Genomic DNA, 115343 nt, shown 5'->3' on the forward strand with positions numbered 1-115343 from the left:
CAGCCACTCAACAATGTCAATAAATTCATTGGAGAGCTTTTCTTTGATTTTACTAAAAATATCCATGGTAAAGTGTTTAGATTAAATCTTGCTTAAAACTATAAAAAATGAAGTTAGCTTCTGTTAGATTTGTATGAAATTGAAATGTTTTGTTACGAACCGGTTCGCAAAAAGATAAATGACCGTAAAACCAAATACTTTTATGAAAGCACTGCTTAACACTTTCCTGATTCTATTCACAGTTCTTCTTGTCTCCTGTGGTGAAACAAATGAAAAATCAAAGTCGAACCAAGAAGCAACCACCAGTGGCAATGATAAGCCCGTTGTTGAAAAAATTACACTTACCCTAGACCAGGCAAATACGTTGGTTACGCTTCCTTTGGAATGTGTTCAAAAGGAATTCCCCAACAAGTTGGGACAGACACTGGGCAGCGAAGAGGACTTGGCACCACCCCAGGTTTTGCACCCTGCATTCTATGGTTGTTTTGATTGGCATTCAGCGGTTCACGGGAATTGGTCCATGGTCCGATTGCTCAAAGAATTTCCGAATCTAGATCAAGCGGAAAGAGTTAAGCAAATTCTTTTGGAAAATATGTCCGAAGAAAATATAACAGGCGAAGTGACCTACTTTGAGGGAGAGCATAACAAAAATTATGAACGAACCTATGGTTGGGGTTGGCTTTTGAAATTGGCCGAAGAAATCCATACTTGGGATGACCCTCTTGCCAGACAATTGGAAAGTAATCTACAGCCACTGACTCAATTAATTGCACAGAAATTCATTGACTATCTACCAAAACTGCAATACCCGGTTCGCGTGGGGACTCATACCAATACCGCCTTTGCCCTTTCTTTTGCTTGGGATTATGCCCACACCTTGGAGAATACCGCTTTAAAGGAAGCCATTGAACAGCGCGCTTTGGACTTTTACAAAACTGATGTTGATTGCCCGTTGACGTGGGAACCTAGCGGCGCAGATTTTTTATCACCTTGCTTTGAAGAAGCGGATTTAATACGACGTATTCTGGGTAAACAAGAGTTTTTGGATTGGGCGGAAAACTTCCTTCCCGGCCTTCAAAATTCAGATTTTAAAATGGACGTGGCGCTTGTTGGAGACCGAAAAGATGGTCAATTAGTGCATTTGGATGGTCTTAATTTCAGCAGGGCCTGGGTATTGTACGGATTGGCAAAGCAATACCCAGAGGAATATGGGCATGTATTGCCATTGGCCAATGAACATTTGGCCTATTCATTTCCTAACCTTATTGGTGATGACTATGAAGGAGGTCATTGGCTGGGTTCATTTGCCATTTATGCCCTGGGGGAGCAATAGGCTCAATCAGATATTTTCCCAGCTTCCTTTAACATTTGGAGCACCTCTTCCTTTGGAAGAGCGTTGATGGTATGTCCATTTCTTCCGGTCGTGGTCTTGGCTGCGAAAAGTGAATTTAATATGGCTTCTTCCGTAGCTTCGATTACGGCAAGAAACAGGGGAGTTACTGCACTGTTTCGTAACGTGGGCATAGTTTGAATCGGATTGTCACTGGTATAAGGAATTCGACATTCTTCTGCAGTGGAAACGGTAATCACGTAATCGCCACTACCATTACTGGCAATACCTCCTGTTCTGGATAAGCCAAGCATGGCTCTTTTGGCCAGACGTTCTAGATTCCTGGAATCCAAAGGGGCATCTGTCATTACCACTATCATACAAGATCCGTCTGGCGAATACTTAAAGCTATCTGAATAATGACCCAACTTCTTTCCAACATCAACTCCGGAGATTTTTAGCACTCCTCCAAAATTGGACTGTACCAGTACACCTACGGTATATCCACCAGCTTTTTCTGGAATCACGCGTGAAGATGTTCCAATACCTCCTTTAAAACCAAAGCAAACTGTACCTGTTCCCGCACCTACATTTCCCTCTTGTACCGGTCCAGTACTTGCGGCACTTATGGCGGAGAGAACATGTTCTTCCTTAATGTGGCGCCCTCGGATATCATTGAGATAACCATCGTTCGTTTCTCCTACTACAGCGTTAACAGACCTAACATTTTCGTTTTTGGGATGATTCAGGGTATAGCCAATCAACGCGTTCACCCCGGTTGGAACACTCAACGTATTTGTGAGGACAATGGGTGTTTCGATATTGCCCAATTCCTTTACTTGGGTATAACCGGCAAGTTTGCCAAAACCATTTCCAATGTAGATTGCCGCAGGGACTTTTTCCTGAAAAAGATTACCATTATGAGGTAAAATGGCGGTTACTCCTGTTCTAATACTATCTCCTTTCACTAAAGTGAAATGCCCTACTTGTGTACCTGGCACATCGGTTATTGCATTTAGGGTGCCAGGTTTCAGCACACCAATTTCAACCCCATGATCGCGAAGACGGGATTGGGACAGCAATAGAATTGGAAAAAGCAAAGCTATGCACAGAAATTGTTTTTTAACCATGGTTTTAAGGCTTAGATCCTTAACGTTCTTTATCGGAATTGAATTTATTCAGTTTTGCAGGAGGTATCGGCAATAATTTTCCAGGCTCCATCAATCTTTTTTAGAACCAACATAAAAATCCCATTGGAATTACCCACCGACCTGGTCAAATGATATTCACCCATCACCATGTATGCATCATCATAAATTTTAGAAACCTCATTGGAGACCAATTTTAGCTGGCCAAAATGCTCTTGGGTAGGATAACTCTTTTTATATCGATTCAGGGTGCCCTCCCATCCTTTGACCACTCCTCCGCTTCCATAAAAAATCAGGTCGCCCGATTTCCAATAGGTTTCCATAAAGAGTTCAATATCATAATTGTTCCAAGCTTCTTCTTGCACTGATAGCACTTCTAAAATGGCTGCTTTATCATCTGACTCTTTAGAAATTTGGGAATAGGCTGCTACGGAGAAAAGGAAAATTAGTCCGACTAGTTTTTTCATAAATAAACTTTGCTCTTAAAACTTTCGATATTCTCCGGCTAAATATTTGTTGGCTTTCTCTTCGGCAAATTGGGCTTTTTCAGCATCCCAGTGCAAGGTCTCCCCTGGAAACCTTCCGGCAATGGTACCCAATAAGATAGTTTCCGTTAATCTTGCTGCATACTCAAATGGAGCTGTACATTCGGCTTTTCCCAAACAGGCATCAACAAATTGATGGTAGTGCTTGGGCCCTTCCGTTTCGTAATTTCTAATAGGCTCTCCCAAATTGTTGGCTTCGCTTACTTTGGCAATTTGTTTTGAGATATCCACATACTTGCCTCGCACTATTTTCTTGGGAAGTTGCATGAAGTGGGGCAACAACAACCTTCCTTTTTCACCCACGAACATTGCTCCCTGTTCTGGAAGTTCACCTTCTCCTGCAGTTTTGGCATCCAAGGAGATTTTGTCTGCCATACTTTCCTCTTTTTGTTGCTTTTTGGTCAGCTTGCCTTTTGCTCCTGGCAACACTAAATCTTCGTGCATGCTTGGGGCACCTTCTCCATCATACCAAATCCATTTTAGGGACTCGGTGGTGTATTTAGTGGCGGGAAATTCGTAAGTAACCGTGTTTTTTTCGGGATAACCATACCCGTTTGATGGGCGGCAATCAGTTTTTATGGTTCGTGGAACATCCAATTCCAGGGCGTTATAAGGGGTGTCAAAAATGTGTACTCCCATATCGCCCAAGGTACCACAACCGTACTCCATTAGTTTTCTCCAATTTCCCGGATGATACATACCCTCTTTGTACGGTCTTTTGTTGGAAGTTCCCAACCATAGGTTCCAATCCAGTTGTGCTGGTACGGTATCTTCACCTTCTGGGATGGGACCATCATAACCCCAGTTTTTAGGAGACCAAGCATGTACCGTATGAACTTTTCCAATGATTCCGGATTGAATCAAAAGGGTGGCCAACCTATAATCATAAAATGAGTGTACCTGAATCCCCATTTGGGTGACCAATCCTTTTTCAGCGGCCAGTTTTTTCATGGCTCTAGATTCTGAAACATAATGTGTCAATGGTTTCTGGCAATACACAGGCTTGCCCATCTGCATGGCCAAAAGCGAAGCGGGCGCATGGGTATGGTCGGGAGTGGAAACGATTACAGCGTCTATTTCATCACTCATTTCCTCTAACATCACTCTGTAGTCAAAAAACACACGCGCGCCTTGGTGCAATTTATGTGCTTTGGACAAATTAATGGCATCAACATCGCAAAGTGCTACCACATCTACAGAACCATGGGATGAAATGGCCTTGAGATCCTCAGCCCCCATATTTCCCACACCGATGTGCGCAGTTCTTAAACGTTCTTTGATTGTAGACCCTTTCAAAAGTGAAGGGGCCATCATGATTCCTAGGGCTCCCACACTACTTTTTTTAATGAATTCTCTTTTGTTCATTACCTTGGTTATTGGTTGATTATAGTTTTTTGATTTTGATGTTTCGGAACCAGATTGGACTAGCATAATCTTGCAGGGCAATATATCCTTTCTTGAATTTTCCATAATCTGGGGCATTTTCCCATTTTCCAGAATTTTTCTTTTTGTGCCAATCCTCGTTCCAAGGAACAAATGACAAGAGTAATTTTCCATTGAGCCAATGTTCAACTCTGTCTGGGGTAAACACTATTTTGGAGGAATTCCATTCCCCAATAGGATTTAGTTCTTTCTTTGATTCATCCGCTACATGCATGGCATAGTCGGCACCAGTTTTTTGCCAGTCTTGCAATAGCTCTGGGTGCTCTTCTCCAAATTGGGAATTGTATCCTGTAAGATCATGGATCTTGGCATAATTTTCATCGTCTATCAGTTGGTATTCCGGAGCAACTGAGGGAGGGCCGTCATAACCTTCTTTTACATGGTAAAATATTCCACTGTTTCCGCCCTCAGGGAGTTTCCATTCTAGATAGAGCTCAAAGTTATCGAACTCCTCCGAGCCATACAGAATGTCTTTTCCGCCTTGATAATCTTGCTCCAATCCAAGTTGGATATCAAAGGTCAATGTACTATCCGTTATGGTCCACCCAGGAGGGAGGGAATCCATATTATAACCACGCCAACCATCTGTACTAGAGCCATCAAAAAGATAGAACCACTCAGCTTTTGTTTCTTGCGCTGTCTGTTGCTGTTTTTCTTGTTTGGGGTCGCTTTTGCATGCGGAAATCAGGAGCAACAAAAAGGAAAGTTTTAAATAATTATGCATGGCTTGGCTATTGGGTTCTATATAATTGGTTAAAGTACAAAATATTGCAACCTTTTTTCTTCATTTTCCCTACATTTAATCCTGACTAATTCAACTTAATAGAAAATGAAACTACAATTCTCCAGAGCCAGCTGGTTTTTGCTGGCATTTTGCTTTTTAATCTTTTCAAGCTACTCCCAAAGACGAAAGAAAACTACCCCAACTACTTCAGAATATCCCAAGGAACTTTATTCCAGTTTGGAATATCGTTTGGTAGGACCGTTTAGGGGTGGACGTTCTGCAGCTGTGACCGGTGTTCCGGGAGAACCCAACCTCTTTTATTTTGGTGCCACAGGTGGCGGGGTGTGGAAAACTGTGGATGGAGGTCATTCATGGGAAAATATCTCCGATGGTTATTTTGGAGGAAGTATTGGCGCGGTGGAAGTGTCCAAAAGCGATCCAAATGTTATCTATGTAGGTGGAGGTGAAAAGACCCTTCGTGGAAATGTATCCAGTGGATATGGCATTTGGAAAACCGAAGATGCAGGAAAAACATGGAAGAAAGCAGGTCTGGAAAAAAGCAGACATGTTCCAAGGATTCGAATTCACCCTACAGATTACAATATTGTATATGCGGCTGTGCTTGGAAATATTTACAAGCCGACCAAGGAGCGTGGCGTATATAAAAGTACTGATGGAGGCAAGAGCTGGAAGCAAGTCCTGTTCGTTAATGACCAGGCTGGAGCAGTTGACCTTACTTTTGACCCCAATAACCCACGAATTTTATATGCATCTACCTGGCGTGCCAAAAGAACACCTTACAGTTTAAGTAGTGGAGGTGATGGTTCAGCCCTTTGGAAAAGCACGGATAGTGGCGAGACCTGGACCGAAATATCCAAAAACGAAGGCTTCCCAAAAGATACTTTGGGGATTATTGGTGTAACGGTTTCCCCAAAGAACAGCAATCGGGTTTGGGCCATAGTAGAGAATAAGGAAAAAGGAGGATTGTATCGTTCAGAAGATGGAGGTAAAAAATGGACCCAGATTAATAGCGAGCGAAAGTTGAGACAACGAGCGTGGTACTACACTAGGGTGTACGCTGATACGGAAGACGTGGATGTTGTTTATGTGATGAATGTAAGATATCATAAATCCACAGATGGTGGAAAAACGTTCAACACCTTCAACGCTCCCCATGGAGATCATCATGATCTTTGGATTTCTCCCGAAAACTCCAAACGTATGATTATTGGGGATGATGGAGGTGCGCAGGTGAGTTACGATGGAGGTGAAACCTGGAGCACGTATTACAATCAACCTACCGCTCAATTTTATCGGGTGACTACGGACAATGCATTTCCTTATCGTATTTATGTGGCCCAGCAGGACAACTCTACAATCAGAATTAACCATAGAAGTGATGATGGATCCATTGGAGAAGATGATTGGGAGCCTACGGCTGGAGGTGAGTCTGCCCATATAGCGGTGGATCCCACTAACAATGATATTGTTTACGGAGGAAGTTACGGAGGGTTCCTGACCCGGGTAAACCACAAGAATAAAACTGTTAGGGGAATCAATGTTTGGCCAGACAACCCTATGGGTTATGGTGCTGAGGGAATGAAGTACCGTTTCCAATGGAACTTCCCCATCATTTTCAGTAAGCACGACCCTAAAAAACTGTACACCTTTTCCAATCATGTACATTTAAGCACCAACGAAGGACAAAGTTGGGAGTTATTGAGTGATGACCTTACCAGAAATGACCCAGCCAAATTGGTTTCCAGTGGTGGGCCCATTACACAGGATAACACGGGAGTAGAATATTACTGTACCATTTTTGCAGCAAATGAGAGTCCGATAAAAGAAGGTTTGTTGTGGGTAGGAAGTGATGATGGATTGATCCATGTTACAAAAGATGGCGGAAGTACTTGGGAAAATGTGACTCCTGCCAACATGCCAGAATGGAGCATGGTCAATAGCATTGAGCCTTCGGCTTTTGATGAAGGCACTTGTTATGTAGCTGCCACAAGATATAAGCTGGGGGATTTTCAACCCTATCTGTACAAGACAACCGATTATGGCAAAACTTGGACAAAGATTACCGCCGGCATAAATAACGAGCACTTCACCAGAGTGCTGAGAGAGGACCCTAAAAGAAAAGGATTGCTCTATGCAGGTACGGAGACTGGAATGTACATTTCTTTCAATGATGGTCAACGATGGGAAAAATTCCAATTGAATTTGCCAATTGTTCCTATAACTGACCTGACCATAAAAGACAACAATTTGGTAGTGGCCACCCAGGGAAGAAGTGTATGGATTATAGATGACCTTACGGTGCTGCATCAATTGGATGCTTCCAAAAAAACAGCAGGGAGCATTTTGTATCAACCTAAAGATAGTTACAGAACTAAGGGAACTGCCGCTAGGGAACCTTCAAAGACAGAAGGACAAAATCACCCCAATGGCGTCGTGACCCATTTTTATCTGAAAAACAAGTCGGAAAAAGATAGTATCAGTTTGACCTATACCACAATGAGTGGGGACACCTTGGCTTCATACAGCACGTTTGCTAAAGACAAGGACAAAAAGCTGAAGGCTAAAAAAGGAGGAAATACCCATGTTTGGAACACTAGAGGAAAAGGAGCAAAAAGGCTGGATGGGATGATTTTTTGGTGGGCAAATTTTAATGGTGCAAAAGCTGTACCTGGCTCGTACAAAGTGCATTTAAATGTAAATGGAGCTTCTCAGTCCCAAGATTTCAAGATTTTACCCGATCCTAGGGCAGAAGTCTCTGTGGCCGATATGAAAAAACAATACGATTTTATTTCAGACATCAACGAAACCATTGATAGGGCACATAAATCCATCAAGAAGATCAGAGGCATTAACAAAAAGCTCGATGCCTTTGCAGGCCAGTACAAGGATAATGAGCAGACCAAGGATTTGGTAGAAAAGGCAAAAGGAATGAAAGAGAAGTTCGGAGAAATAGAGAAGGCCTTGTATCAGACCAAAAACCGAAGTAATCAGGACCCCCTGAACTTTCCAATCCGATTGACCAATAAATTAGGTCACTTGAACAGCTTGGTTTCCATTGACGATTTTCCACCTACAGCACAGGATATTGCAGTTAAGAATGAGCTTTCTGCGAAAATAAAATCGCAGCTGGAAACCTTTGAAGCTATAGTGGATAAAGAAATGAAAGAGTTCAATGCAGAATTCAACAACCTAGGGTTGGATTATTTATCAATTGAAGAATAGGGATGATGAAAAAACTGATTTTCATGCTGGTTCTGGCTCTTGGAACCACTGTTTTTGCTCAAACGGCTAACGACTATTTTCAACCTGTAAAATACCGCAACATTGGACCTTTCCGTGGTGGCCGTTCAGTTACCGCCAGTGGAGTTGTAGGTGACCCTTTGACCTATTATATGGGCACAACAGGCGGTGGTTTGTGGAAGACTACCGATGCAGGTCAAAGATGGACAAATATTTCAGATGGCTTTTTTGAAATGGGCTCCGTAGGAGCGGTTGCTGTTTCGGCATCCAATCCAAATGTGGTCTATGTGGGCATGGGAGAGCATGCTCCACGAGGAGTAATGACGTCCTATGGTGATGGAGTTTACAAATCAAATGATGCTGGTAAAACCTGGGTAAAACTGGGGTTGGAAGCTACCCAGCATATCTCTAGAATTGTCATCCATCCAACCAATCCGGATTTGGTCTATGTAGCTGCGCAAGGAGCTTTGTATGGTCCAAACAAAGAACGTGGTCTATATCGGTCCAAGGATGGGGGCAAAACATGGAAGAACATTCTTTTCGTGAATGAATTGACAGGCGCAGCCGAACTTTCTATGGATGCCCAAAATCCATTGGTACTTTATGCAGCTATGTGGGAGCATCAGCGCAAACCCAACATCGTGATCAGTGGAGGTAAGGGAAGTGGACTTTATAAATCGACGGATGGAGGAGACACTTGGCACGAAATGACCAAAGGTCTTCCTGAAGAAAAGGGTAAAATGGCCATTGCGGTTAGTGCGGCCAATTCCAATAAGGTCTATGCCTTGATCGAAAGTGATTCCAATCAAGATAAGGGCGGATTGTTCGTTTCCAATAATGCGGGAAAAAGCTGGTCAATGGTCAGCGGGGACAATCGTTTGGTGCAGCGGGCCTGGTACTATATTGAAGTGTTCCCTGATCCCAATGATGAGAATACAGTTTACGTTCTGAGTGCACCAGCTTTGCGTTCAGAGGATGGAGGAAAGACATGGTCTCGGATAACTGGGACGCATGGGGATTACCATGACTTGTGGATAAATCCGAAGAATTCAAAGAATATGGTCATTGCCAATGATGGTGGAGCGGCCATAAGCTTCAATTATGGAGAAACCTGGTCAACACAGAGCAATATGCCAACGGCCCAGTTTTATCGTATTAGTACTGACAACCTTTTTCCATATAATGTTTATGGGGGGCAACAGGATAATACTTCCGTGAAAATTGCAAGTCTTTCAGTAGGGAGATGGAGCATAGGGCGCGAAGATTGGCATTACTCCGCAGGTGGAGAAAGTGCCTTTTTAGCCTTTGATCCAGACGATCCACGCTATGTAATGGGGGGTAGTTATTTAGGTACCATTGAATTGTTGGATATGGAGTCTAAGATGAGCACCCAGGTGATGGCTGCACCAATCCAATATTTAGGACGCGAAGCAAGGGATATGAAGTATCTCTATAATTGGAATGCCCCTATTATTTGGTCTAAACACGAACCAGGGACATTTTACCACTGTGCCCAATTGGTATTGCGGACCCGAGATAATGGATTGACATGGGAGGAGGTTTCACCGGACCTCACCCGCAATCAAGATGACAAACAAGGCAAAGGTGGAGGTCCTTACACCAATGAGGCCGTTGGGGCCGAAAACTATGGTACTATTGCCTACATGATTGAATCCCCACATGAAAAAGGAGTTTTCTACACAGGGAGTGATGATGGTTTGGTGAATGTGACCAAAAATGGTGGGGAAACATGGGAAAATATCACCCCAAAAGTATTGCAGGAATGTTTAGTGAATGCCATTGAGGTTTCACCGCATGACCCTGCTACGGTTTATATTGCTACTACCCGTTATAAGTTCAACGACCATACTCCAGCGATTTATAAGAGCACAGATTATGGGAAAACATGGAAGAAAATCAGTACAGGGATTCCCTATGGGGCATTTACAAGGGTAGTTCGAGAAGATTCCAATAAAAAGGGGTTGCTTTATGCAGGAACGGAAAAGGGAGTTTATATTTCATGGAATGATGGCAGCTCTTGGGAACCACTTCAATTAAACTTACCCAAAACCCCGATACTTGATTTAAAAGTACATCAAGGAGATTTGATTGTGGCCACTTCAGGAAGGTCTTTTTGGATTTTGGACGACTTGTCCATTTTTTCCCAATATGAAAAAACCCAGAACCAAATCAAATTGTATCAACCCGAAGAAACTGTTTATGGTTCCTGGGGAAGCCAATTAAATGGAAACAGCAAAACTTTCAAAGGAACGCATCCATTTGAAGGGGTGAATCCGGCCAACGGGATGGTGTTGTATTACCATTTACCTCAAAAAATGGATAGTACAGAATTGACCTTGGAAATTTTAAATGCCCAAGGTAAACTGATTCGAACGATTAGCTCCGAAAAGGATAAAACATACAAACCGCATAATGGAGGTGGACCTCCTCCAGCGCCTACTTTAGGTAAAGAAATGGGGTTGAACCGCTTTGTTTGGGATTTAAAACACCCCATACTTCCGGGAGTTCCTGATGTGTACATCGAAGCCAATTTTTCTGGTCACAAGGTACCGCCAGGGACTTATACCTTGCGACTCAAGGCAGGAGATAAAACGGTAACTACCACAGGAAAAGTAGTCGCTGCTCCAAATACTAATATCCCAGAGGCTCAGTTTAAGGAGCATGATATGTTCATGTCTCAGCTGGAGGCAAACCTCACGGATATGCACAACAAGGTAAACTCGCTTTTTAAGGCTAAGGGGGAGATAAAAGAGCTTTTGAAAACTGTTGAAGATGAAACTCTGAAGCAAGAAGGCAAGGCACTGCTTAAAAAGCTAAAAACTTGGGACGAAGAAATGGTGCAGCGAAAGTCAAAGGCCTATGATGATGTGGAAAACTTCCCCAACAAGTTTACCGCGGAATATCTCTTCTTGATGAATGCAACCACTAGTAGTATTCCTAGGGTAAATCAATCTTCAAAGGACAGAAAAGTAGAATTGGATACCCAATGGGCTGGATTGAAGAAAAGAGCTGAGGTCTTGATGAATACAGATATTCCAAACTTCAATAAAAAGCTTTGGGAAAAAGGCATCGGAGCGGTTCGTATGTAAAGTAAACAAAGGCAGTGGGTTAAAGGTGAAGAGAATTATTATTTACCTTTAGCCCATTACCTAAAATACCTTTGGTTCAAAAGTGGAACTCTACAATTACATAAAATCACTGCACCTAATTTTTGTAGTGACCTGGTTTGCCGGACTATTTTACATTCCACGACTTTTTATCTATCACATTGAGGCCACCCAAAAGCCATCACCGGACAAGGAAATCTTATCGGAACAATTAAAGTTGATGACCAAGAGGCTTTGGTATATCATTACCTGGCCCTCTGCTATTCTATGTTCCTTATTTGCAATTTGGTTGTTGATCATAATACCAGAATGGCTCTATCAACCTTGGATGCAGGTAAAATTGGCATTTGTTTTCTTATTGTTTATCTATCATTTCAAATGCCATCAAATCTTTAAACAATTGCAGCAAGATGAGGTGAAATACACCTCTACCTTTATGCGTATATGGAACGAAGTAGCCACCCTTGTACTTTTTGCAGTGGTCTTTCTGGTCATCTTAAAAAATGCAATTAACTGGATCTATGGTGTTGTGGGTATTTTTGTATTGGCCATTCTTTTGATGTTGGGAATTAGACTTTACAAAAGAATTCGAGAGAAAAACCCGAATGCATAAAGGTTTTAAGTTTGTCCATGGATTTGGTTTTTAGAATCTGCGATATAAACCTTTAATGGCTCGATTATTGCTAACTTTATTCCCAAACTTTCAGGCATTGTTTAGAAAGCTATCGCTCCGATCCCGTATTTTTTTCACCATGATCTTATTGGTGGTGATTGCGTCTGTGTTGATAGCCGGGGTCACCATTTATCAGTATCGAGAACAGAGCAGGGACTACCACGAAAAAAGATTGGAGCGTAAGGAAGAACAGATTCTTCAAAGTATCTCCTACGTGCTCAAAGAAACCACCTTTCCCATTAACGCGGAGAACTTGGAACATATTTTCAGCAATGAGATCTACAAAATCGCCGATGTTCAAAACGTAAATTTCAACATTTATGATCTTGAGGGGGGATTGGTAAAGAGTTCCAGACCAAGTTTTGAGGCCGATTCCATTTCAAACTGTTTGGATGCAGAGATTCTCAATAACCTTAAACTTAGCTCAGACAGGCGTTATGTTGAAGAAAAGACTGCAGCTGGAGATAAGTATAAGGCATCCTACACATACATTAACGACAATAAGTTCAAGCCCGTAGGTATAATGAACCTTCCTTATTTTGAAGACAACTCCTTCAACAATATGGAGCTTAGGGAGTTTTTGTTCCGATTGGGAGCAGTGTACCTGGTTATGCTGTTGTCTGCAATTGCACTGGCGTATTTCGTTTCAAAATACATTACCCGATCACTGCAGACCATTTCGGATAAAATGAAGCAGACCGATTTGACACAACGCAATGAAAAGATCAACATAAAAAATCCAGGAGAGGAGATAGGCAACTTGGTCGATTCCTATAACAGAATGATCGATGAGCTCGAAGAGAGTGCAGCTCAATTGGCTCGTGGAGAACGGGAGCAAGCTTGGAGGGAAATGGCCCGTCAAGTAGCGCATGAGATCAAGAACCCATTGACCCCTCTACGGCTTACTGTTCAGAATTTTGAACGCAAGTTTGACCCGGATGATCCAAAGGCACAGACCAAGCTCAAAGAGTTCTCAAAAAGTTTGATTCAGCAAATAGACACCATGAGCAATATTGCTGGGGCGTTCTCCAGTTTTGCCAAGATGCCTGCCCAGCAGAATGAGACCCTCAATGTGGTGAAAATTGTAAAATTGGCACTTGATATTTTTCACGAGGATTACATCCACTTTATTGCCGATGAAAAAGAGATTATAGCCAAATTGGATCGCACCCAATTGATAAGAATCATGACCAATCTGGTCAAAAATGCCATTCAGGCTGTACCCGATGTAGAGTCGCCCCGAATATTGGTTACCGTGGCCAGCGAAGGAAGTGCAGTAAAAATTTCTGTTGCCGATAATGGGGTGGGGATATCCGACGACCTAAAACATAAGATTTTTGAACCCAAGTTCACCACCAAATCCAGCGGAATGGGCCTTGGTCTTGGCATGGTAAAAAACATTGTGGAAAACTACAACGGGGCCATAGATTTTACTTCCCAACTCGGTAAGGGTACCGTGTTTACCATAAAATTTCCAAAAGAATAAAAGACAAGTTGAAAAATAGATATGGATTACGAGAACATTTACATTGAAGAAGAAAACAACATTGCAACCATAACCATCAACCGACCCAAAAAACTAAATGCCCTCAACAAAAGGACCATTGAAGAACTGCATGTGGCCTTCAAAGAATTGGAAGATGACAGGGAAATCAAAGTGATTATAATCACGGGAAGTGGGGAAAAAGCCTTTGTTGCCGGGGCGGACATCTCTGAGTTTGCCGAATTTTCGGTGGAGCAGGGTCGCGAGTTGGCCGCAAAGGGTCAACAAACCCTATTTGATTTAGTGGATAACCTTTCAACACCTGTAATAGCGGCAGTAAATGGATTTGCCCTTGGAGGTGGATTGGAACTGGCCATGGCATGCCATTTTAGGGTGGCGAGCACCAATGCAAAAATGGGACTGCCAGAAGTTTCCCTTGGAGTAATCCCAGGATATGGGGGAACCCAACGCCTTCCGCAGCTCATTGGCAAGGGCAGGGCAATGGAACTGATCATGACAGCAGGTATGGTAAATGCTGAAAAAGCGCTGGAATATGGTTTGGTCAACCATGTGGTTTCTTTAGAGGAATTATTGCCGTTTTGTCTTAAAATAGCAAGCAGGATATCGAATAACTCTACTGTGGCCATAAAATATGCAATAAAAGCGGTAAATGCAGGTTTTAAGTATGATACTGATGGTTATGCCACGGAAATTGATGCTTTTGGAACCTGTTTCGGAACAGAGGATTTTAAAGAGGGCACAACGGCCTTTTTGGAAAAACGAAAAGCAGACTTCCCAGGATCATAGCCATTGGTTTAACCAAGCCAGACTATGATGAAAAAACCAATTATCCTACTGTTCTTGTTTTTGGTGGGGTTTGCTACCGCGGAAGCGCAAAAAATGCCCATCTCCTATGATTTTGGTGAAAAATTCAATGATAGGTACCGATATTCCAACCTGTTGACCATCGATGAGGACGGCGCAGGAGGGTACATATTGGTCCGCGCCTATTTTCAAGGATTGATCTTAAAGCCAAAAGGATATTTGATCGAGCGGTACAACAAGGACCTGGAACTTGTCTCGGAATACAACTATAAGCTTAAGGGACTCAATTTTGTGGATGGCTTTATTAAGAATGGTCAGCTCCATCTTCTTTTCCTCGATTACAATTACAACCGCGGACAATATGAATATTGGGTACATACCAGTCCTACCATAAGCTTCAACTTTAAGCCCCAGAAATTGCTTTCCATTGTTTCCGAAGAGGTTAGCAATCCCGTTGGTAAGAACTATTACAACCGTAATTTCTCAAGAGGGTTTACAACAACGGTTCTTTTTAATCAAGAAAAAACAGGCTTTATCATAAGTACCCACTTGAAGAAGGGTAAGAACAACAAGCACGTTATCCATCTATATGATACCGGCCTGAACAAAAAATTTGAGCATGACTTTTCAGATGAAATTGAAGAAAAGAACTATGCCTTTGAAAATGTAGCATTTACTAATGACCTTCAGACCGCCTATATTGTGGGCAAGGCCTACTTTAAAAAGAAGCGTTTTCGGGTAGATGAGCGTAAATTTCAATACGAATTGATCAAGATTTCCCAAAGTGGAAACCAGACCCAATCTTTTGTAGACCCCGGGAAATATCCAGAGGCTTTGTATCCTGTCATTCTGGATGACAGACTGGTCTGTGTAGGTTTTTATGCGGATAGAAAGGACAATCGCTATAATGGCATCTCCTATTTTGATGTAAACCCTTCCTCTTTGGAAGTCAATTCCAAAAAATACAATCCGTTCTCGCAACAGTTCATGGAGGACAAGTTTGGTAGAGAAGAAGATAAGGTAGTCAAGAATTTGGTGTTCAAGGGAGTTGAGATAACCCGGGACAATGAGATTTTCTTCAATGCCGAGGAATACTTTGTGACCACGGGCATGGAGGTTACAGGTGCTGGACAACGAGTACGGATAGAACGGTTCCACCACAACGATATCGTGAGTGTCAAACTAAAGGCCGATGGAGAAATGGCTTGGGCCAGAAACATCAACAAGGCAGAGGTTACCCAAGGCGATGGAGCCTATGCATCCTACAGCTCCTACTGCAAGGATGGAAAAACCTATTTCTTTATCTGCACAGCAGCACAAAATCCGCAGCTTATCAATAACGAACGCCTCATCTTTAAACAAGGACTAAGCAGAAACCGCAATGTCTTTTTGATTTCCTTGGATGAAAATGGTGTTATGGACTATGAAAAAATCATTGACAACCAAGAAGCTCGTCTCCCCTTCATGGTTTCCAAACCATTTAAGAACCTACCAGAGAACAATATGCTCTTCTATGCCAAGCGGGGCAGTAAGAAGCAGCTGGTAAAAGTGGACTTCAAGTAGCAACGCCAATTTTAACGTATAAGAATAAGCCTCCATTGGGGGCTATTTTTTTGCGCTTCCGCAAGAATGAAAGAAAAATCCTATAAATTAATCTAATCCATCAATCCTGCCGTGCAATCCGTCAACCCATACAAGGGACAGGTCAACTATAACATAAATGACCTGTTTTACCTTACTAGTTTTGGCGCCATAACCTTTTAAATAATAAAAAAAGTATTATGAAAGCATTAAAATTATTTAGCATTGTCATGATGGGCATGGCGATTACCTTAGCTTCTTGTTCCGGAGAAGACGGCAAGGATGGACTTCCGGGAGAAGATGGAACCAATGGAACCAATGGAACCAATGGAACCAATGGGACTGACGGCGCAGATGGTGCAGATGGTGCTCCTGGCGAGGACAAACCTAATGTGGATTTTTATTTCCAACAAGACTTTAAGGGATATCAGGGCACCCAAGATGCCATGATTAGTGATGCCCATGGAGACAGTAATGGTGAGACTTCGGTCATTTCATATGACGGAAATAATCCTGGGGATGAGAGATTTACACTGATGCGGTTTGATGGAATTTTTGATGAATTGACCACTGCATTGGTAGACCCTGAAAGTGGCTTGACGTGTGATGCATCTTTTGATGTAAACCAGGCTATTTTATACATATACATATCGGCACACACCACACAAGGTCTTGATCAATTAGCTATACATCTTGGTTTTTACAATGAAACTGACCCATTGTTTGATGAGTCAAGTGCCATATGGGAAGGGCCAAATCAGGTTACTGAATGGCCAGGAGGAGTAGGAGGAGTAAGTGGAGAATGGGTAGGTCCTTTTCCAAATGAGGATTCCTATTCCATTGCCTATCAAGTTATTACGAATTCCACCAATAGACCCGGATGGGTTGCTATTCCTTTGCCTAGAAGTGTAGTGCATGAATGGATCTGCAACGAAGAGGCTAATAAGGGGATGCGTTTGGGATTATCTGGACATTCTGAAAATGTAGCTGGAATTGAGTTTTTCTCCAGTGAGAACCCAGTAAAAGATCTTAGACCTGTTCTTGTAATAGAAACTGAAAAGATGGATCCAGCTTCTGCCAATAAAGGTTCAATCGGTTCTTCTAAGAAGATGAGTTGGGAAGAAATGACCTATGAGGAAAAAATGGCGCCTTTGTACAGGTTCCTGTCCTCCAAATAAGCTTTTTAGGTAAGGGGCATACTAAACATGTCCATTTAAACGGCCATAGTGTACCCATGCATTATGGCTTTTTTTTGGGAGATTTTTGCATGGTCCACTACGGTAAATATCAATCCTCATATGCAATCCGTCAAACCATAGATGGGGCAGGTCAACTATAACATAAAAGACCTAGTTGGCCTCCCTAGATTTGGCTTCATAACCTTATTAAAATAAAAAATTATGAAACTATTTAGATTATTTAATGTGGCCATATGTTGTATGGCTTTAACAATGGTGTCCTGTTCAGGAGAGGATGGTTTGGATGGTAAGAATGGCGACTCTGGAGCACCAGGTACCCCAGGTACCAATGGTGATGACGGTCTTGCGTGTTGGGACCTGAACGGCAACGGAGTTGGGGATGTCCCAGAGGATGTAAATGATGACGGTAACTTTGACGCGTTGGACTGCCAAGGAACGGAGGGACTTGACGGTGCAGACAAACCCAATATGGATTTTTATTTCCAAGATGGGTTTAAAGGCTACATGGGTACTGTCGATGCAGGCATTATACCTCCTGATTTGGGGACAAATGATGAAGAAATGGGACTTTTATACATAAATAATGGTCAAATATCAGAGCGAAGAGCTGTTTTACGTTTTGATGGTATTGGCGAAGCCATTGCAGAAGCTCTGGTTGAGGAGGGTGAGGATTGTTCCAACTCTTTTTATATGAGCAAGGCTACCTTATATATTTATATTGCAACGTATACCAACGTATATTACGACAATCTATCCATTAAGGTTGGTTTTTATGGCGATCAAGATCCTTTTTTTGCTGAAGATGAGGCAACCTGGACGGCGGCCAATGTAAATGATGATTGGGGAGATATTGGAGGAGAAAGCGAGCAATGGGCCGGGCCTTTGCAATCTGATGATTACCCATCTTTACTGCCTAGAGGCTCAGGTGTAACCTATGGCTGGTTCCCCATTCTTTTACCTAGAAGCGTGGTGGAAGACTGGATTTGCAATCCAGAAACCAATAAGGGGATGCGCTTAAGAATAGAACCTGGTTCGGATGAGCTTGGACAAGGCACAATCGATATTGTGACCAGCGACAATCTTTTGGAGGACTTTAGACCCCTGTTGGTCATTGAGACTGAGGATATAGAACCTGTATCTGCTAATAAAGGAGCAGTAGGTACTTCCAAACCAACTGATTGGGAAAGTATGACCTATGAAGAAAAAATGGCGCCGTTGTACAGATTCCTGTCCTTAAAGTAAAATGTTTTTAGGGTTGGGGATTGTCCAAAAAGAAGAAAGAACGTCATTCTGAATTCATTTCAGAATCTCAAAAGGATTGATTTTTGATTTAGATGAGAACCTGAAACAAGCCTGCCTGTTGGCAGACAGGTTCAGGTTAGCTTGACAACAAGGACTTTTAGGATGATCTCATATAACTGGCCGTAATGTACCCATGCATTTCGGCCAGTTTTTTTATTGTTTTCAATTTATTCTTTTAATGGATAAAATCCATAAATTTGGAATAAATCCAACTAATGCAATCCAATAAAACAATCAAGGGGAGGGGAGCCCAAAAAAATACACCCAACAAATTCTTGCAGCACATTTATGAGATGCGGGAGGATTTTTTGGAGTTCTGCCGCCATGAAGGAGAGGAGCCAGAGAGCAATAAGACCCAATATATTCCCATTTTTCCCAAGACCATTGTCAACAAAGTTGACAGTCCGGATGTGGGGATGCTCTATTCCATGAATCCCTACCAAGGTTGTGAACATGGATGTATCTACTGCTACGCTCGCAATACCCACGAGTATTGGGGCTACAGTGCCGGACTGGATTTTGAACGTAGGATTTTGGTAAAAAAATCGGCCCCGGAGTTGTTGGAGGCCAAGATCAAACATAAAAAATGGGTGGCCCAGACCATTGTGCTCTCTGGCAATACGGATTGCTATCAACCCGCAGAACAAAAATTTGAAATCACGAGAAAATGCTTGGAAGTGTTTCTCAAATACCGTCACCCTGTGGGCATCATCACCAAGAATGCCGTAATTCTCCGTGATTTGGATATTTTAAAAGAGCTCAATGCCCATCAATTGGTAGGGGTCAATATTTCCATCACCTCTTTATCGGAAAAAACAAGGAGAAAACTGGAACCCAGAACAGCCTCGATTCAAAAGAAGTTGAAAACCATAAAGGTCCTTTCGGAAAACAACATTCCCGTAAATGCCATGCTTGCCCCAATGATTCCCGGAATCAATAGCCATGAGTTGTTAAAGCTGGCCAAAGCCGTTTCAGAACATGGGGCGCTGTCCTTTGGCTTTACCGTAGTGCGTTTAAATGGCGCCATTGGTCAAATATTTTCGGATTGGATCAAAAAGGCCATGCCGGACAGGGCGGAGAAGGTTCTCCATTTGATTCAGGATTGCCATGGAGGTTCCATAAACGATAGCAGATTTGGACTTAGAACCCGTGGGGAAGGAAAAATAGCGGATCAAATTCATGACATGGCCAAACTGGCTAGGCAACGGTATTTTAAAGGGCGTGTTTTTCCGGCGCTCAACCATGAATTGCACGAGCAGTACAAAAATGGGCAGATGAAATTGTTTTAGTTGTCATTTCGAAGGAGCTGGCGACTGAGAAATCTGGACTATCAGATTTCTCACATACGTTCGAAATGACAATAGTATTTTTTAAATAAATTTATAGAGATTGTCCAATCCATATTTAAGTCTTCGTCAATAAGGCGTAAACAAAGTATAAACCAGTCCAATTTTAAGGACACAAAACAAAACCCATGAGTAATTTTTTGTATTTATTTAGAGGAGGTAACGACGCCTACGACAGACTATCCCAAGAAGAAAAACAGGCCCATATGCAAGTTTGGGGAGAATGGATGGGAGGCTTAAAAGAAAAGGGAACGCTTTTGGATGGCCTTCCTCTGGATAGGGACGGCAAGGTTGTCCACAAACAGGGAACAGTGGTAACCAACGGCCCATTTGCAGAAGGTGCTGAAATAGTGGGCGGTTACTTGATCGTTTCTGCCAATGACCTTGATGAAGCCGTGGAAATCTCAAAAGGATGCCCCATTTTTGATTATGATGGAGCTTTTGTGGAAGTACGCGAGATACTATCCATGGACGGACACTAAGGAAGTATATGAGCAACTTCTTATATCTTTTTAGAGGAGGTTATGGTGAATATAACCAGCTATCCGAAGAAGAAAAAGGAAACTTGACCCAAGAATGGATAGTGTGGTTGGAACGTCTAAAAGAACAGGGAAAACTAATTGAAGGGCTTCCACTATCGCAAGAAGGAAAAGTGGTGCGCAAAAGAGGAGAGTTAATAACAAACGGGCCTTTCGCGGAAGGAGCAGAGGTAATTGGCGGATACACCATTATAGTGGCCAAAGATATGGACGAGGCTTTTCTGCTTTCCCAGAACAATCCTCATGCCGCTTTTACAGATGCCAGTCTTGAGATTAGAGAAATAGTAAACATAGATGATCACTCTTAACATATTAGGACTTATAAAGGCCCGACTTCTATCGGGCTTTTTTAATTTTAACCATGGCCCAAGGTAATGTAACCAACACAGTAGATCATTTGTTTAGGAACGAGTACGGAAAAGTTGTCGCCGTATTGACCAGTAAATTTGGTGTTTCCTATTTGGAGCAGATAGAAGATGTTACCCAAGATACTTTTTTAAAGGCCATGCAGGTTTGGGGATATAAAGCCATTCCTGATAACCCAACGGCATGGCTGTACAAGGTGGCCAGAAATGCCTTGATAGACGTGCTGCGTAGGGACCAAAAAATGACCTACCAAGAAAAAGAAGGTCCACCGGTTTTAGATGAAGCCGATCAGGAAGATACATTTGCCCTGGATGATTCCATTACCGACAGTCAGTTAAAAATGATTTTTGCGTGCTGTCACCCCGCCCTTTCCCAAGAACATCAGATAATCTTAAGTCTGAAACTTATAGGAGGCTTTAGCAATAAGGAACTGGCCGAAGCTTTGCTGAAAAAGGAGGAAACTGTTGCCAAATCTTTTACAAGGGCCAAAAAGAAGTTTAGAGGTGAGGTAAAGATGCTCAGCATTCCTGTGCAAATGGGACTACAATCCAGGTTGTTCAGGGTTCTTCAGGTAATCTATCTGATGTTCACCGAAGGATACGCAGCTACCTCCGGCTCTCAGATTATAAAAAGGGATATTTGCTATGAATCGCTCCGTTTAGCTTTGTTACTTCAGCAGAACAAATACTGTAAGCATCCCAATTTGGAAGCCTTGATAGCCCTAATGTGTTTTCATGCTTCCCGTTTTGATGCCCGGTTGGACGAAAATGGAGAACTCGTCACCTTGGAATTTCAAGATCGATCCAAGTACAACCAAGAATTGATCTCTATTGGGATTCAACATTTGGAAAATGCGGGTACCCAGGATAAATTGCCTTCAAACTATCATTTGGAGGCTGCGCGATCCTATTACCACAGCATCGCCAAAAAATATCAAGAAACGGACTGGAAGAGTATTTTGTATTTGTATGACACCCAGTTACAGTTGTACTACTCACCTATGGTGGCCTTGAACAGAATAGTTCCCTATACCAAAATCCATGGAGCTGAAGCGGCGCTCACGGAACTGGATAATTTGTCGCAAAAAACGGATTTTTCCACCACAGGGTTATACTACGCTATTAAGGCCGAACTGCTAAAGGAAACCAACTCGATGCAAGATTATGCCAAAACATTGCATAAAGCTGTTGAGTTATCAGAAAATGAATTGGTAAAAACCCATCTCAAGAAGAAATTTCAAGAATGATTGAATCATTCTTTACTATTCTCTAGACTCAATTTTCAATTTGATTTTTTCAGTTCACCTTCATTTTTATATCGCTCCATTACATTTTCATTCGTGATTCTTTATTGAACTTCGGGTGTTCGCTTATTTAGCATCATCAATCAATAAAAAATCATAGTCATGAAATCATTTTTAAAAACTGCGTTGCTTTTTGTTCTTATTGCATCAAGCTCCCATGCCCAGAATCAAACTTCAGATTTAAAAGAGTTCGAGGAATCATTTAAGGCGTTTATCTCCAACAAAATGAAAAAGCACAATGTAGTTGGGGCTAGTGTCACATTTGTTGCGGACAATGAGGTTGTGGTAAATGAGGGATTTGGTTTTTCCGATAAGACTGGAGAAATAAGAACAAATGAAAACACCACATATCCCATTGGCTCTGTGTCCAAAATTGTGACTTCAACAGCTGTTCTAAAGTTGTATTCTGATGGTTTGATAGATATTGATAAACCTTATACAGCGTATGTTCCAGATTTTAAAATAAAAAGTCATTTTGATGGACCTCCATCATTTACAGTAAGGCATTTATTGTCCCATTATTCAGGATTACCGCGTTTAATAGCAAAGGGCTTTCTAAAAAAGGAACAAGAACCTTTGGAGACAATTCTGACTTACAGCGAAGATGAATATCTAGCATCGAGTGCCGGCAAATCGTACCAGTACTCAGATTGGGGGGTGGACCTTTTGGCGGTTTTGGTACAGCGAGTATCTGGTACCACCTTTGAGAATTACGTCAAGACTGCAGTTTTTGAACCTTTGGGAATGGAGCATTCCTATTTTGGCAAGACTCCTACCAAAGGTTATATTAATAATAACGAGACAGAAACCTATGAGTTCAGTTATTCCGGATCAGATGGTGTAATTTCTACCCCGTCAGATTTATCTAAACTTTGCTCTGTTTATTTCAAGTCTTCCACTCTTGCGGAAGATGCATTTCTAAAACACGAAGTTGTTACTGATGCCCTTACCCGTCAGTTTACGGATGCTCCTTTGAGCTACGACACAGAAATAGGACTAATGTGGGAAATAAAGCAGCTTAATGGATTTAAACGGGTAAAGAAAGCCGGCATACACGAACCCTTTTATACCTATATCTTTTTTATACCGGAGTATAATTCTTCCATTGTCATATGTTCCAATTCCAATTCTTCAAGTAAGCTTCATTGGGATGCATGGTCCAAAGCCTACAGTTTTATGGGCAAGAAATTTAAATTGGATAGAAGTCCAAACCCTATCCATAAAAAGAGGAAAGCCAAAAAAGTAAAATTGCCCCAAGAGCAAATGAAAAAGCTGGAAGGTGTCTACAATACAGGTATTGGCATGTTGAAATTACAGGCAAATGGAGAAAAATTTGATGCAGAACTTTTGTCGGAGGGATTAAAGGGAACTGGAATTCCTTACTCTGAGAACCTTATCAAACTATATGTGAAAAAACTCGGGATAAAGATACATGCCATGGATATCTTTTGGGATGAGATAGCTGGTGAGGTTGTAGTGGGAGAGCAATACAAAAGCGGGAGAAGGCTGATAGGCGGAGCTAAAATTGGGGATAATCCCATTCCAGAATCTTGGAAAAATGCAATTGGCCAGTATGAAGTCTCCAAATATGGAGACAATGAATATAGAACTTTTGAGCACATAACAGTTTCAATGAACAAATCTGGTATTTTGCAACTCAATGCAAAGGTTGGATACCCAAGTGAAATGGAATTTGCTCTGGGACTTAGACCATTATCTGATGAGATGGCTATAATTCCAGGGTATAATTTTGAGTTTTTTGCAGGAGAAACAATACAACTGCTCAACAGAAGGGGCAGGCCTCAGTTAAAGTTTTCGGGGTATATCTTTGAAAAGAAAAACTAAAGGTTGGGATTTCATTTAAGATGGACTTTCTAAAGCGAAATAGGAAAAATAAAATTCAAACGGGAAATCAAGACCTCTTGTTTAGAAGGCCCTACATAGGACTGATTACCTTCACCATTACCTTTTTGAACTTTTTGATTACGTACAACTTAAGGAATGTTGAAACAACCTATGTGGCATATTTTGGAGTTGATCTGATCATCACCTATCTGACCATTATATTTTATGCATTAGGGATTCGTGTTCTGGATAAAAAAGTACCGCTTGAAGAGGATTTCCTGAAAAGGATAATGTATCAATTTACATTACACACGATTTCCGTGGTTATTTTTAATATTCTGTTGAATGAGCTCTTTGACAATATTTTCTTTGGAGGGGGACTACTTTCGTTGTCATTTGGCTATTATACCCAGGATGTACCTTTGGCGGTGGTATTCGTTTTATTGTTTCATTCAATTTACTTTGCACTTTATCTAGTATCAGAACGGGGAAAGAAACAGCAAATGAATCTCTCCAATAAAAGAATCAAAGTTTTGGACGGTAATGCCAATATCTTTATTTCTTTTGATGAAATACTCTGTATTTATAGTGAATATGGCGGAACCTTTGTTATTACTAATGATTTAAATAAGTATGGCACAGAAAAGACATTAAAGGATTTTGAAGAAGTATTGCCCCATAATTTTTATAGGGCAAACAGACAGATAATTATCTCACTTTCCGCCATAGACGGTTATCAAAGTTCTACATACGGCAAAATAGAGGTTATGCTTAAACCCTTGAAGCCCTTACAAATGCCTGAAACTATTTTTATCAGCAGAGATAAGGCATCTTCCTTTAGATCTTGGTTTAGGCGCGCAAACAATATACAATGAACTTTTGCATTTGATCAAAGCTGTTCAAAAATGTTGATTCCGGATTCACCATCCCTGGATTTCCATTCAAAGTGTTCGGTAAGGACAATTTTCCCGACTGAGTTTTTGCTGAGCTTACATTTTGAGACTCCATTGTCCAAACGATGATCCGTTTGGATTTGGCAATAGCTGAATTCGAGCATATCCCCATCGAGTTTCCCTACCAAAAATCCTTTAACGATTTTTCCTCCTGAATAAGTAGCGTGAACCAGGTTGCCCTCTTGACCAAAATTGAAAACGGTCTCCTGGTTCACCACCCCATTCGGAGCTGTTTGGATGACGTTCATGCGGATATTGTCCAAATCAAAGCTTTCCATGGGAGAAAATTTGAAAGAAGAGTGTTACGATTTCCAATTTTTTGGGTATTAAAGATGAACCAAAATTAATTGAAATGGCTCGATTTATACAATTCATGATGATTCTGGCGGTTGTCGCAGCTGGCGACACGAGTGTTTGTGCACAGGTAAACGAGCGTGTAAAAAACCATACAGAGTATCTTGCTTCAGACGAGTTAGAAGGAAGGGGAAGAGGTAGTACTGGTGCTGAATTGGCTGCTACATACATAGCTGAACAGTTCCGAGGAATGGGACTTAAGTCCTGGAAGAGGGATTCATATCTTCAAAGATTTGACATTCCTGGTCTGGAAAAAATGGAGTCCAATGTTGTAGGATATATTGGTTCCAAATACTCCAGTGATAGATCAATCGTCTTTACCGCCCATTATGATGCCTATGGCATCAGGAAAAAAGAGGGCGAAATCGATTCCATCTACAATGGAGCACGGGATAACGCGGTTGGAGTGGCCGCTTTGATAGAGTTGGCAAGAAATTTTACAAAGCAGAAAGCACCAAGGTACAATTTGGTTTTTGTGGCCACAGCAGCTGAAGAATTTGGCCTATATGGAAGCAAATTTTACTTGAAGAACCCTATTTTTCCCACCAAAGAGATTATCATTTGCCTAAATATCGATGGGTTCAATGTTTCTGGAAAGCGGCAAGATTATTTTGTGCTACCTCGTCAAGGGATTGATTTTTTGGATGAAATCCAATCTGCTCTAAAACCTCAAGGATGGATATACAACAGTCCGGATTGGGAGGACGGGTTGAACAAAAGTTTTGATACCGCGGTGTTCCTCGAGAAAGGAATTCCCGCCGTGACCATTTGGACTGGTGACCGGAAAAAAGATGGCACTCAGGCAGATCCGATTCCTTTTGGACCTATCCACTCCCCAGAAGATGAAATCACTGAGCATTGGAACTGGGAAGGGGTGGAAGAACACCTCCAGCTTTATCAGTTGTTGGCCAATTTCTTTCTAGAAAACCCAGATGGAATCGAGGTCACTGACCCTACATTATTTTCACAAAATTAGGGCTCACTTAATTTTAAGTGAGCTCCCAACCAGGTCTGTATTCACGAGAGACCCATTCATTGGCTTTCTCGTAATTTGTGATTTTCATGTTTTCTCCATCCCAAAGTAGCTTGCGCCTACCAGGATAATCGTACGGAGCCCAATCGCCAGGTTGTTTGCCTTCCTGCAATACTTTGTATTGATAGGCTTTGACCGCCAAGTTCCCCATGAGTACAGTTTCGGTCAATGGACCGGCCTTGGCAAAATCAGAGGAAGTAGCAGCTCCGTTGAGGCAACCATCCACAAAGTTGGCAATGTGGCCACCCATGCTTCCTGGAATTCTTGGATATTTAGGTTCGGGAGATTTGTAGAGTCCCATCATTTCAGAGGGCAGCAAACGGGCATTTCTTGAGTAGGTATCGCAAACCAAGGTACCTTTATCGCCATACATGATGGTTCCACCACTACCATCTCCGAGAGCCTCATCATCCTTAAGTTCATCCGGAATATCTGGTTTTAAACCTCCGTCATACCAGTTTAATTGGATGTCGCCATGATAATCGTGCTTAAACTTTAAATGAATTTTTGAAGAAGGAGGACATGAAGGACTATAATCGGCTTCCACAAAATCTCCAACCCAAACGGTTGTACAACTTGCCTCAGCTTCAGTAGGGTAACCCAAATCCAAAACACTGAACGGGGTTTCCATAATATGGCATCCCATATCACCTAATGCTCCGGTTCCAAAATCCCACCAACCTCTCCACTTAAATGGAAGATAAGCGGCATTATAATCACGCATGGCCGCAGGGCCCAACCAAAGGTCCCAATCCAGTTCTTTAGGAACGCGTTGCTTTTCTGAAGGAATGGGGACACCTTGAGGCCAAACAGGCCTGTTCGTCCAGCATTCAATGGTGTGTACTTTACCAATGATACCAGATTCTACCCATTCCCGGGCAATTCTGCTATCATCACTAGAGGCCCCTTGATTACCCATTTGGGTAACTATACCTTTTTCCGCGGCTACCTTGGTCATTAATCGCGCCTCATGGATATTGTGGGTCAAGGGTTTTTCAACATAGGCATGTTTCTTTTCGCGCATAAATGGTAACGCAATGGAGGCATGCGTATGGTCTGGAGTGGCGACCATTACAGCATCAATATCCTTTAAATGTTTATCGTAGACTTTCCTATAATCCTTATACCGCTTCACATCAGGGAAAAGTTCATAGGTGCTTTGGGCACGTCGATCATCCACATCACAGAAGGCCACAAATTTTACCCTTTCTGTAGCGGCTAGACCCTTGATGACTCCTTGACCACGTCCGCCAACACCAAAGGCACCAACATAGAGGGTATCACTTGGAGGTACATGGGTTTTTCCTAGAACATGACTTGGTACAATTGAAAAAGCGGCTGAGGCAGCCGCAGCATTTTTGAGGAATTTTCTTCTTTGCATTTTGGTCGGATTAGTTGAAGCATTGAAGATATGAAAAAAAGCATAGCGGGACTGTTAAGATTCCCCATTCCACTCACTATAGAATTGATTTAAATAATCGAGCATAAACTCATGTCTTTTGTGGGCCAAGCTTCTTCCCGTTTCCGTATTCATCTTGTCCTTTAGCAACAACAATTTTTCGTAAAAGTGGTTGATGGTTGGCGCATTGGATTTTTTATACTCTTCTTTGGTCATGTTAAGGTTAGGGGGAATGTCAGGGTCGTGGAGAGGTCTGTTTTTAAAACCACCATAGTTAAAAGTTCTGGCTATGCCAATCGCTCCAATCGCGTCTAGCCGATCAGCATCTTGCACGACTTGGAGTTCAAGGGAAGAGAATTTGGCACCCCCTTTTTCAAAGGTGTTCTTAAAGGACATGTGCAGGATAATGTTGACCACATGATCTATCACTTTAGGGTCCACTTTTTTAGCTTCAAGGAACGTTCTTGCAATTTTTGGCCCCAGGCCCTCATCGCCATTATGGAATTTAGCATCGGCCACATCGTGCAACAAAGCAGCCAATTCCACCACCAAGGAATCCACTTCCTCGGATTTAGAAATTAATTGTGCTGTTTTGAACACCCTTTCCGTATGAAACCAGTCATGCCCACCTTCAGCATTTTTAAGTTTTCCTTTTACAAAGGCAATAGTGGATTCAATGAGTAAGTGCTCATCCATAATTATGGGATTATGTCTTTTTTTATTTGCTGCTCTACTAGGGCAATTAGAGTGTCTGGGTCTCCTTTGTTCTCAATAGGAGGGTGGACCTTAAGTTTAAGATGGGTTCCCAATCCCATCGGAAATTTGCCATAGCGAACCATTTTCCATGAATTATTGATGCTAATGGGAACGATCAATGCAGATGGTGCTTCCTTCATCAACACCTTTAAACCAGTAGTGCGAAAATCTTTCGGAACACCAGTACGACTTCGAGTACCTTCCGGAAAGATTACAGCACTCCTTGAATTTTTTTCAATATACCTTCCAAGTTCTTCCAAAGCAGCTATGGATTGTTTGGGGTCTTTTCTATTGATAAGGGCCGAGCCTCCATGTCTAAGGTTAAAAGAAACACTGGGAATGCCTTTTCCCAGTTCAATCTTACTTACGAATTTTGGATGATGTTTTCGCATGAACCAAATAATTGGAGGGATATCGTACATACTTTGATGGTTTGAGACTATGATCAATGGCCTGTTGGAAGGGATATCAGACATTTTTTTAAAAGTATACCAGGTACCAAGGAAATGGGTGCATCGCACAATGAACCAATTGAGTATTGATACGCTTCGTTTATGCGCATCGTACCCAAAAAGATTTAGGCAGAGCCATTGTATAGGATGGAATATGACGAGTGTCAATCCAAAGAAAATGAAAAAGAGTACCGTTAAAGGGTATGAGAGTATTTTTTGCACTCGCCGAAGTTTTTTAAGCCAATTTGTGGTATAAAAATAAAAAACCACCCGAAAGGGTGGTCTATTTTCTTTTCACTTGGTTGCCTTAACAAAATTCGTTGTAGGCTTCCATTAGATTTTCTGCTATCAATTCTGCAGGTCTACCTTCAATATGGTGCCTTTCAATCATGTGGACTAGCTCACCATCCTTAAAAAGTGCCATACTTGGTGAAGAAGGCGGGAATGGTACCATATGATTTCTTGCTGTTTCAACAGCTTCCATGTCTACTCCGGCAAAAACCGTGACCAAATGGTTTGGGCTTTTACTGTTTTGAAGGCTTAGTTTGGCCGCAGGTCTGGCGTTGGCCGCAGCACACCCGCATACTGAATTTACCACTACCAAAGTGGTTCCTTCCTTTTTAAGGGCATCTTCCACAGCCTCACTTGTATATAGTTCTTCAAACCCTGCGGAGGCCAAATCTTCACGCATCGGTTTTACCAATTCTTCTGGATACATAGTCTATTTTTTTATTTGGTTTCCAAAGATACGGTTTTTGTCCTATTTTTTTCATGGGACTTAACATCCTGTAAGGCTTTCTTTCTAGGTCAAAGCCCTATATTTGGGCTTTAATGTTTTTGGGATGATCAAATGGATGGCCGCCTTATTGGGCTATTTTTTATTTCGCTTTCCTGGAGCGATATTAGGATTTCTGGTTGGAAGCTTTTTGGACAATGCTGGAGGATCTAATAGAGGGGCAAGAACAGTGTTTGAAGACTTCACCAGACAATCTGTTTCTCCTGCAGATTTTGAACTCAATTTGCTCTCCTTGTGCTCCATCATCATTAAGGCGGATGGGCAGGTGAACCAACGCGAGCTGGATTATGTAAGGCAATATTTTTTGAGTACTTATGGTAAGGAAAAAGCCAATGCCATCTTTAGGACCTTTAACGAAGTCATTAAAAAAAGGGAGATTTCCGCTCAGCGCATTTGCACTTATTTAGTACAACGAACGCGCTATGAGGTGAGGTTACAGCTGTTGCATTTTCTGTTTGGTATAGCAAGTTCGGATGGGCAAGTCAGCAAAGCTGAGGCCAGCAAACTAAAAGAAATAGCAGGGTATTTACGTGTTGGCCAATATGATTTTGAAAGCATCATGGCCATGTTCATCAAGTCTGCGGACAATGCCTATAAGATTCTGGAAATCGAGAGATCGGCCACAGATGATGAGGTAAAGAAAGCATATAGAAAAATGGCCAAAAAATACCACCCTGATCGGGTGGTAACGGAAAATGAAGCCATACGCAAGGGAGCTGAGGAGAAATTCAAAGAAGTACAAAAGGCCTACGAGACCATTCAAAAAGAAAGAGGAATATCATAATGTTAAACTATGCAAGAATTTTGGTTTTACGTTAAATTGGGATTGGATCATGTGCTAGATTTTGGAGCTTATGATCATATCCTATTTTTATCCGCTTTGGCAATTCCGTTTACGTTTAAGCACTGGAAACGAGTGGTCATCTTGGCAACTATTTTTACCATTGCCCATTGTACCTCCTTGGCACTTTCTGTTTACGAAGTGGCCACAGTTGATGTTGGGCTTATTGAATTTCTAATCCCTGTGACCATTTTATTGACGGCACTTTTCAATTTTGTCTATGTTTTTCGTGAAGCCATGCAGGTAGGCTTGCTGTTACATGTGGTGGCCACTGCGTTTTTTGGTCTTATCCATGGTTTTGGATTTTCAAACTATTTTAAAATGATGATGGCCGAAGAGGAGGACAAGGTTACCCCACTTTTAGGTTTTGCAACAGGAATTGAACTTTCTCAGGTGACGGTTATATTGGTTATTCTGGCCCTTGCTTTTTTGTTTTTGAACGTGTTCAAGTTAAAAAGACCAATTTTTATTGCTGCGGCCTCAATTTTGATCATTGCCATTACAATACCGTTGCTCATTGCCACGTTTCCCTCTTAGGGTCTTAGTTAAATTTAATCGAATAAGGTTGTACGGCTATTCCAAAGCGGGTATATTTATTAAGTCATCTTCTATTTTATGGGAATGAAGGAGAGAAAACAAGAGAAATACGATAAAGCTTACTTGCGAATGGCTCAAGAATGGGGCAAGCTATCGTATTGCGAACGAAAACAGGTAGGTGCAATCATTGTTAAAGACCGTATGATTATATCCGATGGATATAACGGCACACCAACCGGCTTTGAGAACATTTGCGAGGACGATGAAGGGTATACCAAGTGGTATGTTCTGCATGCAGAAGCCAATGCGATTTCAAAGGTTGCATCCTCTACCCAATCCTGCGAAGGTGCTACCCTGTATATTACCTTATCGCCATGTAGGGAATGCAGTAAATTAATTCATCAATCTGGCATAAAACGTGTTGTGTACCAAACAGCTTATAAAGATGATTCGGGATTAAAGTTTTTGCAAAGAGCAGGTGTGGAAACACTTCACTTGCCCGTATTGGAGGAAATGGTATAACAACCATCAAAAGAAAATGGAGAAAAAGAACAGTTATATTTGGCCAACCTTGCTAGCCCTTGCGGTGGCAATAGGGGTATTTATTGGGGGCAAGCTTCACTTCAATGACACTCCGGAAAAGTTGTTCACCACCAATTCCAAAAAAGACAAGCTCAATAGACTTATTGATTACATAGACTATGAATATGTAGATGATATTGATACGGACAGCATTGTAGATGTGACCGTAAACAATATCCTTGGCAAATTGGATCCCCATTCCGTTTATATTCCAAAAAGTGAGATGGAGGAAATCTCGGAAAACATGAAAGGGGACTTTGGCGGTATTGGCGTAAGCTTTTATATGTATAGAGATACCATTACGGTAATTAGGACCATTAAAAATGGACCAAGTTATATTAGTGGGATTAAACCCGGAGATCGAATATTGACCGCGGATAACGATACGCTTTTTGGACGTAGAATTGCCAATAGCGAAGTGGTTTCTAAACTAAAAGGGCAAGTGGGGACCAAAGTGGACCTTAAGGTCTACAGGAAATCCGAAAATAAGATGATGGATGTAACGGTGACCCGAAACAAAATACCCATTAAAAGTGTGGAGGCCTACTACATGGTTACACCTGATATGGGATTCATTAAAATCAATCGCTTTGCCGAATCCACTTTTAAAGAGTTCAAGGATGCACTTAGAAAGCTAAAATTGCGTGGAGCCAAAAAGCTTATTCTTGATTTAAGGGATAATCCAGGAGGTTATTTGGGTATTGCAGAAAAATTGGCCGACGAATTTTTGGAAGATGACAAGTTGATTCTCTACACCAAAAACAAAAAGGGCAGAATAAAGAAAGCATTTGCCACCAAGAAAGGTGATTTTGAAAACAAACCAGTCTATGTGCTCATCAATGAGCGCTCTGCTTCGGCCAGTGAGATTATTGCCGGTGCTCTACAGGATAACGATATCGGTACCATAGTGGGAAGACGTTCCTTTGGAAAAGGATTGGTACAGCGGGAGATGGACCTAGGTGATGGTTCGGCGGTAAGGCTTACGGTTTCCCGATACTATACCCCAACGGGCCGCTCCATTCAAAAATCCTATAAAAATGGGGAGCATAAGGATTACTATCAAAAATTTATGGAACGCTATAACAGCGGGGAACTGATTTCCGTGGATAGCATCAAAGTAGCCGACTCCTTAAAATTTGTAACTCCAAAGGGAAAAGTTGTTTATGGAGGTGGTGGAATTATTCCAGATGTTTTTGTTCCCATCGGAAGTAATGAGGAAGAGGCCATAGAAAGCATGGATGACACTTACCAGTTCTTTTCACGTTTTGTGTTTGAACATTTGGAGAAAGACAGAAAACGCTATTTCGATTATACCAGAAACGAGTTTATGGAAGGGTACAGGGTAGATGACATCCTTTTTGATGAATTCATACAGTTTGTGCTCAACAGAAAAATCCGTCTTGATTTCTACGCGCAAGAAGAAAAAATAAAAGCTTATATAAAGGCCAATATAGCTGAGCAGCTTTTTTCACCCAATATTTCGGCGCAAATTAAAGGCGACTTTGATTCTATGCTTCAAAAGGTAAAGGAATTGGATGCCATAGATTTGGACATATCCGAAAAAATGGAAATATCGCAGCGTAAAGATTAATTCTCCTTTAGCTTCTTCTCCACTTTTTTTGATGTCAAGAATATCAGCAACAAAACAATAGCACACAAAGAGGCTACAATACCTATTAGGGCAATGGTACTATCTCCTTGAAAAGGATCTTTAAAATCGATCAAGGTGACATTGAAGGCTATTAGGCCCAAGGCCAATACAATCAGGACTATACTAAAGGTTTTGTTCATGCGACTGTTTGTTTCAGATTATTGAGACAACAATTGGTTAATGTTGGCGGCAAATAATTTTACTGCTATGGCCAAAAGAATTACCCCAAAGACCTTGCGGATGACACTAAGTCCGTTTTTACCCAATACGCGTTCTATTTTTCCGCTGGACTTAAGCACTATATACACAAAGATAATGTTTACCACAATGGCGACCACGATGTTTTCAACATGGTATTCCGCCCGTAGGGCCAAAATGGAGGTCAAGGTCCCTGCACCTGCGATCAACGGAAAGGCAATGGGGACTATTGATGCAGTTTCAGGCTCATCATCTTTGTAAAGAGTAATCCCTAAAATCATTTCAATAGCAAGAAAAAATAGAATAAAAGCACCGGCCACTGCAAAGGAATTCACATCTATTCCTATGAGATTTAAAATCCTTTCGCCCACAAAGAGAAAGGCCACCATTATGCATGCTGCTACAATGGACGCCTTTTCAGACTGCACATGGCCTACCTTATTTCGTAAAGAAATTATAATCGGGATGCTTCCAACAATATCGATTACTGCAAAAAGGACCATACTGGCCGTAACTATCTCCTTAAAACTGAAGTTCATCGGTATAAATTTTCAATCTGCAAATCTACGGTGAAAAAACAATTTTGGATTACAAGAAAATGCAGATAGAACGTAATTTTTATGTTTGAATTAACTTTGGCAAAAAGTAACTATTCAAAATGTTCCAAATAGGTAAGACCATAGTTTCAGAAGAGATTATTGAGAACGACTTTGTCTGCAACCTTAACGCATGTAAAGGAGCCTGCTGCATAGATGGGGAATATGGAGCTCCGGTAGAGGAAAATGAAACGGATATATTGGTCAATATTTTTGAAAATGTAAAACCTTATTTAAGACCGGAAGGTGTTTCGGCCATTTTAGAGCAAGGTGCTGTGGTAAAAGGAGCAGACGGAGAGTGGGAGACCCCTTTGGTGAACAACAGCGAGTGTGCCTATGTGACCTTCACGGAAAAAGGGGTGGCCAAGTGCGGTTTGGAATTGGCGTATGAGGATGGTGCAACAGAATGGAAAAAACCCATTTCGTGCCATTTATACCCCATACGTACCCGAGAGTATTCAGAGTTCACTGCGGTCAACTACCATAAATGGGAAATATGTGATTCGGCATGCAGTTTGGGGCAAGAACTTAAAGTCCCGATATATAAGTTCGTAAAGGAAGCATTGATAAGAAAATTTGGGGAAGCTTGGTACAAAGAACTTGAAGAAGTGGCCCTTGAAACTAAATAGTGGGGATGTCCAGGATAACCTTAGTGCCTTTGGGATTTCCATTTTCGTCAAAAAGGTCCACAATATCCACATCAAAACTGTTTTGATAGTCCTTTGAAAAATTGGCCAAGCGTTCTTTGGTAATTCTAATGCCAACCGATTTTCTTTTGAGGATTCTATTTTCCTTGTTGATTTCAGCAGCACCTCTTCCAACCCCATTATCTTCAATCTCAATGGATACGTAGCCTTGATTTTTTTGCTTGACCCAAATATGGATTTTCTTTTCACCATTCTTGGGCGAAAGACCATGCCAAAGAGAGTTTTCCAAAAAGGGTTGCAGTGCCAATGATGGCACTTTTACAACATCGGGGCTGATATTGTCATCTACATTGATCTTAAAATCAATTTCGTTTGAGAATCGTATGTTTTCTATGTTCATATAGAGCTCTACGGTCTCCAATTCTTCCGCCAATGATATTTCTTTAAGTGAGGAGGCTTCCAGAATTTTTCGGACCAGTTTTGAAAATTTGTTCAAATAGTGGACAGCATTTTTTTGCTCGTTGTTGATGATATAGAGCTTGATAGAATTTAAGGAGTTGAACAAAAAATGAGGATTCATTTGACTGCGCAGCATGTTTTGCTCCAGAGAAAGCACTCTTTTTTCGTTTTTGTTCTGATACTGTCTATATAAAATATATAGAATGGATGCTACCAGACCAACAATAAGGGCACTGACCAAAAGGGTGGTCTGGTTTTTACGAAGTCTCAGCCTAACAATTTCATTCTCCTTGGCCAAGACCGAGATTTGGTTGTTTTTCTTTTCCGCTTCATAACGGACAATGATATCGTTCATGTACCGAACATTGGTAGCACTGATAATTTCATTGTTCTGCTCATCGGCTTTTTTGTAAAACTCGTAAGCTCTTCTAAAATCCCCCTTTTTAATTTCAAGATCAGATAGTTTTCGATAACCATAGAGTACATTACTGGGCATATTATGGTTTTGGGCCATTTCTAACCCTTCTTGAATAAATGTTTTTGCTTTGTCATATTGACCCAGTTGGGTATGGGCCCATCCGGTATTTATGAAGACAGCCGAGGTAATATAAAAATCCCCAATGGTTTTGGATTGCTCATGAAGAGGCTCCAACAACACCAGTGCTGCATAGGGCATGTCTTGTTTCAGGTATACTTGGGCCAGACTGTTCTTGCAGATGACCCTTCCGTAATCCGAATTGATTTCTTCGTTATATGCCAAAGATTTACGATAACTTTCGAGGGCACCTTCCAAGTCCCCTTTGAGTTCAAGACAATCTCCAATATTCTGATGGTTTATGGCCAGACCAAGCTTGTTGCCCAACTCTTCCTCAAGTCTTAGCGCGCGCTTAAACTGGAGTATGGCAAGATCGTACTGCTCTAGAGTTTGGTACAGGTTCCCTATGGAATTCAGGGAAACATTTATGCTTCGTTGGATATGGTGGGAAGGATTTTCTACCTGTTCGGCAAGCTCCAAAGCTTGCTGGTTGTAATCCAGTGCGGTCTTGATGGCATCTGTCCTGCGGTACACAACGCCAAGCATATTAAGACTTAGCACCTTTAGTTCTGTATTGTTGGCTTTTTCAGCAATTTTCAATGCTTTTTGGTGAAGCGCAGCAGCTTTTTCATATTGGGAAGTGTTCCTATATTTTGTGCCAATCTGATCTAGAGCATAGGATTCTCCGTCTAGATAACCTGCTTCGTTGCACAGATTTGCAAAATAGCGTAGTAGAGTAGTGTCCCGTTTTTCGGCTTTGAGCTCAGAGTCCAGGACCAAATAGGTCTTGGGGGCCATACGCACAATGCGTTCAGCTTTTTCTTTGAACGCTTCCGGAATGACCTCTTGGGAAACCAACCGGGTAGCCGCTAAAAACAAAACCGAAAAGAGAAAGATTCTCTGCCCCAGATGTAGGTTTATGATTTTTATGGATTCTATTTTGAACACAATTTGATTGGGAAGTTACAACATATCCAAAAAGTCGGATTTTTTTTGACGAGAAACTGGGATTTTGTGATTGGATTCCAAAACAACATAACCATCTGTTTTAAGGAATTCCTTGATCTTGTTGAGGTTTATTATGTAGGAATTGTGGATTCGGAAGAAACTATTATCTGGCAAGAGGTTGTTGACTTCCTTCAATTTTTTGGTAAGCAATATTTTTTGACCGTCACTCAAGAATATGGTACTATAGTTACCATCAGATTCCGCGTAGAGGATATCATCGCTATTCAGAAATACCAGCTTGCCATCCGTATTGATGGTAATCTTTTTGCTATGGGATTCCGAATTAAAATTCAATAGAATTTTCTCAAGCTTCTCGGCTGTTAAATTCTTAGCGTTGAACTTTTTTATTTTGGCAATGGTCTCATGGAGATCGTCGGTGTCAATAGGCTTCAATAGATAATCGATGGCCTCATTCTTGAGAGCTTTTAACGCGTATTGGTTATAAGCGGTGGTAATGACTACCGGAAAGTTTTTGTTTTTCAGATTTTTTATGAACTGGAATCCGTCCATTGCAGGCATTTCAATATCAAGGAACAAACAATCCGGGGTGTTATGCTCCAAATAATTAAGGGCTTCATGGGCATCCGTAAAAGAGGCAACAATATCAACCTCATCACTGAGATTGGTAAGTTCCCAACTTAAGCTTTGGAGCGCCTTAATTTCGTCGTCTACAATTACAGCTTCTAGCATCCTAATAGAAAATCAATTTCAAATTTAGGATTATTCTGTTTAGGGCTTTAAAATATTGTGCTAATGGGTATGATACGCGTATAACTGGTAGAAAACAACAGGTTACAGGAAAAATAACCTTATTTCCTACTAGTTTTACTGTTTATTCTTACATTTTGGAGTGATATTGATTTTTTTTCAAACCAGTTATACATAAATCATCGCAGTTTATACATACCAACACCGCAAAAGTAGCGTGGTTGCCTATCTTGGCAGCACCAAAAATTTTGGGAACCTAATCAATACTATAATGAGAAAGTGCATTGTACTATTCGTTTTTTTTATCGTTGCCCTGGTTTTTGCAGCTTTTTTGCTGGAGTAGGAAAACAGAAAAGGAGAAAATCCTTTTCCATATAAGTTCATAATGTATTGCCAATTTACGGTACGGCCAAAGCAACCAATCTTTGTTATATAGGAAACGCTTGTACAAAATACCTTCGGTTTGGTCATGGTTTAAAGGTTTGGTTTTAGGTTTCGGGGGAACTACCTAGAATTAAGACATAATCCAAATGTCAAACGTGGAGTGGCCGTACGGTTTGGTAATATGGACCAAAAAGTATTTAGAAAAATACTCTTTGGTCTTTTTTGTTTCTGTTCAATTTTCCGAAAAAACTTATTGATTTTCAAAAACTTCCGAAATCCAAGTAATATCGATTCCCACCCTAGATTTCAACATGTTGTGTTAAAAACTTTGCCGGGCTTTTAATAAAACAAACTTTACAATCTGGTAACATTTTTGAATCTTTGTTAGCCCTGTTCACAGGGAAATTTCCGTCCGATTTTTAAACATTTTAACCAGCGATTATGTCAGCAGCTATAGAACCCATATTACAAGAAAACAAGGATAGATTCGTCATTTTTCCAATACAGCACCATGACTTATGGGAATGGTATAAGAAACAAGAAGCATGTTTTTGGACTGCCGAAGAAATTGATCTTCATCAGGACTTGTCCGATTGGAACACCAAATTAAATGATGATGAAAAATACTTTATCAAGCATATCCTTGCCTTTTTCGCTGCTTCTGATGGAATTGTAAATGAAAATCTAGCTGAGAATTTCGTGAACGAAGTGCAATACTCTGAGGCCAAGTTCTTTTATGGGTTCCAGATCATGATGGAGAACATCCACTCAGAAACCTATTCCTTGCTTATTGATACTTATGTGAAGGATGAAAAGGAAAAAAATGTGTTGTTCAAGGCAATTGAAAATTTTCCGGCCATAAAAAAGAAGGCAGATTGGGCCCTAAAATGGATTGAGTCCCCAAGTTTTGCAGAGCGACTGATTGCTTTTGCTGCTGTCGAGGGAATTTTCTTCTCAGGAGCTTTTTGCTCTATCTTTTGGTTGAAGAAAAGAGGCTTAATGCCTGGACTTACATTTTCCAATGAATTGATTTCAAGGGATGAGGGTATGCACTGTGACTATGCCGTGCACCTGCACAACAATCATTTGGTGAACAAGGTGCCCAAAGAAAGAATCAAAGAGATTATTGTGGACGCACTTAACATTGAAAGGGAATTCATCACAGAATCACTACCTGTGAGCCTGATTGGGATGAATGCCAAATTAATGACCCAGTACCTGGAGTTTGTAACAGACAGACTGTTGGTTGAACTACAGTGCGAAAAAGTATACAATGCCAGCAATCCATTTGACTTTATGGATATGATTTCGCTTCAGGGCAAGACCAATTTCTTTGAAAAACGCGTGTCCGAATATCAAAAAGCAGGCGTTTTGAACACGGAAAAAGATTCTGATGCCCAAAAAATAAGTTTCGACGCGGACTTTTAGATAAAAAACATCCGAGACCCCTGCCCCAAGGAGTCAATGGACTTGACCTCAGGTGATGGACGTTTCCGCCATTATCAAAATGCAAAAATGGTATAACCAACAAACGTATCACTAAAAATATTCGTAGCACATGTATGTAGTAAAAAGAGATGGAAGAAAGGAGCCAATGATGTTCGACAAGATCACGGCTCGAGTTAGAAAACTTTGTTATGGCCTAAACGGCCTTGTAGATCCCGTTAAAGTGGCCATGAGGGTCATTGAAGGGCTGTATGATGGGGTAACAACCTCCGAATTGGACAATTTGGCTGCCGAAATTGCGGCTACCATGACCACCACCCACCCGGATTATGCAAAGTTGGCTGCGCGAATCTCAGTTTCCAACCTACATAAAAACACCAAAAAATCCTTCTCCGAAACCATGAAGGATTTGTACGAATACGTTAATCCAAGAACAGGTAAAAAAGCTCCATTGCTGTCTGATGAGGTGTTCAAGGTAATTTCTGAAAATGCCGAAAAACTGGACTCCACTATTATCTATAACCGAGATTTTGGCTACGACTATTTCGGGTTTAAGACGCTTGAACGTTCGTACCTGCTCAAGATAAACGGTAAGATTGCCGAAAGACCCCAGCACATGTTGATGAGGGTCGCGGTCGGCATCCACTTGGATGATATAGACGCTGCAGTTGAGACTTATGAATTGATGTCTAAGAAGTACTTCACACATGCTACACCGACACTTTTCAACTCGGGAACACCCAAACCTCAAATGTCTTCCTGTTTTCTTCTGGCAATGAAAGATGACAGTATTGATGGTATTTATGATACATTGAAGCAAACTGCAAAAATTTCCCAATCGGCCGGCGGAATAGGCCTTTCAATTCATAATGTAAGAGCAACAGGGTCCTATATTGCGGGAACCAATGGCACATCCAACGGAATTGTACCTATGTTGCGTGTTTTTAATGATACCGCTCGCTACGTTGATCAAGGTGGTGGAAAAAGAAAAGGAAGTTTTGCCATCTATGTAGAACCATGGCATGCCGATATTTACGATTTCTTAGATCTTAAAAAGAACCACGGAAAGGAAGAAATGCGTGCACGCGATTTGTTCTATGCCATGTGGATTCCGGATTTGTTCATGAAACGAGTTGAAGCAGATGCCGAATGGACCTTGATGTGCCCAAATGAATGCCCTGATTTGTTCAATACACATAGTGAGGAATTCGAAGCACTTTATACAAAATATGAAGCTGAAGGAAAAGGTCGCAAGACTATCAAGGCCCGAGACCTTTGGGAAAAGATTTTGGAGTCCCAAATAGAAACAGGGACCCCATACATGTTGTACAAAGATGCGGCCAACAGAAAAAGCAACCAGAAAAATTTGGGGACCATACGATCCTCCAACCTATGTACGGAGATTTTGGAATATACTTCCCCAGACGAGGTGGCGGTTTGTAATCTGGCTTCCATTGCACTCCCAATGTTCGTGAAGAATGGAAAGTTTGACCATAAAGAACTTTTCAAAGTAACCAAAAGGGTAACCAAAAACTTGAATAAGGTCATAGACCGTAACTACTATCCTGTAAAAGAGGCCGAAAATTCAAACATGAGGCACAGACCGGTAGGTTTAGGTGTTCAGGGGCTGGCAGATACCTTTATTATGCTTCGCTTGCCTTTTACCAGTGATGAGGCCAAACAATTGAACCAGGAGATTTTTGAAACGCTTTATTTTGCTGCGGTATCCGCTTCTGTGGAAGAAGCCAAAACGGATGGAGTATACTCAAGCTATGAAGGTTCTCCCATTTCACAGGGAGAATTCCAGCACAACCTGTGGGGAATAAAAGATGAGGAACTATCAGGAAGATGGGATTGGGCCAAATTAAGGAAGGATGTCAAAAAGCATGGAGTAAGAAATTCACTTTTGGTTGCACCAATGCCCACGGCATCAACCTCGCAGATTTTAGGAAATAACGAATGCTTTGAGCCCTATACTTCCAATATCTATACCCGAAGGGTATTATCAGGAGAATTTATTGTAGTAAACAAACACCTTCTGGAAGATTTGGTGAAACTGGGTCTTTGGAACGAGAGTCTAAAACAGGAATTGATGCGGGCCAATGGTTCCATTCAACACATCGATGTAATCCCAGAAGACATCAAAGAACTGTATAAGACAGTATGGGAACTCAGTATGAAGGATATTATTGACATGAGTAGACAGCGGGGCTATTTCATAGACCAGAGTCAGTCCTTGAACCTGTTCATGGAAAATGCCAACTATTCAAAGCTTACCTCCATGCATTTTTACGCATGGAAGAGCGGACTCAAAACAGGAATGTATTACTTAAGAACCAAAGCGGCAGTAGATGCCATTAAGTTTACTTTGGACAATACCAAGAAGAAAGAAGTTCCGGTAAGCGTGGCCGCCGAAGCAGAGGCAGTAGCTGCGGCACCAAAAGCGGCAGAGGGCATTCAGGTGGAACCTACACCAGTAGAGCAACAAGATGTGGATGTCCAGCCAATGACTGCTGAGGAAATGAAAGAACTGATTGCACGGGCCAAAGAAGGCCAAGCGGACGATGACTGCTTAATGTGCGGATCATAGTTTGTACTGAACTAATCAGTATGTGATAGTGTTTATTATTGATTAGATACCTCGGAATGCCCACCCCACCAAGAACGGCTTCCGAGGTATTTTTGTGTTGAGGTACGAAAACAAAAAAACCTCCTTAAAAAGGAGGTTTTCTCTATTTTCAAAGTTTTAGTTTTTAGAGCGACCAGGCTTTACCTCCTGTAAGCTCGTTTACGTCCCCACAAGCGACGTACTCGCCTGGTATGGGGAGATAGGCCAAAACCTCTTCTCCAATGTACTTAGAAGACTTGTAGGCCCAAGTAGAAATATCGCGTACATTTTGAGCAAATGTGAAACAAGCGACTTCTTCATCCAACTCGGCATCTCCACCTTCCATTTTGACTTTCATGTACTCTTCAATGGCCTTTTGCTGAGCTTCTTCCTCCTCATCTGTTCTTTTGCTCAGATATTTGGTAAGGGCAGCTTCAAAATCTTCGCCCTCGATATCCATTAAAGATTCTTTTCCGGAACCTGCCAAGACCTTGCCCATAAATTTATCCATGACCATGGTCATAAAGCCTTGCTGTTCTTCTGGCAAGACACTTTTGGCAAACTCATCAATAAAAACATGAACGTTGAGCTCAGTGGCCGAAGGAGTATCTGTTTTGGGCAAGATAACATCCACCATTTGTGCCAAGGCATACCCTTTGTCCTGTTCAAAATGGCTGGGAACCCAATTTGCATAGGCAGGCTTTCCCTTACAACTTTGCAAAACTCCGAGTAGCGTTGGGGTGGCAACGGCATAACCGAATACCATACCCATATTCTTAAGTGCTGATCGTCTTTCCATTAGATATTTCCTTTTTTAAGTTCTTGAGCGGCATGGTTGGCGGCCCTTGCCGTAAAAGCCATATAGGTCAAAGATGGATTTACACAACTTGCAGAGGTCATAAATGCTCCATCTGTAACATATACATTTTTGCAAGTGTGTACTTGGTTGTATCCATTTACTACCGAAGTCTTGGGGTCACGTCCCATACGGGCAGTTCCCATTTCATGTATTCCAAGACCCAGGGCATACGGGCGATCATAGGGCTCAATATCCCTGGCGCCAGCTTTTTCAAGCATTTGTACCGCCTGATCTTGCATATCCTTTCTCATGTTCAATTCGTTCTGCTTGATTTCGGCATCAAAAGTAACCGTAGGCAGTCCCCATTGGTCCTTTTGGTCGTAATCCAGAATCATTTTGTTGTCGTGATAGGGGAGGATTTCACCAAACGCCAACATATTCATGTTCCATCCTCCAGGACTTAAGACAGCGTCTTTATATCCTTTTCCAAAGGAAGCTTCGGCAACCATTTCTTCATAGTCCCCTCTTCCGGCTCCACCCTGGTAACCATATCCTCTGGTAAAGTCCTTCATGTCAGAAGCACCTCCCAAGTTTCGGAACCTTGGAATATAAATGCCATTGGGCTTTCTTCCTTTGTAGTATTTGTCATCAAACCCGTCCATTTTACCCCTTGCACCAACCAAAAAGTGATGGTCCATGATGTTGTGTCCAAGTTCTCCTGAGTCATTACCCAATCCATTGGGGAATCTATCTGACTTGGATTGCATCAATATGGAAGTAGAGGCTACAGCCGAAGCACACAAGAAAATCACCTTGGCTTTGAACTCATAAGTTTCCTTGGTTTCCCTGTCTATTACTTTAACACCGGTTGCCTTTTGGGTATCTGGGTCGTAAATGATTTCGTGTACAATGGAATCCGGTCTTAGGGTCATGTTTGCGGTTCGCTCGGCCGCTGGAAGCGTTGAGGACAAACTGCTGAAATAAGCTCCAAAAGGACATCCCCTGATACATCGGTTCCTGAATTGACAACGTACTCGTCCGTTGCCATCAAATTTTTTGTCACTGTTGATGTGGGCAACCCGTCCGGCTGTAATGACCCTTCCATCAAAACCTTCTGCCACTTTTTCGCGAACATGTTGTTCAACACAGTTAAGTTCCATCATGGGTTCAAATTGCCCATCTGGCAATTGGGGAAGTCCCAAAAGTTCCCCAGAAACACCAATATATGATTCAACCTTGTCGTACCAAGGCGCAATATCTTTATAACGAACCGGCCAGTCTACTGCAATACCTTCCTTCTTGTTGGCATCAAAATCCAAATCACTCCATCTATAACTGTGTCTTCCCCACATAATGGAACGTCCACCAACATGGTAACCGCGCATCCAATCAAATCTTTTTACTTCGTTGTAAGGATGGTCCACATCGTCTACAAACCAGAAATGATGAGGTGCTTTTACGGTGTATCCTGTTCTGGCCTGCTTTTCCTGTCTGGCCACCATTTCTTTGGGCAATTCCCCTCCATGGGGAAAATCCCAAGGGTCATCTTGGGCGGTCTTATAGTCTTCTCTATGTTTGACCATAGGACCACGTTCCAGGACCAAGGTCTTGAGGCCATTCTCACAGAGTTCCTTAGCGGCCCAACCCCCGCTAATACCTGTTCCTACTACAATGGCATCGTAAGATTCTTGCTCCTGATTGTAATAAAATTTGCTCATTTATTAGTATTGTTTAGTTGCTAAATGTATTAATTATTAAATTAATTTTCTACATTTAAACCCTATGTTTATTGAGAATTCGTTACTATAACGTTGTAGTTTTTAGAATCACCATAATTTACCAATCCACATATCATGAAGAGAAAAAATTTCATTAGAAATGCAGCCCAAGTAGGAATTGCACTTTTATTATTGGGAACTTACGCCTGTAAACAAAATCAAAAAAAAGAGGGAGAAGCCAGCGATGTTGCCCAAGTTGAACCAGAGGTTGTAGAACCGACACTCAAACTGTCATTGGCACAATGGTCAATACATAAAATGATATGGGAAGAAGGATTAGATCCGTATCAATTTGCAGCAAAAGCAAAAGGTTGGGGCTTTGAAGGGTTGGAGTACGTAAGTGGCTTATACTATCAAGAACTTGAAAAGGATAATTTTTCTGAGGCAGCCATGAAATCATTTGTGGATAAAAGTAATGCCGAAGCAGAAAAACACGGCATGAAAAATCTTCTTATTATGATTGATGGCCAAGGAGCTATCGCTGCTGAAGACGCTGAAGAAAGAAAAGCAGCAGTTGAAAACCACTATAAGTGGGTAGACGCGGCAGCGGCCATGGGATGCCACTCCATTAGGGTAAACCTTCAAGGAAGTATGGACCCGGAGACATGGGTAGAGGCTTCTGTGGATGGACTTACCCAATTATCCACCTATGCAAAAGACAAAAATGTAAACGTCATTGTTGAGAATCATGGAGGTCCCTCATCCAATGCAGAATGGTTGGCCAATGTGATGAAAAAAGTGAACATGGACAATTGCGGTACGCTTCCAGACTTTGGTAATTTTTGTGTGAAGCGCAAAGATGGCTCTTACTATGGCTCAGAATGTATTGAGGAATACGACAAGTACAAAGGGGTTGAGGAATTGATGCCATTTGCAAAAGCAGTTAGCGCCAAGTCTTACAATTTTGATGAAGAGGGAAATGAGACCGTAATAGATTTTGGCAAAATGATAAAAATAGTCGATGATGCCGGATACGAAGGTTTCATTGGGGTTGAATATGAAGGAAGCGAACTAAGTGAAGAGGAGGGCATTCTTGCGACAAAGGACTTGTTGTTGAAGCACATAGGAGCATAGGCTCAGAAGAACACGTTTATGAAGGGATTTCTACAGCAACTTTTTGACTATAACTTTTTTTGCAATAAAAAGTTGATAGAGCAGTCTATTGCGCTTAAGGAAGTCCCGCAGGAATCGCAAAAGTTATTTAGCCATATCCTTAATGCACATCATATTTGGAATCATCGCATTCTTGAAGAAGACTCCAAGTTTGGGGTTTGGCAGGAACACGATTTGGATACCTGGCAAGACCTGCATTATGATAACCAACGTACTTCTTTCGAAATAATAACAAATACAGAGGATTTTGGAAAACGGATTGCCTACGAAAACAGTGAAGGCAGGGCCCACGCCAATGAGCTCAAGGATATCCTGGTTCATATCGTTAACCATTCCACCCATCACCGAGGTCAGATTTTGACCAATTTTAGGGAGTCGGGAATTGTGCCGGAACCCTTGGACTACATTTTTTATAAAAGATAATTTTAATATGACACTTAAGACAAAGTTTCAGCTTTCTTTCATGATGTTTCTGGAGTTCTTCATCTGGGGAGGCTGGTTTGTTACTTTGGGCACTTTTTTGGGAAACAATTTAAATGCCAATGGAGGTGAGATTGCGCAGGCTTTTTCAACCCAATCGTGGGGAGCCATCATAGCTCCTTTTATCATTGGCCTTATTGCAGACCGCTATTTTAATGCCGAACGGATATTGGGAATTCTTCATTTACTTGGAGCATTTTTGATGTACCAAATGTATAATGCAGATGGATTTTCTGTGTTTTACCCCTATGTGCTGGGTTATATGATCATTTATATGCCCACTTTGGCCCTGGTGAACTCCATTTCGTTCAACCAGATGTCCGATCCTGCCAAAGAGTTTTCCCCTATTCGGGTTTTTGGAACTATAGGTTGGATAGTTGCCGGTCTTGTCATCAGCTATGCATTTTTATGGGATTCTCCTGAGGGAATCCAATCGGGCATGCTAAAGAACACCTTTTTAATGGTGGCTATTGCTTCAGCTTTACTCGGGATATTTAGTTTCACTTTGCCCAAAACTCCTCCAAGGGTAAAAAAAGATGAAAAAGTAAGTGTTTCGAGGCTCTTGGGTTTGGATGCTTTAAAGCTGTTGAATGACAGGAATTTCTTGATATTTTTCTTTTCATCAGTCCTGATTTGTATTCCCTTGGCGTTTTACTATCAGAATGCCAATCCATTCCTGTCCGAGATTGGAATGCAGAATCCAACTGGAAAAATGACCATTGGTCAGGCCTCTGAAGTTGTTTTTATGCTATTGCTACCGTACTTCTTTAAGAAGTATGGCTTCAAAAAAACAATAATGGCGGGCATGTTGGCATGGACATTACGCTATTTGTTGTTTGCCTATGGCAATGCCGGTGAGATGGCATTTATGTTGCTGACGGGAATTGCACTGCACGGCATATGCTATGACTTTTTCTTCGTATCCGGCCAAATATATACCGACTCAAAAGCTGGTGAAAAATATAAGAGCGCAGCGCAGGGACTCATTACCTTGGCCACTTATGGAGTAGGGATGTTGATCGGATTCTGGATTGCAGGTAAAATCACGGACATGTACCTAATTTCAGAAAATGTACACAACTGGGAGAAAATCTGGATTATACCATCGCTTTTTGCTTTGGTAGTACTCTTTTTGTTCATGATCCTATTTAAAAAGGAAGAGGTTTCCTATAAATCGTAACTAAACCAAAAACTAATATCAACCATGGAAAACGTTAACAAGAATCGATTATTTGTAGCATCATGTATAGCCTTGCTGGTCACGGCTATGACTTTTGCCATACGGGCACGACTGGAAACGGTCTTTGGTCCTGAAGGTATAGGACTGACCCTGGAACAGATAGGATGGGCCTTTACACCTGCGTTTTTTGGATTTACCCTGGCCATGATCTTTGGTGGAATCTTAGTGGACACCTTAGGGATTAAAAAAATTACATGGTTGGCCTTTATTACCCATGCCATTGGGATAACATGGACTTTGTTGGCAAGAGACCAGACCTCACTTTTTTTGGCAACCCTTTTTGTGGGTATAGGAAATGGAATGGTGGAAGCCGCGCTCAACCCGATGATTGCTTCAATGTATTCGGAGAATAAAACCAAAATGCTGAACAGGTTCCACATATGGTTCCCAGGGGGAATTGTTATTGGATCTATAGTGGGTTGGTTGATTATGGATGTCCTTGGCCTTAGCTGGCAGATTATGGTAGGAGTACTTTATATTCCATTGGTAATATATGGTCTTATGTTTTGGGGGCAACTTTTTCCTGTTACCGAAAGGGTGAAACTTGGGGTGAGCAATAAGAAAATGTTCGCCAGTGTTGCAAAGCCGTTGTTCATTTTTATGGTCATTTGCATGTTTCTGACCGCTGCCACCGAATTGGGCACCAACCAGCGAATAGAGTCCTTATTAAAATCTACCGTTGCTGTTCCGTTATTGGTATTGGCTTTTATAAATGGCATTATGGCGGCCGGACGAGCCTTTGCGGGTCAGGTGGTCCACAAGTTAAAGCCTGAAGGGATGTTACTTTTCTCAGCGGTCTTTGCTTTTCTAGGTCTGTGGTTGCTTACCATAACCAGTGGTCCAATGACATTTTTTGCAGCGGCCGTTTTTGCAGTAGGAATCACGTTCTTTTGGCCTACAATGCTTTCCTTTGTGGCTGAATATATACCTGAGAGTGGAGCTTTGGGACTGTCCATAATGGGAGGGGCCGGAATGTTCTCGGTTTCCTTGATTTTACCGATTATGGGAAATATTATTGACAACGCAAGTGCTAATGATGCACTTAAAATCATGTCGGCCTTACCGGCAATTCTTATTGTTCTGTTCATAGCATTGAACGTATATATGAGAAAAAGAAAAACTAACACAAAAGCAGCTTAAAAAAGAAAAACAAATGCCCAAAAAAATTAGACTTGGAATCCTTGGAGGAGGAGGGGACTCCCTTATTGGTGTGCTACATAGAGTAGCATCTTTCATCAATGACAATTATGAAATTGTTGGTGCGGTCTTCAATCCAAATTTTGAGGAAAACGTAAACTTTGCAAAAGAAATAGACGTTCCTACAAACCGTATCTATAAAGATTTTGATACGTTGGTCGAGGAGGAGATGAAGCTTCCTCCGGAGGAGCGTATTCAGGTCTGCTCCATTTTGACTCCAAACTTTCTTCATTTTCCCATGGCTAAAAAGTTATTGGAAAATGGATTTCACGTTATCTGTGAAAAACCCATGACCACTACCTATGAAGAAGCCAAAATTCTTCAAGATACATTGACAAAGGCCGGAACTGTATTTGCTGTTACCCATACCTATACTGGGTATCCTATGGTTCGTCAAATGCGGGAAATGATCAAGGAAGGTGTATTGGGAAAAATCCATAAGGTGGATGCCCGATACTATCAAGGATGGATAAATGAGATTATTCATGACAAGGAAAAACGCTCTACGGTATGGAGATTAGATCCCAAAAAAGCAGGAATCAGTTCCTGTATGGGAGATATTGGGGTACACGCTTTCAATATGATTGAATTTACTACAGGACTACAGGTAAAATCGTTGCTTTGCGATTTCAACTATCTCTATGATGATAACCAAATGGATGTGGATGGAACCGTTCTAATTCGGATGGACGAACATGTTAAAGGAATTATTAGGGCAAGTCAGGTGGCCACCGGTGAAGAAAATGGTTTGGCCATTGCCATTTATGGTGAAAAGGGAGCCTTTAGGTGGGAACAGGAGAAGCCCAATTTTCTATATAGACTGAGTGACACTGAGCCAGTTCAAATTTATAAGCCTGGGCATGCGTATAATTCCAAGCTTTCCTTGGATGGTACAAAACTACCCCCAGGTCACCCAGAAGGAATATTTGATGCTATGGCAAACATCTATTTAGGAGTTGCCAGAGCAATCCGTGGCGAAGAGTACAATGATGGTGAGTTTCCAACAATGTTGGACGGGGTACGGGGATTGAATTTCATTGAAAATACAGTCGCTTCCCACAAACAAGGAAATGTTTGGGTAGAGATGGATTAGACACTATTGTATATTTTAATTGATATTAGCAGATGGCCGCTTTAAGCGGCCATTATTTTTGAAAAAGTTTTTCAAACTCCTCAAAAACTACGATCATACTTTCTCTCGGAGTTTTTCCAAATTCCTCTAATTCGCGGTTATAGTAATCCCAATGGGTTTTTTTCCAATGTTCCAGGCTTTTATCACCTTCGCCTTCCAAACGGGCATGTTCCTCTCGGATGGCAAAATAAGGTACCAATCGCACTGCTGTAGTGCGGATAACACATTTTGCCTTACCGCTCCAATCGGTAACCACGGCAAAATCACCTATTTTCGGAAGGTCTTCATGTCTCAATTGCAATCCCAAAAGAGAATGTGAAGTAGCTCTTTTAACGTCTTTACAAACTAAGTCTAAACAAGTATTTGCATCCTTTTCATTATCACAAAAATGAATGACTTTTGGGGCGTCCTCAGAAGCAAATTCCAAATGTTTGTCTAAAAAGTCCCCCCACAGATTTCGGGCAGAAGCGTTTTCCATAAGTAGAGTTTAAGAAAATTTATGTTGTTTAAATTGTTGGGCTGCATGGTTGGCCGCTCTCGCGGTGAATGCCATATAGGTCAATGAAGGATTAACACAACTGGCAGAGGTCATAAAAGCTCCATCGGTAACATACACATTGGGAACATCATGAACCTGATTGTTTCTATTGACCACCGAAGTTTTGGAACTATGCCCCATTCTGGCTCCTCCCATTTCGTGAATACCGAGACCGGGACCTGTATCATTGTCATATTCTTGAACATCTCTAAAACCAGCTGCTTCTAGCATTGCTTTGGCCTCTTTTTTAATAGATTCCCTCATGTTCAGTTCATTTTCTTTGAATTCTACATCAAAGTCCAGTTGAGGGAGTCCCCATTTATCCTTTTTATCATTGCTCAAGGTTACGCGATTGTCATGATAGGGTAATATTTCGCCAAAGCCGGACATTCCAATTTCCCAGCCACCTGGTTTGGCAAGCACTTCTTTCAACGCTTCGCCATAACCCACTTCGGCTACCATTTCTGACCAATTACCTCTACTAGCTCCACCTTGGTATCCAAAGCCACGTATAAAGCTTTCTCTCTCGGTGTTTGCACCAAGATTCACAAAACGCGGAATATAGAATCCATTAGGTCTTCTCCCTTTATAATATTTATCCAAATAGCCATCAACTTTGGCTGAAGCACCAACTTGGTAGTGATGATCCATAATATTTCTACCTACCTGATCATGGTTGTTTCCCATGCCATTGGGGAAGGACTTGGATTTCGACTGCAATAATATTCCGACCGAGGCCATGGCCGAGGCACACAAGAACACTATTTTACCCTTGAACTCATGTTTTTTATGGGTGATAGCATCAATTACTCTAACGCCTGTGGCTTTTTTCAAGTTTTCATCATAGATGACTTCATGTACAATGGAGTTGGGGCGCAAGGTCATGTTTCCGGTACGCTCGGCAGCTGGAAGCGTGGACGAATTACTGCTAAAATACCCGCCAAAGGGGCATCCGCGCCAACATCTATTTCGGTATTGACAAGTACCCCTGCCTTCAAATCTTGTGGTTTTTTCCGTGATATGTGCAGCTCTTCCTATGGTGAGCAATCTACCATCATCAAAGTTATTCCCCAGTGACTCTTGAAATTCCTTTTCAACACAATTGAGTTCCATCGGAGGCTGAAACTTTCCATCTGGCAGCTGTTCAAGCCCCAAATTTTGACCACTTACTCCAATAAAGGTTTCCACTTTGTCATACCAAGGGGAGATGTCCTTATAGCGTACCGGCCAATCCACTCCATGACCATCTTTCTTGTTGGCTTCAAAGTCAATATCACTCCAACGATAACTTTGTTTTCCCCAGGTAATGGAACGCCCGCCAACATGGTATCCCCTGATCCAATCAAAGCGTTTGGTTTCTTGATATGGATGCTCTAGGTCATTTACAAAAAAGTGCTTAACATCGTCTTTGGGAGCCCAACCTAATCGACCCTGTTTTGGATATTTTTCCTTGTCCTCCCTGGACAGTTCTCCTTTGTAGGGCATGTCCCAAGGGTCCCAGTTCATGGTCTTATAATCCACAATGTGTTCCACCATGGGGCCACGCTCCAGAACAAGAGTTTTGAGCCCGTTTTCACAAAGCTCTTTGGCTGCCCATCCACCACTTATTCCAGTACCTACAACAATGGCGTCATAAACAATATTTTCGTTCACTTTTAAGCTGTTTTAATTGTCCGTTATACCTATATTTATGTCATTCTACGAGAATCGTGAAAATATCATAGTTTTTTTCTTAAATATAGAAGATAAATCCTAATGTTTTAAGGATTTACGTACTCTAAAAAAACAATTTCGATGAAAACAATAAAGGGACCGGCTGTATTTTTAGCACAATTTGTGGACAGCCAACCTCCGTTCAATTCTTTGGATGGATTATGTAAGTGGGCTTCAGATCTGGGATACAAGGGAATACAAATTCCTACATGGGAGAAGTTTCTGATAGATTTGGACAAAGCTGCCGAGAGTCAAGACTATTGTGATGAGCTCAAGGGAAAAATAAATTCCTATGGGCTGGAAATTACTGAGCTGTCCACCCATTTACAGGGCCAATTGGTAGCCGTGCACCCCGCCTATGATATCATGTTCGACAACTTTGCTCCTGATTCCCTTAAAGGGAAACCTAAAGAGCGCACCCAATGGGCCATTGAAACTGTAAAGAAGGCCGCAACAGCGAGTCGAAGACTGGGCATAAAAGCGCATGCTACATTTTCCGGTGCTTTACTCTGGCATACTTGGCACCCTTGGCCTCAAAGACCAGCAGGATTGGTTGAAATGGGATTTGAAGAACTGGCCAAAAGATGGATGCCAATTTTGAACCATTTTGATGAAGAAGGCGTGGATGTGTGCTATGAAATTCATCCGGGAGAGGATTTGCATGACGGAGATACCTTTGAACGGTTTCTTGAAGCTACCGGGAACCATAAAAGAGTAAACATTCTGTATGATCCCAGCCATTTTGTGCTTCAGCAATTGGACTATATCACATATATAGATCACTATCATGAATTCATCAAATCTTTCCATGTGAAGGATTCCGAATTTAATCCAACGGGAAAAAAAGGAGCTTTTGGAGGATATAATGATTGGGGAGATAGAGCAGGTCGCTATAGATCTTTGGGTGATGGACAAATTGATTTTAAGACCATTTTTTCCAAACTTACCCAATATGGATGCGATGTCTGGGCAGTAATGGAGTGGGAGTGCTGCATTAAAAGTCCGGAGCAGGGAGCCCGTGAGGGTGCCAAGTTTATACAAGATCACATCATAGAGGCAACCACAAAGACCTTTGACGATTTTGCAGGTGCCGAAATAGACAAAGAAAACCTTAAAAAAATACTTGGACTATGAATAAAGTAATTGGAATACTTCTAGTAATATTCATTATGGGCTGTAAGGAAAAAAATAAAAATCAAGAAGTGGATTCCGATCCACTTTCTGGAACTGAAATGGAAACTCCAAAAGCATCCAATGAGGAATGGTCTGTTTTGTTTGATGGATCTTCATTTGATAGTTGGCATTTCTACAATGGCGGGGATATCGAAGAACCTTGGAAGTTAGAGGATGGCGCCATGACCTTTTATCCGCCGGCGGAAAGACAAGAAGGTGTAAGTTATAATATTGTGACGGACAAGGAATACACAAATTTTGTACTTTCCTTGGAATGGAAAATCTCAGAAGGGGGCAACAGCGGTATTTTCTGGGGCGTTGCGGAAGACGAAAAATTTGGACAACCCTACTTGACAGGACCAGAAATCCAGGTATTGGATGATGAGGCACATCCCGATGCCAAAAATGGTACCACGCATCAGGCTGGAGCATTATATGATATGATTGCTCCTTCGGAGAAAGTTGTAAAAGCAGCGGGAGAATGGAATCAGGTTGAATTAATGGTCAACCATGAGACCAATTCAGGCCATGTGATTCTCAATGGTAAAAAGATTGTTGAATTTCCAGTTCATGGTCCGGATTGGGATGCTATGGTGGCCAATTCCAAATTTGCGGATTGGGAAGGTTTTGGAGCCTACACCACAGGAAAAATTGGACTACAAGACCATGGCGATATTGTGTCGTACAGAAATATTAAAATAAAAGAACTTTAATCCATTGAAAAAAAAGAACATTGTTTTAGCACTATGCGCCTTTGTTGGGGCCATAACATTTGGCCAGGAAAAGGAACCTACAGTGCCAGAAGCAACGGAGATCTATGAGCCTGTTCCTCCAAAAGTGATTCCAGGAAAGAACGGGTCGGCTCCAAGCGATGCCATTGTCCTTTTTGATGGAAGCAATCTAGACCAATGGATCAGCGCAGTGGACAGCACTGTAGCCAAATGGCACCTCAACAGGGATGGTAGTATGACCGTTAAGGATAAAACAGGGGATATCCAGACCAAACAGAATTTTGGGAGTGTGCAGCTCCACATTGAGTGGAGGTCACCCGCTGAAGTAAATGGGGAAGGGCAAAGCAGGGCAAACAGCGGTGTTTTTCTGTCAGGCCTGTACGAAATACAGGTATTGGACAACAATGATAATTCCACTTATGTGAATGGTCAGGTGGGGTCTATTTACAAACAGCATGTACCACTGGCCATGGCCTCGGTGCCTTCAGGTGAATGGAATTCTTACGATATCATCTATCATGCTCCAGAGTTTGAAAAAGGCCAAAAAGTAAAGTCAGGTACCCTTACAGTTATCCAGAATGGAGTGTTGATTCAGGATAATGTTGAAATCAAGGGAACTACACCGTACATTGGATGGCCCAAGAACCCGCCACATGGGAAAGGACCCCTTAGGCTTCAAGACCATAGGGACAATAGCAGGGTGAGCTATAGAAACATCTGGCTACGGGAACTCGATTAAAAGAACTGCTTCGAAAACCTAATCTCAGCAGCAAAGGGCCAATGGCTATTTTGGTTACCTTTGCCAAAATTTAACCATTCTGTATGATTCAATCCATGACAGGCTTCGGAAAGCATGTGGTACAACTGCCTTCCAAAAAAATTACCGTGGAACTTAAATCGCTCAACAGTAAAAATCTGGATATCAATGCCAGAATCCCCCAGGCCTATCGAGAAAAAGAACTGGAGATACGCAAAATGATTGCTGATTCCTTGGTTCGTGGCAAGGTGGACTTGGGACTTTATGTTGAGATTACTGGAGAAGACACCACCGCAGAGGTCAATGAGGGAGTAGTCAGAAAGTACATGAACCAACTTTCCAATATCGCGAAAGGAGATGACCTAAAGTTAATGGAAATTGCACTCCGGATGCCGGATACCTTAAAGACGGACAAGGACGATATTGATGAGGCCGAATACAAAGCCATAAAGGATGCTGTAAAAAAGGCCCTATTGGAAATAGGATCTTTTAGAAGTGAAGAGGGCAAGGTGTTGGAAAAAGACTTTGTAGATCGCCTAAAGACGTTGAACGATTTGTTGAAAAAAGTGGATGCCCTAGATCCAGAACGATTGGGAACCATTAGGGAAAGGTTGGAGCGTGCCGTATCTGAACTCGAGGTAGAAGTTGATGCCAATAGGTTTGAACAGGAGCTAATCTACTATCTGGAAAAGTATGACATCACCGAAGAAAAGGTAAGATTGACCAACCACTTGAACTATTTTGAGACCACATTGCATTCAAAGGATTCCAACGGAAAAAAACTCGGATTCATTGCTCAGGAAATTGGTAGGGAGATCAACACTATTGGTTCCAAGGCCAATTATGCCCCAATGCAACAACTGGTAGTGCAGATGAAGGACGAATTGGAGAAGATCAAAGAACAAATGTTGAACGTGCTATGACGAAGGGAGGAAAACTAATTATTTTTTCTGCTCCTTCGGGCAGTGGAAAAACTACCATTGTTAGACACCTTTTGAATCAACCTGAACTTAATCTGGCCTTTTCGGTCTCCGCTACGTCCAGACCTCCCAGAGGGGAAGAGAAGGATGGAGTGAACTACTATTTCATATCCATTTCAGAATTTAAGCAACATATTAAAAATGATGATTTTTTGGAATGGGAAGAGGTGTATCGGGACAATTTCTACGGCACCTTGAAAAGCGAAGTAGAGCGACTTTGGGCAGAGGGCAAAAATGTGATTTTTGATATTGACGTGGTAGGCGGACTTCGAATAAAAAAGAAGTTCCCTGATGAAACTTTAGCCGTATTTGTGAAGCCCCCAAGTGTGGATGAGCTCAAAATTCGACTTAAGAAGCGCAGTACGGAGAGCGAGGACAAGATCAACATGAGAGTAGCCAAGGCATCAGTTGAACTAGCTACGGCTCCGCAATTTGACAAGGTAATCAAGAACTACGACCTAAATATTGCCCTTGAGGAAGCCCATAGGTTGGTAGCCGATTATGTTGGGGCAGAAATGAGTTCAGAAGAGGAATAGAAAAATGAAAAAAGTAGGTCTGTTCTTTGGCACATTCAATCCCATACACATTGGCCATTTGGCCATAGCAAACCATATGGCCGAGTTTTCAGACCTAGATGAAGTCTGGTTTGTTATTACACCGCAAAGTCCTTTTAAAACCAAGCAGTCTTTGTTGGATAACCATCATCGTCATCAAATGGTTTATGAGGCCGTAAAGGAGTATCCCAAACTTAAGCCCAGTAAAATAGAATTTGATCTTCGCCAACCCAATTATACCATTAACACACTGGTTCATTTAGAAGAACAGTATGGGGAAGATTACCAATTTTGTCTTATTATGGGAGAGGACAATTTAAAAGGGTTCCATAAATGGAAAAACTATGAGACCATTTTAGAAAATTACTCTATTTATGTGTACCCCAGAATTTCAAGCGGAAAAGTGGAACACAGCTTTAAAGACCATCCTAAAATCACCAAAATTGATGCTCCGATTATGGAAGTCTCGTCCACATTTATTCGAAAAGCCCATAATGCTGGACAAAATATCAGGCCACTTCTTCCTGAATCCGTTTGGAAGTACATGGATGAAATGAATTTCTACCGATAAGAAATTGGATTAATCTTGTTGGGCGGTTACAACCCCAACCATACTGTCCGCTGTTCCATAGTACAAATACCAAGTTCCGTTGAACAACACCAAACCTTCCAAGAAAGTGGTTCCGTCTTTGTACTGCCCAGATTTTTCAAATGGCAGTTCCGGTTTTATGAAAGGGTTCTCGGTACGGTCCAATAATTTCCAGGGCTCCTTGGAATCATAAAGAGCTTGTCCGCCAGTATAAATACGATTTCCCAGCTCTTTTACTCCAATGTTTTTAGAATTTCCCGCATTGTAAAGGACTACAATACCATCTTCGGTAAGCAGTGGTGGTGGTCCGGCCTCTACCAACCAAGAATCAAAATAACCCGGTCTTGGGCTTAATACCGGAGCTAAACTCCCTTCATAGGTTTCCACGGGTTCCCAATCTATTAGATTGTCAGAGCTGGCCAACCAAATGTGGGGCACGCCATAGTACATCCAATATTTTCCATTGATTTTGGCAGCTACCAACTTTCCATTCTTGAGTTCGGTTACGATGGCACCTGACTTTGTCTCTCGATTTAGGTATTGCCCATTTTTGTGCTTTTGAAAAACAGGGCCATGCTTTTCCCAATGAACAAGATCTTTGGAAGTTGCCACCGCCAATCTTGGGACCTCTCTGTTCCATTGGGTATAGGTTAGGACGTAAAGTCCTTCAGAAGTTTCAACAATCCTGGGGTCTTCGGTACCTCCAGGCCATTCATTGCCTTTTTGGTTGTCTGGACCCGGGTAAAAGACTGGGGTAGTTCTTTTGGAGTATGAAGCGCCATCTTTGGAAACAGCCAATCCAATTCTTGACCGATGTCCGCCAATTTCTTTGTCACCTAACTTTTCTTCTGCCCGATAAAGAACATGGATAGTGCCATCCTTTACTATGGCAGCTGGATTAAAGGTAGCCATGGACTCCCAATGTGCAGTCTCACCTGTAATCGGGTCTTTAAATGATGATTTTGAATCCTTTTGAAGAATGGGTTGGGCATTCGATGGACGTTCAAAAGGCCCCATCATCCAGGATTTCTCTTTTTCTTGGGAATAGATAGTGGCGACTGAAATCAGCCCCACATAGAAAAGTAGGTATAAACGTGTCATTATTTGGTTGTTTTTTGAAGAATATCAGTTCCTAAGTGCCTATCATCACTATTTACATACCAGGCCCGTGTCTTGGGCATCTTAATACCGTTAATCTCTTCCAATCCTTTCAACAGGATATATTCGCCATCGTTTTTGCTTTCATCATGATAGAATTGATAAATTTCCATAGCATAGGAATTCGGGTCAAAATAAAAATACCAGACATCTTTGCCGACGCTTTCTTCGTAATCAACCTTAAGCACCAAATATTCCTTTCCCTTAAAAGTTTTGGTCTGAACTTTCGGGTCCAACTTGGTTCCAGGGTCGTTTAACTTCATAGGTAACCCATAGAGGTAGGTATAGTAATTACGCATCATGGTTCCCCGCTCACAGGTCAATCTGTAGGTTTTCCTGTCCGCTTCCGATATGTCCGTGGATCCATTAAGGGTAGTTTTGCACGACTGTTTGTCAAAGGTATAGGCATAGGACGCTCCGTCTTTTTCAACCTGAAGGTTGAACTGCTGATTGGGATTGTCCATGGTTATGGTACTCAATCTATCGCTAGAATTGGGTGTTTCCATAAGGACCTGGAAATTGCCTTCAAAGGATTTCCATTTACCGTCTGGGTCATGAAAGGCAATGGCCTTTTCTAAAAGTTCTTTACCAGTAAGGTTCTGTGCTTGAGATACGGTGCAACAACAAAATGCTGCTAGTAGAATGAAATAACGCATGCAGCAAAAATAAACAAAACTATGAGTTCTTATTGCTTATCTATTCTTGCAGGCTCCACGGTACTATCATGTTCCGTGTAATATAGCTCAAGGAGCTTCATGGTAGACTTTACCAAATCTTTGCTTTCGGTCAAAAAGGAAAAGTACAGGGTGGTGTTTTTGGGGCTGGATTCCTCTGTTCGGGTTCTGGCCACCTGTTTTTCGATTTTGTCAGAAACCAAATCAAAAAGCTCATCTTTTTGCCCGAGAATCGACCCGATTTTTTCGAAAGTCCTGGCTTGAAAAATCTCTTGTGTCCCTTCAAAAAGTTCCTCCATGGCCACATCAAGCTCTTTAAGTTCCTTTATCTGGGTGTATTTGAGCTTTTTATGGTTGTTGTGTACATGTTTGTAGCCCAATGTGCCGATGTATTCAAGGGATTGGGAAAGATCCTGCAAATGCCCAAGCAAGGTAATGTAGAAGTTACTGGCACCTCCCACACTGGACTCATCCAAATTCTTTATGAAATAAAAGATGTTGTTTTTTAAGTCATCAATCTCTTTGGACATTTTATTGATTCCTTTCCTGTTCTTTCTCAAGGTTTCAATATCATGTCTGGCCAGACCATTTACAGAATTGGTGTAGATCCTGTTGCTTCTTTTAATCATGTTGCCGATGTTGTCGGCACTTTCCTCAATAACACCTTGTATCGAGCTGCTTTCGGCTTTTCTTAGGCTATCTTCGGCCTTTATTACCTTGGTTTTCTTATTGTGGGAAATGTAGTTGCGCAACAGAATAGTGGCGGCAATGACCAATAGCAGGACTAAGGAAACAGCTTTGCCAATATGCAACAGGTATGCGATTACGGCAGCTGCTGCAAAAGCGCTTAAGGCGGTAAAGAACCATCCTCCGATTACATTCAATACACCTGCAACTCTATAAACAGCGCTCTCTGCGCCCCATGCCCTATCTGCCAGGGAAGTACCCATGGCTACCATAAAGGTAACATAGGTGGTGGATAAAGGCAGCTTCATTGAAGTGGCAATTGAAATAAGTACACTTGCCACCATAAGGTTTACAGAGGCCCTTACCATATCAAAAGCAGGCATATCCTGAACCTTGCTCTTGGGAACATACACATAGGGTACCACAAATCGCTTGTCCACCTTACTTTGAAGTGAAGCAGGGATAACTTTGGATAGGTTTTCAAAAGCTGCAATGCTGAACTTAACAATTTGTCTGGATAGATAGTTGGGTTGAAAACGCTCCTCTCCTTCATCTTGCCTTGCCAAATCTACGCTTGTCTTTACCACACTTTTGGCTTTTGAAGAAAACCAAAGGGTTACTACCATGATTATGCCTGAAAACAGAAGAAGCAATGTAGGGGTTCTTACCGCTGCAGAAAGACCGCTCATGTTGAATTCTGCCGGAGCTATCCCCGAAGCCTGCCAATCTTGAAAAGATTGAAGCGCAGCAATAGGCACACCAATAAAATTCACCAAATCATTACCGGCAAACGCCATGGCCAAAGCAAAAGTTCCGAAACCAATGACCAAACGGTATACGTTAAACTTGAGGAAAGTTGCAAACGCATAGGAAATCAGGGTCCATACAACACAGTTCAATAAAATAAAGAGTTCTGGTTGCGAAGAAACAAAATCAGACAGCCCGCCATTAAAAATGGCAGCACTTTTTAGACCTTTTACCAAGATGAAATAGACAATGGCTGTAATGGCCAGTCCCCCAAAAACGGATTCCACCCATTTTGATTTGTCCTTGTAATCAAAAGATATCAGCAATCTGGATATAAACTGAACAATCGCACCAATAGTAAATGCTATAAAAACAGATAAAAGAATTCCGAAGATAATTTCTGCGGCCTTATCTGTGTTGATATAGGTTCCCAAGTCGGAAAACCCACCGTCAATCTTAACTATTTTAACCAATGAAATGGCTACCGAAGCACCCAGTAATTCAAATACAATGGATACGGTGGTTGATGTGGGCATTCCTAGGGTGTTGAAGAAATCCAACAGCAGGATATCCGTAATCATCACGGCCATAAAAATGAACATGATTTCTTCGAAAACGAATTCACCAGGGTTAAAGATTCCTTTTCTTGCTACCTCCATCATGCCGCTTGATGACAGCGCACCAAAAGCAATACCAACACTTGCAACGATCATAATGGTCCTAAAGGATATGGCCTTGGAACCTATGGCTGAGTTCAAGAAGTTAACAGCATCATTACTAACACCAACGACCAAATCTGTTATTGCCAAAATTCCCAAGGCAACAACCATAAAAATGTAGATATTCTCCCCCATCAATTAAGAAATATGACAAAAATGCCACTATAATTCTGCACCAAGGTTAATAAAATGTTACCAAATAATACGCATTAAAAGGGAATAATTCTGCAGTGCTGGGCCAAAAACTATCTTTTGATATATCTTCGCCACAAATAGGACTGACCATGGACTGGGAACGTTTACTTTCCTTAAAACGATTTGGAGATACTCATAAAAGACTTCGCAAAGAACAGCAAGAAACCCGATTGGGTTTTGAGGTAGATTATGACCGTATTATTTTCTCCTCTGCATTCAGAAGTCTTCAGGACAAGACCCAGGTAATTCCCATGCCGATCAATGTTGGGTCTTCCAAGGATTTTGTGCACACTCGACTAACCCATAGTCTCGAGGTGTCTGTTGTGGGCCGAAGTCTGGGAAGAATTGCAGGGCAGCAAATTTTGGCCAAACATCCGTATTTAGCTGAGGTGCATGGATATCATTTTAATGATTTTGGGGCTATTGTTGCTGCAGCGGCACTTGCCCATGACATTGGCAACCCTCCGTTTGGGCATAGTGGTGAAAAGGCTATCGGCAATTATTTTGAGCAAGGAAACGGAAAGAAATACCGGTCAGTACTTTCTAAGGAAGAATATCAGGATTTAATTGATTTTGAAGGGAATGCCAATGGGTTTAAACTGCTTACAGAGTCTAAGGAAGGCGTTCCCGGGGGACTTAGACTCAGTTATGCTACTTTGGGAGCCTTTATGAAGTACCCCAAAGCATCATTGCCCAAAAAACCATCACCTCATATTGCTGACAAGAAATTTGGATTTTTTCAATCAGAACAGGATTCTTTTAAAGAGGTTGTGGAGGAAATAGGTCTGGTGGCCAATCCAAATAACCCTGGTATAGGATTCTACAGGCACCCTTTGACCTATTTGGTGGAAGCGGCCGATGATATTTGCTATACGATCATAGATTTTGAGGACGGTATTAATTTGGGGCTTGTTCCCGAGGAATATGCGTTGGAATATCTCATCAACTTGGTAAAAGACAAAATCAACGTAAAAAAGTACAATGCCATAGCCAATTCCAGTGACAGATTAAGCTATTTAAGAGCTTTGTCCATTAATGCATTGATTACGGATGCCGTGGATGTTTTTGTTCAGCACGAAGAGGAAATATTAAATGGAAGTTTTGACTGTGCATTGCTGGACAAGGGCAAGTATCAGGCCCAAATATCCGATGTAATCAAATTAAGCGTTGAAAAAATCTATCAGTCCAATGAAGTAATCGATAAGGAATTGGCAGGATACAAAATAATCTCTGACTTGCTCGATATATACACTACGGCTTTGGTGAACCAGAGTGAAGGTATTGATACCAATTACGACCGACTACTTATCAAAAGCCTACCGGAAGATTATCGAAATACAGAGTTGTCCCTGTACCAGATTTTACTGAATACGTGTTGTTTTGTCGCCAGTCTTTCCGACAGTGCCGCCGTACGCATCCATAACAAAGTTATGGGGAGACAGGTTTAGGTTTAGAAAGTATAAAGGAACCCCACGCCCAACAATTGCTTAAACTGTATTCTGGGGATGCCAGGGTCTATTATGGTTCCATTATCTGCCACCACCTCATCAAACTTAATATCGTCATCAAAAATGAGGTGCGTTCCTATATTGGCGTTGATATATTGATTGACCTTTAGATTGAAATTGAGCTCCCAATCCACATCAATGTTCCCAAAACTCCGTAGATAATCGGTATAAAGATTGATCCTGTGATTCATGAGCACGTTTTTCAGGATTTCTTTTTCCCATGTATTGGTGACCAAAAATCCAAGTTCCAGGAAAAGATGCTCTCCTTCATTAACTCCGAAAGCACCCTGATTGGAAAGTCTATCATCCAAAACAAAGGTAGATTTCATAGTGGCAGGGGAGATGTATAGATTGAATTTCTTTTCGGCCGGAATGTATGACGTACCCATACCTACGAAAAGATATCCTGGAGACATGAACCTTGAGATGGGAGTGTCCCTATCCGGATATTTGAAACCATTGGAGAACTGCGTATTGAAGTTCATCTTTACGGAATAGTACCAATTGGTAATGGTATCCTTTCGGAAACTTATAGTGGATGACAATCTAATTTGGTCATCCGTTTTTCTCAATTTCCTTCCCTCTTGCGCATTGAGTCCGTACCGTAACGTAGCCTGATTGTTCCAGTTGAAATACCGGAATTTGTAATTTCTTGAAAAACGGGCACTTGCCAGGGCCGATACCGAATTGTCTCCACCCGCGTTCCAGTTTACAAAAGCGACTTCATTGATATTGAGTCCAAACTCATTCACTTTGTCCCAGAAAGAGGTGGGAACAAAGCGCTTGTACCATCTGCTCAGTGGTTTTACCCTGTTCAGCACAGTCCTAGGGTCCGTTAGCTTTGCACTTCGGGTAAGGTATTTTAGTTTAACATCTTTGATGCGGACTACTTGAAAACCAGTTTCAGTGCTGTCCGGCTCAAAAGCTTGTATTCGGTTTATTTGGGCATTGGTAGAAAAAGAAAGAAAAACAAAAAGGATTAAAAGACATAGTTTTCTCATTGGTTTAAGGTTGATTGTATATAGGATTTTATTGCCTCAAAATCTATACCAGCCATGCGATGTGTCTCTAGAATTGTTCCATGTTCAACAAACCTGTCCGGAACCCCAAAAATCTTAACGGATTTGTTCAGTTTTTCTTTGTTGGCAAACTCTAGAATCGCTGATCCAAATCCGCCCATGGCACAACCATCTTCCACTGTAATAATATGGTCGTATTGAGTATAGATTCTAAGAAGTGTTTTTTCATCCAAGGGTTTTACAAAACGCATATCGTAGTGGCCTATGCTTTCTGGCTGGTTTATTTCCGTTAGCATTTTGGCGACTACATTTCCGATATGACCTATGGTCAACACCGCAATTTTTGAACCTTCCTTAAGACAACGTGCAGTACCTATTGCAATGGGTTCAAAATTATTATCCCACTCCAACAGTACTCCTCGCCCTCTGGGGTATCGTATTGCAATTGGACCATCAAGTCCGAGTTGAGCCGTGTACATGATGTTTCGAAGTTCCATTTCGTTCATGGGAGAAAAAATGGTCAGGTTGGGGATGCATCTCAGATAGGCCAAATCAAATACTCCGTGATGCGTGGGTCCATCTTGACCCACAAGACCGGCTCTATCCAAACAAAAAATGACAGGTAGTTTTTGAAGAGCTACATCATGAATGACCTGATCATATGCCCGTTGTAAAAAAGTTGAGTAGATATTGCAGAAAGGAATCAATCCTTGTGTGGCCATTCCGGCGGCCAAAGTTACTGCGTGTTGTTCCGCAATACCCACATCAAATGCTCTTTCTGGAATCTTTTCCATCATAAACTTAAGAGAACTGCCTGTTGGCATGGCTGGAGTGATGCCCACAATTTTTTTGTTTTTTTCTGCAAGCTCAACCAAAGTATGCCCAAAAACATCTTGATATTTTGGAGGAAGTGGTTCTACTGTTTTTTTGATGCGCTCTCCTGTTACTTTGTCAAATTTTCCAGGCGCATGATAGACCACTTGATTTTCTTCTGCTTTTTTTAAGCCTTTTCCTTTTGTGGTTATAATATGAAGCAGTTTAGGACCCTTAACAGATTTTAATCGCTCTAACTCCTGTATCAACAATGGTAGGTTATGCCCATCAATTGGACCGGAATAATCAAGGTTGAGGCATTCAAAGATGTTTTCATCCTTGGCCGTTCCAGATTTTACATTGGTGAGGTATTTTTTCAGAGCGCCAACACTTGGATCTATTCCAATGGCATTGTCATTGAGCACAATTAGGGCATTTACATCGGTGACCCCAAGGTGGTTCAATCCTTCAAAGGCCATTCCACTGGCAATGGAAGCGTCTCCAACTACCGCAATATGTTGTCTGTTATTTTCTCCATTTAACTTGGAAGCCAGAGCCATGCCCAAAATAGCAGAAATGGAGGTAGAGCTATGCCCAGTTCCAAAGTCATCGTATTCACTTTCACTTCGTTTTGGAAAACCACTGATGCCTCCTAACTGTCTATTGGTATCAAAGATTTCTTTCCTTCCTGTCAAAATCTTATGGCCATAAGCTTGATGGCCCACATCCCAAATGAGCTTGTCGTTTGGAACATCAAATACGTAGTGGAGTGCAATAGTAAGTTCCACTACGCCCAAACTGGCTCCTAGATGGCCTTCTTTGACAGCAACGATATCAATAATAAATTCCCGGAGATCTTGTGCAAGTTGTGGTAGCTTTTCCAAAGGTAGCTTTTGAAGATCAGCGGGAGAGTTGATATGTGTTAAAAGTTTTTTCAAGAAATCAAAAGACAAAAATACCCATTATCGCCAAAATTATTTTATGTTTAGTTTAGCTGACTCAAACCTTTTTAAAATTGTGGAAAACCCCTTTGACGATACATACTTCATGAAAAAAGCCCTACAAGAGGCAGAACTGGCCTTTGAAAGTGGGGAAGTCCCAGTAGGTGCTGTGGTTACCGTTGACAATAGAATTATTGGCAGAGCGCATAACCTTACCGAACGGTTAATGGATGTAACCGCCCATGCAGAAATGCAGGCCATTACCGCGGCCTCCAATTTTTTGGGAGGGAAGTATCTCCATGGATGCACGCTGTATGTAACCTTGGAACCGTGTCAAATGTGTGCGGGGGCATTGTACTGGAGCCAGATTTCCAGAATTGTCTATGGCGCACCAGATTTAGAAAGGGGGTTTAATGTTATGGGAGGGCACCTTCATCCAAAAACAGAGATAGTTGGAGGCATTCTTGAGTACGAGGCATCAGAATTGTTGAAGCGCTTTTTTATTCAAAAAAGAAACCTGAACTAAACAAAAAAACCCTGGTGATGTACCAGGGCTTGTTCATAATCAAAATAAAATATTGTTGTTAGATTACTTGCACTTGTGCAGCAACCACTCCTTTTCTTCCTTCTTCTTCTTGGTATTCTACTTTGTCACCTTCGTTTAATTCAACTCCGTTCAATGCAGTAACATGAACAAAGATGTCTTTTCCTGTTTCGTCGTTGGTAATGAATCCGTAACCTTTGGATTCATTAAAAAATTTTACTGTGCCAGTCATTAAAAAAAAATAAATGTTAAAACGCGAAGGTAGGTTATTTTGTGTGCCCTTGGATAAAAAGGGCTTTAAATCTTTGGAAAATTATTGATTTTCGGATTTTTTCTGCTCCTTGGCCTGCATTTTCTTAATATTCTCTTTGGTCAACATATAATCTTTCATGTCTTTGCCCTTACTTTCTTTGAACAAAAAGAGGGGCATGGCAATCAAAAACAGACCAACGGTTCCCATTCCGATGTATTTGTTGGCAGTACTCAAATCTTCTTCTTTTATGGAGAAACCATATATGATAGAACCAAAGGAAATGAGAACTACGAAGACAACAATATATTTTAACCAGGTTTTCATCGGGTATTGGTGATTAATTTTCTACGATATGCGGTCAACAGCTTGGATTTTGAAATAAACCCAAGATATTTTCCATCTTTTATTACAGGGAGGTTCCAAGCTCCACTGTCCTGAAACTTTTGCATTACCTGTTTCATGTTATCAGTTTCATAGAAAATATGTTCTGGTGCTCCGTGCATTAAATTTTCTACAAAAATGGAATCATAGAGCTCAATATTGAACATGAAGTCCCTAATGTCGTCCAAAACAATAATTCCCATTAGCTTTTCTTCGTCATCCAACACTGGAAAAATATTTCTTTTGGATTTGGAAACAGATTCATGCAACATTTCTCCAAGGGACATCTTTGGGTGTACCGGCTTAAAGTTCTTTTCAATCACGGCGTCCATTTCCATAAGACCCAATACCATATGATCCTTATCGTGGGTCAGAAGTGCTCCGATTTTGGCCAACTCTTTGGTATAAATGGTATAGTCCAACGCATTTTTGGTCATTAAATAGGATATGGAAGCGGTAATCATCAAGGGGACAAAAAGCTGATAGCCCCCGGTAATTTCTGCAATTAAGAAAATTGCCGTCAAAGGGGCATGAATTACACCGGCAATAAGTCCTGCCATACCAATAAGTGTAAAGTTGCTTTCCGAAACTGAAAATCCCAAACCCAAATTGTTGATGACTTTTGCAAGCACGTTGCCCAGCGCACTTCCCATAACCATGGTGGGGATAAAAATTCCACCAGCTCCACCTGCGGCAAAGGTTGTGGTCATGGCTATGGCCTTAAAAATTGTAATTCCAAACAAAAGAGCAATAACAACCCAAATGTTGTCTACAAAATCATCAAATGGGGTTTTCCCCAAGGCTTTTAAATGGTCTCCATCCAGCAGGTTATTGATAAAACCAAAACCTTCCCCATAGAGTGGGGGAATAGCATAGAGCATAATTCCAATGGCCATACCACCTACCAACAATTTATACTTGGGACTCTTGAATCGTTTAAAAAAGTTGAAGATGGCAAAATACATCTTTGTAAAATAGATGGAGGCAACAGCAGTTCCCAATCCCAAAAGAATGTAAAAAGCGGTGTCCTTTAGCTGAAAACCTTCGGACAATGAAAAACTGAACAAGGCTTCATTCCCTAAGAAGAAATAAGAAGTAAGAACACCAGAGATTGATGCCAAAAGCAGAGGGAGCACTGATAACATGGTAAGGTCCAATGTGAAGACCTCTACCGCAAAAATGATGGCGGCAATAGGGGACTGGAAAATGGAGGCAATGGCTCCGGAAGATGCACAGGCAACCAGTAGGGAACGGGTTTTAGCGTCTATGTGAAACAATTTACTAAGGTTGGAGCTCAATGCAGATCCGGATTTTACCGCGGGACCCAATAGCCCTACAGAACCACCAAAACCAACAGTGAGAGGAGCAGCGACCAAAGGAGTATAAATATCTTTTAATCTTAGCAGCCCTTTTTTCTTTGAAAGTGAAAAGATTATTGAAGAAACAGCATGTTGAATGGGCTCTTTATGTACAAATTTGACGTATAGAAATACCAGGGCCAGGCCTACAGTGGGTAAAACAAAGTACAACTGATTCTGTGAAAAAACGACACCCATTTTTAACACCGACTCTATAAAATAGGTCATGTTCTTTAGGGTAACAGCTACAAGACCTGCCAAAAAACCTACCACTACGCTCATGATATGCACAAAAGTCTTGTTGGAGATATTCTTGTATCGCCATTTTAAAAATTTGCGAAGGAGTTTCTTAGTGTCTGGCATATCTTATTCTGGGCGAAGAATAATAATTTTCAAAAATAGTAAGTAAAAGATGCCTTTTAAAATAATCTCACATTAGAAGTGCCAAAACTTGAATTTAAACTAAAATGAAAGATTTTTCTTTCAATAAAACCCATACAATTATTAAGGTTTTTCTTTAATAGTATTACAAAATATTCTTGTATTTTGATATCGTTCTCATTTCGAGAGCATTCCCCCCCATTTATTTGAAATTTTTGGATTGCAAAATTAACCTGCTTGCGCGCCATATTCTATGTGATTAGAATACAAGTGTACAGTAACATCAACCAAAACAACTACAGACATGAAGAGAATTACTTTTTTGCTGATTATTCTTTTTTGCTTTTGCAATTGTACGAATGATATCGGTTCACGACCTTTTGAAACTGAAGAAGAGGAGGAATTTTCAATTTTTCTTCCTGGAACGGGAACCTTTGAATTTACACAGCGGTTTCAACGAAGTCCCAAAATTTCTGATGTTTCCACAGACTTACGAATTATTGATGGAGAGAAAACAAATCAGATGGTTAATTATGAAATCCTTGTTTTCAAGGATAGTGTTAAAGCTTTCAGCAACTTGGATTTTGAAGCCAGAGGGGTCGCCGAGACCAATTCCCAAGATTCCATTCGAATCAATACCGAGGGAAGAATACTTATCAACAAAAAAAACTTACACCTTAGTCAACTATCCACCTCTATTGCAATTTCTGGACATTATACAGGAAAAGGTGAACTGCAAAAAGAAGTTGATGCAGGCTTTGAACCAGAGGAGATTTTTAATGTGTCTGCCAGTATCAATGATAAGCACCAATTGCTGTTGTTGAGTGTTGAAGCAGATGCATCCATTACCAATATTTTGGGGACGTTTGATGGGGATGGCACTTTTTTCGGTACTGTCAAAAAAAATGATTCCCCTCTTGGCAGTGTCAGTGCGGATGCATCGGATTATGCGTATACGGCAGAAGACAGCACTCTAGCACATGTTCTAACATTAGACGTGAACAATACCACCAAAAAACTCATTCTTAACCTTAAAAAAACCAAGCAATGAAAACAAGAATACTCATTTTGTCTGGGCTGTTATTTACATTCTCCTTTTTTGGTTATGCGCAGAAAGAAATCAAAGATGTGCCTTTATCAGAGGGATCCAAGTTGACCATAAGTGCCAAAGCTGAAACAGTGAACAATGTTTCTTTTACAATAAAACCTACTACCAATATTGACGGAAAAGATTTAGATGGCATTAAACTTCCTTATGAAATGAAGGTGGCCCCCTTTAACCAAAAAACTTTTAAAGATAGTTTCTTACAATTTTTAGAACGGATTGAGATATACCAATCAAGGAATTTTACTCTCTACGAGTTTTTAAAAGAGTTAAAGAACACATCGGAAGCCAAACATGACAGAAAAGATGAAGTTTTGGAAGCAATAAGCAAGAGTTTTTCGGATGAACTAAAAACAAAGTTCTTCGGGAAAAAGTCAGTTACATTAGAAGAAATCAAAGAAAAACTCAAAAATGAAAACCTTGAACCACAAAAAGCTGACTTTATTGAAGCAATTGAAGGCATACTAAAAAAACGTATTACGGATTTTTTAGACGATGATTTAAAAAAAGCACTGAAAGCGTCGCGAAAACCGGGAGATAACAATGTCACTGATTTATATGCAATGCGGGTTCGACTAGAAGATAGAATTAGTACTATTTACCGCTATTTTAATGACCAAATTGTGTTATTGTTTGAGTACGATACCGAACCCGTTGCCGGCACCTTGTACTTTAACAAGAAGATTGAGGGGGTACAATATTTTACCAGCAGGAGTTATGAAACCTATTTTCAAAACAGGGTGGGAAATTACCACAAGCTGATAAAAAGACTATATAGCATATGGATATCACACGAATCAAAAAAAAATGAACGAGGAATCAAGTGTTGTTTGGATTCTGTGAACCCACTATATAAATCTAGCGAGGGCAACTTAACTGATGATATTCTTGAATCTATGACTAATATAGAGTATAGAAAGGATTCCATAGCCAAAACCATCAATGAAAAAGTGGAGGAACTAAGGAAAAACTTGGAAACAATTGAATGGTATGAAGCGAAAGATTTTATAAATAAAATCAAAGGGTACCCCGAAAATGAAAAGTATTCTAAAGGAATAAGCCTTTCTCTTTCTGAGGCAGAGGAATACCATGTAATGAAGGAAAGGGATAATTATTTTTCTAAAAACAAAACAGAAGCCAAAAAATATCTCCAGAAAATAAGGGATACCTTACTAAATCGCCAAACGAAAAGGATGGTTGAAGCTTTGAGGAAGGATGACCTAAAACAATGTTATTACTTTCAAATTCAAAACTTTTTTAAGCATAATAGAAAGGAATACAAGTCCATATACATAGATAATCCAAAACAGTTTTATGATCGGTTTATAGCAATAACCCATAAGTTTAGGATCTATAACAGACACAAGCGCAAAGAGTTTGTTTACGAAGAACTCTTAAAACATAAAAACAAAGAAGTCTTTAATGATTTGGCTAAAATAAAACCAAATTATGAGCAAAAGGTAGATTCATTGAAACGTCTTCGTGTAGGCATGGATTACCTGAATACTAAAGAATTGTTTTTTGAGGCATTAGATAAATATACCAAAAGCTTTAAAAATGAACTGGAATCCGAAGATGTGAATTACTATATCAATAAAGAACGGATTGAGCTTCGAAAAGAAATCATTTCTGAACTTGAAAACCTAGCAGCTAAAGATGAAGAAATAACTTTTAGTAAAGTTTATGATAGAAACGCAACACTCGAATTCATAAAACAGAATAGCGACAGCTTGATAAAAACCAAGGTAGAACGATATGAAAATCTTATTGACACAAAAATGGATGGAAGTGAGGATAAAGTTCAAGGAGAGTTCCGCAAAAAAGTTGAGGAATATCAAAACGAGTTGCTGACAATGATTCGAAAAGATAAGTGGCTAATCGATTCGGATATTTATGATAAAACGCTATATGATAATTTAGTGTTGATGGATGTAACGGACCTTAGAGCGGAATATAGTAAAATATCCAAATCACAAAGAAGATATTTTGAAAGAGAAAGGAATGCCATTGAAAAAACCGAAAAAGAAATCAAAGAAGATATAAGCAAGCTAGAGGCTGATATTCAAAAACAAATTAAAAAAGCGCCTTTATGGAATTTGGAGACTGAACTTTTGGAACTGGACTTTAACGAAGGCTTTACCGAACATATTGTAATGTATGGAACCGTAAAAGAAGTGGCACCTGTGGATGAGGAAAGTAGGGATCTTAATGAAAATTGGCTAAAAGATATTCTGAAGAACAACAATGATTGGGAAAGCAATATTGGACGAAAGTTAAAGTTTGTAAATCAATTTCCTTATGGTTTTAGCTCTTCCAAGGACTATGATGATTTTAAAGAGTACAAATTAGTGGTTTATCGGGGCAAACACCGTGAGTTTGAAGTGAGTTTGGAAAAGATATTTCCCAATTACGTGCAGAAATTGGGCAATAATCGTTTGGATTTCAGTCCCAAAAATAATGTGGTCACCTTGCGTCAGGAACATATGGCAGAGGATAAGAACAATAGTATAGAACTCAGAAAGGAGACTAGCTCGCAATTGTTCGATTTTAGTCTTTACACTGATTTTGTTGGATTTCAAGATAATCCCAATGGATTGGTACAGGTTGAGTTTAGCAAGCTGGTGCCGTTGTACACAAAACGCAAGACAGACCATTTTTGGCAACGTTATTTGGGTCAAGGATACAATTTTGGAAGGTTTAATTATATTATTCCTCAATTTAGGTGGGCCAGATTGGATTCTGGTGATGATAGTGATAATTTGCCGTTGTCCTATGCAACTGCCTTTGAAGGGGGAACCGAATCGAGACTACCCTTTGTTACCACTGTGAGCCTGCTACGGTATGAAAACATTTCGGTAGGAGCGGATTTAAATTTGGTTTCTTTTGATTTTCCTAATAGCAAATTCCGTTTCGAACTAAATGCTGGTGGGAGATATGGTCGCACCAAGGTTCTGGATACCAGAGGAGAGCCTATTCAAATCACGTCAGACTCCACAAATGTGCGGGCAACTTTGGATGTGAATACATGGCGCTATTATCCTGAGTTTATTTTCCGGCTTCGCCCGGAAGAACGTTATGGGGCAAATTTAAGTCTACGTCCTATTCGATTCAACACCGTTACTGACGATTTTTCCACAGTTAGCTCTGAGGAAAAATTTCGTCAAGATTTGACCGATAATCCTCAGTGGTTGCATCAAATTGAGATCAATGCCCATTTTTCACCTAGCGGACGTAAGGATAACAGGTTTTTCTTTAGATATAGATATACTACCAATGCCGATTGGGAAACCAATGGGTTTGGTGAGATTCAACTTGGTTATACTATGTCATTCAGAGTGGCAAACAAACGGGAATAAAAAAAATTTAGTTAACCAATTTTAGCCCAAGCTCATCCAATTGAGCTTCGTCTATGGTTGCCGGTGCATCGATCATCACATCCCTGCCACTGTTGTTTTTAGGGAAGGCTATAAAATCACGAATGGTTTCCTGACCACCTAGAATGGCTACTAACCTGTCCAATCCAAAAGCTATGCCTCCATGGGGAGGTGCTCCATATTGAAAAGCATCCATCAAGAAACCAAACTGTGCTTTGGCCTCTTCTGGAGTAAAGCCCAAATGCTTGAACATGGTTGCTTGAATATCTTTGTCATGTATTCTAATGGAGCCTCCACCAATTTCATTTCCATTGAGCACTAAATCGTATGCGTTGGCCTTTACATTGCCAGGCTCGGTTTCCAATAATTCCAATTGACCTGGTTTTGGCGAAGTAAAGGGATGGTGCATTGCATGGTAGGTTCCAGTTTCTTCATCCAATTCCAATAGCGGGAAGTCGATTACCCAAAGTGGAGCAAATTCATCTGATTTTCTCAGACCCAATCGTTCTGCCAATTCCATGCGAAGAGCACTCAGTTGTGCCCGTGTTTCGTTTTTGTCTCCGGAGAGCACACAAATAAGGTCACCCGGTTTGGCGCCGGTAGCCTCTGCCCATTTTGCCAAATCTTCCTGATCATAGAATTTATCTACAGAGGATTTATAAGAGCCATCTTCGTTGCATTTGACATAGACCATGCCCTTTGCTCCAATCTGAGGCCGCTTCACCCAATCAATAAGTTTGTCTATTTCTTTTCGTGTATAGGATGCACCTCCAGGAACAGCTATACCAACTACCAATTCAGCAGAATTGAAGACATTGAAGTCCTTGTGTTGGGCCACTGAGTTCAATTCCCCAAATTGCATTCCAAAGCGGATATCAGGCTTGTCATTTCCATATAAACGCATAGCATCATCATAGGTCATTCTAGGAAAATCACCTGTTTCCACTCCGTGGATTTCTTTCAGCAAATGTTTGGTAAGCCCTTCAAATGCATTTAGAATATCTTCTTGCTCCACAAAAGCCATTTCGCAGTCTATCTGTGTAAATTCTGGCTGCCGATCGGCTCTTAAATCTTCATCCCTGAAACATTTGACAATTTGAAAATACTTGTCCATTCCACCAACCATTAATAGCTGTTTAAAGGTCTGCGGGGATTGGGGTAGGGCGTAAAATTGTCCTTCGTTCATTCGGCTTGGAACCAAAAAGTCGCGGGCCCCTTCAGGAGTGGATTTAATCAGATACGGAGTTTCCACCTCAATAAACCCTTGTTCAGAAAGGTATTTTCTTACCTCCATGGTCACTCTGTGCCTAAAAATGAGGCTATTCTTTACTGGGTTTCTTCGGATGTCGAGATAGCGATACTTCATTCGGATATCCTCTCCACCATCTGTATCATCCTCAATTGTGAACGGGGGTAGGATAGATTCATTGAGAACATTCAGTTCCTTGACCAATACTTCAATTTCTCCAGTAGGGATGTTAGGGTTTTTAGAGGCTCTTTCAATGACCTCTCCCTTAATTTGAACCACGGTTTCACGGCCAAGCTCCCTGGCCTTTTCCAAAAGAGGTTGGGAAGTTCGATCTTGGTCCAATACCAATTGCGTAATTCCGTAGCGGTCCCGAAGGTCTACCCAGACCACAAAACCTTTGTCCCTGACCTTATGGACCCAACCACTTAAAATTACTTCTGAACCTATGTCCGATGCCCTTAATGCACCACAAGTATTGCTTCTGTACATGATGTTTGCTCTGAAGGGGCAAATTTAAGGTGAATGGTAAAATTTATTGCTAGTTATACAGAATTAATATGCATTTACAATTTTTTGAGATAATGGCAGTTATAATTAGGTAACTTTAAATTAACAATTAATTTACATTGAAGTGATTCTGGGAGGAAAGGAACAGATTTTCCGATAAATGTGCACAGAATTATCATTTTTGATTTCAATTAATCTATTGATAAACAATGAGTTGAAACTTTAAAGTTAATTTAATGTAAATTAAATGTTATTTAAATATTTATTTAACGTAAATTATAAGTAACTTTGTAAGACAAGCGAAGGAAAAATAATTGAACTAAAACCCATATCATATGAAGAAAGCAATATTTTTTATGGCAGTAATGTTTTCGGTTTGCATGTATCCTCAAGGTACCGAGCCGACTTTGGAAAAAGTGGGGAAAATGGTAAAGGCTACATATTTTCATGAAAACGGTGAAATTGCCCAAACAGGCTTTTTGCTAAAAGGAAAACTTCACGGTCAATGGTTGATGTACAATGCTGAAGGCAGAAAGATTGCCTCTGGTAAATATATTGATGGCAAAAGAGCTGGTAAATGGTTCTTTTGGGAAGGCCAGATTTTAAAAGAAGTGGATTTTGTAGATAACCGTATTGTAAATGTGAAAAATTGGAACCAGTCTGAAGTGGTCTCGGTTCAGTGACGGTTTTACAAGTATTCACAAAAAAGCCCCGACTTTTAAGTCGGGGCTTTTTTGATTCCATAAAGTGGTTAAGCTGCCATGCCTAATGGCTCTTTTTTATCCAGGTCTTTTCTTGCCCTGTTTTTGCGAATCCTCACCTTGATTCTATAAACCAAAGTGAAAAGAATGGGCACTACGATCAATGTTAGGAATGTAGCTACCAGCAATCCATAAATTACGGTCCAGGCCAACGGTCCCCAGAAGATAACATTGTCCCCACCAAAATAGATTCTTGGGTTGAACTCGCTCATCAGGGTAAAGAAGTTAATATTGAATCCTGTCGCCAATGGAATAAGCCCCAATATTGTGGTGATGGCGGTCAGTAGAACAGGTCGCAACCTAGCCTTACCACCTTTTACCACAGCTTCCAAAAAGTTTTTGGAATCCAATAGGTCCTCTTCGTCCATTTCAAGTTCCACCTTTTTCCTATCGATCAAAAGCTGGGTATAATCCAATAATACCACACCATTGTTCACCACAATTCCCGCGAGGGAGATAATACCCATCATGGTCATCATAATCACAAAGGCGCTTCCCGTAGCAACTATTCCACCAAATACCCCAATTAAACTCAAGAAAATGGCAAGCATGATTATCCCAGGCTTGGAGATGGAGTTAAATTGGAAGATCAATATGAAGAAAATCAATCCTAATCCTGTGAAAAAGGCTCCCATTAAAAAGGCCATTTGCTTGTTCTGCTCCTCAATCTGACCTGTATAGTCAATTTTGATGTCAGCAGGAAGATCAGTAAAACTTTCCATCTCATCTTGAACTTTACTTACAATAGCACCAGCATCGGTATAACCAGGGGCAAGTGCGGAGTAAACCGTAACCACTCGTTTTACATCCCTGTGTTTGATGGCACTAAAACCAGAGCTGTTCACCTGCTTAGCTACAGCAGAAACAGGAACTTCTTTGGTTTGACCACTGTTTTGGTCCTTGAAGGTGATTTTTTGGTTAAAGAGCGCACTGGTATTGTACCGGTTCTCCTCATTAAAACGAACATAGATGTCATAATCCTCTCCATCTTCCTTATAGATTCCAGCCTTGGCACCAAAAATGGAATTACGAAGTTGTTGCCCTACTTGTCCTGTGGCAACACCAAGCTCCCCAGCCTTTTTTCGGTCTACTTCAACGAGCATTGTGGGCTTGGACTTGTTAACGTCTATTTTAAGCTCATCGATACCAGGAATGTTCTTTGAATTGATGAAGTTTCTCATCTTTTCCGCGGCAGCAATCAACTCGGTATAATCATTTCCTTCCAATTCAATATTAATGGGATATCCCGCCGGTGGACCAACAGCGTCTTTCTCAACAGAAATGGCCACTCCAGGATACACATCTTTTAAGGCTTCTTGTACTAGCTTCAAAAGGTCATTACTATCAGCACCTTCCCTGAACTTGTATTCCCGCATAGTGGCTGTAATTTTTCCACGATGGGGCATTTCGGCAGAAGAGCCACCATCAGTCTGGGGATTCCCTGCACCTTCACCTACTTGGGAAACAGCGCTTTCAACCAAGAAATTGTAATCTCCATGCATGTAGGTATTGCCATTTAAAATGTCATATACCTGGGTTTCTATCTCTTTGGTGATTTCATTGGTCTTTTTAATGTCCGTCCCTTCAGGATACTCTATGTATACAATAATCTGGTTGGGAGTATTGTCTGGGAAGAACTCTACTTTGGTTCTTTGGCTTCCTACGGATGCACCAAATCCCATAAATGCAATAAATAGAAGAACAAAAGTTCCTACAGCAATAAGAATAGGCTTTCTTCCGGATAGGGCATAGCGGAGGGTTCTTTCGTAGAATTTCTCCCATTTTGGCAAAATCCTGTTCTGAAAACCGTTTGCCCAACCTCTAAGAACCAGTCTGTAAATCCATAAAAGGATAGAGGTTGTAACCATCAAAGTTCCCAAAGCACGGTAATCGCCTCCAAAGATGATAATCAGCAAACCTATGGCAGATACAATAGAGGTGACCTTAATTATTTGTTTCAATGGCATCTCTTTGTCCTGAGTGGTCATATATCTGGACACGAGCACAGAGTTAAAAAAGATCGCTACGAACAAGGAGGACCCCAGCACAACAGATAAGGTTACTGGGAAATAGATCATAAACTGACCCATTACCCCTGGCCACAGTCCGAGTGGTACAAATGCAGCCACCGTGGTCAAAGTTGAGATGATAATAGGGAAAGCGATTTCCCCGATACCCTTTTTAGCTGCTTCCATTCGTGACATTCCTTCTTTATCTATAAGTCGGTAGACATTCTCAACAACCACAATACCGTTGTCCACCAACATACCCAGTCCCATAATCAGACCAAAAAGAATCATAGTGTTCATGGTGTACCCCAATGTGTTTAGGATCATCAAGGACATGAACATGGACATTGGAATTGCAAAACCAACAAATAGGGCATTCTTGAATCCTAAAAAGAACATCAATACCGTAACAACCAGAATGATACCGAAGATGATGTTGTTCACAAGGTCATCTACCTGACCAATGGTTCTTGAAGATTGATCATTTGCAATGCTCACCTCTAAATCCTGTGGGAAAACATTTTCTACTGCATCATCCACAATTTCCTGCACCTGTTCTGCTGCAGCGACCATGTTCTTTCCCGCTCTCTTTTTAACATCCAACATAACAACCGGATGCCCAAAATCCCTTGCATAGGTAGTTTTGTCCTCTTCTTTAAAACTGACTTCAGCAATGTCCCTTAAATAAATGGGGTTGTCGTTTTCAGATTTTACCACAAAGTTCTCCAGGTCCGAAGGTTCATCTATTTCCCCTACAATTCTTAAGGTTCTTCGCTGACCACTGGTTATGAGGTTACCGGCCGAAGTTGTCATGTTCTCCCTGCTGATAGCATTGATTACATCATCAAAACTCACCTGGGCGGCCATCATTTTGTAAATATCCACTGCAACTTCAACTTCTTTCTCCTGTGCTCCTCGGATATCCACCTGTTTTATCTCTAGAAGACCTTCAATTTCTTCTTCCAGATATTCACCATATGCCTTAAGCTCCTCAACTGGATAATCTCCAGAGATGTTAATGTTTAGGATGGGCATTTCTTCGGAGAGGCTGAGGTCAAATACACTCGGCTCTACTTTGGCACCGTTGAATGTGGGCCAGTCTTCTCCAGAAGTCTGGGAATCCACCTCATCTTTTACCTTTTGTTTAGCCGCTTCAACCGAGATGTTCTCATCAAATTCAACCGTTATTATGGAATAATCTTCCTGTGAAGTAGAGATAATTTCCACAACATTGCTCACAGTTTTCAGTTCATCCTCCAGAGGGTCTGTTATCAGTTTTTCGATGTCCTCAGCAGTGTTTCCTGGATACACCGAACTGATATAGATTTTGGTTTCCTTGATCTCTGGGAAATTTTCCCTTGGCATACTAAAATAGGCCGAAGCTCCGAGGAAAAGGATCACTGCAATCAAAACATACATGGTTGTTTTGTTGTCAATGGCCCACGATGATAGCCTAAATTCTTTATCTACACTTTTCTTTTGCTTGCTCATACCTTACAATCTTTTGGCTATTCACCGTTTTTGATCTTTACTTTCTGACCTTCTTTTACACTTCGGGCCCCTTCATCAATAATTCCGTCCCCGTTATTGATGCCGGAAAGTACTTCAACATAATCACCTTGGGTTTTTCCCGTGGTGATAAAAGATTTTTCCGCTACAGCATCCGAGATGGAATCGGCACCGACCAAATACACATATTGATCACCTTCGGCATTCTCTGAAACAATGCTTTGGGGAATTAAAATGGCATTTTCATTAGTGTAATCATTGATCATCACCTTAGCGGTAAGGTTAGGCTTGATTTTTCCTCCGTTACTTGGAACAGGAATTTCAACTGTAAAGGAACGGTTGCTTGGGTTAATGAAGTTTCCAGTTTGTCTAATTTTCGTTTGGACACTGTCACCCAATACCGGAAAATACACCTGTACGTCCTTTCCAGGGGTTACATTGGGCAGATGGCTTTCAGGAACCTCCACTTCAATGTACATATTGGAAAGGTTTACGATTCTGAAAACTTCAGAACCTGGACCTGGACTTACAACGGTTCCCTGATCTTTGATCACGTCATCAATGATACCGGCAAAGGGAGCCCTTATGCTGGACTTGGCCAATTGGCTTTCCATTTGCTTTACAACGTTTTCTTGAGCTTCGTATGTAGTCTTGGCTTGCAAATACTGAATTTCAGAACCAATATTTTGCTCCCAAAGCCTTTTTTGACGCTCAAATGTGGTCTTGGCCAATTCAGTTTCTGTTTTTAACTGGGCCAGTTGACTGGATAGTCCGCCGTCATCGATTGATGCCAATAGTTGTCCTTTGGCCACTTTTTGTCCTTCCTTTACATATACACGATAAAGTGTCCCGGACATTTCTGGGTAGATAAGGACATTTTGTTTGGTCATTACATCACCTTGAAGTTCCAAGTAATGCAGAAACTTTTGTGGCTTTGCATTAAAAGTGGTCACAAGGGGCAATTTGGCGTTGTCATCCAAAAGAGCAATAACGGAATCCAAAGATTTAAGTTCTTTATCCAATGCCTTTTGTTGGTCTGAGATTTCAGACCTCTTGGTCCGAATGTCCTCAAGATTATTTCCGGCGATAATGCTTTCAACAGAGTTTTTGTTACCTCCTCCACAAGAGGAAAGAACAACTGCAGTAAGCACTACGTATATTATTTTTTTCATGATGATATGGTTTTCTTGATTATTGATTTAATATGGTTTCCAATTCGGTTTTGCTATTGATTACATCTACCATGGACTGTAAATACTCTTGCTGGCTTGAATAAAGTTGGGTCTGCGCTTGCCTTAGTTCAAAGCTAGTGGCCAGCCCTTCTGAATATTTGACCTGGTTTTTGTGTTCAATACGTTCAGCCAGAGCAAGGTTGTCTTTTGAGGTTCCGTACTCATCTATGGCAAGAATGTAATCGCTTTTGGCGCTTTCCAACTGAAGTTGGATTTGTTGCTCGGCTTCAGTAAACTGGGTTTTGGCCTGTTCCAAGGCAATTTTGGCGCGTTGAGTGCTAGCACTTCTTTTAAGTGAGCTAAAGATGGGGATGTTCAAATCAAATCCCATTACAGAAGACCCAAACCATTGCTGTCCTGAACTTAAGAAGTTGAATCGATCACTAAAGGAAGACCCACCATAGTTTACAAAGGCATTCAATGTTGGAAGTGCCCTACTTTTTGCAAGTTTGTGCTCAAAGAAACGTTGTTCCGTTAAGTTAAGGGCCAATTTATAATCCACATTTTTTTCAATGCTGAAATCTGTATCCAACAGACCAAAGTCAATCTGTTTTTGGGTAAGGTCGTCCAAATTTTCTGTAAGGATCGTCTCTGTTTCAATGGGGAGTCCCAAAACAAGATTCAGCATCTGAAGCGTTATTTTTTCCAGACGCTTAGCATTTTTGAGCTGGCTTTCCACTGAAGAAAGGGTAATCTGCAATTGATCTACACTTTCTTCGTCCCCAAGTCCGTTTTCGTATATTCTTTTGGTCTCATAGAGGTTCTTTTCCAGAGTAGCTTTGTTGTTCTCCGAAATTTTTACACTCTCTTGGGCCAATAAGAAGTTACCGTAAGCTTCCACAACCGATTTTCTAACATCCAAATCGGTTTTTTCCTTGTTGTTCTTGCTGTAATCCAAAAAGGTTTTGGTGGCTTGAACACCTACAATGTAGGACCCATCAAAAATCTGCTGGGTCAAGGTTGCAGTTGCTGTAGCAGATTGGGCCTGACCAAAAACTACCTCTTGAAAGGTTCCCGGTTCTCCACCAAAAAACTCGGCTGGAATCTGTGTCACGGGTTGTTTCAATTGATTTTGATAGCTTATTGCCCCAGAAATTTGGGGAAGTCCGTCTGCAATGGTCTCCCATTTAAGCTTTTGTGCATCGGTCATATCCCTTGTAGCATTTAAGGCGCTATAATTGTGCTCAAGGGCATAGTCAATGGCTTCGTCCAGGCTAAAACTATAGGAGTTGGTTTCCTGAGCCTGGGAAAACCACGATAAAATTAAAAATACAATGATTAAGGTTGTTCGCATTTATTCTTGGTTTGAATTGATGATTGAGTTTAATATTTTTCTTCCTTCGGGTGTTACAATGCCTCGCAAGTGATATTCCAGGAAAATATCCTCCAGTTGTGGATGGGAGAACATGCTCATCGGGAACAGACTGGGGTCCTTTAAATTAAAGGCCCCGGAAAAATAAATTCGGGATACAAATTCAACGTTTAGATTATCCCTGTATATTCCCAATTTTATGCCCCTCTTAATGTTGTCCAACACACAATCCTGCATCACCTCAAACTGCTTCTTTTTTAATGTGTCATGCAGCTTGGGGTAGTACTTCTGTAGTTGGTACTGGGGAGATGATTTTTCATCCTTTAGATGGCACATTGCGAATTTTTTGATCTCATAAAGCTCCTCAATTGGATTCTTCTGTAATGATATGATCTCATCGATACCATTGGAGATAAACAAGAAAAGGTCCATCACACTTTCTTCTACCAACTTGGTCTTATTTTCGAAATGGGAGTAAATGGTTTTTTTTGAGATACCCATTTCGTGAGCAAGGTCGTCCATGGTCACGCTTTTGAAACCAAGGTTCAAAAACAACTCCGTAGCTTTATGTAATATTTTTTCTCGCATAACAGGCGGCAAAAATACTTTGGAAACTTAAAAAACCAAAAAAGTTTCCAAAGTTTTACATTTTTTTAACGAAGGTCTAGTTTATAGTTCAGTTGGTCCAGCCAACCATATAATGACGAAGACGTGGACTTTTTTTGGACCGACCCTTGATTTTTGTCCTTGAGCTCCAAAAAAAGGATCGGTGCTGACGGCTGTAGCTTTCTTTGATGTTTGCTTTTTTATTCTTCTTGGCGGGTACCATGATCAGCATTTTTAATCCGTTCCACATAAGCCTTATAGGCTTCTTCACCTTCTTCTTTCCAAAATTGATCGTAGTGTTTCCATTCTGCAAAATCTCTTCGAAGCGAACCACATTCATGAGAGGACTTTCTACGTTTTTTACGTTTGCTTTTTCCACCACTATCACCTCCGCCAAAACCAAAGATCAACTTGGCCAAGACTAGGATTCCCAATGCTTGCCAGTAGGTAACGGTTGCCAGCCCAAACAGCTCTGGCATTAGCCAGTTCCAGAGGCGCATCAATACATAGTTGGCCAACAAGAACAATGCAATGAACAGTATTGCCATGATGACCACCTTAAAAATCTTGGTGACGTAATACTCCACTTTCCCCTCTATTCTTTTTTCTATGTCTCTTTTATGTTCCATAATCCAATGCTTTATTATTCTTTCATATTTTCTAAAATCTTAAACAATAGGGACAGGGCCCTGTGTCTTCTTGACATCAATGTACCAGCTGAAATGCCAGTTTTTTGTGCTATTTCTCTGTAGGTATAGCCTTCAAAATCTACAGCGATTATAATGTCCCTATAGGAAGGTTTAAGTTCCCTAACAGCAATTTTCAATGCTTTCTCCAGAGCTGGCGAATAAGAATTGTCCGCTTCACCATAAAATAACTCTGCAAATTCGCGCCATTGCCTATCGATATCCTCTGCATCGTATTTTCTTTCTTTTCTTCCACGCATAATATCAATTATGCGATTACGTACTGCGCTGTACACAAACCCTCCAATATTGTTGATGGGCAAAATATCATCGGCCTTTGAGAATATTCGCAATGCCACATCCTGCACAATGTCCTCTGCATCTCTTTCAGATGTGTCCTGAATTCTGGACTGGACATAGTGTTTCAATGAATTGTACTCTTCATTGAAAAAAGTTGTCAGGTTGTTACGATTCTCAGTTTTGTTGGCCATCAAAAAAGGCAATTTTGCGCTCTTCATCATTATAGACGAAGCTTTTCAAATCTATTGCATTTTTGAACCACTTTTTTCTTCAGATTAGATTTTTGTCGGTGTGGAAACCTGATTTGGACAAGGAAAAATGAAGCCTCCATGGTTAAAAAATTTGCATGTATTTTTGGTCCATGGCAAAAACCGACTTTATTGAACTGCTGCGTGCAAAGTTTGTTTCTCATCTTGAAACAAGGAGCAAGTTTACGGAACCCCAAAATCTTTATGAACCCATTAGCTATATATTGAACTTGGGAGGGAAAAGATTGCGACCTGTGCTCACTTTATTGACCACTGAACTCTTTCAAGGAGACTCCGATCAATCCATGGATGCAGCTTTGGCCATTGAAATGTTCCATAACTTCTCTTTGGTCCATGATGACATTATGGATGATGCCCCCTTACGAAGGGGAAAAACAACAGTGCACGAAAAATGGGACTTGAACACGGGAATCTTGTCTGGAGATGCCATGTTGATTTTGGCTTACCAGTTATTTGAGAACTATCCGCCAGAATTGTTTAAAAAACTAACCTCACTTTTTAGCAAAACTTCCCTTCAAGTTTGTGAAGGTCAACAATACGATATAGATTTTGAGACCAGGGATGATGTTTCTCTCGAGGAATACCTAAAAATGATCGAGTACAAAACAGCTGTCTTGGTTGCCGCGGCAATGCAAATGGGTGCCATGATCGCTGGAGCGTCCGAGCAAGATACGATAGCAGTGTACGAATTTGGACGTAACCTGGGGATTGCATTTCAATTGCAGGATGATTATCTGGATGCCTTTGGAGATCCCAAAACATTTGGGAAACAGATTGGAGGTGATATCATGGAAAACAAAAAGACCTATCTGTACCTAAAATCCATGGAAACGGGAAACCAAGAGCAAATAGAGAGCCTGCTGCACCTGTATTCTATTAAACCTAAGGATTCTTCATCCAAAATTGAAGCTGTCAAAACTATTTTTGAAGAATCAGGAGCCGTTGAGGCTACAAAAGATGCAATTGAAATGTTTACGCAGGCAGCTTTTGGTCATTTGGAGAAATTAAAACTATCCGATGCCAACAAAAAAATACTCAGACAATTTGGGGAAGGTTTGATGCAAAGGACTGTTTAGAACAACCTATTCCAAAGTGCTTTTAAAAAGGGTGATTTGGGACAAGCACTTATGATTTTAAGGTCCTCCCAAAACGTGGTTTCATTTCCAAGGAATTTAAGAATAAGGGAAGCTTTTCTTTTTTTGAACATGGACTCAAATATGGATTGCCCTAGGTGGTTGTGCTTGTAAAGAATATCCAGCAGCAATAAATCGTATAACCAGTACCTGCTCTTTGAATAAAATATATCCAAAGGTTTTCCTGTTTTCAAAAAATCAACAAGCATACTTATCTGCTTTGAGGTGTTGTAGAATGTAAAACCAGTGCTGGGTTTGGCCCATCCACCTGCTATACCAATATTTATAATATTGGCAGTGTTGTGTTGATGAAAAGGATAGCAGGTCATAGGAATACTACCGAACTCCGTTTCCACAATATCATAGGAAGTATCGTCAAAATTGACACGCATGTATTCCTTTATAGCTTCCTCATATTCCTCTTTTTTCAAAAGCTTTTCTGAGAACAACGTATACTCTACCAAAGCCTTGTTCTCGGATAAAGGGAGCACATACATGAAACGGGTATTCCCTTTTTGAGAAACTGAAAAATCCATAAAAGTGGCTTGTGTAGAATCAAAAACCGGTTTTTGAGTATGAACAAACCATCCTAAAAAATGTTGTTGCAGAACGGGAAACCTACTTTGTTTGTATAGAGTTTCCGGGGTAAAAATGCTGCTGAAGACTTTACTGCAGGTGTATTGGTTGCCTTCAGTCCGGACTTCAGCATAGTTGCCCGTTTCTAGAATTTGCAGCACGTTTTCTTGTTGCCAATTGATATTGGGACAAGACTTTACAATGGGCAGATAGTGATTATAAAAATCAAGACCTCTAACCATTTTATAAGAATACGGGGTAATTTGAGAGGATAATTGAAGATTCTTTCCAGCCACAAAAACTTTATCCCATTTTTTATGGACTATGGCGTCAAATTTTCCAGAGCCTTCTTCCCAAAAACACCAGGTGCGATCGTTTTGGGTTTTATCTTCTTTATCCAAAATTAGAATGGATTTGGAATCAAAATGCGTATCCTTGCCAAGGGCATCAGCCAACAGAAGCCCAGCCGCACCAGCACCGATGATGATATAGTCGTAATGATGCATCAATCAAAAATACGGAATGAAAGTTCTGGAAAAGAACAATCGGGAAAGATATCTTTTTTATCCTACGTTGCCCAAGAGCACATAAACTGCCAAGGTGGCCAAGACCAAAAAAAGGCTAAAGCCTTTGGCATATTTCCAATGGGTCACGTCCACAACACCGATGTTTGTGATGCGGAAATCGTTGGTTCTTGGAAACCATCTCGACACCAATAGCATCACTCCAATATTGAGGACGAACTCTAAGCCCCAAATATGGACATAGTGCAAATCTATTTGCAGGATAAAATTGGTAAAAACATAAAATAGCAATCCGAATAAAAGTCCAATCTTTGCTCCCATAGCGGATATTTTAGGTAGAAAGAAACCGGCTAAAATAACCGTGGCCATGGGAATGAAGAAAATCCCATTGAGCTGCTGCAGCAATTGGTATAGACCTTTGGGCGCATGGGCAATGAAGGGAGCTATTCCAATGGCAAACAAAGCCAACAGTGCGGAGGTCATTTTTCCAATTCGCACAAGAAGCTTTTCATTGGCATTTTTGTTGAGGTATCTTTTGTAGATGCCCAAGCTAAAGATGGTTGCCGCACTGTTCAAAGCGCTGTTGAAGGTACTTAAGATGGCTCCCATGAGTACAGCCACAAAGAAGCCGGTCATCCAGAATGGAAGCACTTTTTTTACCAAGCTGGGATAGACCAGTTCCTTTTTATCATAAAAGGTATCATTGAAGTAATAAAAGGCAATGATTCCTGGAAGTACAATGATCAAGGGAACCAATATTTTTAATAGTCCTGTGTACAACAATCCTTTTTGAGCTTCTTTTAGACTAATGGCTCCCAATACCCGTTGGATAATGGATTGGTGCATTGTCCAAAAATAGAGCTGATTAATGATCAATCCGGTAAACAATACGCCAAAGGGCATGATGGAATCACGAGCACCATCACCCACTGAAACTTCGTTGCTGACAACATTGAATTTTTCCGGAGCATTTTCAAAAACCATATGAAGGCCTTTCAGAATATTTCCATCTCCAATGCCCCAAAGGGCCAAAACGGGAATTGAAATACCTGCAATCAAAAGTCCAAATCCATTGATGGTGTCAGTGTAGGCCACCATTTTCAACCCACCAAAAATGGCATAGACAGCCCCTACGCTACCCACGACGACAACTGTCAGCCACAACCCTTCATTTTGACTAATGTTCAAAAGACTGGAAATCTCAAAAATTTGCTCAATGCTTATCGCTCCGGAGTACAGAACTATGGGAAGTAAAGTGGAAACAAACGATATGATCAGTAAAAATGCTATGATGGTACGAGTAAGTCCATCAAACCGTTTTTCCAAAAACTCTGGAATCGTAGTCAACCCCATTTTTAAATAGCGTGGAGCAAAGTAGAGTGCTGCGGCGACCAAGGCCAGGGCAGAGGTAACTTCCCAGGCAATAATAATGGCTCCATGCTTATAGGCATCCCCATTCATTCCCACCAAATGTTCCGTGGAAATGTTGGTCAACAACAACGAACCAGCTATAACAATCCCCGTCAAGCTTCGTCCCCCCAAAAAATATCCGTCTTGGGAAGAAAGGTTGTCTTTTCTTAGTTTCCAACTGGAATAGGCCGCAACAAAGGCCATGAACACAAAAAAGCTGATGAACTGTGCCATCCACTAAAACCGAATCGTATCGGGCAAATATTTGGCGGCCAAGTCCTCGTAATAGGGTTTTAACTCCGCTACGTTTGGTTTAACCGGAGCCTTGGTGTAGAGGTCATACGGATTGAACTTGTCCACCCATTTGAACATGGCATGGTCGTGCTCATCCATTAAATGGTCATAGGCGTGTTCCCTATGTTGGGCGTAAAAACTATGGTACCGAATGATGTAAAGCCCTTCTTCTGGTAAATAATCCTTCATAACGTGGTAGAGGTACTCATCGTGCCCCCAAGACATATGCACATTGCGAAGACCACAATTTTCTTCATAGACTCCCAACTTGGTGTTATATTTTTCATTGCTGAAATCGTGATTTGCCTTGAAAAAATCGGGATAAACAATTTTGTCCGAGAACCTGCAGCCCACAGGAAAAGTATCTCCTACCACGGCCCACTGTGGCTCTCCGAACAAGCAGAGTACCTTCCCCAAGTCGTGCAAGAATCCTGTTAGCACAAACCAATCAGGATGCCCATCGGCTCGTATAGCTTCTGAGGTCTGTAACAAATGCTGGGTCTGGTCCAGGTCTATATCGGGATCAGAATCATCTACTAAAGTGTTCAAATACTCAATTGCATCCCAAAGTCCCATTTTTTTCCGGTCCAAAGACAGGAACTCTTTTTCTTTTTCCAGGACAAAGTCATAGGTCTGATAAGTGTGGTTCATCTTATAGAACTCCTTTACCGTATCCCTGGCAGGGTTATCGTAATTCCTGAACTCCTCCTTAGATTTTTTTGGATTTTCTGGGTAACGTTCCAAGAGGTCGTCTTCCCATAGATCCATCATATCATTGACTTTCTTTTTTTGCTCTGAATTTAACGCCATCGTTACCAAAAATTTAATAATAAAGCCTTCTGTGTTAAAAGTACACATTTTTTCGATTTGATTTTTGATAAAATCGAACTAGGCCAAATTGTTGGCGCTTTATAAACAGATGATTTTCAGAAAAGGGTATACCGCAAACCAAAAAATCCCCTTATTCCTTGATTGGGGCCATAGACATAGCTGGGGTCAAAAGTCAATGCGAAGGGATTATCAGCGTTTGCCACAACGTTTCCATTGGGATCAAAAGTCACATTTTTATCAAATGGGTCATGGGCTCGGGCAATAATGAACGGATTGCCCCGGTTAGGAGTCCAATCCAGTAGGTTTTTAATTCCCCCATAAATTTCAAAACCCTCTAGGCCCTTGTAGGTAAATTGAATGTTCTGTATGCTCCAGGTAGGAGAATATTCCTGTCTGGGATCCAGCTTACCCAGGAGGGGCAATCGCATAGGGCCATAAAGATTGCCCGTGTAATCCACGGAAAGGCGTAATTGACGAAATGTATAGGAAACATTCCAGGTTCCTGTAAAGCTTTCCGTTAGAATTTGCTGTTGTTTGATACCATTTTCTGTATTGCTCACATCCTGCCAGGTGGCTCCGACAAGAAACCTTAGACCACTTGGAAAAGCCATTTCTAGATTGGCGCTTACACCCTGGGAAACCGATTTACCGTCCAAATTATCATAGATAATCTGATTGGGGTCTGTATCATAATCAGGGAGAATGGCATTTGAAAAATGGGTGTAAAAAGCGGACAAATCTATGCTCGTATATGTGCCATTTTCCCCATATATTTTTTTCAAATAATTGAGGTTGACATTCACAGACCGCTCAGGTTTCAATTCTTCGGCAATGATGACATCCCTGGCACCGGTTAAAGCAGCATGCTCTTCAGTAAACAAGTTTACTATGCGAAATCCCGTTCCCGCATTGAGTCTAAGAATGTCATTATCCGAAGGTTTCCATTTGTAAGCGGCCCTAGGGGTAAAAATATTGCCATGGCGGTTATTGTAATCGTACCTAAGCCCTGCCAAGAATGAATGCTTTTGAGCAAATTCTATCTCGTCTTGAACAAAAAGACTTGGAATCCAAATGTTATCTGCTTCTAAAGTCGCAGGAGTGTTGTCATCGTAGTAATTGTATCGCAGTGCACTTCCAAAAAGCAGATCATGTTCACCCACCTTTTTGTCCCAGGTCAATTGTGCAAAACCAATGCGCTGATCAGCTAAATAGGGAGTGTCTCCATAAACAGAGTTTTGATTGTGGTCATTGTAGGAGAGAGATAGTAGCATCTTTTCCCTAAAGGGAAGTTGATATTTGCCCAAGATTTCCCATCTTCTAGTGTAAATGCTTTCGCCATAAATCTCGTCTCCACCTCTAAATTCAGGTGTCCATTGCATTTCTCCTCCCCAGCGATCTTCATAAAAGAAGCGTCCTGCCAAAGAAAAGATCCGGGAGTTTTCACGTTTAAAGTTCCATTTCTGAAATACTGAAATGCGGTCTTGAAGGGTTACATCCGTAAAATTGTCACCATTGTTATCTATAGGCGTGTCATAATTGAAGTAATTGACCCCTAGGAGCAAATCGGTTTTATCTCCGAACTCAATCTTGCTTCCCACATCTAGATTGTATTCTCCCCATCCGGTCACAAAGCCGTCGGCAAAGAACTCCGGTGCACTTGGTGCATGTTTAGTGATTACATTAATCAATCCGCCTACAGCTTCACTTCCATATAAGGAAGAGGCAGGACCTTTTACGATTTCAATTTGTTCGATCAAAGAATTTGGGATACCAGTAAGGCCATAAACCGTGCCCAAACCGCTTACAATAGGCATGCCATCTATCAATACCAAAGTGTAGGGTCCTTCAAGGCCATTAATGTGGATGTCGCCTGTATTGCAAACATTGCAGTTAATCTGTGGACGTACCCCGTTTACATTCTGTAGCGCATCAAATATGCTGGCAGTTGGATTCTTTTTTAAAAAAGTAGGGGAGTATACTTCAACCGGAACCGGACTTTCCATTCGATTTACGGCTTTCAGGGTGCCTGTGACAACCATCTCGTTCAACATTTGGGCCTCAGCGACAAGGGAAGCATTGATTTCAACAGTTTCTCCTTTCTTCAGCGAAATATTTTGCTCAAATGGTTTAAAACCGATGGAAGAAACCACCAAAGTATAGTTTCCTGGAGCTACTCCCTCAAGTTTGTAATCTCCATTTTCGTTGGTTGCGGTACCCTTTTTAGTGTTCTTTAAAAATACATTTACGAAGGCTAAGGGCTCGCCATTTTCACTTACATTCCCTGAAACGGTACCCTGTTGGGCCTGAACAAAAGAGAAAGCTATAAGAAAAGTAAGAAGGGATGAGACCCCTTTTTTTGAAGCTATCATGGTGTAAAGATTGTTATTTAGATTAAGTCTAAACAAAAATAACACAATTGATATCAACAATTGTATTTAGATGAAACTTTTTTAAAATTTAGACAAATCTAAAAATTGGTTTTGATTTATAAAAATGTATTTTTGAAAAAATATTTTTTAATGACTCGTTCTGAGGAAAACTATCTAAAGACCATTTTCCATTTAGGAGGGGGCAACGCTACTTCCATTTCAACAAATGCTATTGCTGAGCAGATGGAAACAAAACCATCCTCTGTTACCGATATGGCCAAGAAACTTTCTGAAAAAGGATTGGTCAACTACAAAAAATATCAGGGAGTTTCCTTGACTGATGAAGGAAAGAAAACAGCTCTTTCAATTATTAGGAAACATCGGTTATGGGAAGTCTTTTTGGTCGAAAAATTAGATTTTACCTGGGATGAGGTCCATGAGGTGGCCGAACAATTGGAACACATTAAAAGCGAAAAACTCATTGATAAGCTCGATGAACTTCTGAATTATCCAAAATACGATCCACATGGAGACCCAATTCCCAGTAAGGATGGAAAATTTATGGAACGCGATAAGCAATTGTTGAGTGAACTGCCCTTGAACAGCGAGGGCGTCTGCGTGGGAGTAAAGGATTCATCTGCCCCTTTCCTTAAATTCTTGGACAAGAATAAAATAGCCTTGGGAAATACCATAGAAGTATTGGAGAAAGAGGATTTTGATCAATCTCTTCGGATTAGGATGGAAGACAGAGAACTCAGGATTTCACATCAAATCGCATCAAATCTTTACGTAAAAAAGAATCAATAATGGAACAGGTAATTCAATATTTTCAGACGATTGACCCCATTTTGGCCGCTCTTTACGCCACATTGTTTACTTGGGCGTTGACCGCAGCAGGTGCCGGACTGGTCTATTTGTTCAAGAATCCCAATAGAGCTCTCATGGATGGAATGCTGGGTTTCACCGGAGGTGTTATGGTGGCTGCCAGTTTTTGGAGTCTTTTGGCCCCGGGGATAGAGATGAGCGAGGGTGAAGGTTTTGTAAAAGTAATTCCTGCTGCAGTGGGTTTTCTTCTGGGAGCACTCTTTATTTTTGGTTTGGATAAGATACTGCCCCATTTGCATATCAATTTTAAGATTGATGAAGCGGAGGGTGTAAAAACTCCCTGGCACCGGACTACCTTATTGGTGTTGGCAATCACTTTGCACAATATTCCTGAGGGATTGGCCGTAGGGGTTCTTTTTGGCGGTGTGGCCTCCGGTTTTGAAGGTGCCACCATAGGTGGGGCTGTGGCCCTCGCATTGGGAATTGGGCTTCAGAATTTTCCCGAAGGTTTTGCGGTGGCTGTTCCCATGCGAAGACAGGGACTGAGTAGATGGAAAAGCTGGGTCTATGGACAATCCTCTGCTCTTGTGGAGCCAATAGCTGGGGTGCTTGGTGCCTGGGCCGTTCTTACCTTTGAGCCCATTCTGCCTTACGCACTTGCCTTTGCCGCCGGAGCCATGATCTTTGTGGTAGTGGAAGAGGTGATACCAGAAACACAACAAGATAAGTATACCGACATCGCCACCATGGGTTTCATTGCTGGGTTCATCATAATGATGATGTTGGATGTAGGGTTGGGATAAACTCAGTTCCCAAATAAATCAAAAACACCCTTTACCAAAAATTTGTCCCCGGGACTAAGATTGGTAGTTGATTGAATTTCGGTAAACCCTTCAAAGGAGTTTCCGGGCATCACTTTGATTTTTTCAAAAACCAGATTTTCTTCATTTTCAGAGACCAATTTTAAAAGATAGGAAGAACCTTCAGAAGAGAGAACTGCCTGGTCAGGTATTGAAAATGCTTCGTGAGAGTCCGTTAATATTTTGGCATCCACGAACATACCCGGCAAAAACCGGTGGTTTTCATCTTCAAGATGACCGTGGACTTTTATGGTTCGTTGTGTTTCATGAATGGAAGCACCCACCAGATAAACTTCGGCCAAATGGGTTTCATTTGAGGCTTCGGGAATCTGAAAAAGGATTCTTTGTCCCTTTTCCACCTTCAAAATGTCCTTTTCAAAAAGGGTTAGCTCCAAATGGATATGGTCTTTGTCCACAATTTCCAAAATTTCGTCCGAGGAGGACACATAGCTACCTGTGGCTACATTAATTTTGGTGATACTACCATTAATAGGGGCATAGATTGCTGCCTCATTGGTAATTATGTGCTGCTCTACACGTGAAGGGGAGATATTGAGCATTTGCAACTGTTTTTTAAGCCCATGGTACCTGGCCAAATGGGTCTCATAATTACTCTTGGCCTCCAGATATTTTTTTTCTGATGCTATTTTTTCCTCAAAAAGGGTCCTGTTCCTCTCGTATTCTGATTTTAGAAAATCGAGCTGGTTGAACACCTCCAGATATTGTTGCTGCATTTTTACAAATTCCTGGTTTTCTAGTGTGACCAAGATTTGTCCTTTTTTGACCTGATCACCCACTAATAGGGGAGTCTTGGTTACAAATCCGCCGGTAATTGCCGAAACCACAACTTTGTTTTTTGGCGGCACGTCAATGATACCAGAGGTTTCCACAACGTTGGGAAAAGTTCTCTCTTCCAGTTTGCCCAACAGAAAATTATTGGAATCGAACTGTTTTCTTGTAATCGTGGTTTGCTCCACCTCGGATTCCAACTCGGATGATTGATTCTTGCTTCCGGGGCCTCCGCAAGAAAGAACTACAGAAAAGACAGCGAGGACTAAGGTTATATTTTTGATTTTCATGATTTAAAATGTTATCGTCAAATAATTAATGGCAATTACGGTTTGGTTGTATTGATTGAGAACATCCAAATGATTTATTTGAATCTCAAAAGCATTTTCCAAACTCTGTATGTATTGGAAGAAATCAATTTCTCCGTTTTGAAAATTCCCTAGGGCAGCTTTGGTAATTTCCTTGGAAAGGAGGTCTCCTTCCTGTTCATAGTAATCGAGTTCTTTGGCCCTTTGTTTTAAGGCACTCATTAAATTTTCATATTTGGTTTGAGTAGCTATGGTTAAATCCCGATTTTCCAAAGAGGTGATTTTTGTATCTATTTTGGATGATTTCACCCTACTACTGTGCCCGAAGAAGAAAATGGGAATCCGCAATCCCATTTGCACCCCATAGAGCGAAGCTCCCAAACCATTGTTGGTGCCTTGAAAATACTCCAAACTGATGTCAGGAAACAATCGGTTTTCCTCCAATCGTTTTTTTGCCAGGCTTAGTTCTTGGCGGGTCTCTAAAAAAGACGTTTCTACACCGAGTAGACCTGTGGCATTCTCAATCGGTAGTTTTTTGGGTTTCTCCAATGCAATTTCAAGGGTATCCCCGCTTTGCGCCAGACCTAGTATTTCGTTATAGACCGTTTTTATTTCCTGTTGAACCTTGGAAAGGTTGTTCGAAATTTCACGCGATTTGGCCTGTGCGGTAACCTTTTCCAGATAATTGGTTTCTCCTAGCTCAAATCTCCTGTTGGCAGCATTGGAAAATTTGGTATAAATGCTATCCAAGGTTTTAAACAGTATAGCTTTCTGGTTAAGCGTTTGATAATTGTGGTACGCTAGACTTAAAGATTTAAAGAACTCTTTCTTTCTAAGCTCAAATGCCCTTTTTTGGTATTCGTATTTGGCATTTTGCAGCTTATTTTTTGCAACGTAGACGGTCGGGAAATCAAAAGACTGTTGTACCCCAAAGACATTTAACGGATTACCGTTCAATGCGAGATTGTTTTCGTCGTAATGGTAATAAATTTCAGTCTTGTCAAATTCAAAAGCTGTTCCTTTTAGGGCTTCGGTTTGGTCTACCAATAAAGCACCTGCCTTAAGTCTGCTGTTTTGTTCCAAGGAAAGGGCCATTAAATCTTCCAGATTCAAGGAATTTTGGGAAAATGCTGTTGAGCAGGCCAGCATTACGATCAAACTCAATAGGGTTTTTGGTATTTTCCTGTTTTTGTTTTTCGGTTTGAAAGTAATATTCCGTGAATAAGCATATAAAACTGGAAGGACAACCAAAGTCAATAAGGTGGCAGTGACCAGTCCTCCAATGACCACCGTGGCCAAAGGCCTTTGCACTTCGGCCCCTGCGTTGGTGGAAACCGCCATGGGCAAAAATCCCAAAGCTGCTGCGGAAGCGGTTAGCAAAACAGCACGCAAACGGTCTTTTGTTCCCTGTTTTATCAAATCTTCCATAGAATCAAAATTGTGATTGTTCAACTCTTTAAAATGTTCTATCAGTACAATTCCATTGAGTACCGCTATTCCAAAAAGTGCTATAAATCCAATTCCAGCTGAAATGCTGAAAGGCATTCCACGAATCCAAAGCAAGAGGACTCCGCCAACCGCTGCCAGAGGTATGGCAGAAAAAACCAACAGAGCATCTTTTACAGATCTAAAGGCAAAGTACAATAGGATGAATATCAACAACAACGCTATGGGTACAGCGACCAACAACCTTGATTTTGCGTTTTGAAGATTTTCAAATTGCCCGCCATACGAAATGGTGTAACCAGGGGGAAGGATTAAGCCTTCATTGATTCGTTCCCTAACATCGTCCACCACAGATTCAAGGTCCCGGTTCCTTACGTTGATGCCAACCACGATTCGTCTATGGGTGTCGTCCCGGGAAATTTTGGCGGCCCCTTTTTGGTAGGTGATTTCCGCAACTTCACCTAGCGGAATTTTTCCACCTTCTGGAAGGTCAACATAAAGATTTTTTAGATTGGAAATGTCCTTTCGGTTTGTGCTGTCCAACCGGACTACTAGATCAAATTGTCGTTCTCCTTCAAAAATGTTCCCAACACTCCTGCCGGCGAATCCCATGGATACCATTTCATTTAGTTCTGAAATGTTCAATCCATATCGAGCAACTTTAGCTCTATCGTAAGAAACGTTCATTTGTGGTAGGCCTTCCACCTTTTCCACAGTAATGTCGGAAGCACCGGGTACGTCCTCAATAAGTAGTTTTACCTCATTGGCTTTTTTATTCAGGATTTCCAGATTCTCCCCAAAGATTTTTATCGCAATATCTGCTCTTACTCCCGTAATCAATTCATTGAAGCGCATTTCGATGGGTTGTGTAAATTCAACCTCCATTTCCGGTATCACTGAAAGTGCACTTTTGAACTGGTCGGCCAAATCATCTTTTGTACTTGCCGAAACCCACTCAGATTTAGGTTTTAAAACAATTATCACATCACTTTCTTCCATGGACATGGGGTCGGTGGGCACCTCTGCGGCTCCTATACGGCTCACCACTTGTTTTACCTCGGGAAATTCTTCCAACAATATTTGTTCAATCTTGGTGGTCGTCTCCACCGTTTTGGCAAGGGAAGTACCTGTTTTGAGTACGGGTTGGATTACAAAATCTCCTTCGTCCAGAGTAGGTACAAATTCGCCTCCCATGGTGGAAAACAACAGAGCTGTACCTATTAGTAAAGTGACTGCTGCAGACAATACCAGCTTTTTGCTCTGCATAGCCCATTCAATTATGGGGTCGTACTTTTTCTTTATCCAGCCCATAAGTCGGACGGAGATGTTTTTAGATGCAGTTTTGCTCGGTCTTAGCAAAAGAGACGATGCAACGGGGACATAGGTAAAACACAATAAAATGGCACCAACGAGCGCAAAACTGAAGGTGAGCGCCATGGGTCTGAACATTTTTCCTTCTACCCCGCTCAAAGAAAGAATTGGGATGAATACAATCAAAATAATGAGCTGCCCAAAAATGGCGGAATTCATCATTTTAGATGCACCTTGATAAGTGATTTCGTCTTTTGCCCGTTGTAATCTGTCCTTGCTTATTTCATTCAATTCTTGTTGTCTGCTAGTAATTTGAAAGGCAATATATTCCACAATGATTACGGCTCCATCTATAATAATTCCAAAGTCAATGGCCCCCAGACTCAACAAGTTGGCATCTACCCCAAAGAGGTACATCAATGAAAGGGCGAACAACAGACAAAGTGGGATTATGGAGGCTACTACAAGTCCGGATCTCCAGTTCCCGAGTAGAAGTACTACCACAAAAATGACAATCAAACATCCCAGGATCAAGTTTTCGGTAACCGTAAAAGTGGTCCTTCCAATCAATTCACTCCGATCTAAAAAGGGGTTTATGTACACCCCTTCCGGAAGAGATTCCGAGATATCTGTAACTCTTTCTCTAACGGCATCAATGACTTTTTTGGAATTGGCATTTTTGAGCATCATGATCTGTCCCAGTACTTTTTCACCTTCACCATTGCCGGTTATTGCTCCAAACCGTGGGGCAGTGCCAAAACCTACCTGTGCAATATCCTTTATGTAAACCGGGATGCCATTTCTTCTGATGACCAAAGTGTTTTTGATGTCTTCCAGATTCTCCATCAAACCTTCCCCTCGAATAAAATAGGCTTGGTTGACCTTTTCAATGTAGGCCCCCCCAGCTATGCTGTTATTCTTTTCTAGGGCTTCAAACACCTCTTTTGAGGTGATGTTAAGGGCGTTGAGTTTTTGGGTCTCTACTGAGACTTCATATTGTTTTAAATAGCCGCCCCATGTGTTCACCTCAACAACTCCCGGTATTCCGGAGAGCTGTCTTTTTACGATCCAATCTTGAATAGTCCTGAGCTGGGTGGGGTTGTAACGGTCTTTGTAACCCGGTTTCACATCCAAGGTATACTGATAGATTTCTCCGAGACCTGTGGTAATAGGTCCCATTTCAGGTGTACCAAAACCATTGGGGATTCGTTTTGAGGCAGATTTTATTTTTTCAGCAATTAACTGTCGGGGCAAATACGTGCCCATGTCGTCATCAAAGACCACTGTGACCACTGAAAGCCCAAATTTTGATATGGAACGGATTTCCTGTACCCCGGGAAGATTGGCCATCTCCAATTCTATAGGATATGTTATGAATTGTTCCATATCCTGGGTAGAAAGGCTTCTGGAGGTGGTAATTACCTGCACTTGGTTGTTGGTTACATCAGGTACGGCACCAATTGGTATTCTGGACAGTGAAAAAAGTCCAAAACCAATGATGGAAAAAACAAAAAGCAGAACAACAAACTTGTTCTTAATACTAAAGTTGATAATGTTGGAAAGCATGACTCATAGAAAATGGGTTACATTATTGATTTAATAAGGCATCCGGAGAATCCAGTAAAACTGAAAAACTATGAACTATGCTTGTTTGGGTGGTTGAAATGGATTTTCGCCCCAAATAGGTGAGTAGGATATGTAATAATGGAAATTGTCCAAGCTGGATGAAGGAACATCAGAGCGTATAGAGAACATGGGTTTCATATCCACCACAAAAACCAATAATTGGGAGCACTGCGTGTTATGCTGAAAAGGAAGGTTTTCATGATCCTTTTGCTCCTCTTGATGTTTTTGACTATGGTCAGATTTCTGTTTCCCATAATGTTTGGAAAGGAAAACCATAAAATCATCGCCATATTCCTTGCTGTGAAACTGATAATGTTCAACAAGCTCATCCAGCTCCACTAAATCACTGAAGTGAAGATTAATGCTCTGAAAAAAAATGAGCAAAGCGGTCCCTATCGCTATAAACTTGTTCATCCTATACTTACAAAATTACGTTTTTTACATTGTAAGTAAATGGATGTCAGGTTATTTAGAATCAATCTGGTTTTTCAAACACTGGCTGAACAACCGCTTGTTTCTGTCTGATTTCTAGTCATATTTTAAACCAGAAGTGTTTTGTAAACGTGCGATGATCCCCCATCCAAAGAAATAGTTGGTCAACCCAATTAAGATTTCATTTTCACCTTCCCTAAAGGGAATCTTAAAAGAGGTATTGTCAATAGTGCATCTCCCACGAGGCTCTTTCATGCCCGGCGAACCGTAGTAGTTTTTATCTTGATGCAAAGGCTGACCGTTTATAAAAACCCAGACCCCATCGCTAAAACCCAGTTTCAATTGTTTCTCCTGAATTTTATCAGAGCTAATGGTTGTCTTTAGCCAAACCAACTTTCTTGAGCCTCGTTCGGTTGCGCCAAACTCTTTTGTTAGGTTGACCATAGCTCTTCTACCTGCCTTTATTGGTTTCCAAACAGCAGTGCTATCCAACAATGTGGTATCGATGATTACTCCAGGACTTACAAAAATTTGTTTCATCATATCTCTTCCAAAAGGAAAATCAACAGGTTCTGTTATCTGCCAATTTCGCAAATAGTTGGGGTCGTTGTATGTGGGGTCGTAGCCTGCTGTAGAGGGCAACTCTTCCGTAGCATTGGGCGTTATGGTCATATTTGCGTAGATGACATTCCCAGAGAGGCTAATTCTACCAGATTTAGTTACACCTTCAAAGGCAGGTACAAGTAGTGCGGGTTCTTGCATATTGTTCACGAATACTTCCATCTGGTTTTCAGAAATGACCATCTTAACGTGGTTCCACTGGTCTTCAAAAATTGTGGCAGCCGCTTGGTAGTCGTCGGTTAGGTCCCACAGATTTACACCATCGAGTACAGCGGCATATTGCATGGCTGTTCTGCGCAAGGGGTCTGGTTTACCAAAATGGCGCAGATAGAATATTTCAGAATTCAAAGTATCCTTATCTATCCTGAAGTTGATTCCGGGAAAGCCCTGCCCTTTCAGCTCTACATCAAATTCGATTGTACCCACCGCGAACTCAAAGTCCTTTAGCATAATGTTGATGGGACGGTCGTTGGAGCTCCTTACCGCTTTAACCGTTTTGTGGGTGATGAATTCCACATTGTCAGAAACAGGTGCCCAATATTTCTCGGTTAGAGGGAATTGAAGCGTCTTCATTGATTTCTTCGGAGCTCCTTGACCATAGGTAATGTTGAATATGAGCAGAGCTACTAGTCCTACAAATAGTTTTTGCAATGAATTGTCCATTTTTTATTGATTTTGATTTTTAAGACTAAATTTGATTTAAGGTAAAAGTAGATTGGATCTGCGGTCATAACCCCTTTTTCACTTGTTCAATCTTGTTCAATCTTGTTCAAAATAGGTAACCCGATCAGTGCTTAATAGTTTTATGGACAAATCAAAACTTCATATGATTCAGTATTTGGTAGCACAGGTTGAGGAGCAGCTGGGTTGGGGCAGCGGCACAAATTGGAGCAATAAAGATTTTGAAGAGCTAAGCGATCGCATCTTTGAATCTACCAAGAAGAGGCTAAGTGTAACTACATTGAAAAGAATCTGGGGGCGTGCCGAGCTGATAGCAAATCCAAGCTCCGCAACGCTGGATATTCTTTCAGAGTTTATTGGACATAGAAATTGGAGAGAATTTAAAGGTAGTTACCGCTCCCAACCTCTCAAAAATGCTATCCAGAAAAGGTTAAAAGTGCCACACTTGACCGTTTTTCTCTTACTGGTTTTGGTTTCAGTGGCTTTGTTCACCATCTTTTGGGACAAAGATTCCGTTATCACAAAAACCACAGCGATTATTAGCGAAACAGATTTTAAGTTCAGAAGCAGGACCGTGAGCAATGAAATACCCAATTCGGTAGTTTTTGAATATGACGCTTCAACAGCAAGTGATAGTGCGGTAATTGAAATACAACAAGATTGGGATAAAAGGAAACGAATTGCCATTGAAAGGACAGATAGTATTGCCACCTGTATTTATTACCTGCCCGGTTTCTTTAAGTCTAAATTGGTTGTTGATGGAGTTATTGTAAAAGAAGAAGATGTTTTTATTAAAACCCAAGATTGGCTGGGTGTAATACACCGCGACACTTCTCCCATTTATCTAAAAAATGAAGAAATCAAGAAAAATGGTCAGCTTTCTATCGCCCCTGAAGTACTTGCCGCATATAATATTGACCCAAGGACTTCAAATGTTAAGGTTGGATTATATCAAGTAAGGGATTTTGGTGAGATTTCTACCAACGATTTTGAGTTGTCAATGCAATTGAAGAATACGCTGCAAGATGGTTTAAGCGGATGCCAAGAAGCGAAAGTGTTTATTCTTTATGACGGTGGAGCCTTTGGCATTCCTTTGTCTAAAAAAGGATGCGTTTCCAATTTGAACCTCCTTATTTTTGATCAATATATTGATGGTAAAAAAAACGATCTTTCAGGTTTTGGAGTTGACTTTGAGGACTTTGCTGAACTGCAATGTATTTCTAGAGACAACAAATTTGAAATTTTGGTTAATGGGGTTCAGGTATATGAAGGTGAAGCTCCTGAAACACCCTTAAAAATTAAAGGAGTCAGTATTCAATTTGAAGGCTCGGGTACTATTGGAAATATGGAATTGAAGAATTCTTCGGAATCGTTTTATCTGAACCACAAGGGTGAAAGGTAGCCCGTCTGCCGATTTATTTCCTGCACTAGTTCATTTGTAGATCTTCCAATAAAACCCTGTAGTCATACTGCAAATCCTCATGGAGAGCGGGCAATTTTTTCTGGACATAGTCCAGTTGCCTATTGTACAGATTTTGAAGCGTAATATTTCGGTGTATGGAAGGGGAAAAGGCCTTTAGTTTTTGGCAGAAGTAAAGCAATAGCTCTACTTCGGTTTCCTTGTTGCCAGAATATCGAATGTATTTTTTAAGGGTTCTCAAGATTTTCCGAACACTTTTTTTAATGTAAAAGAAGCTGTTGGTGTTAATGTCCAAAAACATCTCATCTACCTCAAGTTTAACAGTCTCAATGTAGCCATCTTCGTTTCCGGCCTCAAAAAGGAGATAGGTGAGGAGTTCCTTGTTTTCTTTTTTAAATCGGGCCAATCGAAGACAAAGTTGAAGCACTTCATCCTGAGACCTGAATTGCAGCTCTTTTTTCAGCTGGGCTATGGTAGCGGCTTTCATAATTTCAACTTCTTAAGTAGGAAGCTCCATTGACATCTATTATAGCTCCCGAACAGTATTCCGCCCCTTCAGATGCCAAAAATAGAATGGCATGGGCCACTTCTTCCGGTTTTGCCATACGTTTAAAAGATGTCTCGGCCAGAAGTCGTTCCCTTTCCTCAGGGGTCAAGGCGTTGGCACCCATTTCAGTTTCTGTAAAACCGGGAGCAACAACACCAACAAAAATATTATGTGGAGCCAGTTTTTTGGCCAGTGATTGGCTCATGGCATTCAATGCAGCTTTGCTGGCCCCATAAGCTGGGGCGTTGGGCTCTCCCCTAAAAGCTCCCCTTGAGGAAACATTGACAATTCTTCCACCTCCGGATTTCATCATTTTTTGAGAAGCCCAATAAGAAAGATGTGCAGCGGCATATAGGTTGGTTCGAAATGTTGTTTCCCACGTTTGGGTCCATTCTTCAAAATCGATTTCATCAATCTTATGGTGCTGAAAGATTCCAGCATTGTTGACCAATATGTCCAACCTACCGTAAGTTTCAATAAACTCTTGGATGAGTTCTTTACAGTTTTCCGTCTTTCCGATATCTTTTTGAAATAATTGATGCCCCTTGCCAGGCATCTCCTTTAGTGTCCTTTTCGCTTCGTCAATATTGTTTCTGTAATTAAGGCCAACTTGAGCCCCTTTTTCTGCAAAGGCCATTGCAGTAGCCTTGCCTATTCCTCTTGAGGCTCCGGTGATAAGAACTTTTTTTCCTGAAAAATCCATTTAGGGAGTACTTGTTGGTCCAAATATAAGAAGGAAAAGGGCTATTGAATTCTAGCTGGGATTCCACTATCTTTAAAAACTTCAAAATTTCTAACTGATGAACAGACTTTTATGCTTTCTAGTGTTGGCTGGCACGCTCCATTTCACCACAGCTCAAAAACCAAACTTTTCCTATCTGGATATTTTCGACCTGCAATACGCATCTGACCCGCAGATATCTCCAAATGGGGAATGGGTGGTTTATCGCAAGATGGGTTTTGATATTATGAAAGACCGATCGTTTGGTAATTTATGGCTTGTTAAAACAGATGGTACGGCGCATCAGAAACTTACAGCTAGAGAGGTTGGGGAAAGTAGTCCTCGATGGTCGCCTTCGGGAGACCGTATTGCATTTTCTAGTAGCACAGCGGAAGGCGCTGAGATTTACATGTACTGGGTGGCTTCAGGTAAAGTAGCCAAGTTGACCCAACTTCCATTTAGTCCAAGTTCATTGACCTGGTCGCCGGACGGCAAGCGGTTGGCTTTTTCCATGAATGTTCCCAAGTCCCCACCGGTAATTGCCAAAATCCCAAAAAAACCAAAGGGGGCAAAATGGGCAGAGTCACCTAGGATAACTGACCGAGTTTATCATGAAGCTGATGGAAGGGGATACATTAAACCCGGGTTCAACCATATTTTTACTATTCCTGCTGAAGGAGGAGCTGCGCGACAGATTACATCTGGAGATTGGCACCACAGGGGCACACTTTCCTGGTCTCCAGACGGTTCTAAAATTTATTTCTCTGCCAATAGGATTGCAGATTGGGAATATCAATTCAGAAATAGTGAAATATATTCTGTAGCTGTGGAAGATGGTGAAATTGAAGCATTGACAGACAGGAATGGACCGGATTACAATCCTCAAGTATCACCGGATGGAAAACTTGTGGCGTATCTAGGTTTTGAAGATAAAGTGCAGGCATATCAAACAAGAAAACTGCACATCATGGATATTGATGGAAAGAACAAACGTGTAATCTCCGAAGGACTGGATAGAACGCTATCACAAATTAAGTGGAATACAAAAGGAGATGGACTCTATGTATACTATGATGATAAGGGGAATGGTAAGGTTGGGTTTGTTTCCCTTTCAGGGAATACCCGAAAAATTGCGGATAACATTGGAGGTACTACCTTAGGTAGGCCTTACCCCAGTGGTTCATACAGTGTTTCCAAAAATGGAACGATGGTAATTACCCAAACACGTCCAAACCACCCGGCTGATTTGGCGGTACTCAGGCCAAAATCCAAGTACCCATCCAAATTGACCAACTTGAATGGAGCTTTGCTCAACTACAGAACTCTTGGAAAAGTTGAGGAGGTGTGGTACAAATCCTCTGTGGATGGCCGCGATGTTCAAGGATGGGTGGTCTATCCTCCAAACTATGACAAAAACAAAAAATATCCTTTTATGGTGGAGAACCATGGGGGTCCAATACTTAATTATGGAGACAGGTTTTCCATCGAAATGCAGCTATATGCCTCTGAGGGATATATTGTTTTTTATCCCAACCCAAGGGGAAGTACCAGTTATGGCGAAGAATTTGGAAACCTGTTGTACAATAACTACCCTGGTGAAGATTATAATGACGTTATGGATGGGGTGGACCATTGCATAAAAATGGGAATTGCCCATGAGGACCAATTGTTTGTTACCGGAGGTAGCGCAGGAGGAATCATGTCTGCCTGGATCATTGGAAAGAACAATAGGTTTGAAGCTGCGGTTGTGGCCAAGCCAGTGATGAACTGGATAAGTAAGACCTTGGTGGCCGATAATTACTTCTATTATTTCAACCATAGATACCCTGGCCAGCCTTGGGAAAATTTTGAAGGATATTGGAAATTTTCTCCCATTTCCCTCGTTGGTAATGTAGAGACACCAACAATGGTGATGGTTGGAATGGATGATTTACGAACACCACCCAGCGAGGCAAAGCAGCTTTACCATGCGCTCAAGCTCAGGAAAATTGAAACAGTTCTAGTGGAAATTCCGGGGGCAAGTCATGGAATAGCCAGTAAGCCAAGCAATTTGATGACCAAAATTGCCCATACTGTGGCATGGTTCGATAAGTTCAGAACAGATAAGAAAGATGAGTAAAAGGAAAAGACATTGGTTGTGGAACGTTTTGATAGTTCTTACACTAATTGTCTGCTCCTTGGTTTTTGTGGCCCATTATAAGAACTGGCATGAGCTTGAAGAAGGTAGACTTCGGATTTTATCTGGAATATACTATCAGAAAATACCCATGACGGATTTGGATAGTGTAATATTGGTGGATAAATTGCCCGAAATGGAGCGTAGTTCTGGATTTTCCTGGATGGCCAAGGAAAAGGGAGTGTTCAGGGATACCGTTACAAATTCCAAGGTGTATGTTTTTGTTGATGACCTAAGGCAACAAAAGATAAAAATGGTCTATCAAGATAGCCTCAAAACATTTCTTAATCTTCAAGATAGCCTTCAAACACAAAAATTATATGCTATTTTGCACAAGGAGTTGTCGGAAAACCATGAGAGTTCCAATTGATTTTCTAAAAAAACGTGGAGTAATTGATTAAAACATAGTCCCAACGTTACCATGAGAATAATTTTTTTGTGCATTGTTTTGGTCCCATTGAGCATGTTCTCCCAAAATAAGATTTCAGTACATGTGAACAATGTGGATTCCAAGTTGGGACAAGTAAATGTTGCCGTGTATGACTCGGATGATTCTTTTTTGACTTTTGATGGGGTACTGAAAACCGAAAGTGCTCCCGCTGAAAAAGGGATGGTTACGTTGGTGATTGAGGATTTACCCGTTGGAGAATATGCACTGGCTGTTTTCCATGATGAAAATGGGAATGACAAATTGGATACCAATTGGTTGGGGATTCCAAAGGAAAGAGTGGCTTTTTCCAAGGCGAAAATGAGAACATTTGGCCCACCAAAATATAAAGAATGCGCTTTTAAAGTCAATTCTGATTATGAGATTAGCATAGACCTCTAAAAAATATGGAAACAATTCTTCTTACTCAGGTCATGGGCGCAGTTTACGGATTGTTGGCCGTGGTTTTTGGAGCTTTTGGGGCACATGTGTTGAAAAAGAAACTGACCCCTGAACAACTCAATAGTTTTGAAACAGGGGTCAAATATCAGATGTACCATGCCATTGTTTTGCTGGTACTTGGTTTCAACCTAGGATTTGATGGACCTATGGATTCTTGGATTGTGCACTGCTTTATCTATGGCACTTTACTTTTTTCATTTAGCATCTATGCCTTATGCCTAAGCGCTGCAAATGGCAAAAAATTACGGGCCTTGGGTCCGGTCACCCCTTTAGGGGGTTTGCTCTTGGTCATAGGATGGACCCTATTGCTTTACAGCTTTATTTCATCCATGATTTAAAGGATCAAAGCCGGAGGTACATATTGCCATTGATGGTATTTAGGCGAAGACGGTGTGTGCCGTTGTCAAAACGACCTTCCACTTTTTGCCCCACATAACGATCGGTCACTTTTAATTCCAATTTTTCATCTGCATAAATATCGCCATGGATGGTTTCGGCTACGAGATGTGAGTTTTTCATCACAAGATCAATTTCCCCATTAATGGTTTTTAGGTTCATATCGCCGTTGTACTTTTTGATATCGATATTTCCATTGATGAGATCAGCGGTAAAATCACCCTCAATGATTTCAGAACTTAGGTCACCATTAATGCTGCTTACCTTAAAAGTGGCATTTTTGGGCACATAGAGCACATAATTAAACGTATACATGTCACGGGTATGGTAATGCCTTTTTTCTCCATTGCTCACTAGGGCATCCCAATAATCATGATATGCTTTAAACAGCGCCTTGGTGTTCGAGGAAATGGTTATTGAGTTATTGGTTTCATCAATATCCAGTTTGTACAGGTCCTTGTATTTTTCTTCCTTTATTTTGATGACTGCCTTAAAATAGACCGTGGATTTATCCCACGTCTTTACTTCAATATCGGAGGCAAATTTTACATCCAGATCAACAGATCTGTTATTGAGGTCAAAACTCTTTTCAATGATTCTTTGGGCATTTATGGATAGACTGATGAGCCCCAGGAACAAAAGGGCGATTAAATTTTTCATGACTGTTCGTTTTTTGATTTATTGTTTTCTTAGATAGATGTTTCCATTAAAGGTTTTCACGGAGATATCAACTCCTCCACCATTGATGGATGCCTTTACAGCTCTATCGGATGTTGATTTTAGGCCATCCTTTTTCTTCCATTCGAGGTCGAAATCGGTGTAAATGTCATTGTTGAGGCTACTCAGCGAAAGATTTGCAGGAGTGTCGGCGGGCAAGCTCATATCAACGGCTCCATTTGTAGAGTAAATGGAAATTGGGGAGTCTTGTTTTACTGTGGCAAATTCCACATTAACATCCCCATTAAAGGTATTGGCAGTTACGGGACCATTCACCTCCGTAATCTCAATACTTCCGTTAAGCTGCGCCTCTGCTTCAATTTCCCCCGTGAAACCATCAATTTCAATGTCGCCGTTCCACGTGCTCTTTACGGAAACATTTTGTGATGCGGGCAAATAGATTTTTGCACTTTCAGATTTTCTGAGGTTCTTTACCAAAAGGGTGCTACCATCTTGGATTACATAGAAACCAACCTCGGTATTGTCAGACCCGCCTTCTCCTACCAAGCGAAGACCTTTGGCCTTTTCCAAAGTTTTGTGGCTACCGCTGGCTTCTATTCTTATCTCATTTCCACCATTACGGGTGCTAAGGGTAACTCCTACTTCAGAAGTTTTTTGATGTTTACTGTCTTCTATTCTTATTTCGCTTCCGCCGTTGTGGGTTCTAAGGATAACATCCGCTTTAGATTCAATTTTGACCCACTCAATACCATCTAGTTTTTGGGTAAAACCTGTTTGGGCTTGCGTAAGGGAAGCTGTAAGGCAGGCTACTAAAAGAATTATTGATTTTCTCATTGTTTTCGTTTTTTGACGTTTATATAATTTTAGGAAGAACTGCTTTGATTTCCTCTTTGATAAAAGGGTGTGTGTCTTCCTGTTCCAATAGTTTTTTCATGGGGGCAATTGCTTTTTTCTCCTGAATCCCTACCAATATTTGTATGATGGCGATTTGAATACTGGGATTTTTTTCTTTCCCAAGGGCCTCAATGAAAACGTTCTTTACGGTTTCAGAGGTGGCGAATTTTGCAAGTGCTTCGGATGCCGTTAGCCGCACATTGTCATTGTCATCAAATAATAACCTATTGGCCAATGCATCGATAATGGCCTCATCCGGATTTTCAAATTCGTCGATATAACTTACCCCTTGGATGCGCTTACTCGCTGATTGATTTTCCATGAGCGAAAGCATGGCTGTCTGTTTCATCTGTAGACTTTCATTTCTCAGGACCAACATATCCTCATTGGATTTTTTCTGCTGAAAAACGCCACCCATCTGAAAAGAGGCCACCAAAAGGGCAATGCTTGCCGCAACCTTTAGTAAATTACCTGCCCATTGCGATTTTTCCTTTTTAGGGAAAAAGGACACTACTTTCCCAGATGCTTCTTTTTCAGCTTGAAGCATCTCATCAAATTTGGAGGTAAGACGATCGGATGGGACCTCAATAGTTGTATCAAAAGCCACAAACAACTTTTTTGTTTCCTCCAATTCTATTTGGCATTCTCCACATTCGGATAGATGCTCCTCCACCTTTTTTCTGTCGGAAGGTTCCAAATTATTATCTAGATAATCGGGAATCAGTTTAGAAATATGTTTGTTGTCTGCGGACATGATTTTTAATTTTTATGCGGAGTTATTTGCATTCCTTTATTAAGTCTTCGGCCATGTTTTTATAGCGAGAGTCTGGACCAAGTTCCAAGCATTTCTCAAAATTTGGCTTGGCGTTTGCCAAATCCTTCATTCTATAATATCCTATTCCGAGGTTGAAAAAAGCTTTTGGACTTTCAGGATTCAATTTGGTATTTAAGATGAAATAATCCAGAGCCTCTTCGCCCTTACCGCTCATAGATAGTAAATGGGCTGTATGGTTAACCTCGTCGTATGTAAATTGGCATCCCTGGTTGTCTTTATATAAAAGAGGGAACTTCTTCAACATTTCTTCAAAACCAATATGCACTAGTACTTTTTCATGGAATGTGTCCTCGTAATTTGATTGGTACCAGCGCATGAGATGTGAGACTTTCTCAAGCTCCTCTTTTTCAGAAGCGAGAAAAATCAATTTTTGAAGGTCAGTTACTGGAAAATTGGAAATACCATTTGAATTTAGCGTAGTGTTCAACAATGAGATGATATCCTGAGGGTTATTTTTAAGAACGATCTTATCTACCGAAGGTAGTCCTTTCTTTGACCTTGTTTGAACAAAGGAAGTATCCACAGTACTGGATGCAAATACGTTCTGGCGTAGTTCTTCAAAATCAGAATTGCTGTACAAAACATTATTTAGAAAGGTCAGTATATACTTGGACACCATCTTGTATGCCCTGGTTTTCTTGTTTACACTTTCCAAGTCTTCAGGATTGCCATAAAGTTTTACGAACTGTGAGGCCAGGTCTGTGTGCTCAATTTTAGGGAGGTTTACCATGAAAGCATCACTATAGATCAATTTATCATAAAAGGGCAAAGCGTTCATGTAGCCAACGGTATTTATAAAAAGTGATGGTTTTGTGAACCTAGAGTAATCTTCGTAAGGGGACTCGGAGAAGAACTCATACGCTTCATGTATACTTGGGTCCATTCCGATCCATGCGTCAATAGTTTTGTTTCTGGCCATCATGAGCACATTGGAAAGCCCTCCTAAACTAAATCCTGCAACCGCTATTTTGTCCATATCGGCATTAGGGAATTCATGTGTCTGGGCCAGAAGGAATTCCATATCCCTTGCTTGGGTTTCAACCCCAATTCTGGAGATGGGCATTTCCCGAGACTCGGGGCCGACACTTGGACTGGACACAATAACATATCCATGACTTGCTAAAAATTCAAACAACAAGGCATTTTCAAAAGCGGTGGACCACCAACTGGGACCATAAATAACAACAGGAAATTTTTGAGATGTTTCGGGATTGGCATCTTTTATCGCCCTCATCTCTACGTTTAACTCCTGGAGCAATCTGGACTTGTCCACTTGTTCATTTTCAATAAAGTTTTTAATGAGTGTCTCTTTATCAAACTCACTTACTTCTCCAACTTCGTGGGCTTTCAAGACAAAATAGTCCTCATATTTTAATGGAGTTTTGTTTTCTGGACGAGCAGGGTACCAGACGCACATTTGAATGGGGCGCGATCTTTTTTGGCCAACTCTCAAGGCATTGCCATTTTCGTCAACAGAAAAACTTCTGGAGTGATCATATAGGTTGTAAGATTGAAATCCAACAGTATATTTTCCAAAAGCGAGGTCCGCTTTAAGAATGGATTTCTGCGCTTTTGCACCGATGATCCAAATCAGTAGAAAACTAAAAATAAAGGATATGTTCAGCTTGTTTTTCATTTCAATTTCTGGTTATTGAATCCCTAAAGGGGTTCCATATATATTTTTCTTAGTTTTTTGAGCACACGGCTTACTTTGGTCTTCACGGCCCCTGGGGTGCTTCCTAGAATTTGGGCCAATTCTTCATAGCGTATCTCTTGAAATCGATTTAAAATGATCAATTCCCGATCATCTGGGTGCAATTGGTTGAGTGCTCTCTGCAGATGGGAATACTCCTCCGTTTTATTGGTTTCAGCCTCTACCGCTTTGTAATCAAGCACTCCGATATCCAAGTTGTTTTTATGGTTTCTTGTATAATGGGTCCTTAAATTGTTTCTTGCAATGGTGAACAACCACGATACAAAGGCTCCACTTTTATATGAACTTCGATATTTGATCAACTTGTAAAAAACGTCTTGTGTTAAGTCTTCACTCAGCATTCGATCACCGGACATTTTGTACAAAAAATTGTATACATGCCTATGATGCCTTTCAAAAAGGACCTTTAACAAGTCAAGGTTTCCCTCTACAACTTGTTGCATTATCATTTCATCTGAAAGCGTTTCCAAATACTGTTTTAGTTGGTCTTCTGTTCTATATAGTCAGGAAATTATAAAAGGTTACACTCGGAAAGAAAAAAAATTGAAATTCTTTTCGGTAGAAGAGAGTACACGGGATTTAAACCCACGAGGATTTAATGGCAACCACAGTCGTCTTGCCCACAAGCTTTGGCGCTCTTCTTCTTGCCAAAAAAGATTGGTTTGGGAAGCAAGAATTTATTGATCAAATAAAGAACCGCAACGGCCAGAACCAAGTATGCCAGAATGTTTTGAATTGTCTCCATTTACTTGAGGATTTGGTAGGCGGTCAATGCTACAAGATAGGCAAAAGAAGTCATAAATAGAAGTTGGAGTACCGGCCATTTCCAGGAATTGGTCTCCCTTTTTACGATGGCCAAAGTGCTCATGCATTGCATTGCAAATGCATAGAAAAGCATCAATGAGATACCCGAGGCCAGATTGAACAATGGCTTTTTCCCGGAACTGTGCATTTCTGCAGCCATTCTATTTTTAATGGTTTCTTCCTCATCACTGCCCACACTGTATATGGTAGCGAGGGTTCCCACAAAAACTTCCCGTGCAGCAAAAGAGGTCAATACTGCTATGCCAATTTTCCAATCGTACCCCAAAGGTTTTACTATGGGCTGGATTGCCTTGCCCGCAAGGCCCATGTAAGAGTGTTCTAGTTTATAACTTGCAATTTCCTGTAATCTAGCTCTTTCCTTTAGGATATTGGTGAAGTTTTGAACGGTATCCTGGAGTGATTTAAGTTGAATGGCGTCCGGTGGACTTTCAGGATTCAGTTTAATGCTTTCCATATAAGCATTGATGTGATTCTGGATGTAGTTGTTGCTATATGGACTTAGACCTTGTTTCTGGATTCGCTCATTGACTATACTATCTGCATTTTTGAAATCCTCCGAATATCCATTGGAGCCCAAAAACCAAAGTATGATTGATATGGATAGAATGATCTTACCGGCCCCAAAGACAAAGCTCTTGGTTTTTTCAAGGACCGTATACCCCACATTTTTCAACAATGGCAGACGATAAGTTGGCATTTCAACCATGAACAAGGAACGGCTTTTAATTTTTAAGATCTTGTTCAATACCATGGCTGAAAATATGGCCATTCCAAAACCAATAAGATAGAGTAGCATCAAGGTCAATGCTTGGTAGCTCAACCCTAAAATTCTTCCTTCTGGAATCACCAGTGCAATAAGAATAAGATAGACAGGCAATCTGGCAGAACAAGTGGTAAATGGGGTCACCAAAATAGTGATCAAACGTTCTTTCCAGTTTTCAATGGTTCTGGTGGCCATTACCGCTGGGATTGCACAAGCGGTACCGGAAATTAGGGGGACCACACTTTTTCCGCTCAGACCAAAGGGGCGCATTAATCGATCCATTAAAAATACCACCCTGCTCATGTACCCACTTTCTTCCAGAAGCGAAATAAACAAGAACAAAAAGGCAATCTGTGGAATAAAAATCACAATACCACCGATACCTGCAAGTATTCCTTCGGCCAGCAAATCAGTAAAAATACCGGAAGGAAAAGTGTTTTTGATCCACTCACCGGCGGTGGCAAATTGCTCATCAATGAAATCCATTGGGTAACTGCTCCAATCAAAAATGGCCTGAAAAATGGTCAATAGAATGGCAAGGAAGATAACATACCCAAAGATCTTGTGGGTCAATATTTTGTCCATGGTGGCACGTAGGCCTTTGGCCGACTTGAAGTCCACAATATATGTTTCCTTGAGGGTGTTGTTGATGAACTGGTACCTTAACACAGTTTCTTTATGCTGAAGCTTTTTGAGTTCCTCTTTGGATTTGGTGGAAAATGACGTGGCATCCTGTATCCGCTTCTTCTCTATGGGCATAAAGTTGACATCCTGGGTGATAACCAACCAAAGTTTGTAGAGATCTTCCTTAGGGAAGGTCTTTTGCAAACGGTCAAAATAGTCGGGAGCAATCCTAGAGGTGTTGAGGTTGGGTTGGGTAGATAGGTCGCTGAAGTTTGCAATTAGAGATTTAATTCGGTCTATCCCATTACCATTTCTAGTACTGACCAAGGCAATTTTGGTGTCCAATTTTTTCTCCAACAGGTCAATGTCCAAAGAAATCCCTTTTCTACGCATTCGGTCGGCCATGTTAATGACCAAAATGGTGGGAATCCTCAAGTCCTTGATCTGGGTAAAAAGCAACAGGTTTCGCTTTAGGTTCTCCACATCACTGATCACCACGGCCACATCGGGATAATCTTTGTCGTTTTTGTTGAGAAGTAGTTCCAGGACCACACTTTCATCCAAAGAAGTGGTGTTTAAGCTGTAAGTTCCTGGGAGGTCTATAATATGTGCCTTGAGTCCCTTGGGAAGTTTGCAGATACCTTGTTTTTTTTCAACGGTAATGCCGGGATAGTTGCCCACTTTCTGCTTAAGGCCCGTAAGCTGATTAAAAACAGAGGTTTTTCCGGTATTGGGATTTCCTATCAGCGCAACATTGATATTCTTGCTCATAGGGTCATGTTATCGTCGGTAATTTCCAATTCAATCAATTGGGCCAAAGATCTTCTAATGGCAATATGGCTTCCACTTACATTAATGTAAATGGGGTCGTTCAATGGCGCAATTTGAACCAATTCCACAACATTTCCAGGCAAACATCCAAGTTCCAGCAATTTAATTGGGGGAATATGTTCCGAAAAATCCTTTATGATACCTTTTTGTCCGTGGGACAAATCTGCAACCGTGGCCACTAAGCTTATTTAGATTGAATATAATTAAGAGCAAAAGTAAGTAAAAATGGGCAAACAAAACCAAAAACTAAGCAAAGATATCCGGTCTATTCTGTGTAACTGGCCTTAAGGGTTTCCAGGTCTTCCAAGAGTTTAGCGATTTCTTCGCTATTGGTGCCATCATAAAACCCTCGTATGCGGCGCTCTTTGTCCACCAAAATGAAATTCTCGGTGTGAATCATGTCATAAGGACCTCCATCACCATCATTTTTAACGGCTAGATACGATTTTCGGGCCAGTTGGTATATCTGTTTTTTGTCTCCTGTAACCAGATTCCATTTGGCATCGATTACCCCTTTTTCAAGGGCATATTTTTTTAATTGGGGTACAGAATCGATTACAGGTGTCACGGAGTGCGACAACAAAAGAATATCGTCATCTTCCAAGATTGCATCCTGTACTTCTGCCATGTTCTTGGTCATGATTGGACAAATGGTGGGGCAGGTAGTGAAGAAAAAATCCGCCACATAGATCTTGTCCTTATAGTTTTCTTGCGTGATGGTTTCCCCGTTTTGATTTACAAGCTCAAAATCTGCAATAGAATGGTATTTCTTTTTATAGTGCAAGGTGCTGTCCACCAGCGATTGGTCTACCATAGAAGGTTGGTAAACCGGAAGCATCTTTTTGGGCTGCAAAGCATTATAGAACAATACAATGATAATCGAGGAAAGTATCAGGAGAACTATCCCGAACATTTTGTATTTGGCGAAAAATGACCTCATGGATTGCAAAATTACGACCCGGTGACCGATTCATCAACATGTAGGGAAACTTTTGGTGCTAAAAGTTTCTTAAAACCCAAAGGCGTGCAGGGCTTAGTTTTTATATGACTGGGTAAAAGTTTACTTTTGTGCGTTTTAACAGATTGTTGCGGATGAGCCCCATTATAATTCAAGTAATACAATTCTTCCTTAGTTTATCCTTACTTATAGTTCTCCACGAACTTGGACATTTTATTCCGGCCAAGATATTTAAGACTAGGGTTGAAAAATTCTATTTGTTCTTCGATGTAAAATTTTCCCTGTTCAAGAAGAAGATTGGAGAAACCGTGTATGGAATTGGTTGGTTGCCTTTGGGAGGCTATGTGAAGATTGCGGGAATGATCGATGAAAGCATGGATACGGAGCAGATGAAGGAAGAGCCCAAACCCTGGGAATTTCGAAGTAAACCGGCCTGGCAAAGATTGATCATTATGTTGGGAGGGGTTACCGTAAATTTCATTTTGGCGGTAATCATATACATTGGTATGGCCTACAGCTATGGTGATCAATATATCCCCATGGAAAGCTTGAAAGATGGTGTTTGGGTCACTGAACCGGAAATCGGGGATAAAGTTGGTATAGAGACCGGAGATAAGATTATTGCGGTTGACGGAAACGAGCTGAAATCCTTCAATAGTGTTTTTATTGAATTGATCAATGGAAACAGCATCACAATAGAGCGGGACGGACGACGAATTGAAAAGGAAATCCCCGTGGATTTCATTTCTACTTTGTTGGAAGATGAGGAAAAGGTCAGGTTTTTAAGTTTAAGGGCCCCATTTGTAGTAAGCAAGGTATCCAAAGATTCCCATAATAAGGATGCAGGTTTTCAAGGAAAAGATGAGTTTTTGACCATTAACGGTTCTGAAGCTGTTTATAGGGATCAAGTAACTCCCATTTTGGAAAACAACAAAGGAAAAGATATCAATGTAGTGGTTAAGCGTGAAGATGGAACCCAAGCAAACATAGTTGCCAAGGTGAATGATGAGGGGCTACTGGGAATGGAGATAGGCGGACTTACCATGCAAGATTTTGCGGATCGTGGATATTTTGAAATCAAGACCCAAAAGTATACGTTTTTGGAAGCTATCCCTGCGGGAATAGACAAAGGGGTGTCCACACTTTCCAGTTATGTAAAGCAGTTAAAAAAGATTTTCAATCCGCAGACTGGAGCATATAAAGGAGTTGGCGGTTTTGCCGCAATTGGCAGCATGTTCCCTGATACCTGGAACTGGGCGGCCTTTTGGTCCACTACGGCTTTAATTTCCATTATTCTAGCCTTTATGAACATTCTTCCCATTCCGGCGTTGGACGGGGGACATGTGGTATTTTTACTGTATGAAATGGTCACAGGAAGAAAACCCAGTGACAAATTTTTAGAGTACGCCCAAATGGTAGGATTCTTCTTGTTGATTGCATTACTGCTATTTGCCAATGGGAATGATTTGTATAAATGGCTTTTTAAATAGAAAACCACTTTTTTTGTTTGTTGTATATTAAGTAAACTGCTATATTTGCACCCGCTTATAGGAAATATTCCTCCTTAGCTCAGTTGGTTAGAGCATCTGACTGTTAATCAGAGGGTCCTTGGTTCGAGCCCAAGAGGGGGAGCAAAATTTAAATCCAACACTAGAAATAGTGTTGGATTTTTTGTTTTGTAAGAATCCCTTTCCTAGGAGTTTATATCGTCTTGAACAGTTTAAAAACATTGTTCCTATAGGTCTTACTCACTGGAATTTTTTTATCACCAATAAATAAGGTGTTCCCTTCAAACCCTTTTACCTTGTGAATGTTGATTACATAACTTCTATGGATTCGCAAAAACTTGTTTGTGGGTAGCTGAGGTTCAATTTTTTTGAGCACCATGGAATAAACGAAGCTTCCGGTTTGGGTGTATATCACAGAATAATTGCTATCTGCTTGTAGAAAAAGAATCTCATCCAAGGGCACGCGTTCAAAA

General features: G+C 41.1%; 101 protein-coding genes and 1 tRNA gene (2 of these 102 running past the window's edge). 49 read left to right on the top strand and 53 right to left on the bottom strand.

Translation table 11 applies throughout. The features are described from left to right. Positions 1–66, bottom strand: the beginning of a protein-coding gene (locus DX873_RS11465; protein WP_116184571.1) for an SPFH domain-containing protein. 1068 nt of this gene lie to the left of the window's left edge; 66 of the gene's 1134 nt are visible here — the first part of the coding sequence; it begins with the start codon at positions 64–66; its stop codon lies off the left edge, out of view. A 136-nt stretch (positions 67–202) separates the two neighbouring features. On the opposite strand from DX873_RS11465, the gene DX873_RS11470 reads away from it, so the two are divergent. Continuing rightward, the gene (locus DX873_RS11470; RefSeq protein ID WP_116184885.1) at positions 203–1333 is read left to right on the top strand and encodes a DUF2891 domain-containing protein; all 1131 of its coding nucleotides are present in this window, start codon (positions 203–205) and stop codon (positions 1331–1333) included. Positions 1334–1335: 2 nt separating this feature from the next. Here the strand turns inward: DX873_RS11470 and DX873_RS11475 are convergent, their stop codons facing one another. The 4 genes from DX873_RS11475 to DX873_RS11490 are packed head-to-tail and all read right to left on the bottom strand — an operon-like array spanning position 1336 to position 5190. Then, the gene (locus DX873_RS11475) at positions 1336–2460 is read right to left on the bottom strand and encodes a DmpA family aminopeptidase (RefSeq protein ID WP_116184572.1); all 1125 of its coding nucleotides are present in this window, start codon (positions 2458–2460) and stop codon (positions 1336–1338) included. Positions 2461–2504: 44 nt separating this feature from the next. After that, positions 2505–2945: a YybH family protein gene (locus tag DX873_RS11480; protein ID WP_116184573.1), complete on the bottom strand. Its 441-nt coding sequence runs from the start codon at positions 2943–2945 to the stop codon at positions 2505–2507. 15 nt (positions 2946–2960) lie between these two features. After that, complete coding sequence (locus tag DX873_RS11485; RefSeq protein WP_116184886.1) at positions 2961–4388, bottom strand: Gfo/Idh/MocA family protein; 1428 nt, start codon at positions 4386–4388, stop codon at positions 2961–2963. Between the two features lie 19 nt (positions 4389–4407). Next, a complete protein-coding gene (locus DX873_RS11490; RefSeq protein ID WP_116184574.1) occupies positions 4408–5190 on the bottom strand; it encodes a 3-keto-disaccharide hydrolase in 783 nt (260 codons plus the stop codon). 105 nt (positions 5191–5295) lie between these two features. Between DX873_RS11490 and DX873_RS11495 the strand changes: the two genes are divergently transcribed. The 14 genes from DX873_RS11495 to DX873_RS11560 all read left to right on the top strand — a co-directional run bounded on the left by DX873_RS11495 (position 5296) and on the right by DX873_RS11560 (position 24916). Beyond that, the gene (locus DX873_RS11495; RefSeq protein WP_116184575.1) at positions 5296–8433 is read left to right on the top strand and encodes a VPS10 domain-containing protein; all 3138 of its coding nucleotides are present in this window, start codon (positions 5296–5298) and stop codon (positions 8431–8433) included. Between the two features lie 23 nt (positions 8434–8456). Continuing rightward, positions 8457–11561, top strand: coding sequence for a VPS10 domain-containing protein (locus DX873_RS11500; protein ID WP_232520903.1), 3105 nt, complete (start codon positions 8457–8459; stop codon positions 11559–11561). A gap of 82 nt (positions 11562–11643) precedes the next feature. Then, complete coding sequence (locus DX873_RS11505; protein ID WP_116184576.1) at positions 11644–12192, top strand: CopD family protein; 549 nt, start codon at positions 11644–11646, stop codon at positions 12190–12192. Positions 12193–12331: 139 nt separating this feature from the next. After that, positions 12332–13738: a sensor histidine kinase gene (locus DX873_RS11510; RefSeq protein ID WP_116184577.1), complete on the top strand. Its 1407-nt coding sequence runs from the start codon at positions 12332–12334 to the stop codon at positions 13736–13738. A gap of 21 nt (positions 13739–13759) precedes the next feature. Next, a complete protein-coding gene (locus DX873_RS11515; RefSeq protein ID WP_116184578.1) occupies positions 13760–14542 on the top strand; it encodes an enoyl-CoA hydratase/isomerase family protein in 783 nt (260 codons plus the stop codon). A gap of 24 nt (positions 14543–14566) precedes the next feature. Beyond that, positions 14567–16123, top strand: coding sequence for a hypothetical protein (locus DX873_RS11520; RefSeq protein ID WP_313777747.1), 1557 nt, complete (start codon positions 14567–14569; stop codon positions 16121–16123). Positions 16124–16341: 218 nt separating this feature from the next. Then, a complete protein-coding gene (locus DX873_RS11525) occupies positions 16342–17319 on the top strand; it encodes a DNRLRE domain-containing protein (protein WP_116184580.1) in 978 nt (325 codons plus the stop codon). 222 nt (positions 17320–17541) lie between these two features. Then, complete coding sequence (locus tag DX873_RS11530; RefSeq protein ID WP_147296651.1) at positions 17542–18582, top strand: hypothetical protein; 1041 nt, start codon at positions 17542–17544, stop codon at positions 18580–18582. 275 nt (positions 18583–18857) lie between these two features. Then, positions 18858–19931 carry a PA0069 family radical SAM protein gene (locus DX873_RS11535; protein ID WP_116184582.1) on the top strand — a complete coding sequence of 358 codons (1074 nt, stop codon included), beginning with the start codon at positions 18858–18860 and terminating at the stop codon, positions 19929–19931. 185 nt (positions 19932–20116) lie between these two features. Continuing rightward, positions 20117–20470, top strand: a complete 354-nt coding sequence (locus DX873_RS11540) for a YciI family protein (RefSeq protein WP_116184583.1) — start codon at positions 20117–20119, stop codon at positions 20468–20470. Between the two features lie 8 nt (positions 20471–20478). Beyond that, positions 20479–20835, top strand: coding sequence for a YciI family protein (locus DX873_RS11545; RefSeq protein WP_116184584.1), 357 nt, complete (start codon positions 20479–20481; stop codon positions 20833–20835). 53 nt (positions 20836–20888) lie between these two features. After that, a complete protein-coding gene (locus tag DX873_RS11550; protein ID WP_116184585.1) occupies positions 20889–22139 on the top strand; it encodes an RNA polymerase sigma factor in 1251 nt (416 codons plus the stop codon). A gap of 159 nt (positions 22140–22298) precedes the next feature. Beyond that, entirely contained in the window at positions 22299–24041 is a 1743-nt protein-coding gene (locus DX873_RS11555; protein ID WP_116184586.1) for a serine hydrolase domain-containing protein, read from the top strand. Between the two features lie 77 nt (positions 24042–24118). Then, on the top strand, positions 24119–24916 hold the full coding sequence (locus DX873_RS11560) for a LytR/AlgR family response regulator transcription factor (protein WP_181899487.1): 798 nt from the start codon (positions 24119–24121) through the stop codon (positions 24914–24916). A gap of 14 nt (positions 24917–24930) precedes the next feature. On the opposite strand, the gene DX873_RS11565 is transcribed toward DX873_RS11560, so the two are convergent. Then, entirely contained in the window at positions 24931–25272 is a 342-nt protein-coding gene (locus tag DX873_RS11565) for an avidin-fold protein (protein WP_116184588.1), read from the bottom strand. Positions 25273–25346: 74 nt separating this feature from the next. Between DX873_RS11565 and DX873_RS11570 the strand changes: the two genes are divergently transcribed. Then, positions 25347–26324: a M28 family peptidase gene (locus DX873_RS11570; protein ID WP_147296652.1), complete on the top strand. Its 978-nt coding sequence runs from the start codon at positions 25347–25349 to the stop codon at positions 26322–26324. Between the two features lie 13 nt (positions 26325–26337). On the opposite strand, the gene DX873_RS11575 is transcribed toward DX873_RS11570, so the two are convergent. The 4 genes from DX873_RS11575 to DX873_RS11590 form a co-directional block, all read right to left on the bottom strand. After that, on the bottom strand, positions 26338–27762 hold the full coding sequence (locus DX873_RS11575) for a Gfo/Idh/MocA family protein (RefSeq protein ID WP_116184590.1): 1425 nt from the start codon (positions 27760–27762) through the stop codon (positions 26338–26340). 54 nt (positions 27763–27816) lie between these two features. Next, positions 27817–28476, bottom strand: coding sequence for an HD domain-containing protein (locus DX873_RS11580; RefSeq protein ID WP_116184591.1), 660 nt, complete (start codon positions 28474–28476; stop codon positions 27817–27819). Positions 28477–28478: 2 nt separating this feature from the next. Further along, positions 28479–29210, bottom strand: a complete 732-nt coding sequence (locus tag DX873_RS11585; protein WP_116184592.1) for a lysophospholipid acyltransferase family protein — start codon at positions 29208–29210, stop codon at positions 28479–28481. Between the two features lie 85 nt (positions 29211–29295). Continuing rightward, positions 29296–29706: a BrxA/BrxB family bacilliredoxin gene (locus DX873_RS11590; RefSeq protein WP_116184593.1), complete on the bottom strand. Its 411-nt coding sequence runs from the start codon at positions 29704–29706 to the stop codon at positions 29296–29298. A 124-nt stretch (positions 29707–29830) separates the two neighbouring features. On the opposite strand from DX873_RS11590, the gene DX873_RS11595 reads away from it, so the two are divergent. The 4 genes from DX873_RS11595 to DX873_RS11610 all read left to right on the top strand — a co-directional run bounded on the left by DX873_RS11595 (position 29831) and on the right by DX873_RS11610 (position 33335). After that, complete coding sequence (locus tag DX873_RS11595) at positions 29831–30568, top strand: tellurite resistance TerB family protein (protein ID WP_116184594.1); 738 nt, start codon at positions 29831–29833, stop codon at positions 30566–30568. 9 nt (positions 30569–30577) lie between these two features. After that, complete coding sequence (locus DX873_RS11600) at positions 30578–31162, top strand: HupE/UreJ family protein (RefSeq protein ID WP_116184595.1); 585 nt, start codon at positions 30578–30580, stop codon at positions 31160–31162. Positions 31163–31246: 84 nt separating this feature from the next. Further along, positions 31247–31684, top strand: a complete 438-nt coding sequence (locus DX873_RS11605; RefSeq protein ID WP_116184888.1) for a deoxycytidylate deaminase — start codon at positions 31247–31249, stop codon at positions 31682–31684. 16 nt (positions 31685–31700) lie between these two features. Continuing rightward, positions 31701–33335 (top strand): S41 family peptidase, encoded by a 1635-nt coding sequence (locus tag DX873_RS11610; RefSeq protein ID WP_116184596.1) that lies wholly within the window; start codon positions 31701–31703, stop codon positions 33333–33335. On the opposite strand, the gene DX873_RS11615 is transcribed toward DX873_RS11610, so the two are convergent. Further along, entirely contained in the window at positions 33332–33535 is a 204-nt protein-coding gene (locus DX873_RS11615) for a hypothetical protein (RefSeq protein ID WP_116184597.1), read from the bottom strand. The two genes, DX873_RS11610 and DX873_RS11615, sit on opposite strands and share 4 nt — an antisense overlap. A gap of 18 nt (positions 33536–33553) precedes the next feature. Then, the gene (locus tag DX873_RS11620) at positions 33554–34132 is read right to left on the bottom strand and encodes a MarC family protein (RefSeq protein WP_116184598.1); all 579 of its coding nucleotides are present in this window, start codon (positions 34130–34132) and stop codon (positions 33554–33556) included. Between the two features lie 119 nt (positions 34133–34251). Here DX873_RS11620 and DX873_RS11625 point away from each other — a divergent pair, with 119 nt between their 5' ends. Beyond that, complete coding sequence (locus DX873_RS11625) at positions 34252–34818, top strand: DUF3109 family protein (protein ID WP_116184599.1); 567 nt, start codon at positions 34252–34254, stop codon at positions 34816–34818. Here DX873_RS11625 and DX873_RS11630 read toward each other — a convergent pair. Together DX873_RS11630 and DX873_RS11635 are read right to left on the bottom strand one after the other, a co-directional pair. Continuing rightward, positions 34811–36778: a tetratricopeptide repeat-containing sensor histidine kinase gene (locus DX873_RS11630; protein ID WP_232520904.1), complete on the bottom strand. Its 1968-nt coding sequence runs from the start codon at positions 36776–36778 to the stop codon at positions 34811–34813. The genes DX873_RS11625 and DX873_RS11630 overlap by 8 nt on opposite strands. A gap of 15 nt (positions 36779–36793) precedes the next feature. After that, entirely contained in the window at positions 36794–37528 is a 735-nt protein-coding gene (locus DX873_RS11635) for a LytR/AlgR family response regulator transcription factor (protein ID WP_116184601.1), read from the bottom strand. A gap of 843 nt (positions 37529–38371) precedes the next feature. Between DX873_RS11635 and DX873_RS11645 the strand changes: the two genes are divergently transcribed. After that, a complete protein-coding gene (locus DX873_RS11645; RefSeq protein ID WP_116184603.1) occupies positions 38372–39358 on the top strand; it encodes a ribonucleotide-diphosphate reductase subunit beta in 987 nt (328 codons plus the stop codon). A gap of 130 nt (positions 39359–39488) precedes the next feature. Continuing rightward, positions 39489–41966: a ribonucleoside-diphosphate reductase subunit alpha gene (locus DX873_RS11650; protein ID WP_116184604.1), complete on the top strand. Its 2478-nt coding sequence runs from the start codon at positions 39489–39491 to the stop codon at positions 41964–41966. 163 nt (positions 41967–42129) lie between these two features. On the opposite strand, the gene DX873_RS11655 is transcribed toward DX873_RS11650, so the two are convergent. After that, positions 42130–42783, bottom strand: coding sequence for a gluconate 2-dehydrogenase subunit 3 family protein (locus tag DX873_RS11655; RefSeq protein ID WP_116184605.1), 654 nt, complete (start codon positions 42781–42783; stop codon positions 42130–42132). Next, positions 42783–44501: a GMC oxidoreductase gene (locus DX873_RS11660; protein WP_116184606.1), complete on the bottom strand. Its 1719-nt coding sequence runs from the start codon at positions 44499–44501 to the stop codon at positions 42783–42785. The genes DX873_RS11655 and DX873_RS11660 overlap by 1 nt, the downstream gene beginning before the upstream one ends. 135 nt (positions 44502–44636) lie before the next feature. Between DX873_RS11660 and DX873_RS11665 the strand changes: the two genes are divergently transcribed. From DX873_RS11665 to DX873_RS11685, 5 genes are read left to right on the top strand one after another with little or no spacing between them, the layout of a single operon-like run. Then, positions 44637–45635 carry a sugar phosphate isomerase/epimerase family protein gene (locus tag DX873_RS11665; protein ID WP_116184607.1) on the top strand — a complete coding sequence of 333 codons (999 nt, stop codon included), beginning with the start codon at positions 44637–44639 and terminating at the stop codon, positions 45633–45635. 18 nt (positions 45636–45653) lie between these two features. Beyond that, a complete protein-coding gene (locus DX873_RS11670; protein WP_116184608.1) occupies positions 45654–46097 on the top strand; it encodes a DinB family protein in 444 nt (147 codons plus the stop codon). A gap of 7 nt (positions 46098–46104) precedes the next feature. Next, entirely contained in the window at positions 46105–47334 is a 1230-nt protein-coding gene (locus tag DX873_RS11675; protein ID WP_116184609.1) for a nucleoside permease, read from the top strand. Positions 47335–47358: 24 nt separating this feature from the next. After that, positions 47359–48534 carry an MFS transporter gene (locus DX873_RS11680; protein WP_116184610.1) on the top strand — a complete coding sequence of 392 codons (1176 nt, stop codon included), beginning with the start codon at positions 47359–47361 and terminating at the stop codon, positions 48532–48534. 13 nt (positions 48535–48547) lie between these two features. Next, the gene (locus tag DX873_RS11685; RefSeq protein ID WP_116184611.1) at positions 48548–49684 is read left to right on the top strand and encodes a Gfo/Idh/MocA family protein; all 1137 of its coding nucleotides are present in this window, start codon (positions 48548–48550) and stop codon (positions 49682–49684) included. A gap of 52 nt (positions 49685–49736) precedes the next feature. On the opposite strand, the gene DX873_RS11690 is transcribed toward DX873_RS11685, so the two are convergent. After that, complete coding sequence (locus DX873_RS11690) at positions 49737–50201, bottom strand: ASCH domain-containing protein (protein ID WP_116184612.1); 465 nt, start codon at positions 50199–50201, stop codon at positions 49737–49739. A 9-nt stretch (positions 50202–50210) separates the two neighbouring features. After that, positions 50211–51914: a GMC oxidoreductase gene (locus tag DX873_RS11695; RefSeq protein ID WP_116184613.1), complete on the bottom strand. Its 1704-nt coding sequence runs from the start codon at positions 51912–51914 to the stop codon at positions 50211–50213. Between the two features lie 141 nt (positions 51915–52055). On the opposite strand from DX873_RS11695, the gene DX873_RS11700 reads away from it, so the two are divergent. From DX873_RS11700 to nadD, 6 genes are all read left to right on the top strand, one after another. Further along, complete coding sequence (locus tag DX873_RS11700) at positions 52056–53108, top strand: sugar phosphate isomerase/epimerase family protein (protein ID WP_116184614.1); 1053 nt, start codon at positions 52056–52058, stop codon at positions 53106–53108. After that, positions 53105–53860, top strand: a complete 756-nt coding sequence (locus DX873_RS11705; protein ID WP_116184615.1) for a 3-keto-disaccharide hydrolase — start codon at positions 53105–53107, stop codon at positions 53858–53860. The genes DX873_RS11700 and DX873_RS11705 overlap by 4 nt, the downstream gene beginning before the upstream one ends. A 19-nt stretch (positions 53861–53879) precedes the next feature. Beyond that, the gene (locus DX873_RS11710; protein ID WP_232520923.1) at positions 53880–54617 is read left to right on the top strand and encodes a 3-keto-disaccharide hydrolase; all 738 of its coding nucleotides are present in this window, start codon (positions 53880–53882) and stop codon (positions 54615–54617) included. Between the two features lie 83 nt (positions 54618–54700). Next, positions 54701–55558, top strand: a complete 858-nt coding sequence (locus tag DX873_RS11715) for a YicC/YloC family endoribonuclease (protein ID WP_116184617.1) — start codon at positions 54701–54703, stop codon at positions 55556–55558. Then, positions 55555–56151, top strand: coding sequence for a guanylate kinase (gmk, locus tag DX873_RS11720; RefSeq protein ID WP_116184618.1), 597 nt, complete (start codon positions 55555–55557; stop codon positions 56149–56151). Before DX873_RS11715 ends, gmk begins: the two co-directional genes overlap by 4 nt. Before the next feature lie 4 nt (positions 56152–56155). Continuing rightward, positions 56156–56740, top strand: coding sequence for a nicotinate (nicotinamide) nucleotide adenylyltransferase (gene nadD / locus DX873_RS11725; RefSeq protein ID WP_116184619.1), 585 nt, complete (start codon positions 56156–56158; stop codon positions 56738–56740). A 9-nt stretch (positions 56741–56749) separates the two neighbouring features. Here nadD and DX873_RS11730 read toward each other — a convergent pair whose 3' ends face one another. From DX873_RS11730 to DX873_RS11740, 3 genes are read right to left on the bottom strand one after another with little or no spacing between them, the layout of a single operon-like run. Further along, entirely contained in the window at positions 56750–57859 is a 1110-nt protein-coding gene (locus DX873_RS11730) for a glycoside hydrolase family 130 protein (RefSeq protein ID WP_116184620.1), read from the bottom strand. Beyond that, positions 57859–58572, bottom strand: coding sequence for a DUF6503 family protein (locus tag DX873_RS11735; protein ID WP_116184621.1), 714 nt, complete (start codon positions 58570–58572; stop codon positions 57859–57861). Before DX873_RS11735 ends, DX873_RS11730 begins: the two co-directional genes overlap by 1 nt. A gap of 29 nt (positions 58573–58601) precedes the next feature. Further along, positions 58602–60878 (bottom strand): inorganic phosphate transporter, encoded by a 2277-nt coding sequence (locus tag DX873_RS11740; RefSeq protein WP_116184622.1) that lies wholly within the window; start codon positions 60876–60878, stop codon positions 58602–58604. Positions 60879–61027: 149 nt separating this feature from the next. On the opposite strand from DX873_RS11740, the gene dgt reads away from it, so the two are divergent. After that, a complete protein-coding gene (gene dgt, locus DX873_RS11745) occupies positions 61028–62386 on the top strand; it encodes a dGTP triphosphohydrolase (RefSeq protein ID WP_116184623.1) in 1359 nt (452 codons plus the stop codon). Positions 62387–62388: 2 nt separating this feature from the next. Here dgt and DX873_RS11750 read toward each other — a convergent pair whose 3' ends face one another. Both DX873_RS11750 and DX873_RS11755 read right to left on the bottom strand, forming a co-directional pair. Further along, on the bottom strand, positions 62389–63447 hold the full coding sequence (locus DX873_RS11750; RefSeq protein ID WP_116184624.1) for a DUF3078 domain-containing protein: 1059 nt from the start codon (positions 63445–63447) through the stop codon (positions 62389–62391). Continuing rightward, positions 63444–65216 (bottom strand): 1-deoxy-D-xylulose-5-phosphate synthase, encoded by a 1773-nt coding sequence (locus DX873_RS11755; protein ID WP_116184625.1) that lies wholly within the window; start codon positions 65214–65216, stop codon positions 63444–63446. Before DX873_RS11755 ends, DX873_RS11750 begins: the two co-directional genes overlap by 4 nt. Before the next feature lie 79 nt (positions 65217–65295). Between DX873_RS11755 and DX873_RS11760 the strand changes: the two genes are divergently transcribed. Beyond that, positions 65296–65745 (top strand): nucleoside deaminase, encoded by a 450-nt coding sequence (locus DX873_RS11760; protein ID WP_116184889.1) that lies wholly within the window; start codon positions 65296–65298, stop codon positions 65743–65745. A gap of 58 nt (positions 65746–65803) precedes the next feature. Here DX873_RS11760 and DX873_RS11765 read toward each other — a convergent pair whose 3' ends face one another. The 3 genes from DX873_RS11765 to DX873_RS11775 form a co-directional block, all read right to left on the bottom strand. Beyond that, positions 65804–65995 (bottom strand): cold-shock protein, encoded by a 192-nt coding sequence (locus DX873_RS11765; RefSeq protein WP_116184626.1) that lies wholly within the window; start codon positions 65993–65995, stop codon positions 65804–65806. 81 nt (positions 65996–66076) lie between these two features. Continuing rightward, the gene (locus DX873_RS11770) at positions 66077–66340 is read right to left on the bottom strand and encodes a hypothetical protein (RefSeq protein WP_116184627.1); all 264 of its coding nucleotides are present in this window, start codon (positions 66338–66340) and stop codon (positions 66077–66079) included. Beyond that, on the bottom strand, positions 66337–68118 hold the full coding sequence (locus tag DX873_RS11775; RefSeq protein WP_116184628.1) for a chloride channel protein: 1782 nt from the start codon (positions 68116–68118) through the stop codon (positions 66337–66339). Before DX873_RS11775 ends, DX873_RS11770 begins: the two co-directional genes overlap by 4 nt. Before the next feature lie 322 nt (positions 68119–68440). Between DX873_RS11775 and DX873_RS11780 the strand changes: the two genes are divergently transcribed. Further along, positions 68441–69187, top strand: a complete 747-nt coding sequence (locus tag DX873_RS11780) for a hypothetical protein (RefSeq protein ID WP_116184629.1) — start codon at positions 68441–68443, stop codon at positions 69185–69187. Next, positions 69184–72597 (top strand): hypothetical protein, encoded by a 3414-nt coding sequence (locus tag DX873_RS11785; protein WP_116184630.1) that lies wholly within the window; start codon positions 69184–69186, stop codon positions 72595–72597. The genes DX873_RS11780 and DX873_RS11785 overlap by 4 nt, the downstream gene beginning before the upstream one ends. Positions 72598–72604: 7 nt before the next feature. On the opposite strand, the gene aspS is transcribed toward DX873_RS11785, so the two are convergent. After that, positions 72605–74353 carry an aspartate--tRNA ligase gene (aspS, locus tag DX873_RS11790; RefSeq protein WP_116184631.1) on the bottom strand — a complete coding sequence of 583 codons (1749 nt, stop codon included), beginning with the start codon at positions 74351–74353 and terminating at the stop codon, positions 72605–72607. 353 nt (positions 74354–74706) lie between these two features. Between aspS and DX873_RS11795 the strand changes: the two genes are divergently transcribed. After that, entirely contained in the window at positions 74707–75054 is a 348-nt protein-coding gene (locus DX873_RS11795; protein WP_116184632.1) for a toxin-antitoxin system YwqK family antitoxin, read from the top strand. Between the two features lie 68 nt (positions 75055–75122). On the opposite strand, the gene DX873_RS11800 is transcribed toward DX873_RS11795, so the two are convergent. The 6 genes from DX873_RS11800 to DX873_RS11825 form a co-directional block, all read right to left on the bottom strand. Beyond that, positions 75123–78632: an efflux RND transporter permease subunit gene (locus tag DX873_RS11800; protein ID WP_116184633.1), complete on the bottom strand. Its 3510-nt coding sequence runs from the start codon at positions 78630–78632 to the stop codon at positions 75123–75125. A 17-nt stretch (positions 78633–78649) separates the two neighbouring features. Beyond that, positions 78650–79822 carry an efflux RND transporter periplasmic adaptor subunit gene (locus DX873_RS11805; RefSeq protein WP_116184634.1) on the bottom strand — a complete coding sequence of 391 codons (1173 nt, stop codon included), beginning with the start codon at positions 79820–79822 and terminating at the stop codon, positions 78650–78652. A gap of 19 nt (positions 79823–79841) precedes the next feature. Continuing rightward, on the bottom strand, positions 79842–81176 hold the full coding sequence (locus DX873_RS11810; protein ID WP_116184635.1) for a TolC family protein: 1335 nt from the start codon (positions 81174–81176) through the stop codon (positions 79842–79844). Next, positions 81177–81782 carry a TetR/AcrR family transcriptional regulator gene (locus tag DX873_RS11815; RefSeq protein ID WP_116184636.1) on the bottom strand — a complete coding sequence of 202 codons (606 nt, stop codon included), beginning with the start codon at positions 81780–81782 and terminating at the stop codon, positions 81177–81179. It lies immediately after the preceding gene. 218 nt (positions 81783–82000) lie between these two features. After that, complete coding sequence (locus tag DX873_RS11820) at positions 82001–82429, bottom strand: hypothetical protein (protein ID WP_116184637.1); 429 nt, start codon at positions 82427–82429, stop codon at positions 82001–82003. 14 nt (positions 82430–82443) lie between these two features. Next, positions 82444–82977 carry an RNA polymerase sigma factor gene (locus DX873_RS11825; RefSeq protein ID WP_116184890.1) on the bottom strand — a complete coding sequence of 178 codons (534 nt, stop codon included), beginning with the start codon at positions 82975–82977 and terminating at the stop codon, positions 82444–82446. A 155-nt stretch (positions 82978–83132) separates the two neighbouring features. On the opposite strand from DX873_RS11825, the gene DX873_RS11830 reads away from it, so the two are divergent. Continuing rightward, complete coding sequence (locus tag DX873_RS11830) at positions 83133–84131, top strand: polyprenyl synthetase family protein (RefSeq protein ID WP_232520905.1); 999 nt, start codon at positions 83133–83135, stop codon at positions 84129–84131. Here DX873_RS11830 and DX873_RS11835 read toward each other — a convergent pair. From DX873_RS11835 to DX873_RS11850, 4 genes are all read right to left on the bottom strand, one after another. Continuing rightward, the gene (locus DX873_RS11835; protein WP_116184638.1) at positions 84128–85270 is read right to left on the bottom strand and encodes a lycopene cyclase family protein; all 1143 of its coding nucleotides are present in this window, start codon (positions 85268–85270) and stop codon (positions 84128–84130) included. The genes DX873_RS11830 and DX873_RS11835 overlap by 4 nt on opposite strands. 57 nt (positions 85271–85327) lie before the next feature. Then, positions 85328–86932: a solute:sodium symporter family transporter gene (locus DX873_RS11840; RefSeq protein ID WP_116184639.1), complete on the bottom strand. Its 1605-nt coding sequence runs from the start codon at positions 86930–86932 to the stop codon at positions 85328–85330. Positions 86933–86935: 3 nt separating this feature from the next. Further along, positions 86936–87802, bottom strand: a complete 867-nt coding sequence (locus DX873_RS11845; RefSeq protein WP_181899488.1) for an inositol oxygenase family protein — start codon at positions 87800–87802, stop codon at positions 86936–86938. 116 nt (positions 87803–87918) lie between these two features. Further along, on the bottom strand, positions 87919–90192 hold the full coding sequence (locus DX873_RS11850; RefSeq protein ID WP_116184640.1) for a TonB-dependent receptor: 2274 nt from the start codon (positions 90190–90192) through the stop codon (positions 87919–87921). A 150-nt stretch (positions 90193–90342) separates the two neighbouring features. Between DX873_RS11850 and DX873_RS11855 the strand changes: the two genes are divergently transcribed. Both DX873_RS11855 and DX873_RS11860 read left to right on the top strand, forming a co-directional pair. After that, complete coding sequence (locus tag DX873_RS11855) at positions 90343–90999, top strand: metal-dependent transcriptional regulator (RefSeq protein WP_116184893.1); 657 nt, start codon at positions 90343–90345, stop codon at positions 90997–90999. Then, the gene (locus tag DX873_RS11860) at positions 90999–91820 is read left to right on the top strand and encodes a ZIP family metal transporter (RefSeq protein ID WP_116184641.1); all 822 of its coding nucleotides are present in this window, start codon (positions 90999–91001) and stop codon (positions 91818–91820) included. The genes DX873_RS11855 and DX873_RS11860 overlap by 1 nt, the downstream gene beginning before the upstream one ends. A 2-nt stretch (positions 91821–91822) precedes the next feature. On the opposite strand, the gene DX873_RS11865 is transcribed toward DX873_RS11860, so the two are convergent. The 4 genes from DX873_RS11865 to DX873_RS11880 form a co-directional block, all read right to left on the bottom strand. Next, positions 91823–92956 (bottom strand): efflux RND transporter periplasmic adaptor subunit, encoded by a 1134-nt coding sequence (locus DX873_RS11865; RefSeq protein WP_232520906.1) that lies wholly within the window; start codon positions 92954–92956, stop codon positions 91823–91825. A 3-nt stretch (positions 92957–92959) separates the two neighbouring features. Then, positions 92960–97297, bottom strand: coding sequence for a CusA/CzcA family heavy metal efflux RND transporter (locus tag DX873_RS11870; RefSeq protein WP_116184642.1), 4338 nt, complete (start codon positions 97295–97297; stop codon positions 92960–92962). A 75-nt stretch (positions 97298–97372) separates the two neighbouring features. Further along, positions 97373–97771 carry a hypothetical protein gene (locus DX873_RS11875; RefSeq protein ID WP_116184643.1) on the bottom strand — a complete coding sequence of 133 codons (399 nt, stop codon included), beginning with the start codon at positions 97769–97771 and terminating at the stop codon, positions 97373–97375. A 114-nt stretch (positions 97772–97885) separates the two neighbouring features. Next, the gene (locus DX873_RS11880; protein WP_116184644.1) at positions 97886–99073 is read right to left on the bottom strand and encodes a hypothetical protein; all 1188 of its coding nucleotides are present in this window, start codon (positions 99071–99073) and stop codon (positions 97886–97888) included. Positions 99074–99236: 163 nt separating this feature from the next. Between DX873_RS11880 and DX873_RS11885 the strand changes: the two genes are divergently transcribed. Continuing rightward, positions 99237–100493 (top strand): hypothetical protein, encoded by a 1257-nt coding sequence (locus DX873_RS11885; RefSeq protein ID WP_116184645.1) that lies wholly within the window; start codon positions 99237–99239, stop codon positions 100491–100493. Between the two features lie 25 nt (positions 100494–100518). On the opposite strand, the gene DX873_RS11890 is transcribed toward DX873_RS11885, so the two are convergent. After that, the gene (locus DX873_RS11890; RefSeq protein WP_116184646.1) at positions 100519–100998 is read right to left on the bottom strand and encodes a hypothetical protein; all 480 of its coding nucleotides are present in this window, start codon (positions 100996–100998) and stop codon (positions 100519–100521) included. Between the two features lie 4 nt (positions 100999–101002). Next, the gene (locus DX873_RS11895; RefSeq protein WP_116184647.1) at positions 101003–101761 is read right to left on the bottom strand and encodes an SDR family NAD(P)-dependent oxidoreductase; all 759 of its coding nucleotides are present in this window, start codon (positions 101759–101761) and stop codon (positions 101003–101005) included. 97 nt (positions 101762–101858) lie between these two features. Here DX873_RS11895 and DX873_RS11900 point away from each other — a divergent pair, with 97 nt between their 5' ends. From DX873_RS11900 to DX873_RS11915, 4 genes are read left to right on the top strand one after another with little or no spacing between them, the layout of a single operon-like run. After that, complete coding sequence (locus DX873_RS11900; RefSeq protein ID WP_116184648.1) at positions 101859–103898, top strand: S9 family peptidase; 2040 nt, start codon at positions 101859–101861, stop codon at positions 103896–103898. Beyond that, positions 103891–104325: a hypothetical protein gene (locus tag DX873_RS11905; RefSeq protein ID WP_116184649.1), complete on the top strand. Its 435-nt coding sequence runs from the start codon at positions 103891–103893 to the stop codon at positions 104323–104325. The genes DX873_RS11900 and DX873_RS11905 overlap by 8 nt, the downstream gene beginning before the upstream one ends. Before the next feature lie 51 nt (positions 104326–104376). Continuing rightward, entirely contained in the window at positions 104377–104784 is a 408-nt protein-coding gene (locus DX873_RS11910; RefSeq protein WP_116184650.1) for a DUF2141 domain-containing protein, read from the top strand. 5 nt (positions 104785–104789) lie between these two features. Next, the gene (locus DX873_RS11915; protein WP_116184651.1) at positions 104790–105182 is read left to right on the top strand and encodes a DUF423 domain-containing protein; all 393 of its coding nucleotides are present in this window, start codon (positions 104790–104792) and stop codon (positions 105180–105182) included. 4 nt (positions 105183–105186) lie between these two features. On the opposite strand, the gene DX873_RS11920 is transcribed toward DX873_RS11915, so the two are convergent. The 9 genes from DX873_RS11920 to DX873_RS11955 form a co-directional block, all read right to left on the bottom strand. Continuing rightward, positions 105187–105900: a DUF4097 family beta strand repeat-containing protein gene (locus tag DX873_RS11920; RefSeq protein ID WP_116184652.1), complete on the bottom strand. Its 714-nt coding sequence runs from the start codon at positions 105898–105900 to the stop codon at positions 105187–105189. Between the two features lie 18 nt (positions 105901–105918). Beyond that, positions 105919–106752, bottom strand: coding sequence for a DUF4097 family beta strand repeat-containing protein (locus DX873_RS11925; protein WP_116184653.1), 834 nt, complete (start codon positions 106750–106752; stop codon positions 105919–105921). 19 nt (positions 106753–106771) lie between these two features. Further along, positions 106772–107566 carry a HEAT repeat domain-containing protein gene (locus DX873_RS11930; RefSeq protein WP_116184654.1) on the bottom strand — a complete coding sequence of 265 codons (795 nt, stop codon included), beginning with the start codon at positions 107564–107566 and terminating at the stop codon, positions 106772–106774. Between the two features lie 22 nt (positions 107567–107588). Beyond that, the gene (locus DX873_RS11935) at positions 107589–109283 is read right to left on the bottom strand and encodes a hypothetical protein (RefSeq protein ID WP_116184655.1); all 1695 of its coding nucleotides are present in this window, start codon (positions 109281–109283) and stop codon (positions 107589–107591) included. A 23-nt stretch (positions 109284–109306) separates the two neighbouring features. Then, positions 109307–109804 carry an RNA polymerase sigma factor gene (locus tag DX873_RS11940; RefSeq protein ID WP_181899489.1) on the bottom strand — a complete coding sequence of 166 codons (498 nt, stop codon included), beginning with the start codon at positions 109802–109804 and terminating at the stop codon, positions 109307–109309. Between the two features lie 152 nt (positions 109805–109956). Continuing rightward, complete coding sequence (locus DX873_RS18910; protein WP_181899490.1) at positions 109957–110106, bottom strand: hypothetical protein; 150 nt, start codon at positions 110104–110106, stop codon at positions 109957–109959. Next, positions 110107–112344, bottom strand: a complete 2238-nt coding sequence (gene feoB, locus DX873_RS11945; RefSeq protein ID WP_116184657.1) for a ferrous iron transport protein B — start codon at positions 112342–112344, stop codon at positions 110107–110109. It lies immediately after the preceding gene. Further along, a complete protein-coding gene (locus tag DX873_RS11950) occupies positions 112341–112583 on the bottom strand; it encodes a FeoA family protein (RefSeq protein ID WP_116184658.1) in 243 nt (80 codons plus the stop codon). The genes feoB and DX873_RS11950 overlap by 4 nt, the downstream gene beginning before the upstream one ends. Positions 112584–112669: 86 nt before the next feature. Beyond that, complete coding sequence (locus DX873_RS11955) at positions 112670–113344, bottom strand: SCO family protein (RefSeq protein ID WP_116184659.1); 675 nt, start codon at positions 113342–113344, stop codon at positions 112670–112672. A 152-nt stretch (positions 113345–113496) separates the two neighbouring features. Here DX873_RS11955 and rseP point away from each other — a divergent pair, with 152 nt between their 5' ends. Together rseP and DX873_RS11965 are read left to right on the top strand one after the other, a co-directional pair. After that, positions 113497–114852, top strand: a complete 1356-nt coding sequence (rseP, locus tag DX873_RS11960) for an RIP metalloprotease RseP (RefSeq protein ID WP_116184660.1) — start codon at positions 113497–113499, stop codon at positions 114850–114852. A gap of 68 nt (positions 114853–114920) precedes the next feature. Next, positions 114921–114994, top strand: a tRNA-Asn gene (locus DX873_RS11965). Between the two features lie 69 nt (positions 114995–115063). Here the strand turns inward: DX873_RS11965 and DX873_RS11970 are convergent. Next, positions 115064–115343 carry the 3' portion of a LytR/AlgR family response regulator transcription factor gene (locus tag DX873_RS11970; protein ID WP_116184895.1) on the bottom strand. 479 nt of this gene lie beyond the right edge of the window, so only the last 280 of its 759 coding nucleotides appear in the window; its start codon lies beyond the right edge, outside the window; it ends in the stop codon at positions 115064–115066.

Origin of the sequence: Flagellimonas nanhaiensis (assembly GCF_003382275.1) — a bacterium.
Classification (GTDB): domain Bacteria; phylum Bacteroidota; class Bacteroidia; order Flavobacteriales; family Flavobacteriaceae; genus Flagellimonas; species Flagellimonas nanhaiensis.

What these genes read in the sequence shown, in the direction of transcription:
- DX873_RS11470 (WP_116184885.1), top strand. Translation starts at nt 203, where the DNA reads ATGAAAGCACTGCTTAACACTTTCCTGATTCTATTCACAGTTCTTCTT.
- DX873_RS11475 (WP_116184572.1), bottom strand. Translation starts at nt 2,460, where the DNA reads ATGGTTAAAAAACAATTTCTGTGCATAGCTTTGCTTTTTCCAATTCTA.
- DX873_RS11480 (WP_116184573.1), bottom strand. Translation starts at nt 2,945, where the DNA reads ATGAAAAAACTAGTCGGACTAATTTTCCTTTTCTCCGTAGCAGCCTAT.
- DX873_RS11485 (WP_116184886.1), bottom strand. Translation starts at nt 4,388, where the DNA reads ATGAACAAAAGAGAATTCATTAAAAAAAGTAGTGTGGGAGCCCTAGGA.
- DX873_RS11490 (WP_116184574.1), bottom strand. Translation starts at nt 5,190, where the DNA reads ATGCATAATTATTTAAAACTTTCCTTTTTGTTGCTCCTGATTTCCGCA.
- DX873_RS11495 (WP_116184575.1), top strand. Translation starts at nt 5,296, where the DNA reads ATGAAACTACAATTCTCCAGAGCCAGCTGGTTTTTGCTGGCATTTTGC.
- DX873_RS11500 (WP_232520903.1), top strand. Translation starts at nt 8,457, where the DNA reads ATGCTGGTTCTGGCTCTTGGAACCACTGTTTTTGCTCAAACGGCTAAC.
- DX873_RS11510 (WP_116184577.1), top strand. Translation starts at nt 12,332, where the DNA reads ATGATCTTATTGGTGGTGATTGCGTCTGTGTTGATAGCCGGGGTCACC.
- DX873_RS11515 (WP_116184578.1), top strand. Translation starts at nt 13,760, where the DNA reads ATGGATTACGAGAACATTTACATTGAAGAAGAAAACAACATTGCAACC.
- DX873_RS11520 (WP_313777747.1), top strand. Translation starts at nt 14,567, where the DNA reads ATGATGAAAAAACCAATTATCCTACTGTTCTTGTTTTTGGTGGGGTTT.
- DX873_RS11525 (WP_116184580.1), top strand. Translation starts at nt 16,342, where the DNA reads ATGAAAGCATTAAAATTATTTAGCATTGTCATGATGGGCATGGCGATT.
- DX873_RS11530 (WP_147296651.1), top strand. Translation starts at nt 17,542, where the DNA reads ATGAAACTATTTAGATTATTTAATGTGGCCATATGTTGTATGGCTTTA.
- DX873_RS11535 (WP_116184582.1), top strand. Translation starts at nt 18,858, where the DNA reads ATGCAATCCAATAAAACAATCAAGGGGAGGGGAGCCCAAAAAAATACA.
- DX873_RS11540 (WP_116184583.1), top strand. Translation starts at nt 20,117, where the DNA reads ATGAGTAATTTTTTGTATTTATTTAGAGGAGGTAACGACGCCTACGAC.
- DX873_RS11545 (WP_116184584.1), top strand. Translation starts at nt 20,479, where the DNA reads ATGAGCAACTTCTTATATCTTTTTAGAGGAGGTTATGGTGAATATAAC.
- DX873_RS11550 (WP_116184585.1), top strand. Translation starts at nt 20,889, where the DNA reads ATGGCCCAAGGTAATGTAACCAACACAGTAGATCATTTGTTTAGGAAC.
- DX873_RS11555 (WP_116184586.1), top strand. Translation starts at nt 22,299, where the DNA reads ATGAAATCATTTTTAAAAACTGCGTTGCTTTTTGTTCTTATTGCATCA.
- DX873_RS11565 (WP_116184588.1), bottom strand. Translation starts at nt 25,272, where the DNA reads ATGGAAAGCTTTGATTTGGACAATATCCGCATGAACGTCATCCAAACA.
- DX873_RS11570 (WP_147296652.1), top strand. Translation starts at nt 25,347, where the DNA reads ATGGCTCGATTTATACAATTCATGATGATTCTGGCGGTTGTCGCAGCT.
- DX873_RS11575 (WP_116184590.1), bottom strand. Translation starts at nt 27,762, where the DNA reads ATGCAAAGAAGAAAATTCCTCAAAAATGCTGCGGCTGCCTCAGCCGCT.
- DX873_RS11580 (WP_116184591.1), bottom strand. Translation starts at nt 28,476, where the DNA reads ATGGATGAGCACTTACTCATTGAATCCACTATTGCCTTTGTAAAAGGA.
- DX873_RS11590 (WP_116184593.1), bottom strand. Translation starts at nt 29,706, where the DNA reads ATGTATCCAGAAGAATTGGTAAAACCGATGCGTGAAGATTTGGCCTCC.
- DX873_RS11595 (WP_116184594.1), top strand. Translation starts at nt 29,831, where the DNA reads ATGATCAAATGGATGGCCGCCTTATTGGGCTATTTTTTATTTCGCTTT.
- DX873_RS11600 (WP_116184595.1), top strand. Translation starts at nt 30,578, where the DNA reads ATGCAAGAATTTTGGTTTTACGTTAAATTGGGATTGGATCATGTGCTA.
- DX873_RS11605 (WP_116184888.1), top strand. Translation starts at nt 31,247, where the DNA reads ATGAAGGAGAGAAAACAAGAGAAATACGATAAAGCTTACTTGCGAATG.
- DX873_RS11610 (WP_116184596.1), top strand. Translation starts at nt 31,701, where the DNA reads ATGGAGAAAAAGAACAGTTATATTTGGCCAACCTTGCTAGCCCTTGCG.
- DX873_RS11615 (WP_116184597.1), bottom strand. Translation starts at nt 33,535, where the DNA reads ATGAACAAAACCTTTAGTATAGTCCTGATTGTATTGGCCTTGGGCCTA.
- DX873_RS11620 (WP_116184598.1), bottom strand. Translation starts at nt 34,132, where the DNA reads ATGAACTTCAGTTTTAAGGAGATAGTTACGGCCAGTATGGTCCTTTTT.
- DX873_RS11625 (WP_116184599.1), top strand. Translation starts at nt 34,252, where the DNA reads ATGTTCCAAATAGGTAAGACCATAGTTTCAGAAGAGATTATTGAGAAC.
- DX873_RS11635 (WP_116184601.1), bottom strand. Translation starts at nt 37,528, where the DNA reads ATGCTAGAAGCTGTAATTGTAGACGACGAAATTAAGGCGCTCCAAAGC.
- DX873_RS11645 (WP_116184603.1), top strand. Translation starts at nt 38,372, where the DNA reads ATGTCAGCAGCTATAGAACCCATATTACAAGAAAACAAGGATAGATTC.
- DX873_RS11650 (WP_116184604.1), top strand. Translation starts at nt 39,489, where the DNA reads ATGTATGTAGTAAAAAGAGATGGAAGAAAGGAGCCAATGATGTTCGAC.
- DX873_RS11655 (WP_116184605.1), bottom strand. Translation starts at nt 42,783, where the DNA reads ATGGAAAGACGATCAGCACTTAAGAATATGGGTATGGTATTCGGTTAT.
- DX873_RS11660 (WP_116184606.1), bottom strand. Translation starts at nt 44,501, where the DNA reads ATGAGCAAATTTTATTACAATCAGGAGCAAGAATCTTACGATGCCATT.
- DX873_RS11665 (WP_116184607.1), top strand. Translation starts at nt 44,637, where the DNA reads ATGAAGAGAAAAAATTTCATTAGAAATGCAGCCCAAGTAGGAATTGCA.
- DX873_RS11670 (WP_116184608.1), top strand. Translation starts at nt 45,654, where the DNA reads ATGAAGGGATTTCTACAGCAACTTTTTGACTATAACTTTTTTTGCAAT.
- DX873_RS11675 (WP_116184609.1), top strand. Translation starts at nt 46,105, where the DNA reads ATGACACTTAAGACAAAGTTTCAGCTTTCTTTCATGATGTTTCTGGAG.
- DX873_RS11680 (WP_116184610.1), top strand. Translation starts at nt 47,359, where the DNA reads ATGGAAAACGTTAACAAGAATCGATTATTTGTAGCATCATGTATAGCC.
- DX873_RS11685 (WP_116184611.1), top strand. Translation starts at nt 48,548, where the DNA reads ATGCCCAAAAAAATTAGACTTGGAATCCTTGGAGGAGGAGGGGACTCC.
- DX873_RS11690 (WP_116184612.1), bottom strand. Translation starts at nt 50,201, where the DNA reads ATGGAAAACGCTTCTGCCCGAAATCTGTGGGGGGACTTTTTAGACAAA.
- DX873_RS11700 (WP_116184614.1), top strand. Translation starts at nt 52,056, where the DNA reads ATGAAAACAATAAAGGGACCGGCTGTATTTTTAGCACAATTTGTGGAC.
- DX873_RS11705 (WP_116184615.1), top strand. Translation starts at nt 53,105, where the DNA reads ATGAATAAAGTAATTGGAATACTTCTAGTAATATTCATTATGGGCTGT.
- DX873_RS11715 (WP_116184617.1), top strand. Translation starts at nt 54,701, where the DNA reads ATGATTCAATCCATGACAGGCTTCGGAAAGCATGTGGTACAACTGCCT.
- gmk (WP_116184618.1), top strand. Translation starts at nt 55,555, where the DNA reads ATGACGAAGGGAGGAAAACTAATTATTTTTTCTGCTCCTTCGGGCAGT.
- nadD (WP_116184619.1), top strand. Translation starts at nt 56,156, where the DNA reads ATGAAAAAAGTAGGTCTGTTCTTTGGCACATTCAATCCCATACACATT.
- DX873_RS11730 (WP_116184620.1), bottom strand. Translation starts at nt 57,859, where the DNA reads ATGACACGTTTATACCTACTTTTCTATGTGGGGCTGATTTCAGTCGCC.
- DX873_RS11735 (WP_116184621.1), bottom strand. Translation starts at nt 58,572, where the DNA reads ATGCGTTATTTCATTCTACTAGCAGCATTTTGTTGTTGCACCGTATCT.
- DX873_RS11740 (WP_116184622.1), bottom strand. Translation starts at nt 60,878, where the DNA reads ATGGGGGAGAATATCTACATTTTTATGGTTGTTGCCTTGGGAATTTTG.
- dgt (WP_116184623.1), top strand. Translation starts at nt 61,028, where the DNA reads ATGGACTGGGAACGTTTACTTTCCTTAAAACGATTTGGAGATACTCAT.
- DX873_RS11750 (WP_116184624.1), bottom strand. Translation starts at nt 63,447, where the DNA reads ATGAGAAAACTATGTCTTTTAATCCTTTTTGTTTTTCTTTCTTTTTCT.
- DX873_RS11765 (WP_116184626.1), bottom strand. Translation starts at nt 65,995, where the DNA reads ATGACTGGCACAGTAAAATTTTTTAATGAATCCAAAGGTTACGGATTC.
- DX873_RS11770 (WP_116184627.1), bottom strand. Translation starts at nt 66,340, where the DNA reads ATGAAAACCTGGTTAAAATATATTGTTGTCTTCGTAGTTCTCATTTCC.
- DX873_RS11775 (WP_116184628.1), bottom strand. Translation starts at nt 68,118, where the DNA reads ATGCCAGACACTAAGAAACTCCTTCGCAAATTTTTAAAATGGCGATAC.
- DX873_RS11780 (WP_116184629.1), top strand. Translation starts at nt 68,441, where the DNA reads ATGAAGAGAATTACTTTTTTGCTGATTATTCTTTTTTGCTTTTGCAAT.
- DX873_RS11785 (WP_116184630.1), top strand. Translation starts at nt 69,184, where the DNA reads ATGAAAACAAGAATACTCATTTTGTCTGGGCTGTTATTTACATTCTCC.
- aspS (WP_116184631.1), bottom strand. Translation starts at nt 74,353, where the DNA reads ATGTACAGAAGCAATACTTGTGGTGCATTAAGGGCATCGGACATAGGT.
- DX873_RS11795 (WP_116184632.1), top strand. Translation starts at nt 74,707, where the DNA reads ATGAAGAAAGCAATATTTTTTATGGCAGTAATGTTTTCGGTTTGCATG.
- DX873_RS11800 (WP_116184633.1), bottom strand. Translation starts at nt 78,632, where the DNA reads ATGAGCAAGCAAAAGAAAAGTGTAGATAAAGAATTTAGGCTATCATCG.
- DX873_RS11805 (WP_116184634.1), bottom strand. Translation starts at nt 79,822, where the DNA reads ATGAAAAAAATAATATACGTAGTGCTTACTGCAGTTGTTCTTTCCTCT.
- DX873_RS11810 (WP_116184635.1), bottom strand. Translation starts at nt 81,176, where the DNA reads ATGCGAACAACCTTAATCATTGTATTTTTAATTTTATCGTGGTTTTCC.
- DX873_RS11815 (WP_116184636.1), bottom strand. Translation starts at nt 81,782, where the DNA reads ATGCGAGAAAAAATATTACATAAAGCTACGGAGTTGTTTTTGAACCTT.
- DX873_RS11820 (WP_116184637.1), bottom strand. Translation starts at nt 82,429, where the DNA reads ATGGAACATAAAAGAGACATAGAAAAAAGAATAGAGGGGAAAGTGGAG.
- DX873_RS11825 (WP_116184890.1), bottom strand. Translation starts at nt 82,977, where the DNA reads ATGGCCAACAAAACTGAGAATCGTAACAACCTGACAACTTTTTTCAAT.
- DX873_RS11830 (WP_232520905.1), top strand. Translation starts at nt 83,133, where the DNA reads ATGTATTTTTGGTCCATGGCAAAAACCGACTTTATTGAACTGCTGCGT.
- DX873_RS11835 (WP_116184638.1), bottom strand. Translation starts at nt 85,270, where the DNA reads ATGCATCATTACGACTATATCATCATCGGTGCTGGTGCGGCTGGGCTT.
- DX873_RS11840 (WP_116184639.1), bottom strand. Translation starts at nt 86,932, where the DNA reads ATGGCACAGTTCATCAGCTTTTTTGTGTTCATGGCCTTTGTTGCGGCC.
- DX873_RS11845 (WP_181899488.1), bottom strand. Translation starts at nt 87,802, where the DNA reads ATGGCGTTAAATTCAGAGCAAAAAAAGAAAGTCAATGATATGATGGAT.
- DX873_RS11850 (WP_116184640.1), bottom strand. Translation starts at nt 90,192, where the DNA reads ATGATAGCTTCAAAAAAAGGGGTCTCATCCCTTCTTACTTTTCTTATA.
- DX873_RS11855 (WP_116184893.1), top strand. Translation starts at nt 90,343, where the DNA reads ATGACTCGTTCTGAGGAAAACTATCTAAAGACCATTTTCCATTTAGGA.
- DX873_RS11860 (WP_116184641.1), top strand. Translation starts at nt 90,999, where the DNA reads ATGGAACAGGTAATTCAATATTTTCAGACGATTGACCCCATTTTGGCC.
- DX873_RS11865 (WP_232520906.1), bottom strand. Translation starts at nt 92,956, where the DNA reads ATGAAAATCAAAAATATAACCTTAGTCCTCGCTGTCTTTTCTGTAGTT.
- DX873_RS11870 (WP_116184642.1), bottom strand. Translation starts at nt 97,297, where the DNA reads ATGCTTTCCAACATTATCAACTTTAGTATTAAGAACAAGTTTGTTGTT.
- DX873_RS11875 (WP_116184643.1), bottom strand. Translation starts at nt 97,771, where the DNA reads ATGAACAAGTTTATAGCGATAGGGACCGCTTTGCTCATTTTTTTTCAG.
- DX873_RS11880 (WP_116184644.1), bottom strand. Translation starts at nt 99,073, where the DNA reads ATGGACAATTCATTGCAAAAACTATTTGTAGGACTAGTAGCTCTGCTC.
- DX873_RS11885 (WP_116184645.1), top strand. Translation starts at nt 99,237, where the DNA reads ATGATTCAGTATTTGGTAGCACAGGTTGAGGAGCAGCTGGGTTGGGGC.
- DX873_RS11890 (WP_116184646.1), bottom strand. Translation starts at nt 100,998, where the DNA reads ATGAAAGCCGCTACCATAGCCCAGCTGAAAAAAGAGCTGCAATTCAGG.
- DX873_RS11895 (WP_116184647.1), bottom strand. Translation starts at nt 101,761, where the DNA reads ATGGATTTTTCAGGAAAAAAAGTTCTTATCACCGGAGCCTCAAGAGGA.
- DX873_RS11900 (WP_116184648.1), top strand. Translation starts at nt 101,859, where the DNA reads ATGAACAGACTTTTATGCTTTCTAGTGTTGGCTGGCACGCTCCATTTC.
- DX873_RS11905 (WP_116184649.1), top strand. Translation starts at nt 103,891, where the DNA reads ATGAGTAAAAGGAAAAGACATTGGTTGTGGAACGTTTTGATAGTTCTT.
- DX873_RS11910 (WP_116184650.1), top strand. Translation starts at nt 104,377, where the DNA reads ATGAGAATAATTTTTTTGTGCATTGTTTTGGTCCCATTGAGCATGTTC.
- DX873_RS11915 (WP_116184651.1), top strand. Translation starts at nt 104,790, where the DNA reads ATGGAAACAATTCTTCTTACTCAGGTCATGGGCGCAGTTTACGGATTG.
- DX873_RS11920 (WP_116184652.1), bottom strand. Translation starts at nt 105,900, where the DNA reads ATGAAAAATTTAATCGCCCTTTTGTTCCTGGGGCTCATCAGTCTATCC.
- DX873_RS11925 (WP_116184653.1), bottom strand. Translation starts at nt 106,752, where the DNA reads ATGAGAAAATCAATAATTCTTTTAGTAGCCTGCCTTACAGCTTCCCTT.
- DX873_RS11930 (WP_116184654.1), bottom strand. Translation starts at nt 107,566, where the DNA reads ATGTCCGCAGACAACAAACATATTTCTAAACTGATTCCCGATTATCTA.
- DX873_RS11935 (WP_116184655.1), bottom strand. Translation starts at nt 109,283, where the DNA reads ATGAAAAACAAGCTGAACATATCCTTTATTTTTAGTTTTCTACTGATT.
- DX873_RS11940 (WP_181899489.1), bottom strand. Translation starts at nt 109,804, where the DNA reads ATGCAACAAGTTGTAGAGGGAAACCTTGACTTGTTAAAGGTCCTTTTT.
- DX873_RS18910 (WP_181899490.1), bottom strand. Translation starts at nt 110,106, where the DNA reads ATGGAGACAATTCAAAACATTCTGGCATACTTGGTTCTGGCCGTTGCG.
- feoB (WP_116184657.1), bottom strand. Translation starts at nt 112,344, where the DNA reads ATGAGCAAGAATATCAATGTTGCGCTGATAGGAAATCCCAATACCGGA.
- DX873_RS11955 (WP_116184659.1), bottom strand. Translation starts at nt 113,344, where the DNA reads ATGAGGTCATTTTTCGCCAAATACAAAATGTTCGGGATAGTTCTCCTG.
- rseP (WP_116184660.1), top strand. Translation starts at nt 113,497, where the DNA reads ATGAGCCCCATTATAATTCAAGTAATACAATTCTTCCTTAGTTTATCC.